This window comes from Mesorhizobium sangaii (genome assembly GCF_014207355.1).
GTDB classification, from domain to species: domain Bacteria; phylum Pseudomonadota; class Alphaproteobacteria; order Rhizobiales; family Rhizobiaceae; genus Mesorhizobium; species Mesorhizobium sangaii.
Window position 1 is genome coordinate 1 of sequence record NZ_JACHEF010000007.1, and the last position, 115,343, is coordinate 115,343.

The following is a 115,343-nucleotide window of genomic DNA, read 5'->3' on the forward strand; positions in this document are numbered from 1 at the left end:
GTCACCGACAACGCATAGGCCGTCGTTCCGGCGCCGTCGGCGCCAAAGCTCGACGTCACCGTCACGATCGCCGCAGCGCTCGTTGCCGTCATCAGAGCCGGGTTCAGCACACCGTCCGTCGTCGAGCCGTTGTTGGTCTCGTCAAGCGTCACCGAGCTGCCGACAACCGCGCTCGTGATCGACGGGCCATCATCCAGGAAGGTCAGGTTGTTGCCGATATTCAGTGTCGCCGACTGATGATCGCCATCCTTGTCGGTGATCGTTGCGGTCAGCGTCACCAGATTGTCGGCGTTCAGGCTGACCGGCTCGTTCGGGTCCGTCGTCGGATGGACGACCGCCCGCTGCTGGTCGAGCGTCACATTGCCCGACGCATCGGTGCTGACCGTGAACACGATCACACCGCCGGCGCCCGCACGGCCGACCACCTGGCCAGCCTCGAGGCTCAGCACCACCGCCTGGCCGCTCGCCGTGTCGACCAGCCCGGTCGCGCCGGCGTTGAAGGCAAGCGCATAGGTGATCGTGCCGGCGCCATCGGCGCCATAATTGGACGTAAAGGCGCTGGCGAAGCTCTGCGTGTCGTTGGTCGTCAGATCCGTCTCGTCGACGCTCAGCGACGGCAGCTTCACATCGGCCAGCGCGACCGTCGGAGCATCGTCGTTGAAGGTTATGGTCAGCGCTCCCGGTGCCGTCGAGCCATCAGCGTCGGTGATCACGTAGCCGAGGTTGACCGTCGCATTATTCTCGTCGTTCGGACCCTGTGCCTGAAGCACGTTGTCGAGCAGCGTCACCGTGTAGGAGCCGGTGGCCGGATCGGTCACATGCACCGTGAACAGATCACCACGTGGACCTGTCGCCGTCAGCGTGTCGCTGGCGGCGTTCCAGCTGTAGGTGACGTTCTCCTGGCCGACCGTCCCGCTGGTGCCGTCCAGCGTCGCAAACGAGAAGCCGTTGGAACCGGCGCCGTCGCCGCCAACGCTGCCGCCCAGCGTGCCGTTGTAGGTCGCTTCGCTGGCGCTGAGCGGAACCTCGCCGGCATTGGCGTCGATGTCGCCCGCCGTGCTTGCCGCATTGCCGCCGGCAACCCCGTCATCATCGACCGCGGCCGCTGCCGTGCCGGTCGTCGGATGGTTGGCGTCCGTCACCGCAAAGCTGATGCCGGCCGTCGCCTTGTCGCCATCGCCGTCCGTCACGGTATACGTCGCCGAGGCCGCACCGGCTCCAATGACCGGACTGTTGGCGGTGAATGAATAGCTACCGTCGGCCTTGACCTTGATAAAGCCGTCGCCGATGTCGATCGCCTGCGAGTAGCCGTCGCCGCCGAAGACCAGGGCGGTGGCGCCAATATGCGTCACCGTGGCGCCGTCGGCGCCGGCGACGAAGTCCAGCGTGCCGGTGATGGTCGCGCCTTCCAGAACATTCTGCGAAGCCTCGGTCGTGGCCGTCGGCACGTCGTCGACGATGTTGACCGACAGCGTGCCATTGACGCTTTGCGCGTCCTGGTCGGTGAGCGTGACGGTGAAGTTCTCGAACAGGCTGTTGGTGCCCTGGACGGCCGGATGCGCCTCATTGTCGAGGAGCGTGTAGGTGTAGCTCACCTGACCGGTCGCGGCATCGTAGGCCGTCACCGTCAGCGTGTTGCCCAGCGCCGTCGTGAACGAGCCCGCCGTGAACGCGCCATTGGTGATGAAGGTGTGGCCGTCGATCGCCAGCGAGGCGATGCCGTCGGGCGAGGAAATGGCGAAGGTGCCGCCTTGCGTGGTGCTTTCCTTGGCAGTGTCGGAGCCGTCCGACTCACCGGATCCACGGTTGGCCAGCAGGTCATTTTCGTTGACGACGACGTCGCCGCCACCGGCTGCCGGCGTCAGGTCACCGATCGTCGGTGTCGAATTGCCGATCGAGATCGTCAATGTCGTATGCGACAGATCTCCGTCGCCGTCCTTGATCGTGTAGGTGAAAACGTCGTGGACGCCGCCAGGCGTGCCGGCATCGCGCACATAGCTGTAGGAGCCGTCCGCCTGCAGCGTCAGCGTGCCATAGGCGCCGTGGATCGGCGTGCCCAGTGTGACGCCGCTGTCCAGATCGGCATTGGTCGTGCCGGCGGCAACGCCCGCGACCTTCGCGTCATCGGCGCCCTTGGTGTCGGCGCCCGCCGCATTGCCGTCGCTGCCAGCGCCGCTGATCACATTGCCGCCTATAGGCGCGTGCGAACCCGCCGCCACCGCGTCGGTGTCGGCAACTGCCGTCGGTGCATCATCGATGATGTTGATGACCAGATTGCCGCCCGGGGCCGGATTGCCATTTGCATCCGTCACCGCGACCGGGAAGCTCACATTGGTGGCGTTGCCAGAGGTGTTGTCGAGAAGCGTGTAGGTGTAGTGGATGGTGCCGATGCCGGTCGCCGCATCGAAGACATAGCTCGCCGTCAGCGAGCCGGTCCCATCGGTGAAGGTCTGAGCCACATCGCTTAGCACATGGCCGTCGAGCGAGACCACCGACACGCCGTCAGGCGAAGTGAAGCCGATGTTGCCCGAGGTCGTCTCCGACGACGCGGACGCGTCCGACCCGGCGGGCTCACCGCCACGCGCCGGCAAGCCGGCCTCGTTGACTGTTGCCGATCCGATGAGGTCGATCGAGGGGGTGGAGTCTTTTTCCGCGACGCCAATCGTCAGCTCGCGCCGGTCCAGCAACCCGAACTGCAAGTCTGTCGGGGGCAACAGGGCCGAAAGACCGAACCCGTCGCCGATGCCGCCGGCGGGGATTTCGAAATTCCCGCCTGCACTGGGTGGCGAACCGCCCGGGCCGGCCGACATGGAACCGTCGGCGCCGAAGGCAACGTCGACATGGCTCGCCTCGAGCGCGGCGAGCAATGCAACGCGCGGCACCTCGACGTCGCCGATGACGAAGGTCGGCACGTTCAAGGCGCCATCCTTGATGACGATCACCGAGCCGTCGGCCTGCTCGAGCACAAGGTTGTGGCCGTCGACCTTGATGTTGTCGATGGAAACGTTGGAAGGAAGTTTCACGATGTTGCTGGCGTCAGCCACATATTCTTGGGGTGCCGTCGCCGCGGGTGCGTTTGCTGTCGCCGGCGCTTCCGGCTTGGCGGGCGCTCCGCCAACATCAACCGGCACCGGTTCGGCCGCTGCCGGCGCGGGCTGCTGGGTCGAAGTTGCTTGTGCGACCAGGATCTCCCCCGGCGATGCCTGACCATTGTGTTCGCTGGACGCGGAATGCTCGTTCAAGGAACCCGAAGAACTGTCCAACTCATTATTGGTGGTCATTGCTGAAACCCCTCCGACATTTCCCGGCAAGAGACATTGGCCACTTCTGCTTTGCAACAACCCCGCAATCTATTTCATATACTCCGATATGCTTGCCCCAGCATTTTTTGCGCGTTGGTAAACCTCGAACATATAACCTGATATATGCCGGCTTCCACGTAGCTCGCTTGCCGGAGGCTGGACCCGGTCTCTTGGTAAATAGAAGTATAAAATCAAATAAAATTTTAGATAAAATAGACAAAGCCACTTTTCGTAAAGTTATCTACCTTCCTTTCCAATAATTTGAGACAAGATTGGTAGCGTCCACAGTCAAAGGTGGGCGCTATGAAAAAAGAAAAAACAGTCCTGGGGAAAACCGGGCTCAAGGTGCTCCTGCTGACAATCGGCCTTGTCGGCCTGGCAGGACCATCGTTCGCAAATGCCGTTTCCGGGGAGGCTGCCACTACCGGCACGCCTCTGGAAAGGGTCCTGACACCGCCCTGTCTCGGCGGTGTTTCGCTGGCGAGGCCGCAGCCTTGGCAGCCTGCAGCTCCTTACCGGATCAGCATGGTTTTCGGCAGCTACGGCCCGGCATTTGCTGATCGCGGGGATGGCTCGTCGACGGAGCGCAGAGGTGCCGGGATAGATCCGGTGCAGACGGCATCGATCATTCCCGGCGTATTCGGATCGGTTGCCTTGTCCATGCGCAATTTCCCCGTCTCGGCTCGTTGGGCGCCCGTCTACCGGGCAATCACCAGCTGCTCGGCAGGCAGCGCCTGCGAGCGCAAGAGTGCGGCTTTTGCCAGCATGGTCTCCGCTGCCCAGGGCAAGGGGTTCAGCGAGAAACTGTCCTTCGTCAACAGCAGCGTAAATCACCTGATTGCCTACAGGAAAGACAGCGTCGTCTACGGCAAACTCGACTATTGGGCAAAGCCATCGGAAATTCTCGAACGGCGAGCCGGCGACTGCGAGGATTTTGCCATCCTCAAGATGACGGCTCTGCTGAGAGCCGGCATCCCAACGCAAAGCATGGCGCTCGTCGTTCTGCAGGACCGCAAGCGAGGCTTCTTTCACGCGGTGCTGTCGGTGAGCACAGGCAGCGGCACGTTCATTCTCGACAGCCTCAGCAACACCGTCGTGCGCGATAGCGATCTTCCCGACTACGTTCCGCTCTATTCGTTCAGCACGGACCGGGCCTGGATCCACGGCTCGAAACCGGGCGCAGCCCAGATGGCTGAGATCAAGGGCGGCTTCGCGACCGTCGCGCCGGGCGAAGGCTTTCAGCCATAGATTTCCCGGCAAGATCGGATGTCGCCAAAAGTGGTTTTGCGACAATGGTTTACATGAAGCCAGAGCGTGAGCGCATCGGCTGAATCCAGTTCAACGTGACGCGTTCTAGCCGCCGAAGACGAACGCCATCAGCAACTCCGGCTCGACCACCGGGGCCCGCACGACATTCAGATGACCTCGGTATCGACGTTCACCGGCGCCGATGACAAAGCCGGTAGCCACCGGCGCTTGGCCATTGGCGTCGAGCCGGGCGAATATGTCGGCTACATTGAGGTCCAGCGCCAGCTTGAGGTCATGACGCGCCTCATCGTTTGGGGCTATCGGCAACTGACGCTTGACCAGTTGCTGGAACGGCGCGTTGAACGTCAGGATCTTCTTCGACGATGCCAAGGCAAAGGCTGGCGACGGGCAGGCGACCACTATGGCGTTGATGGTGTTGATCGACGCAAGCCTTCGCAAGGTCAGGTTTTCTTCCCCCAAACCACGCATACAGGCCACCCTGATTGCGGATGTCAGGTTGCCTGTCTGTGCCTGGCTTTCGGCAATCTCATCGATGAGCATGCCGATCGTGCACTTCCTGCTTTCGGCCATCTGCTTCAGCGAGACCCAGAAGGCCCGTTCCAAACGGATGCCGCGTCGTACGCCGCCGCGTGCGACAACCCGAAATTCCAGCCCAAAATCCTCAGCCGTGACAGGAGGCAGCAGCCGCTCGTGACTTGGAAGAGGAGAGCTGGCGCTACCGCTCACTCATCGCCTCCTGACGTGCCTTGTTGATCGGCTTCAACAGATAATTCAGGATCGTCTTGCGCCCGGTCTTGATGTCGACGGAACATATCATGCCCGGGATGATCGAATAGGCCTTGCCGTCTCTTTCGAGTGTCGATTTGTCCGTCGACACGCGCACTTGGTAATAGGGTTCGCCTGTCTTCTGGTCGACCAGGCTGTCGGCCGTGATATTGGAGACCTTACCCTCGATGCCGCCGAAGATCGAGAAATCGTAGGCGGTGACCTTGATAAGTGCGTCTTGGTCCGGCCGGATGAAGGCGACATCTCGCGGTGAAACCCGCGCCTCGACCAAAAGGGTCTCGGAGGTCGGGACGATGCCGGCCACGACCGCTCCAGGCTGGACGAAGGCGCCGACCGTGTTCAGCTCCAGCGTGTTGACAATCCCATCCACTGGAGACCGGATATCCGTGCGCGCGACCTTGTCGGTTGCGCCACGTATGGTCTCATCGACCACCGAGAGATCGGCCAGCGCCTCCGTCAGGTCGCTCAGAGCTTCCTGCTGCAACTGCAGGCCGAGCTCGTCGACCTGAAGCTGGGCTTCCGTGATAGCCCCCTTGGTTTTCTTGATGGTTTCACCGGCGAGGTTCAACTGCCCTTGCAGTTCGGTATGCTCACGCTCGACGCGGATCTGCTCAGTCCTCGCCATCAGCCCCTTCTTGACCATGGAATCGACCAGCTCCTTTTCCTGGTCGCTAACAGCCAGATTCTTGGTGAGACGATCTAGATTGGCAGAGGCTTCGTCCAATTCATTCTGGCGCTGATCGAGGCGCGACTTGAGAACCGACAGCTTGACTTCGAAGTTTTCGCGGCGCGCGACGAGCAGCTTCTGCTCGTTTTCGCAGATTTCGGGCGCTGCCTTCTGGATCTCGGGCGGACAGGGAAATGCGCCTTCGAGATTGCCACTCTGCTCGAACTGGAGCCGCGCAATGCGCGCCTGCAAGGCTCGCGCCTTGGCCTGCTGCTCGCCAAGGCTGGAGGTGTTGAGCGTGTTGTCGAGACGGATGATGAGATCATTCTTCTTCACGACCTGGCCAATCGTCACTGCGATTTCCTGGACGACACCGGCTTCGCTCGCCTGAATGATCTGGGTCTTGGAAGCGGGTATCACCTTGCCGTCGCCTCGCGCGATCTCATCGACTTCGGCAAAGGCTGCCCAGGCGACAAAAACAACGAAAAGCGCTCCTATGATGAATATGGACGCCGACGCAAAGAGCGGCGGCCTATCTTCCCTGGCAAGCATTTCCTACGCCCCAACGCATTGGATGCATTCAATTCGTTCTGTCAGGCGCTTGTTTTCTGCAACGCCTGTATAACTTGGTCCTTCGGTCCGTCAGCAACGATCTTGCCCTGCTCGATAACGATCAGGCGGTCGGCCAGTTCAAGCATGCTGAAGCGATGTGTGGACACGATCAACGTGGTGTCGCGGTCAAAGGCGACCTTGAGCTGCTTTATCAACTGGCGTTCCGATGCGAGATCCATCGAGCCCGATGGTTCATCCAGAAAGACGATTTTCGGCTTGGTCAGCAGCAGGCGTGCGATCGCCACCGTCTGCCTCTGGCCGCCTGAAAGATTGGTGCCACGCTCGCCGACATTCATGTCGTAACCACGCGGATGGCGTGACACGAAATCGTCGACGCCAGCCGCCTTTGCCGCTTCGATGATTTGCTCATCGGTAGCCTCCGGGCAAGCCATCAGGAGATTTTCCTTGATGGTGCCCGAGAACAGATCGCCAGCCTGCGCAACGATGCCGACAGCGGCGCGAACCTCTGACGGGTGATACTGGCGAATATCGATCCCATCCAGCAGCAGCTCACCGGAGGTCGGCAGGAACAGCCTGCCGACCAGCCGACCCATCGTCGTCTTCCCTGATCCTATGCGACCGATGATGCCGATGCGCTCTCCCGGCTTCACCGTGAAATTCAGACCGGTCAAAACCTCGTTTTCCGAACCGGGATAGACAAACCCGACATTCCTGAACGCCATCGCCCCGTTGCGAATGGGTCGGTTGACGAAACCCACCGTGTCCGGCCGGTCCTCCGGCTGATCCATGATCGAGTTCACCATCCTCAACGAAAGCATGGCCTGGCGAAACCGGGACAGCGTGATGGCGATCTGGCCGAGCGGCGCCACCGCCCTGCTCGCCAGCATGACCGTTCCTATGATTGCTCCTGTCGAGACATGTCCTTCCGAGAAGGCGTAGGCGCCGGCCACGACCAGGGCGACGGTCACCAGTTGTTGTATCGACTGGGTTATGTTGCCTGCGGCCGCCGAGAGCTGCTTGATCTTCTCGGACGTGTTGGCGGCGTTCTTGGAATGCTCTCCCCATTTTCGCAGCAGATACGCCTCGGCGCGCAGCGATTTGATCGTCTCCAGCGTGGAAATGGATTCGACCAGCAGGGCCTGGCGTTGCGAAGCTTCGTTCATCGAGGCGGCGACGCGCTTGCCGATGCGGCGCTGGGTAATCAAGCCGACGATGACGGACATCACAAAGGCCAGCGCCGGTATGATCACCAGCCAGCCGCCTATCGCATAGATGACGAGAAGAAAGACGAAGACGAATGCCGTGTCGATGAACACGCTGATCGTGTTCGAAGTGAAGAACTCTCTGACGAACTCATATTGCGTGACTCGGTTCGCGTATTCGCCGGTCGAGCCGGGACGCGCCGACAGTGACGAGTTCAGCACTTTTTCGAACAGAAGATACGATATCCGAACATCCGCCTTCCGCCCGGCATAGTCGATCAGGGAGGCCCTGGCCGTCTTCAGAAGCAGATCGAACAGGATGACGGCACCGATGCCGATGGCCAGAACCCACAGTGTGGATATTGCCTTGTTCGGCAGGATCCTGTCGTAGACGTTCATCGTGAAGATGGGTGAGGCGATGGCCAGAACATTGATGAATATCGCTGCAAGGACGACTTTCGAATAGGTGCGCCAGAAGGCGCCCATCGTCCCCGTCAGCCAATGGCGCCTTTCGATCTTCTGCGCCGAGCCGACCTTCATCGCTTCGGTGGCATTGGCGTAGGTGATCGAGAAGGACGCGCCGCCGCTGATATAGCTGGCAGCCAGCTCGGATCTGCTGATCGTGGTGCGGCCGTCCTCCTGGGGCGCGGTCAGGTATTCGCCCGGCTCGATCTCCGCGAGCAGGGCGACAGGCAACTGGCTGGCGCGAAACAGAATGGCGGGAAGATCGACGCGTCCGCGCAAGAAATCGCGATGACTGACGTCCTTGACCTCGAGGCCGATGCGCTCGGCAAGGTGCCGAATATCCTCTACCTCAATTCGCGTCTCTGAAATCGGCACCCCGGCAAACAGCACTGTCTCGGCGCTCGGCCTGCCAAGATAGCCGGCGACCGCTGAAAAGCAGGCTTTGAATGCCTCCTTGGGGGAGAGGATGTTGGGTTGCTGGTTCACGATATGCCCGTAAGGACCCTCGCTGGACCCTGCACCGTCCTACTTCTTCCTCACTGGCGCAAGGATATCGAAAGGCAGGTCGTTCTTCTGCTCCGATGGTGTCCGCGCATAGGTCTCAGTGTCCGCGGTTTCTGGTGCGTTAAACTCGGATCGTGCATAGGCCGTCGCTTGCTTTGCCGGCTGAAGACCCATCGTTTTCAGCAATTGACCTGTCGCAGCCAGAAGCCGGTATTGGGCGAACAGCGATGCATAGGATGCTGTGTCCGCCAGCGTTGCCGTGTTGAACCGCGTATTCTGCGCATCGAGCACGTCGAGCAGCGATCGTTGCCCTACCTTGAATTGCTCGCGGTAGGACGAAACCAGCTTTTCACTGGAAGCGGCTTGCAGCCTGAGCGTCTTTGCAAGGTCGGCTTGCCGGAAACGGCGATCCCATGACGTGCGGACAGCCTCCTCGATTTCACGCAAGACCTGGTGATAGGCAAGCCGCTGTTCGCTGGCACGGCGGATCTGTTCCTGTTCATTGGCCTTGTCTATGCCGCCTCGATAAAGGTTCCAACGCAGCACCAGACGCGCCTGCAGGTCACTGGCGTCGCCATTGTCGCCGTCAATGTCATACCCTCCCCTGGCACGGCCTTCGGCCAGGACTTCGGGGCCGTATTTCGCCCGGGCCGCATCCACCATGGAAGCAGCAGCGGCGATATCGCTGGTGGCCATGTGAACGCGTGGATTGTTCTGTCGTGCCAGGCCCAGCGCATCATCAAGTGACCTCGGCAGTGCGGCGGCGACATCACCAGGCCTCGATGCATCGACCAGCGGCTTCCCGACGGTCTTGAAGAACCGGATCCTGGAGGCTTCCAGTTCTTCGGTCGCCTCCTGCATGCGTGCCTTGGCTGCGAACAGACGCTCTTCGGCCTGCTGCCGGTCGGCCTCGTTCAGCGCCCCGCCCGAGATGCCTTGCCGGATGTCGCCGAGTATCGCCTGATGGAAACCCAGGTTCTTCTTGGCTTCGGCGACGATCGAAGCCTGCAGCATGTATTCAAGATAGTCCTGGACGACCGACAGACCGATGAATTCCGAGCGCTCCAGCACCCGGAAGGACGCTCCGTCGACCCGCGATGCCTGGCGGTTCAATTCCGCCCGCCGCGCTCCGCTGTCGAATAGCTTCTGTGTAACCACCAGATCCGCTTCTGCCGGATAGAGCGAATCGTCCTCTATCGACAGTGAGCGCCGGGACGAATTGTCGAGGCGACGAACTCCGGCCGATGCCTCGACATCGACACTTGGAAGATAAAGGCCCTTGGCCTGCCGCAATTCGAACTCGATTGCTTCGCGGTTTTCAATTGCCTGTCCAATCTCGGGATTGGATTCCACAGCAACAGCCATCGCCTCCTTGAGCGTGAGCGCATGAGCACTCGCGCAGGTCAGCATTGTAGCCGCCATCAAAAGACCAAGGCGCTTGCCGACGGCCGAGATGCTTGTTTTATTCATATAACCCACCCTAAAGTTTCCCCCAGCACCCTTATTCGCGAGCGCTACACCAAGCCAAGGCCTGCCTCCGAGAACTATCCACAGTTTCACGAAATGTGTGAGGAATTATTGAATTAGCTGCTGCTAAATCGATGATTCAGGCCACAAGATTGTTAAATGTAACAAAAATGGCACATAAGCATAGACCCCCTGCGATCGTATCCTGACGCTGCCAAGTGGGGAAAAGGACAAAAAACGGAAGGTGGTTAACCAAGGCGCGGAGAATCAAGCAGGGACAGCCGCTATTTGCGACCAAACCGAAGGCAGATCGCTGTTACAGCAGTTTTCGGGGGGTCAAGGATTGATTGAGTGAACGGACTGCGTTTCTCAACGTGCGTTTAGCGCAGCCATGCGGTCGAGCGCCGAGGTCAGGCCGCCAAGCGACACCGGAAATGTCAGCTGGGTCTCCGCATCCGTCGTGACATTGAGCTTCAGCACCGAGCCTCTTCTCATCTTTGCAAGCGTCGGCGGATCAATGGAAAACACCGCGATGCAACCCGTCGGCAGGCAGGTCCTGAACCGCTGCTGGGACAATGGCGGCTGATCGTCTATCTGGGGCGTTATGCCGGCATCGAGCAATATGCCGAAGGGCAGAAGCAGGGTGGCCGTTGCAGAACCATCCGCACGCCTCTGAAGCTCCACGGCAAGAAGCCTTTGGCCGTTCTGCTGAACCTGGTCCTGCGAAAGCGAACAGGTCTTTGCATTCTCCCGAACGGAGCAGGCAACGCTCCAGTCCTGGAAGACTTCGCGCAGGGACGACGGTCCATCTGGAAGAGCCCCCTTCTGCTGCGCCGACGCGGGCGATATCAAAGAGAATAGGACTGCCTCGCATGTGGAGACGGCCTTGAGGCCACGCTTCATGTACAGACCCACTCGCGGATCTTGCATTTGTCTCCTGCCGCCTGGCAGGCCTGCAAGGCGAGGTCTTCCGCTTCCCGGCGGGTCTGGGCAGACTTTGCGCCCCACGGCGTGAGCCGGTCGGCTGCCTTCTCGGCCACGGCCAGCGCACCGCAATGATTGTAAGGGAAGCCGGTCTGGTCGTCGTCATCCCAATGGCGGTGATTGCGGAACACGGCGACGACGGTGCAGTTCTGTCCGCCCGCGTTCTCGCAATGCTTGAGCGCGGTGTCCGACGCCTCTTGCCGCTTGTCGGCGCCCCAGAAGAAGCCGTATTTTACATCGGCACTGGAATAGGCGATCGCCGCCCAGATGCCTTTCTCCTGCTGAGGTGGCGGAGCAGGCAATGCCAAGAACAGTAGCCACAGATCCCGATCTCATCGTCAGCAATCCTCCGCAGGGTTAATGCATGTCGCCCAAAAGTGGCCCCGGTTTTGGGACAACGACATGCATAAAAACAAAGACCTAAAACGCGTCGCCCGAATCCCTTTCGACGCGACGTGCTTTAGTGCCATGGCTTCGCCTTCTTACTTCGCCGCCGAAGCAACGGAGATCACCACGCAGCTGTTGCCTGTCGGCAGGAGAAGGGCTTCCCCCGCGTTGCCGCCAAGCTCGTAGACCTCGACCCGGCCGAGGTGGTCGGTGATCTTGCTGCCTCTGGGAAGAATGGACGGGATGTCGGTGCAGGGGCTGGCGAACGGCGCCACCCGCACCATCGCCCCCTCGCAACCCGAAGCGGTGGGCGATGCGAAGACGACGCCGGCGGCCGGCCCGCTATATCGTTCAGTCGCATAGTCCATGCCGACAAAGGCCTGGACAGCGTGTTTGTCGGCGGCCTGGTCGTTCCACAATGATTTGACGCTGTATTTCGTGCCGGTCGTCAAAATCTGTCCGAGCACCGGAAAGATCGTCGAACAGGCCTGCACGCCGGCTTGCTTGACGTGCTGTAGGAAGGGCGTGTCCGGAAGCGCCAGGTTGGCTGTCTCGGGCTGCGCGGCCGTCGCGCTGCCGACCAGGTTGGTAATCGCGGCATAGTTCCCGGCGACGAAGCCAAGGCCCGCCACGACCAGCGCCAACAGTGAAAATCCGAGGAGGCGCGGCCACCGCCGCCGCGCGGGTTCGACGAGTCTGCGCCTATCCGCCTCGACGGCCGGGCTGCTTCGTTTTGCGGACGTCAACTGGTCCTGCTGGCTCATGATGCTGCCCCGGTTATTTGACTGGCGAAAGGGCGTCTGTCAGCCCCTTGAGTGTTGCGGTCACGGTGATCGTCTGGCCGTCGACGGTCGAGTAGGAGATCGCCGGCGTCGCATTCTGCGAGATCTGTTGGCGCATCACGGGCCCCACCGGCAACATCCCGACACAGACCATTTCGTTGCAGCCGTTCAGGTGAACGTCGATCGCCTCGCTCCGCCCCTCGAACTTCAGCGACACCAGGCCGTCGCTCTTGGCGTTCGGCGCGGTGCGCAGGATCATGTACGGCTTGCCGTCCTGCGTGGCGGCCAGCGACCAGCTGAAGGCCATCTTGCCGGACGTGTCCTCGATGACCTGCGAGACATTGCAGACCTTCTTGCGAGCTTTGAGGTTCTCGTCGCAGATCAGTGTCCAATTTCCGAAGGGACGGATGGTGCGCTGGTAGTCCCCAAGCTTCACTTCGGGAGGCACCGCCACGTCCGAGGGCTTGATCCTGTATTGCGAGGCAACCTGCCCGGCAGCCGGCGCGAGCCCGCCGCAAAGCGCCAGGCAAGTCAGCACGGCAAAGCGGGCAAGGCTGGTTTGCCTGTTCATTCCCGCCTCAGTTCAGTGTGAAGCTGAGGCCGGCGCCAACACCGACATGTCCCCCCGCGGCCGTGCCGGACAGGTTGCCACGGATGCGGCCATCCTCGCTGGTGTAGCCCGCACCGAAGGCAAAGGCGCCGGCGTCCCGCCAGAAGCCGCCACCCGCCGCGACGCTCAGCTTTCCGGGACGGTCATCGTAGCGCAGCGAGGCGGCGGCGAGCCCGATCGCTGCCGCCTGCCGTGCCTCGTCACGTATGCCGCTGATATCCTGATTGAGCTGGCTCAGCTTCTGGTCGGTGTAATCATTGGCCTGCTGCAAGGTCGTGACGGCCACTTTGTCGGTGTAGTCGTTGGATGCATCGATGGCGTAGGCCACACGGTTGTCGGTATAGCTCTTGGTCTCGGTTATGCCCTTGTTCAACTGGTTGACATTGACCGCATCGGTGCCGGCGACACCGGGACCGACATTCGAGATGACCACCGGCGCGTTCACGTCTCCGCCCTGCAGCGTGATGCTGTTCTTTTTGCTGCCGTCCGGATTGGTGTCATACACCACCGCATTCTGGGTGAGGTTTCCGACGCCGTCTTTCAGGTCCTCGATCGCCGTGTTCGTGGCGAAAAGCTGGGAGCCGTTTACCGCGTCGGTGCTGCCGGCCGAAACACGCCCGGCGGCGACATTGGTGATCGTCCTTTCGGCGCCGGCGGCGCCGACGCTGACGGTTCCGGCCGGAGCCGTCCCGGCATAGGCATAGGTCTTGCCGTTGATGGTGGTGCTGGAGGTGCCGACCGCGGTCTGCGTCACCGAGCCCGAGCCCAGCGCCACGTCATTGGCATTGTTGGCCTTGGCGCCCTGGCCGAGCGCCACGGCACCTTGGCCCGTGGCTGTCGAACCATTGCCGGCGGCAAGGCTATTGGTGCCACTGGCCACGCTGGCTGGTCCGATAGCCACGCTGTCGGTGCCGCTGGCGGTCGAATCGGCCAGCGTCGAATTGGCGTGGAAATATTTGATGCCGGCGCCATTGTTGATGTTGGTCAGCGCATTATTGACGGCCGTGAACCCGTCATAGACAGTGGAGTAGGTGTTGCCCTGGATCGTATAGGTCGGCCCGGTGATCGAACCGTCGGGATTGACCGTGGTGCTGCCGCCGAACAGGTTGCTGATGTTTTGCGACACACCGCGAAGCTGCGAGACGTTGACGGCATCGGTGTTGGCCGAGCCCGCCGCGACGTTGGTGAGCTTGCGTTCGGCTCCCGCGCCGCCGATCGACACCTCGCCGACCGAGGTCTGCGGGGCGGTGAGCGCAAAGGCCGTGTAGCCGGCCTGAGCGCCGACCGTGGTGACGGACTGAGCGCCCAGCGCGACGCTGTTGACGAAGGTGCTGTTGGCGCCGGCGCCGAGCGCCACCGACTGGATGCCGGACGCCAGTGAATTGGTGCCGAGCGCCAGTCCGTCGGCGAGCATGACATGGGCGTTCTGGCCGATGGCCGTTCCGCCGGGCGCCGTCTGGTCGACGATGGCGCCGTTGCCGATGCCGACACCATTGTCGCCGTTGACGACCGTCGTCGGGCCGACAGCAACCGACTCGGCGCCCACCGCGAGCGAGTCGCCGGCCGTCGAATTGGCATGGAAATACTTGGTCGACGTCGCCGAGACCGAGGCGATCACCCCCTGCAGCTGGCGCACGGTGACTGCATCCTGCGCTTGCGTGCCGTCGGCCACATTGGTGATCTGGCGGTAGGACGTGGCGGTGCCGACCGACACGGCGCCGAGCAGCGTCTTGTCGGTGGTGTTGTACTGGATGAAGTTGGATGAACCGGCCGCTATCTGGCCGGTGGCGGGCGCCACGGCCCGGTCGGACACGGAACCCGAACCAAGCGCCACGCTGCCGTCGATGCTGGCCAGTGTGCCGCGGCCGAGCGCCAGCCCGCTGGCGCCGGTCGCGGTCGCCTGGTAGCCGACAGCGGTGGAACCGACCCCTTGCGCGAAGGAATCGGTTGGCGCCAGTCCGGCCTCGTTGGTGCGGGCGTAGCGGATACCTATGCCGTTGGCGTCGGTATAGGCGGTCGAGGTGTCGCCGGCGATGTTGTTGATCGTGTTGCCAAGATTGGTGATGGAGCCGCCGATATTGGCAATGGCCGTGGTGTTGGCGGTCACCTGCTGGTTGGTGGCGAACAGTTGCGAGCCGTTGACCGCGTCGGTCGAGCCGCCATTCAACTGTCCGGCCGCGACGTTCTGGACCTGGCGCTCGGCCCCAGCCGACCCGACCGAGAAGGCGCCCGCCGGAGTGCCGCCGGCAAAGGTGTAGGCAGTGCCGCCGATCGTGGCTCCGCCGACATTGGTCGTTGCTCCTGACGTCGAATTCAGGCCGATCGCCGCATCGCCGGCATTGTTGGCCACGGCGTTGGGTCCGACCGCGACGGAATTCGTTCCAAGGGCCTGGGAATCCGGCAGGGCCGAATTGGCGTGGAAATACTTGATGCCGCCGCCGACATTGATGTTGTTGACGACGGCGCCGATGGCATCGACCGCCTGGTTGGTGGCGAAGAGCTGCGAGCCGTTGACCGCGTCGGTCGACGTCAAGCTGATCCGCCCCGCCGCCAGATTGGTGAGCGTGCGCTCCGCACCTGGCGCGCCGATGCTGACCGTCGAGGTCGGATTGGTGCCCTGGAAGGCATAGGTCGTGCCGTTGACCACGGCGCTTGCCGTGCCGACCGCCGCCGTGGTCACGGAACCGGAGCCCAGCGCCACGTCGCCGGAGCTTGCGGCCGCGGTAGCGCCGTTGCCCAGCGCGACATTGCCTGCGAGGCCGGCGGCACCAGCAGTCGAGCCATTGCCCAGGGCAACAGAGCCCTGCCCGATCGCCTTGTTGTTGTTGCCGATGGCGACAGCGCCCGCCGCCATATTGGCCGCGGTGGCGCTCGCCGTGCCATCGCTGTTGGCGATGTTGTTGGCGCCGCCAGTAAAGGCGCCGGTGCCGCTGGCATAACTGGGATCGCCGATGGCGACCGCGCCGTCACCAAAGGCTGTGTTGCCGGAGCCGATGGCGACGGCCGCGCCGCCATCGGCGTTCGCGCCGGTGCCGATGGCGACGGAGTCGGCGGTGATCGCGCCAGCGGCGGTGCCGATGGCGATGGCATTCACGTCGAGTGTCACCGCGCCCGCTCCGAGCGCTGTCGAGGCCGCTCCTGTCGCGGTGGCCGTTACACCAATGGCGATGGAACTATCGCCTGCGGCAGTGGCCACACGGCCACCGGCGAACGCACGGTTCCCGCTTGCCTTGGCGCTGTCACCAACCGCGGTGGAGTTCGCACCCGTCGCGCTGGACTGGAAGCCCACGGCGCTCGATTCGGTGCCGCTGGCTACGGTGCCGATGCCAAGCGCGCTGCTGCCAGGTCCGCCGGCGTTGGCGCTGACGCCGGCAGCGAGAGAATTGTTTCCTGCCGCAGTTGCTCCGGACCCGAACGAGGAGGCGTTTGCGCCGCTGGCGACGGCGACGTTACCAACCGCTGTGCTGGCGGTGCCACTCGCAATTGAGGTGGTGCCCATGGCGATGGCGTCTTGCGCGCTCGCATTGGCTTGCTTGCCGACCGCCGTGCCGTCTACACCGCTCGCAGTGGCGCCCAGGCCCAGCGCACTAGCGTTCGCGGCGGTCGCCGCGGCGTTGTTGCCGAGTGCGGTGGCGGACACGCCCGTGGCCTGGGATCCCGAGCCAGCCGCGACCGAGCCGATACCGCTCGACACAGCCTGGTTACCCAGCGCCAATGCGAAATCGGCCGAAGCATTGGTGCTGGAGCCGAGCGCTGTCGCGTTCAGCCCTGTCGCGCTGGCCGATTTGCCCAAGGCAACGGCACTATCCTTGTTGGCAACAGATGCCCAGCCTCCGGCGAACGAAAAGTTGCCGCTGGCCAAGGAGCTGGTGCCGACGGCAGTGGAATTGCCTCCCGAAGCGACGGAGAAAGTACCCAAGGCGTTGGCGCCAGCCGCTATGGCTTGGGCCTGAACACCGAGCGCTACGGAATTGACGCCGTTTGAGATCGTGCCTTGGCCCAGAGCCATAGCGCCGCCTGTGCCTGTGGCCTGTGCGTTCAGGCCGAGAGCCACCGCATATTGCGCCGACGAAACGGATGAACGTCCTACCGCGATAGCGTCGGCCTGGGATGCCGTGACATCCGTACCGATGCCGATTGCGCTCGTCGCAGTACTACCTGTTCCGGCCACGGTTCGTGAGCCAAGATAGATGGAGTTGATCTGGGAGGCGAGCGACTGGAAGCCGATCGCAACGGCATTCTGGGCGCCCGCGCTGGCATTGGTGCCCTCAGCTATCGAGTCGGCTCCGTTTTGCACGGCTCCGGATCCAAACGCGATACCGCGTATCCCGTTCGCCGTGCCACCGCCGCCGAAAACCTGTGCTGATGCCGGCGTGGCGATGCCGCCCAATACGATCGCACCCAGCGCCGCCGCCAGCGCCCTGCCGCTGCCGAGCATGCCGAGTCCGGATCCCTTGCGGCGCATGCCGAGCACGCGATAGGCCATTCGCAGCACCGCCATCAGGCGGCGGCGGATCGAGCGCGAGCCATGATCGGCGCCGGCGATCCAATGCCCGGCGAAATGCCCTGCCTGACGCTGAACAAACGCACCGTTCGAAATGAGATTGTCGGTCATGGTCCCTCTCCGCTGGCCGACATGGAAATGTCAGACAATTCCAGCTCAACGCAGGAAGACATGATTCCGGCCTGCCGTATTTCAGGAAATTGCTGTCTCGTGAGAAAAGAGGGGAGCAACTCGGCGGGAGTTAACAGTTAGTTACTTTAGTTCACGCTTGGATAAGCGACAATTGAACAACATTTCGGATGATGTTTTGCTTATTTTTTTGAACTAACCTTACTCTGGCGCGCCTGCAATGGCGTTGTTTTCCGATATTTCTTCATCATGGTGGTAAAGTGGCTCTGGCTCGAAAACCCGCTCAAATGTGCGACGTCCGCGATCGTCATGCGGTTGTCGGCAAGCAGCCTTTCGGCGAAGGCCAGCCGCAGATCGAGAACGTACTGATGCGGCGGGGCGCCGAACGTCCTGGAGAAAGCCCGCACGAAGTGATAGGGCGACAGCCCGCAAACCGCAGCCATCTCGGCAAGCGTCAGCTTGCGCGCAAAGTTCTCGTTCAAGAATTCCTGCACCTTGCGTGCACTGCGTACGGAAAGCCCGCCTTTGACGTTCAATGCCGGCTGTCGCGCCGCATCTGTCCCGGACGTCCATCCCGGGGGATCATCATCGCGCCGCATTTTTCGGCCTCCTGATACCTCCCCGATGCACATCAACCTGACGGCGAATTGTCCGTTCCCTCAAGCAAACAATTCGTGATCGATCGAACTGACTTATGACACAGAGCATGGGCACATTCGTGATGGACGTATCTTGGAAAATTCCGGAATCTTTGTAGGAAATTCCTGTCTTGGGTGACTGAGCAGCAGCTGTCGCCGCCTTGCCACACCAATGTATGTCGCTCGTTCTCAATGCGGCGTGCGGCTTTTCAGTTTCTGGCGGAAGCATATGCGGTCCTGGGTGTTCTTCCCCTGTACTTCTTCATGGGCGCCAAATGGCTTTGGTTCAAAAATCCCGCCAGATAAGCGACTTCGGCAATCGCGAGTTCACCATCGAGGAGCAGCTTTTCCGCGAAGTCCAGACGTAGGTTGATCATGTACCGATGTGGCGGCATCCCGAACGTCGTGGCGAACCTTGCTATGAAATGATTCGGTGAAACTCCTGCGACCGAGACGAGTTCGGCGACCAGTATTTTTCGCACGATGACGGCGTTCTCCCTGGTCGCCGACCAGGCCAGCCTGCTGTCCACACCCGCCGGGTTGATGACGGGGCAGCCGACAGGCGCATGATACTCCGTCAGCCTGTCGCTGCCGAGCGAAGCGCGCAACTTGGCTGCCGGTGCCAGACACAATCCCAACCGAATGTTCCCTGGCCTGGAACGTCTGCGATCCAGGACCGCGGCGGACGGAGTGTATCACGCTGCCCTGGGCCGTGGCCTTTCTGGGACCCGCACTTTCGGCGATGATGTCCAGAACGTGTCGTGTCGTTTGGTCTCGATCGACGCCGCGGGAATCGCCGCTCCCCCGAGCCTCGTCTGGGTATTTCATTCCGCCTCGCCTGCGTTGCCGCCGCCTGAAAGCCCCTCCGCGTCAACCCGCAATCAGCGTATCGCGGCGGCCGGGGATAAGGAAGAACATTGTATACAACCGGAAAATTATGTTCTGGATGAAAGGCAAAGCAGGGATTGCTAAAGGAAGAAGCGAGGATTTTTGTTTCAAATGGCAAGGCCTTTTCCAGCCGCGCATTGCATCTGATGGCATGAGCGAGGCATGCCTTTCCAGTGACTTGGGAGGAATTGAAAATATTCTCTTCAGCTACGCGTGAGCTCGGAGCCATGACGCGGCATGGGGTCAGCCTGTTCGTCGCGCTTGGCTAGGAATCACCGCGACGCTTTTCGTACAAATCCCACGCAAGTTCCACAAAACCCAGAAGGACATCCTCTTCGTCCCACCCGGCAGCCACCGCCGCCCGGACGATTTCGCGGATGTGAGGCAGCAATCGGCTCTGACATTCAGCCGCCAGGTCGACGGCGTCACCCACAGGAGGTCCATCGAAGTTGAATTCCATCATGCGGCGCTCCCCTCGCCATCGATCGATGTGTTACATCGTCAATTTCATTTCTGCTGATATACAACGACTCCGGAACCAAGCATAGGAAGCCTGGAGAACCGAAGCGGCGCGGGGACGACGCCAGGTCACGCGATCTCTTTGCTTCGCCAGGATTCTATCGGAGCTCGATCGGTTCGAACTCTTGGCTTCATTCGGATCGACCGTCTCATGCACGCCGACGCGACCGCGCCGTGAACTAGATGTTCTCGCGAGTGTAGACCTCGAAGGGCAGGATCGTCGTGAAGTTGCCGCCTTCGTTCGGGGCCGAGACGGCGCGGACCATGCCGGCCAGCGCTTCCTGTGCGATGCGCGCCAACGGGTGCGAAATGACGAAGGTCAGTGTGCCGTCGAGAAGTGCGGCGCGGGTCGTGTCCATCAGTTCATAGCCGACGACGACGACGCTGCCGGCCCGCCCGGTGGACCGCAGCGCCGCTATGGCGCCGGTGATGCCGCCGCCGGCGACATAGAGGCCAGACAGATCCGGATTTTCGTTCAGGAGCTTTTCGGTCATTTCCTGGGCGATGGCGCTGGATTCGAAGGTCAGCTGGGGCTCCAGCAGCGTGAAGCCAGGAGCATGTTCGCGGAAATAGGAACGGAAGCCGCTCTCGTTCATCTCCTGGCAGCGGTAGCGATGGTTGCCGACCAGGATGCCCAGTTTGCCGGGCGCCCGGCAGACATGCTCGAACACCCAGGCCGCCGTGCGCCCGACCTTCCAGCCATCCAGCCCGATGTAGGGAACCTGGCCTGTCGCCGATATCTGCGAGATCAGTGCGAACACCGGCACATTGCGATCATGCAGCGTGTCCACGGCCTGGGTGACGAGCGGATGGACCGCGGCGACCACGCCAACGGCGTTGCATTCCGCGCCCAAGGCCAGCATGCGCGAGGCGACGTTCTGCGGCGACAGATCGTCAAGAAACTCGGTGCGCAGCTCTATCTCGCAGTCAGGCATCGTCGGCGCCACCGCACGTATCGCCTCGGCAATGTTGCGGTAGAAGGCGCGGCCGGGCTGATGCAGCAGGAAGCCGAACCGGTAGCGCGGCCGGGCGGCCGCTATACGGCTGCGCAGCGCGCCCATGCCGTAGAAACCGATCTGCTCCGCCGCCAGCATGACGCGCTCGCGCGTGCCCTGGCGAACGGCGCCCGAGCCGCTCAGCACCCGATTGACGGTGGCCACCGAAACATTGGCCTCGGCGGCAACATCCTTGATCGTCGGCCGCTTGTTCTGATCCATTTCGTCTCATCAGCCCGTAGCATTTGATACGAAGATATCATTCGCCAGGCAGTCCTGAGACGAATGATACAATTCATTTGGAATAAACATTCTATTCTTGATTCATTTTGGATCAAGATGTTTATCTCGGGCAGAAGCAAAGAAGGCGCAAGCACCGCCAGCCCAGGGATAGAAGCAGCACAGCGCAGACAAGGTTCTGACCCTCCGCCCAACGGCGGTGCGAGGCAGCGTGCGCGTGCGAGCCATCCCAGGCACCGCGGGTGGAGGATCCGGGATGGACGATCTCAAATACGGCGTGCGCGACAAGCGCGGCGACTGGAAGCCGAACGGGCGCATCGAGGCCGTGCCGTTGTGGAATTGGCCACCGAGGCTGCCGAAGATCCTGGCGTGGCTGCCCGGTTATATCTGGCCGTGGAATGCCTTCCACATGGCAACCGCCCTCCTCTACTGGTTCTATGTCGTCCCCGGCGTCGAGACGATGAAGACGCTGAGCTGGGGTTGGGCGCTCTGGCTCTACGCCGTCAACGCCGGGGCGATCCTCGTCTTCTACGGCATTTTCGAGCTGCGCTATTACGTAAGGCGCTCGCAAGCGACACGCTTCAAATACAACCACAAATTCCCCGCCGATGCGCCTTCCGACGTGTTCTGGTTCCAGAGCCAGAACCTCGACAACTTCCTGCGCTCGTTCTTCATCACCATCCCACTATGGACGGTGGTCGAAGTCATCTTCCTGTGGTGCTTTGCCAATGGCTACGTGCCGTGGGTCGGCTGGCAGGACCACCCCGTCTACCTCGTCGCGCTGGTGCTGGTCGCACCGGCCATCCATGAGGTGCATTTCTTCTTCATCCACCGTCTGATCCACTGGGGTCCGCTCTATCGCTGGATCCACTCAGTCCACCACAATTCGATCAATCCGTCGCCCTGGTCGTCGCTGTCGATGCACCCAGTGGAAGGGTTCCTCTATCACGCGGTCGCCTTCTGGCACCTGGTCATCCCATCAAATCCGATCGTCGCACTGTTCCAGCTGCACGTCGCCAGCTTCGGTGCCGTCAACGGCCATCTCGGCTTCGAAAAGCTGGAACTCACGCAGGACACAGCCGTATCGAGCCACGCCTACGCGCATTACCTGCACCATAAATATTTCGAGGTGAACTACGGCGGCGACGGGCTGATCCCGCTCGATCGATGGTTCGGCACCTTGCATGACGGCACCAGAGAGGGCGACGCCATGATGGACGCCCGGTTCCAGAAAAAGAAGGAGCGCATGAACGCCAGGGCGTGACCGACGCCGGGCGAAGCATTGATCACGCGACGCACCGGGAGGGGAGCGTTGAGACGAAGTTTTCCAATCCGTCTGATGACGGCAACCGGGAGGAAATGAAATGAACCATATCACGAAGCTTTTGACCGCGATGATGACGGCGGCCGTGGTGGCCACAGGTGCCACGGCCGCAATGGCCGATGGAGCGAAAATCTTCGTCATCGGCGGCAAGGCGGACGACCCGTTTTGGTCGAAGGTCAAGAAGGGTGCGGACGACGCCGGCAAGGTCACCGAACTGACCGGCGGCTCGGTGACCTGGCTCGGCCCGCAGAACTACGACAATCTCGGCCCGGATGCGGCCAAGCTGATCCGCACCGCGCTCAGCCAGAAGCCGAGCGCCATCGTCGGCCCGGACTGGGTACCCGAGGCCATGGATGACGCCTTCAAGGAAGTCGTTGCCGCCGGTGTGCCGCTCATCATCTACAATTCCGGCGGCATGGACGCAGCCAAGCGGCTCGGCGCCATGAACTATGTCGGCAACGAAGAATACGCGGCCGGTCTCGGCGGCGGCGCCTATTTCGGCAGCCATGGCGCCAAGAATGTGCTGTGCGTCAACACCTTGCCGGGCTCCACCAACACGGAAGACCGCTGCAAGGGCATCGCTGACGCCATCGCCAAGAGCGGCGGCAAATCCACCCAGCTGCCGCTGCCCTCATCGAGCTTCGGTAACCCGACCGCGGTCGCCGAGGCAATCAAGGCCGCCGTGCTGAAAGACAACACACTCGACGGCCTTATCACCATCAGCGCCGGCGACGCCAACAGTGCGGCCAACGCCATCACCCAGGCCAATCTTGGCGACAAGGTCAAGCTCGCTTCCTTCGACATGGACGAAACCGGCCTGCAGCGCATCAAGGACGGCACGCAGATGTTCTCGATCGACCAGCAGCCTTACCTGCAGGGCTATCTCGCGGTGTCGCTGCTCAACGGCTTCGTCAACTATGGGCTCGACCTGCCGACGAAGCCGGTGCTGACCGGACCGGGGATCGTCGACGCCGCCAATGTCGACGCGACAATGGGTGGCGCGGCGGCCGGCGCCCGCTAACGCACCGCCGCACCTTCTCCCCTTGTGGGAGAAGGTGGATCGGCGCGCAGCGCCGAGACGGATGAGGGGTGTTCGACGGATCACCGTCCTCGCCAAGCTGGAACACCCCTCATCCGTCGCCTGCGGCGACACCTTCTCCCACAAGGGGAGAAGGGGGAGCCACGTTTCAAGCCATAACGCCAGGGACCACTTCGATGACATCCCAAGCCCATGACCAACCCGCCGTGGTAGCGACTGCGCTACCCGCCCCGCATTCCTCGATGCCCTCGATCGGCAGCCTCGTGCGGCGCCCAGAGGTCGGCTCGCTGATCGGCATGATCGCCGTGCTGGTCTTCTTCTCGATCTTCGGCGGCGCCAACTTCATGTCGGCCGGCGGCGCCGCCAGCTGGCTCAACGTCGCCTCGGAACTCGGCATCATCGCTCTCCCGGTGGGGCTATTGATGATCGCCGGACATCTCGATCTCTCTGTCGGCTCGATGATCCCCGCCAGCTCGATGACCATTGCCATCATCTCGGGCCACTATGACCAGCCGATCATCGTCGGCATCCTCGCCGCGCTCGGCCTCGGGCTGGCCGTCGGCTTCATCAACGGGGTCCTGGTGATCCGCACCAAAGTGCCGTCCTTCGTCGTCACCCTGGCGACGCTGTTCGCGTTGGCTGGATTGACGCTTGGGCTTTCGATCATCCTGTCCGGCAGCACCAGTGTCGCGCTGAAGAGCGGACCGATCGCCAAGCTTGTGCTTGGCGACTATCTCGGTGGCAAATTCCAGGTGACCCTGTTCTGGTGGATCGCCATCGTCCTGATCGTCGGTTTCATCCTGAACTTCTCGCGCTTCGGCAACTGGATCCTGGCCATGGGCGGTGACGCGGTCAGCGCCCGCAATGCCGGAATCCCGACGGATCGGGTCACCATCGCGCTGTTCATGAGCAGCGGCCTGTGCGCGGCCTTCGTCGGCATGTCGCAGGCTATCCTCTACAACAGCGCCCAGGTGGCCGCAGGGCAGTCCTTCATCTTCAACTCGATCATCGCGGTGGTCATCGGCGGCGTGCTGCTCACCGGCGGCTACGGTTCGGTGGTCGGCATCGTGCTTGGCACGCTGACCTTCTCCATCGTCAACCAGGGCATTTTCTACACCGGCTTCGATGCCAACTGGGCGAGCCTGATCATCGGCGTCCTGTTGCTGGCGGCCGTGCTGATGAACAACACCTTCCGCACAATGGCGCTGACCTACGCGCCGCGCACCAAGTCGAGGGTCCGCTGATGACCACGCCCTTGCTCAGGCTGACCGGGATCAACAAGTCGTTCGGACCGATCGACGTGCTTCACGACATTTCGCTGGAGGTCAACAGAGGCGAGGTGCTGTGCCTGCTCGGCGACAATGGTGCCGGCAAGTCGACGCTGATCAAGATCCTCTCCGGCGTCCATAGACCGACATCGGGCACGATGGAAATGGACGGCAAGGCAGTCGCCTTCGACAGCCCGCGCGACGCCAGCGACCACGGCATCGCGACGGTGCACCAATTCGGCGGGACGTTCCCGCTGATGAGCATCGGCCGTTCCTTCTTCGTCGGCGCCGAGCCGACACGGCGCTGGGGACCACTCACTATCTACGACCGCAAGCGGGCTAATGAGATCGCCGTCACCGAGATGCGCCAGCTCGGCATCACCCGCATCGACGACGGCGATCGCCTGGTCGGTGGACTGTCCGGTGGTGAGCGTCAGGCGCTGGCGATCGCGCGCGCCGTGCATTTCGGCGCCAGCGTGCTGATCCTCGACGAGCCGACCGCGGCTCTTGGCGTCAAGGAGGCGGCGCATGTCCTGCGCATTGTCCTGCAAGCACGTCGCAAGGGCATCGCGGTCATCTTCATCACCCACAATGTCGTCCATGCCCTGACCGTCGGCGACCACTTCGCCGTCCTCATCAGGGGCGCCAAGGCCGCCGACTTCCGCAAGGGCGAGAAAAGCCGTGAAGCGATCACCGACCTGATGGCAGGCGGCGAGCAGATGGCTGAACTCGAAGCCGAGATCGAGAGCTTCTCGGCGGCTGACGACAGGCAAGCGCCGCGCGACGCGAGCCATGCGTGAACCCAGTGAAGACGCCCATCTCCTCCTCCCGGGCATCTTCCTGTGCGGCCGGCGGAACGCGTGGTTCCGCCGGCTGTCTTTTCGACCAACCCAAGAACAGACTGCAGGGCGACAATGGCAAAGTGGATTGATGCGTGTGCGGCCGACAATATCGAGGAAGAGGACGTTATCCGCTTCGATCACGAGGGCCGGACATTCGCCATCTACCGTAGCCCCGACGATGCGTTCTTCTGCACCGACGGGCTGTGCACGCATGAGAAGGTGCATCTGAGCGACGGGCTGGTTATGGAATACAGGATCGAATGCCCCAAGCATAACGGCGTGTTCGATTACCGGACCGGCGAAGCGCTGCGCGCACCGGTCTGCGTGAACCTTAAAACCTACAACACCAAGGTCGAGGACGGCCGCGTGTACATCGAGGTCTGACATGTCCGATACCTTCACCCTCGCGGCTTGCGCCGAAATGCTCTGGCGCGACCGGCCGATGGAATGGCGCGTGCGGCGCCTCACCGAAATGGGCTTCCAGGTCGGCCTCTGGAACTGGCCCGATCACGACCTCGCAATGCTCGAGAAATCCGGCGCGACCTTCTCGATCATGAACGGCTATCTGCGCGGCCGTCTCTCCGATGACGAGGGCGCCGCGGAACTGCTGAAGACAGCGAAGGAGACCGCGGTGGTCGGCAAGCGCCTCGGCGTCGCGCGACTCAACCTGCACGGCACCGGGTTGGGTGACGGCGGCCCGCCGGTCGCGCCCTGTGAGACCGTCACCGGCGCGATGTGGCTCAAGGCACGCGACACGCTGAACCGTATTGCCGACCTTGCCGAGGCCGAAGGCGTGACATTCACGCTGGAGAATTTGAACCTTCCGGTCGACCATCCCGGCGTGCCTTTCGCACGCGCCGAAGACACGCTTGCGCTGGTGTCTGATGTCAACCGGCCGGGCTTGCGCCTCAACCTCGACCTCTACCATGCGCAGATCGGCGAAGGGAATTTGATCGAGCTGTGCCGCGCCTGCCTGCCCTGGATCGGCGAGGTCCAGGTGGCCGATGTGCCGGGCCGAATGGAGCCCGGTACCGGCGAGATCAACTATCGCGGCATCGCCCGCGCGTTGAAGGATATGGGCTACCGCGGGCCGGTGGGCATGGAGGCGTTTGCCTCCGGTGACCCCGAGGCAGCACTGCAGGCCTTCCGTGAAGCTTTCACTGTCTGAGGAACGAAATGGTCACCAAGAGCAACCGTCCCACCGTCGCCGACATCCGCGCCATGAAGGGCCGCGGACAAAAGATTTCCATGCTCTACGTCACCTCTATCGAAGAGGCGGCGGCAGCGTATGCGGCCGGCGTCGACATGCTTTCGATCGAGGGCCGCTTCTTCTCGCCCGAGATGCGCGAGGCGGCCGGCCGCTGCTTCGTGCAGGTCGGGCTGCCCTACGGTCCTGCCGGCGATCTGGTCACCTCGCAGGATTATCTCAAAACTGCGTATCACTTCATGCGCATCGGCGGCGACTGTTTCTACTGCGCCGCCTCGCTCGATATCCAGAAGGCGCTCTGCGACAACGCCGTGCCGGTCGTCGCCCATGTCGGCCTGATCCCCTCCCAATGCACCTGGACCGGCGGCTTCAAGGCCGTCGGCAGGACCGCCGAGAGTGCGCGTGCGGTGTGGGATCACGTCAAGCGCCTGGAGGCCATCGGCTGCTTCGGCGCCGAGCTGGAGGTGGTGCCCGACCGGGTCGCCGAACTGATCACGAGGAATACGCCCCTGATCATGCTTGGCATGGGCGCCGGGCCGCATGCCGACGCGCAGTATCTTTTCAGCGAGGACGTGCTCGGCCATACCGTCGGCCACAGGCCGCGCCACGCCAAGACCTACCGCAACTTCGCCGCCGAGTATGAACGGCTGCAGCGCGAGCGCATCGCCGCCTATCGCGAGTTCATATCCGACGTGCAGACGGGCACCTATCCCGAGCCGCAGCACGTCGTCCCCGTCACCGACGAGGAGCTTTCTGCTTTCAAGGCGTCGCTGGGTCTCTAATGTTTTGCCTGGAAGCATTCAGCCTGTTCGACGCCGGGGCATGATCGGCCGCATTGCCTTCTGCAACCGCTCGCTGGATAGTCCCGGCAATGTTCGAGACTCTGGCGACTCACTGGCCCCAAATCCTTGCGATCATCTCGGTGGTGATGGCGACCGCCGGCATCATCCACGTCGTCATGACCAAGGAGGATGTCCGCGCCGCCACCGGCTGGGTCGGCGTCATGGTGCTGTCGCCCATCATCGGCGTGCTGATCTACGCCGTCGCCGGTATCAACCGCATCCGTCGCGCCTCGATCAGTGCCCAGCGCCCGCTTACCGGCGGCGCGGTGTCCGCCAAGCATGAGCGCGACGTTGCCGCCGAAGAGGCCCTGATCGTCGAGCGATACGGGCAGCGGTTCACCGGTCTGCGGACTCTGGGCGACAGGGTCGCGCGGCGCGCGCTCCTCCCTGGAAATGCAATCGATGTACTGGAGACAGGCGACGAGGCCTATGCCGCCATGTGCGCGGCGATCGACGGCGCCGCGCGCAGCGTCCTGCTCGAGACCTATATTTTCGACAATGATGCCGTCGGCCAGGTCTTCGTCGAGGCCCTCGCCGGCGCCGTCCGGCGCGGCGTCACGGTCCGCGTGCTGATCGATGCCGTCGGCGCCCGCTACTCCGTTCCCAGCATCCTGGGTCATCTGCGCAGCGCCGACATCCCCGCCGATGTCTTCAACGGCAACATCGTCATGGGCCTGCGCCTGCCCTACGCCAATCTCAGGACCCACAGGAAGATCCTGATCGTCGACGGTAAGGTCGCCTTCACCGGTGGCATGAACATCCGCAAGGGCTTCTCGGCCGAGTTCGCCGGTTCCAACAGCGCCAGGGACACGCATTTTCGGGTCACCGGTCCGGTCGTCGCCGATCTCTTCTCGGTCGCTGCCGAGGATTGGCGCTTCGCCACCGACGAGGCGCTGAAGGGCGATGCCTGGCGAATTGGGCCGCTGTCGCCGGCGCCCGGCCTGCCGATGCTGGTGCGAACGGTCGCGTCCGGCCCCGACGCCAGCATCGAGACCAACCACAAGCTGCTGATCGGCGCATTCTCCGTCGCCCGCAAATCGATCCGCCTGATGTCGCCCTATTTCCTGCCGGACCGTGAACTGATCAGCGCCTTGACCACCGCTGCAAGGCGCGGCGTCGAAATCGACATCGTGGTGCCGGCGGTGAACAATCTTTTCCTTGTCGACCGCGCTATGACGGCGCAGTTCGATCAGCTGCTGAAGAACTATTGCCGTGTCTGGCGCACGGAGGGACCGTTCGATCATTCGAAGCTGCTTTCGATCGACGGCGTGTGGGCCTATGTCGGCTCTTCCAACCTTGACGCCCGGTCGCTGCGGCTGAATTTCGAGATCGACCTCGAGGTCCTCGACGCCGGCTTTGCCAGCGAGATCCAGGCGCGGATCGGATCGGCGCTCGCCACCGCAGTGCCGGTGACGCTCGACGCCTTGCGGGCCCGACCCTTCCTTATCAGGCTGTTCGACCGGGTATTGTGGCTCGGTTCGCCCTATCTCTAGCCCAGGTTGGCGCGTGTGAAGCCTGCCTGTCATGGAATATATGCCGACGGCGCCTATTTTGACTGTAGCCCGGTTCCGAATTGAAGCCAGCGAGGACGAGCAGCACAGATATGCACAGAACTGGACGCAGCCTTCCGGCAAGCATGCTTCTATCCATTCGCGACCGCAGGATGCAGAAGGCAAACGCCGGTGCGCCCAAGCGAACAGGCACAACTGGAACGCTGGTTGCCTCCTACAACGTCCACAAATGCATCGGCCTCGACAGGAAGTTCGATCCCGAGCGGACCAGCCGCGTCATCCGCGAAATCGATCCTGACGTGATTGCGCTGCAGGAAGCCGACAACCGCTTCGGCGACCGTGACGGGCTTCTCGACCTGTCTCGCCTGGAGCATGAAACCGGCCTCGTGCCGGTGCCCATTGCAGCCAATGGCAAGGGACATGGCTGGCACGGCAATGTCCTGCTGTTCAAGAAGGGCGTCGTCCGCGACGTGCATCAGATCAGGCTGCCGGGGCTGGAGCCGCGCGGCGCCGTGGTGGCGGAAATCGATCTTGACGGAAACCGGACCCTGCGCGTCATCGCCGCCCATCTCGGTTTGCTGCGCCGCTCCCGCTCGCAGCAGGCCCGCGTCGTGCTGGATATCATGAACAGCCCCGATGCCACGCCGACGCTCCTGCTCGGTGATCTCAACGAATGGCGGCTCGGCAACCGCTCCGCGCTGAACACGCTGCATGTCACCTTTGGCCCGCTGCCGCCGGCAGTGCCGACCTTCCCGTCAAACCTGCCGCTGCTGGCGCTAGACCGCATCATGGCCAACCGGCACGGCATGATCTCGGCCGTGGAGGCGCATGACACGCCGCTTTCGCGGGTGGCGTCCGACCACCTGCCGTTGACGGCATTTGTGCGCCTGTAAGGCAAATTGTCCGCCGATGACGGCCAACCTGGCGTCCGCGGCTATGAAAAGCGATATTGGAACGCTAAGCCTTCCCGCGAGTTCATATGATTGAACCCTAGGAGGACGAGACATGAAAAACCTATTCCTGGCTTCGGTGATGGCATTGGCCGCAACGGTCGCCGTCATTGCGCCAACGCAAGCAGCAAGCTTGATTATCCAGTCCGACGACAATCAGTATTCGCCGGACGAGTCCGATAACGGTGGCCAGATCATCATCCGCCGCCATCATGACCGGAATTACAATGACAACCAATATGGCGACGATCAGAACGACGGCGTGCAGTTTGGCGAGTATCGCCGTCACCACCGGCCCTATTACGACAACCAGTATGGTGACGACAGCGTACAGTTCGGTGATTACCAAGGTGGCGAATATCGCCGCCACCACCGGCATCACCGCTGCCATATCGAACTGGTCAAGACCTGGCGCCACCACCACAGGGTGATCGAGGAAGTCCGCGTCTGCGGCTGATCTCGCCCGGAACAACCGGTCGGCGCAAGCCGGCCGGTTTCGTTTTTGCCTCATCAATTGATGAGTAGCTTGCGAACTAACGCCATTCGAAGTCGGTGATCTGCGACGCCGGAGGCAAGCCGGCGCCCGCTCGGCCTCCAAATCACTGGCTAGGCAGCTCGCCGACGAGCGGCATCCACTCCAACGCCATCTGCCCCGTGCCTGCCGGCACGACGCGACAGCAGAAACCGAGGCGAATGACCGCCGGCAAGGCCGGTCAAACCTGTCCAACTGTTAATTCGACTTGGGTCGGTTTCGGCCATATTGGTTGATGGGGGTGAAAGAGCCGCCATGGACCAGCAGTTGGAAATACCCCTGCAGACGCCCCTGCAAACGAATGTCGCGCAACGCCGTTCGCGCGGCTGGATTCCCTGGCTGATCTTCCTCGCCGTCGTTGCCGGCACCGGCGCGTACCTCTACCAGCGCCCGCAGGTCACCGCCAGGCAGCCGGGCAACAGGAGGGGGGCACAGCCGATGTCGATCGGCGCCGCCACCATCGAGAAGGGCACGATAGACGTCACCCTCAACGCGCTTGGCACGGTGACCTCGCTCTCCACCGTCACGGTCAAGCCGCAGGTCACCGGCCCGCTTGTCCAAGTGAACTTCAAGGAGGGTCAGGACGTCGCAAAGGGCGACCTGTTGGCTGAGGTCGATCCCCGTCCCTACCAGGCAGCACTCGCCCAGGCCCAGGGCCAGCTGGCGCGCGACCAGGCGATGCTGAAGGACGCCCAGCTCGACCTTGCGCGCGACAAGACACTGGTGACCCAGGGCGCGGCGACGCATCAAACGCTCGACGCGCAGGTCGCCCTGGTCGCGCAGGACGCGGGCTCCATCCAGGTCGACCAGGCTTTGGTTCAGACCGCCACCCTCAATCTCGACAATTGCCGCATCCTGGCGCCGGTCGACGGCCGCGCCGGCTTGCGCCAGGTGGATGAGGGCAACTACGTGACGCCGGGCGATGCCAACGGCATTGTCGTCATCACAAGGCTGCAGCCGATCAGCGTCCTTTTCACCGTGCCCGAGGACGACTTGCCGGAGATCGCGCAGCGCATGCAGCAGGGCGCCACGCTGCCCACCACCGCCTTCGACCGCGCCGGCAACAAGAAGCTCGCCAACGGCCAGCTTGAAACCTTCGACAGCCAGATCGACCCGAGCACCGGCACCATCAAGCTGAGGGCGGGCTTCGCCAACGAAACGCGCATTCTCTATCCGAACCAGTTCGTCAACATCGAGCTGCTGGTGGACGAGCACAAGGACGTGGCGATCGCCCCGATCGCCTCGATACAGCGCGGCCAGCCTGGCACCTTCGTCTATCTGGTCAATCCCGACAGCACCGTCTCCGTGCGCAAGGTCACGCTTGGCGTCACCAATGGCGAGCACGTCGAGATCCTGTCGGGGCTGAACCCCGGCGACCGCATCGTCGTCGACGGCGCCGACAAGCTTCGCGACGGAGCCCATGTCAACCTGCAACAGGACGGCCAGACACAGGCTCCGGCACAGGCACCCGCGCAGGCCTCAACGCCTGCACCGGCAGGGACAGCGCCTCAACCACAGGCGCAGCCACCCGATCAGCCGGCATCCGAGACGCCGAAGCCGGACGACACCGGCAGGCACAAGGGCCAGGGCCGCAAGCATCGTCACGCGGAGTCCGGGCAGCAGCAATGAGCCCATCGCGAGCCTTCATTCTGCGGCCGGTGGCGACATCGCTGTTCATGGTCGCCATCATGCTGTCCGGCCTGCTGGCTTACCGCTATCTGCCGGTCTCGGCGCTGCCCGAGGTCGACTATCCGACCATCCAGGTGCAGACCTTCTATCCGGGAGCAAGCCCGGACGTCATGACGTCCTCGGTCACCGCGCCGCTGGAAGTCCAGCTCGGGCAGATCGCCAACCTGAACCAGATGAATTCGGTCAGTTCGGCCGGCTCCTCGGTCATCACGCTGCAGTTCAGCCTGGCGATCTCGCTCGATGTCGCCGAGCAGGAGGTGCAGGCGGCCATCAACGCCGCCGGCAATCTGCTGCCGGCCGATCTGCCGGCGCCGCCGATCTACGCCAAGGTCAATCCGGCCGATGCACCGGTGCTGACGCTCGGCCTGACATCGGACACGATGCCGCTGCGCGATGTGCAGCAGCTTGCCGACACAAGGCTGGCGCAGAAGATCTCGCAACTGTCGGGCGTCGGCCTGGTCAGCCTCAGCGGCGGCCAGCGCCCGGCCGTGCGCGTCCAGGCCGATCCGCGCAAGCTCGCCGCCTATGGCCTCAATCTCGACGATCTGCGCACCACACTGGGCAGCGCCAACGTCAACACGCCGAAAGGCAATTTCGACGGGCCGTCGCGGGCCTACACAATCAACGCCAACGACCAGCTGAAAAGCGCCGAGGAATACCGCTCGCTGATCGTCGCCTACAAGGACGGCGCCCCGGTGCGGCTGAGCGATGTGGCAACGGTGGTCGACGCCACCGAGAACAACAGGCTGGCGGCCTGGATGAACAGCACGCCAGCGATCATCGTCAACATCCAGCGCCAGCCCGGCGCCAACGTCATCGAGGTGGTCGACCGCATCAAGGCGCTGTTGCCGCAATTGCAGGCGTCGCTGCCAAGCACCGTCGACGTCAAGGTGCTGACCGACCGCACCACCACCATCCGCGCGTCCGTGCGCGACGTCGAATACGAGCTGACGCTCGCCGTCATCCTCGTCGTGCTGGTCATTTTCGTCTTCCTGCGCAGCGCCCGTGCGACGCTCATTCCGAGCCTCTCGGTGCCCTTGTCGCTGGTTGGCACGCTGGGGTTCATGTACCTGTTCGGCTTCAGCCTCGACAATCTTTCGCTGATGGCGCTCACCATCGCCACCGGCTTCGTCGTCGACGACGCCATCGTCGTCATCGAGAACATCGCGCGCTATGTCGAGGAGGGTGCGACGCCGCTGCAGGCGGCGCTGAAGGGATCGCGGCAGATCGGCTTCACCATCATATCTCTGACCGTCTCGCTGATCGCCGTGCTGATCCCGCTGCTGTTCATGGGCGATGTCGTCGGCAGGCTGTTCCGCGAATTTTCCATCACGCTCGCCACCACCATCCTGATTTCCGCCGTGGTGTCGCTGACGCTGGTGCCGATGGCCTGCGCCAAGCTGCTCAAGCCATTGTCGGCGGTGCGCGAGAACGCCCTGCAGCGCGCCAGCCGCGACTTCTTCGACTGGGTGATCAAGGGCTACGGCCGCGCGCTGACCTGGGTGCTCGACCGGCAGACGCTGATGCTTTTGGTCGCGGCGGCCACCCTGGTGCTGACGGCAGCACTCTACGTGGTCATCCCCAAGGGTTTCTTCCCGGTGCAGGATACCGGCGTCATCCAGGCCATCACCGAGGCACCGCAATCGGTGTCCTACGCCTCGATGGCCGAGCGGCAGCAAGAGCTGGCGGCCATCATCCTGAAAGACCCCGATGTCGACAGCCTGTCGTCCTTCATCGGCGTCGACGGCACCAACACCACCCTCAATGTCGGCCGCATCCTGATCAACCTCAAGCCGCATGAAAAGCGCACCGCCGATATCACGCAAGTCATAGCAAGGCTGAAGCAGGCGACCGCCGCCACGGCCGGCGTCACCCTCTACATGCAGCCGGTGCAGGACCTGACCATCGACGGCACGGTCAGCCGTACGCAGTATCAATTCGTGCTGCAGGACGCCAATCCCGACGAGCTGACGCTATGGACGCCGAAGCTGCTGGCCAGGTTGAACACGCTGCCTGAGATCGCAGACGTCGCCAGCGACCTGTCGGATGCCGGGCTCGCCGTCTTCGTGGACATCGACCGCGACCAAGCGGCGCGCTTCGGCATCACGCCGGCGACGATCGACAACGCGCTCTACGACGCCTTCGGCCAGCGCATCGTCTCGACCATCTTCACCACATCCAGCCAGTACCGGGTCATTCTCGAAGCAGATCCCTCCTTGCAGGATTCGCTCAACGCGCTGTCGTCGGTCTACCTGCCGTCGTCGAGCGGCGGCAGTCCGGTGCCGCTGGCCGTGGTCGCCAGCACTCACGTCGCCACCGCACCGCTGCAGATCACCCATATGGGGCAATTCCCCGCCACCACAGTCTCGTTCAACCTGGCGCCCGGCGTGTCGCTTGGCGAAGCGGTCACCGCGATCCAGCAGGCACAAAGCGAGATCGGCATGCCGCTCAGCGTCATTACCAATTTCCAGGGAGCGGCGCGCGCGTTCCAGGCTTCGCTCGACAACACGCTGTTCCTGATCCTGGCGGCGGTGATCACCGTCTACATCGTGCTCGGCGTGCTCTATGAGAGCTTCATCCATCCGATCACCATCTTGTCGACACTGCCTTCGGCCGGCATCGGCGCGCTGCTGGCGTTGATGATCGCCGGCGAGGACCTGACCATCATCTCGATCATCGGCATCATCCTCTTGATCGGCGTCGTCAAGAAGAATGCCATCATGATGATCGACTTCGCGCTCGACGCGCAGCGCAACGAAGGCAAGGCGCCGCGCGAAGCCATCTACCAGGCCTGCCTGCTGCGTTTCCGCCCGATCCTGATGACGACGCTGGCGGCGATGCTTGGGGCGCTGCCGCTGATGCTCGGTACCGGCGTCGGCTCGGAACTGCGTCATCCGCTGGGCGTCACCATCGTCGGCGGCCTGCTCGTCAGCCAGTTGCTGACGCTGTTCACGACGCCGGTTATCTATCTCTGGTTCGATCGCCTTTCCGCCCGGCTGCAAGGCGTCCAGCCCGACCTTCCGCCTGCGTATGGTGCGGACGCCGCGCCATGAACCTGTCGGTTCCCTTCATCCGGCGTCCGGTCGCAACGACCTTGCTGACCTTCGGCCTGCTGGCGGCCGGACTCGTGGCTTTTCCGCAATTGCCGGTGGCGCCGCTGCCCGAGGTCGACTACCCCGTGATCTCGGTGCGGGCATCGCTGCCGGGCGCCAGTCCGCAGGTCGTGGCAAACACGGTCGCCAGCCCGCTCGAACGGCATCTCGGCGAGATCGCCGATGTCAACGAAATGACGTCGTCGAGCAGCGTCGGCAGCGCGAGCGTCACGTTGCAGTTCGGCCTCGATCGCGACATCGACGGCGCCGCGCGCGATGTCCAAGCTGCCATAAATGCGGCGCGCGCCGACCTACCGTCCAGCCTGCATTCCAACCCCACCTATCGCAAGGTCAATCCGGCCGACGCGCCGATCCTCATTCTCACCCTCACCTCCGACACTCTGTCCAAGGGGCAGCTCTACGATGCCGCCAGCACCGTGCTGGTGCAGAAACTCTCGCAGGTCGATGGTGTTGGCGAGGTGTCGGTAGGCGGCAGTTCGCTGCCGGCGGTGCGCGTCGAGCTCAATCCGCAGGCGCTCTACAATTACGGCATCGGGCTGGAGGATGTGCGCGCGGCCCTCGCCTCGGCCAACGCCCACAGCCCCAAGGGCGCCATCGACGTCGGCCCGCAGCGCTATCAGATCTACGCCAACGACCAGGCCAACCATGCGGACGCTTATCGCTCGCTGGTGGTGGCCTATCGCAACGGCGCCCCGGTGCGGCTTTCAGACGTCGGCCAGGTCAACGACTCCGTCGAGAACATCCGCAATGCCGGTCTTGCCAACGGCAAGCCGGGGGTGTTGATCATCCTCAACCGCTCGCCCAACGCCAACATCATCGCAACGGTCGACCGCGTGAAGGCACTTATGCCGTCGCTGCGCGCCTCGATCTCGCCGGCCATCGATCTGTCGCTGGCGGTCGACCGCTCGACCACCATCCGGGCTTCGCTGAGGGAGGTCGCGCAGACGCTGATGATCGCCATCGGCCTGGTGATCCTGGTCGTCTTCGCCTTCCTGCGCGATCTGCGTTCGGCACTGGTGCCGATCGTAGCGGTGCCGGTGTCGCTGGTCGGCACGCTGGGCGCCATGTACCTGCTCGGCTTCAGCATCGACAATCTGTCGCTGATGGCGCTGACGGTGGCCACCGGCTTCGTCGTCGATGACGCCATTGTCGTGCTCGAGAACATCTCCCGCCACGCCGCTTCCGGCATGGGCCGCATAGAGGCGGCGATCAAGGGGGCGCAGGAAGTCGGCTTCACCGTTCTGTCGATGAGCCTTTCGCTGATTGCCGTCTTCATTCCCATCCTGCTGATGGGCGGCATCATCGGCCGGCTGTTTCGCGAGTTCGCAATCACGCTGTCGGCCGCGATCCTGGTCTCGCTCGCGATTTCGCTGACCACCACCCCGATGATGTGCTCGATCCTGCTGCGCGGCGAAAGGGATCGCACCCATGGCCGTGTCTACCGCTTCAGCGAGCGCGTCTTCGACGCCATGCTGAGCGGCTACCGCCGGTCGCTCTCCTGGGCGCTGGACCATCCGCTGCTGATCATGGCGGTACTTGCGGCAACGCTCTGCCTTAATGGCTATCTCTACATCACCATCCCCAAAGGGTTCTTTCCGCAGCAGGATACCGGCCGGCTTGTCGGCTCGATCCAGGCTGACCAGGCGACCTCCTTCCAGCTGATGTCGCAAAAACTCAGCCAGTTCGCCGGCATCGTCAGCAAGGACCCTGCCGTCGATGCCGCTGTCGGCTTCACCGGCGGCGGCCAGACCAATTCCGGCTCGATGTTCGTGTCGCTGAAGCCGCTGGCCGAACGCAAGGTTTCCGCCGACCAGGTGATCGCCCGGTTGCGGCGCGAACTTGCGGTGGTGCCGGGCGCCACCCTCTTCCTGCAGGCGGTGCAGGATATCCGCGTCGGCGGGCGTCAGTCGAACGCGCAGTACCAGTACACGCTGCAAGGCGACAGTTTCGACGAGCTCGCGCAATGGGCGCCAAAACTCGCGACGGCACTGCAGACCGAGCCGAAGCTGACCGACGTCAACAGCGACCAGCAGAACAAGGGCCTGGAGGCGGATATCGTCATCGATCGCGACACCGCGACGCGCCTCGGCATCACCGTCGGCCAGATCGACAACACGCTCTACGATGCCTTCGGACAGCGCCAGGTTTCCACCATCTATGTGGCGCGCAACCAGTACCACGTCATCATGGAGGTGGCGCCGCAATACTGGCAGAACCCCGAAGCGCTGAAACAGGTCTATGTCAGCACGTCGGGCGGATCGGTGCACGGTTCGCAGGCGAGCAATGCCGTTGCCGGCACATTCGCCGCGCCGGGGCAGTCCGGCAGCGCCGCGGCCGCAGCGACGGATGCCGCGCGCAACCAGGCGACCAATTCCATCACCAGCACCGGCAAGACTGCGGCATCGACCGGATCGGCCGTCAGCACCGGTGCCGAGACGATGGTGCCGTTGTCGTCGGTCGCGAGCTATGGCCCCGGCAGCACGCCGCTTTCGGTCAACCACCAGGGCCTGTTCGTCGCTACCACGCTGTCGTTCAATCTCGCGCCGGGCGTCGCGCTCAGCGACGGGGTCGCGGCCATCAACGCGGCGGCGGACCGCATCGGCATGCCGGCCACCATCCATGGCAGTTTCCAGGGCACGGCCCGGGTGTTCCAGGATTCGCTCTCAGACCAGCCGTTGCTCATCCTTGCCGCGCTCATCGCCGTCTATGTCGTGCTCGGCATCCTCTACGAGAGCTACGTCCATCCGCTGACCATTCTCTCCACGCTGCCCTCGGCCGGCGTCGGCGCGCTGCTGGCCCTGTCGGCCTTCGACATCGAATTCAGCATCATGGCGCTGATCGGCATCATCCTGTTGATCGGCATCGTCAAGAAGAATGCGATCATGATGATCGACTTCGCGCTGGCCGCCGAGCGCAACGAGAACAAGTCGGCGCATGATGCCATCTACGAGGCGTGCCTGCTGCGCTTTCGCCCGATCATGATGACGACCACGGCGGCACTGTTCGGCGCCGTGCCGCTGGCCATCGGCCTTGGCGAAGGCAGCGAACTACGCCAGTCGCTCGGCATCGCCATCGTCGGCGGCCTGGTGCTGAGCCAGATGCTGACCCTCTACACGACGCCGGTCATCTACATCTATGTCGACCGCTTCGGCCGCTGGTGCCAGAGGCTGCGGTCGCCGGCGTGGCGCCCTTGGCAGCCCGGTGCACAGCCGGGAGAATGAGAACCGGCCGACGCAGAGAGTCCCAAACTCCTCTCTGCGATCAACGGCCTGTAACTTGGCCCGCCTCGGCCCTGCTCACCATGCCTGTGGACCGGGGTGGAACGTCTGGACACAAGCGGCGAAGGCTGAAAAAGTGGTTACGTCGTCTGGGTTGCAGCGGCTCGCTCGGAACACAAGGAGGATTTCGCTGAATCTGGAAGACATTGCCGGCCATCCAGCCCTGCATCGCTATGTTCAGGCACAGTCGCTGGCGCTGATCCGCATCTATGAAGAGAGCCCGCGGCTGGCTTCCATTTTCGCCACGCAGCAGCGTTGGCTGATGGGCCATGTCGGGCTTGCCATGCATTTCAGGCGTGACCCGCACGACCGCAGCAAGGAGCTGACGGTGTCGCGTTTCATCGAGGTCGTGCACCAGCACGCGGTGGCCAGCCGCAACACCGCGGACGCTTTCATCAAGGAGATGCTGCACTACCACATCGCCGAATATGTGTCGGGCGGCGACGGGCGCACCCACCCCCTGCAGCCGACAGCGGCCACCGTGCAAACGTTTACCGGCTGGGTCCTTGCCCATCTGCAGACGCTGGATCAGCTCGACGGCGGGGATCGCCTGACGAGGTTCCTGGAGCGGCCCGAGATGGTTGCCAGGCTGCAACCTCTTGTGGCGGACGGCCTGCTTTCCTCCAAGCCGGTGCGCGAACCCAACCAAACCTTTTCCCTGTTCATCTGGCTCAACAATGGCGGCATCGTCATGGACTGGCTGATGTCCGGCATCGATCCCGATCATGCCGGCCTGGACCGGATTCCAACCAGCGTGGTTTCGATCGGCGAGTTCGCCAGATGGCTCAAGCTCTCGAGGACCCATCTTGCGCGCAAGCTGCGCGCGGCCGAGAGTCTCGGCAGCATCGGCTGGCTCGGCCCACGCGGCCATTCGGTGATGTGGGTGTCGAAGACGTTCTTCCAGGAGTACATGACCGTCCAGGCCGCCAAGCTGGCCATAGTCGATGCCGCTTTCAACACCTGTTTTCCGCCCTCCGAGGCCTGCCGACCCTTGCCGTGACCCAATGCATGTTGCCCAAAAGTGGCCCCGATTTTGGGACAACGACATGCATAAAATCAAAGACCTAAAGCGCGTCGCTTGAATCCGTTCAAACGCGGCGCGCTTTAGGCCTGGCTTGGGAAATCGTCGAGGACGCGGGTCATGCAGCAAACCCACGATGCTGTGAACCGGCATCGGCGGACTGCTTCTGGACACCGAAGCGGAAGGCTGAAAATGTGGTTTGGTCTTCGCAGCCGTCAGGCCGAATCGGAGCAGGGGGAGAATGGCACTGACCTCGGAGCTTATTGCCGGCCACCCGGCATTGTATCGCTGTGTCCGTGCCCAGGCGCAGGCGCTGATCCAGGCCTACGGAATGAGCCCTCGGCTCGCGTCGGTGTTCGCCACCCAGCAGCGTTGGCTGATGGCGCATATCGGCCTCGCCCTGCATTTCAGGCGGAAGCCCGATGACTACCGCAAGCAACTGACGGCGGCACGTTTCATCGACGTGATCCGCCAGAACGCCGTCGCCAGCCGCAACACTGCTGACGCCTTCATCAAAGAGATGCTGCATTACAATTTTGTCGAGCTTCTGCCGACGACGCAGGACGGCCGCATCCGCCCGATACAACCCACAGTAAACACGCTGGAGACGGTTGCCGGCTGGATGATGGCGCATCTGCACACGCTGGACAGCCTCGACGGCGCGAACCGTCTGGCGACGTTCCTCGAACGGCCCGACGCGCTCGCCAGGGTGCAGCCGCTGGTGGCCGACGGCCTGGTCTCCTCCAGCCCCGTCCGCGAGCCCAGGCAGACGTTTTCCCTGTTCACCTGGCTCAACAATGGCGGCGTCGTCATGGACTGGCTGATAGCGAGCGTCGATCCCGATCATGCCGGCCTTGATCAAATCCCGACCGGCATCGTCTCGATCGGCGATTTCGCCAAATGGCTCAAACTGTCGCGAACCCATTTGGGGCGTAAGCTCCGTGATGCCGAGGACCTCGGCAGCGTCGGCTGGCTCGGCCAACGCGGCAATTCGGTGATGTGGGTGTCGGCCAATTTCTACCGCGAATACATGACCGCCCAGGCCGTGAAGCTGGCCATCATCGATGCCGCCTTCGTCGAAGCCTTTGGCTCGCCAGCAAGCAGATGATCGGTGCGGCATCCCCCCTGCGGGGGATGCCATGTAGCCCGGCGGCCTTAGTCGATGTCGAACGAAACGCCTTGCGCAAGCGGCAACGCCTTGGAATAGTTCACCGTGTTGGTGGCACGCCGCATATAGGCCTTCCACGCATCGGAGCCGCTCTCGCGACCACCGCCGGTTTCCTTTTCGCCGCCGAAGGCACCGCCGATCTCGGCGCCCGAAGTGCCGATGTTGACATTGGCTATGCCGCAGTCCGAACCGTCGACACCGAGGAAGCGCTCGGATTCCTGCAGGTCGCGGGTGAAGATCGACGACGACAGGCCGGCGCCGACCGCGTTGTGCTCATCGAGCACGGCGTCGAAATCCGAATATTTCATCACATAGAGGATCGGCGCGAAGGTCTCTTCCGTCACCGGCGAAACCTGCTTCGGCATTTCGACCAGCGCCGGATGCACATAATAGGCATCCGGATGGCCGTTCTCGACCCGCGTGCCGCCGGTCACCTTGCCGCCATGCGAACCCGCCTCCTTCAGCGCCTTCTGCATGGCGTCGAACGCAGCCTTGTCGATCAGCGGTCCAACCAGTGAAGAGGTCTCCAGCGGATTGCCGACCGTCACGCTTTCGTAAGCCTTCTTGAGACGTGGAACCAGGGCGTCATAGACGCTGTCATGCACGAACAGGCGCCGCAGCGTCGTGCAGCGCTGTCCCGCCGTGCCCATCGCTCCAAAGGCAATCGCGCGCAGCGCCATGTCGAGATCGGCGGTCGGGCAAACGATGCCGGCATTGTTGCCGCCGAGTTCGAGCACCGCGCGGGCAAAGCGCTTGGCCAGGCGCGGGCCAACGTCGCGGCCCATGCGCGTCGAGCCGGTAGCCGATACCAGCGGCACCTTGGGATGATCGACCAGAATCTCGCCGACGGCGCGGTCACCGATCAGCACCGGCGCAAGACCCTGTGGCGCGTCGGTGCCGAAACGCTTTACCGCGCGGGCAAAGATCGCTTCGCAGGCGAGTGCCGTCAGCGGTGTCTTTTCCGACGGCTTCCACACCACCGCGTCGCCGCAGACCAGCGCCAGGGCTGCGTTCCAAGACCACACCGCGACCGGGAAGTTGAAGGCGGAAATGACGCCGACGACGCCGAGCGGATGCCAGGTTTCCATCATGCGATGGCCCGGGCGCTCGGTTGCGATGGTCAGGCCGTACAATTGCCGGGACAGACCGACGGCGAAATCGCAGATGTCGATCATCTCCTGCACTTCGCCAAGCCCCTCGGACGGGATCTTGCCGACCTCGATCGAGACCAGCCGGCCAAGCTCGGCCTTGTGCGTGCGCAACTCCTCGCCGAGCAGCCGCACCAGTTCGCCGCGCCGCGGGCCCGGCACCATGCGCCACGCCTGGAACGCCTTGTGCGCGGCATCGATGGTCTTGGCCGCGTCGGCCGGCGAGATCGTCTTCAGCGCCGCGATCTGCTCACCCGTCACCGGGCTGCGCACAATCAGGTCGCCGCCGGCAAGCGCGTCCTTGGCCACACCCAGTTGCGCCAGAAGCTCGGCCGTTTCCTTCGCTATGGTCATTTTTGTCCCTTTCAGATCCCGTCGCCATCATATGGCGCCGGGTCAAGCCTTGCGCCATGTCGCCCGCGTGCCGAAAGGCACCCCAGGCACTGTCATGGCGTGGCATTACTCGTTTCAGGGGAAAATCACCACCCCGGCATGGTCCAAGCCGAGCGCAGACCCGTTGAACCAGACCGCGAGTCAATCATTTCGCCGTGCGCGCAGGTCCTCGTGCGGCACCGTCTTTCATCAGGCGGTCGATATGCATGCGGATATGGGCCGCTTCCGCGGCCGTGTTGGCAAGCGCGATGGCGCGGTCGAAGGCGACACGCGCCTCTTCGCCCCGGTCAAGCTGCATCAAAAGGCCACCCTTGAGGCCGAAGAAGTGGAAATAGCCGGAAAGCCTCTGTTCGAGCGGCTCGATCATGGCAAGCGCCTCTGCCGGTCCACGCACCTTTGAGACCGCGACCGCGCGGTTGAGCGTGATTACCGGAGACGGCTGCATCTGTTCGAGCAGGCTGTAGAGCAGGTCGATCTCCACCCAGTCGGTATCCTCCGCCTTCTCGGCCCGCGCATGCAGCGCGGCAATCGCCGCTTGCACCTGGTAGGGGCCGGGTTGGCGATGGCGCAGCGCCTTGTCGACCAGCGCCAGGCCTTCGTCGATCATCTTGCGGCTCCACAGGCTGCGATCCTGGTCCTCGAGCAGCACGATCTCGCCGTCTTCATCGAAACGGGCCGGCGCGCGTGCATGCTGCAGCAGCAACAGCGCCGTCAGCCCCATGATCTCCGGCTCGGTCCGGAACAACCTGAGCAAAAGCCGCGCCAGCCGGATCGCCTCCTCGCACAGCGGTGCGCGGGCCGGCGCCTCGCCGCTGTTGGTCGAGTAGCCCTCGTTGAAGATCAGGTAGACCATGGCGGCGACAGCGGCGAGCCGTTCCGAGCGCTCGACCGCGCCCGGCGTTTCGAACGGCACGCCGGCGTCCGCAATGCGCGCCTTGGCGCGGGTGATGCGCTGTTCCATGGCGCTTTCGCCGACCAGGAAGGCGCGCGCGATCTGCTTGACGGTGATGCCCGAGACGATGCGCAGCGCCACCGCGATCTGCTGCGTCGGCGACAGATCGGGATGACAACAGATGAACAGCAGCCGCAAGATGTCGTCGCGATAATGCGCGCCGTCCAGCCGCTCGGCCATATCGCTCTCGGCATCTTCCAGGTCGGAGATCTGGTCTTCCTCCGGCATCGGCGCCTGCTTGGCACGCTTGCGCACCGCATCGATGCCGCTGTTGCGGCCGACAAAGATCAGCCAGGCCGCCGGGTCACGCGGCGGCCCGTTCTGCGGCCAGTTCTTCAAGGCTCTGAGGCACGCATCCTGGAAAGCTTCCTCCGCCGTATCGAGATCGCGGAAATAACGCAGCAGCGCGCCCATCGCCTGCGGACGGGCGGTGTTGATTGTCGAGCTTATCCAGGCGAGCTCGGTCATGCGGGAATCTTGTTGGCTTGAAACATCTGAACCGGCCGGATCTCGTAGGAGCCGCCGCTCGGGTTGACGTCGGACAGTTCGCGGGCGAACTCGACAGCCTCGTCGAGATCCGCGCATTCCAGCGTGTAGAAGCCGAGGAACTGCTCCTTGGTCTCGGCGAAAGGTCCGTCGATGACGACGGCTTCGCCCTTGACCTTTCTCAGCGTCGTTGCCGCCGTGGTTGGCAACAGCCGCGCCACCGGGCCAAGTCGTCCGGCCTGGACGTACTTTTCCTGGACGTTGAGAAGCTTGCCTATGACTTCATCGTCCTGCGCCTTGCTCCACGAGCTGACGACGTCTTCGGAAGCATAGCAGAGGATTGCGTAGAGCATGGTTGGTCCTTTTCTCTGTCAAAGGACGAAACACTAGGACCGATCCCGACACGACGTCGATAAAAAAATCTGGGCGCTGCGCGTTTGGCAACCGCCCTTGCCGCCAGTCAGCTTTCGCGCACCTTCAGCCATCTCAGCACGAGAGCTTCCTCACCATCGAGGCCCTCTATCGAGCGCTTGCGCTTGTTGGCTTGCGCCATTTCGTCGAGCAATCGCCCCTTCGACCAGGCCTCGAACACCTGCGGGTGGATATAGCATTTGCGGCAGACGGCACGTGTGTTGCCCAGCCGCTCGGCGACCTTGTCGATGACGCTGTTCATCACCCGCTTTTGCAGCGCCTGGCTTTCCGGCAATTCCACCTGCGCAAACAGTGACGCGGCGTGGATGGTGCCGCCCCAGGTGCGGAAGTGCTTGGAGCTGAACGCATCGCCAGCGGCCTCCCTGATATAGCAGTTGACGTCCTCGGAACGGACCGGCCGCCTGTTGCCGTCTTCATCGAGATACTGGAACAGTTTCTGGCCCGGCAGGTCCTGTGCGCCGCGCACGATCCCGGCGATGCGGCGATCGACCAGCTTGAGTTTCCATTCCTTGCCGGACTTTCCCTTGAAGGCGAAGCGCAGGCTTGAACCGACGATGTCGACGTGGCGGTCGCGCAATGTGGTCAGCCCGAAACTCTTGTTGTCGCGCGCGTAGGCGGCGTTGCCGACGCGGATCATCGTGTTGTCGAGCAGCCAGACGACGGCGGCGACGACACGCTCGAGCGGCAGGCCGCGACGGCGCAGATCGCTGTCGATCCGGCGCCGCAAGGCCGGCAGGCTTTCGGCAAAGGCGACAAGGCTCGAATATTTTGCGCCGTCGCGTTCTTCGGCCCATTGCGGATGGTAGCGGTACTGCTTGCGTCCGCGCTGGTCCCTGCCGGTCGCCTGGATATGGCCGTCGGCGTCTGGCGAAATCCACACATCCGCCCAGGCCGGCGGAATGACGATCGCCTCGATGCGTGCCCGCGTGGCATCGGAAACAGGCCGCCCGTTCGGTTCCTTGTAGGAAAACCCCTTGGCTGACTTCAGCCGCCTTATGCCGGGCTCGGCATCGCTGACATAGGTAAGCGATGCATGATCGGCCGAAGTTTGCGCCTCGTTCTTCGGCGCCGCGTTCTTCGGCACAACATCCTCGTCAGCCGGCCGGCTGTGCGACAATCCGGATTTTTGCAGCATGTCTGCTCCACGCAAATATCCGTAGATAAGCTGCGGGCCGATTGCTGGTTCCACGCATCATCTGAAAAGCCGGCGACAGCACTGGCGCCGAGCCTGCTTTCAGGCTTTTTCGAGCACGACCGGAATGACGTCGACGGCCTGTTCGCCGACCTGTCCGCCGGTGGTCTTGAGCACACCGACGATCGGCGCCACGTCCGAATAGTCGCGGCCATGGCCGACGGTGATGTGGTCGTTGCTGGCGCGCATGCCGTTGGTCGGATCGAATTCCTGCCAGCCGGCGTCGCGCCCGCACCAGGCCTTGACCCAGGCATGCATGGCATCGGCGCCTTCCAGCCGAGGCTTGCCCTTCGGCGGGATGGTGCGCAGGAAGCCGCTGACATAGCCGGCCGGAATGCCGAGCCCGCGCAGGCCGGCGATCATGATGTGCGAAAAGTCCTGGCAGACGCCGCGCTTCAGCCTGAAGGCATCGCTGGCCCGGGTCCGCACCGTGGTCGCTTCGCCGTCATAGGTGAAATCGCGATGGATGCGATTGCACAGGTCCATCGCCGTGCCGGCGGCCGAGCTGCCGACGCTGCCTTGCGCATAGAGGGTGATCGCAGCATCGATGCCGGCATGGGTGCTGCCCGTCAGAAAATGATGCGGTGCATCAGGCGCCAGCGACCGCACCGCTGCGAGTTCCTGCCTGAGCCGGCCGATATCCGGTGACACGTCGAGCCCGGGCTCGGGCCGCGACACCGATACGCGTGCGCTCATCCTTATGTCGAGCGCGTCATGTGCGTCGCGAAAGGCGATCGAGGTGACGTTGTTGCCGAAGAAGTCGGAGAAATCCGAACGTTCGTTGGGCGCCGGCGCGAAGGACAATGACGCGGCGATGACACGCTGCACGCCGGGAATCGTCGATGGCAGCACGCGGATCTGGTGGCGGCCGCCGCCCGCCGCCGCGGCATAGTCGTAATGGAGATGGAGCCGGATATCGTAAAGCATGCGCTACTTTTCTTGTCTTGGCGCAGGGTCTTGTCGCAAAACCATCTGACCCTTTGCGGAACCTGCCTAGCCGAAATAGGCTTTGGCGAGGCTGTTGTAGAGGCCGCCGATTTCATAGGCGAGATCGTCCAGCGCCTTGGCCGTCATGTCCGAAGGCTCCTTGATGGCAATCTGGGTGTTGAGCTGCAGGATCTCCTTGGCCGCCGGCGACATGTGCCCCTCGCCGCCGAGCGACGGCAACAGGCCGATCTCTGCCTTCAGCCTTTCGAGCTGGAACAGGATGGAGCGCGGATTGAGGGGGTCGAGCGCCAGGAGATCGACCACCGTGCGCCGGCCGGCCTGCACCGGATATTGCCGGCGGTGGGTCATCACGCTGTCGCCGATCTCCAGCATCATGTCGAGCGCGCCGTCCGGCGCCTTGGCGCCGGTCAGCCGGGACAGCGTGCGGGCGATCTGGATGCCGCGCTCCAGCCGCCGGCCGATCTCGAGGAAACGCCAGCCCGCAAAGCGGTACATGTTCTCATGCAGCAGGCCCGAGAAACCAGCGAGCTTGCGCAGGATGACCGTCATGGCCCGTGTCGCGTCGTCGCCGGGCGCCACCGTCGTGGCGAACTGATGGATGGTCTTCGACAGATCCTTGAGCGCCAGCCAGCCATCGGGGGAGAACCGGTCGCGTATCTGCCCGGCGCTGTAGACGGCGCTATCCAGCGTGCCGATCAGCCCCGACGGGATCGCCGTCTCGACATCGATGCCGAAAGGCTCGAGATAATCCCTGATGTCGGCAAGCAGCGGTATGTCGGGGTCGGAGGTCTCGGCGAGCCGCACATGATAGGCGCGCAGGATGCGCACCGTGTCTTCCGAGCGTTCGATGTAGCGGCCGAGCCAGGTCAGGTTTTCCGCCGCTCGGCTGGGCAGGCTGCCAGGCCTGGTGCGGATGAAGCTGTCGCCCTCTTGCGGCAGCAGCGTCTCGCGATCCACCGGTCTGTCGCTAACCACCCAAACGTCAGCCGCCTGGCCGCCACGCTGCATGGCAATCGCCGTCGGATCGAGCGACAGGCCGACGCGGGCAAAACCGCCCGGCATCACCGTCCAGCCCTCGGGCGTGCGCGCCAGATAGACGCGCAGGCTCGCCGGCCGGGGCTCCAGCCAGCCGCCGACAAAAACGGGTGTCGTCGAAAGCGTCACCGCTTCCTGGCCGACGAAGGCGCCGCCTTCGCCTTCGATGCGCGCCACCAGTTCCGCCCGCTCCCCGGCGGACAGCGCCGAGCCGAGCTTCGTCTGGTTGTCATCCTCGAAGGCAAGCCGTGTCGACAGCGCCGGACCGATCACCATGCGGTCGATATTCGCCAGCACATGCGCGCGTTCCGTCGCCTGCCCGCACCACCACGTCGCGACGCTCGGCAGCAGCAATTCCTCGCCCCGCAAGGCGCGCGAAATCTTGGGCAGGAAGGCGAGCAGCGCGCGTGTTTCCATCAGGCCGGAGCCAAGCGCGTTGACGGTCGCAACCGCACCCTGGCGGATCGCCTCGACCAGGCCCGGCGTGCCGATCTGCGAATCCGAGCGCAGTTCGAGCGGGTCGGCGAAGGCAGCGTCGAGCCGCCGCCACAGCACGCTGATCGGCATCAGGCCGGAGACCGTGCGCACCATCAGCCTGCCGCCGGAGACGGTCAGGTCCTCGCCTTCGAGCAGCATGATGCCGAGGTAGCGGGCGATATAGGCGTGTTCGTAGTAGGTTTCGTTGAGCGGCCCCGGCGTCAGGATGGCGACACGGCCGTCGGTTTCCTTGGCCATGCCGATCAGCGCATCGCGAAAACGGCGGAAGAATCCGGCAAGGCGATGCACATGCATCTCGCCGTAGATATCGGACAGCGCGCGTGTGGTGGCGACGCGGTTCTCCAGCGCAAAGCCGGCGCCGGATGGCGCCTGGGTGCGGTCGCCCAGCACCCACCATTGGCCGTCGGGCCCGCGGCCGAGTTCGAACGCGCAGAAATGCAGGAAATGCCCGCCAGCCGGCCTGGTGCCGACCACTGGCCGCAAATATTCCGGGCTGGCGGCGATCAGGCCCGCCGGCAGGATGCCTTTTTCGACCAGCCGGTTCGGCCCGTAGATATCGGCAATCGTCTCTTCGAACAGTTCGGCGCGCTGCACGAGGCCGGCGCTGATCGCGGCCCACTCGCTGTCTTCGATGAGCAGGGGAATATGCGCCAGCGGCCATTCGCGCTCATTGGCGCCGGCCTTGTCATAGACGCGGTAGTAGACGCCGGCGTCGCGCAGATACTGGTCGGCGCGGGCGAAGCGCTGGCCAAGCTTCTCAGCCCCCAGTTCGTCGAGTGCCTCGATGAAGTGCTTCCAGACTGGACGGGGAGTGCCTGACGCATCGACCATCTCGTCGACGACGCCGTCGATCGGTTGGTAGTGCTCCAGCAGGCTGTGGATCTGCGGCTTGCCGCGTACCCTTTTGTGATTCCCCTTTGCCATCGTTGATCAGAGTCTTGCCGGCCGCCGAAGGTCAAGGGTCATCGGGAAATCTTCCGCCGGTTGTTCCTCACGCAACACATAGCCGGACGGCGTATGGCCGCGCGGTTCGAAGCGGGCGAGCCGCCGTGCCTCCGCCTCGTTGCCGTTGACCGGGAAGGTGTCGTAGTTGCGCCCGCCCGGATGCGCGACGTGGTAGACGCAGCCGCCGACCGCGCGGCCCGACCAGCGGTCATAGATATCGAACACCAGCGGCGTGTTGACCGGCAGCGCCGGATGCAGGCCCGAAGCCGGCTGCCACGCCTTGAAGCGGACGCCCGCCACCGCCACTTCGCGGTTGTCGGTGACCTTCATCGGCACGATGCGGCCGTTGCAGACCACCGCATGACGCTCCGGATTGAGACCTTCGGTCTTGACCTGCAGCCGTTCGACCGAGGAATCGACGAAGCGCACGGTGCCGCCGATCGCCCCTTGCTCGCCCATCACGTGCCAAGGCTCAAGCGCCTGCCGCAGCTCCAGCTTGATGCCGGCGTGCTGGACCTCGCCGCAGAATGGGAAGCGGAATTCGAGCTGGGCATCGAACCATTCCGGACGGAACGCGAAGCCGCTGAGCTTGAGATCGTCGAGCACGTCGAGAAAATCCGCCCAGACATGGTGCGGCAGCATGAAACGATCATGCAGCGAGGTGCCCCAGCGCACGAAGCGGCCGTCGACCGGGTTCTTCCACGCGCGGGCAATGATCGCCCTGACAAGCAACTGCTGCGCTAGGCTCATGCGCGCATTGGGCGGCATCTCGAAGCCGCGGAACTCGACCAGACCGAGCCGGCCGGTCGGTCCGTCCGGCGAGAACAGCTTGTCGATGCAGATTTCCGAGCGGTGCGTATTGCCCGTGACATCGGTCAACAGGTTGCGGAACAGTCGGTCGACCAGCCACGGCAAGGGTGCCCCGCCCTGGTCGGGATGCGGCACCTGCGCCATCGCGATCTCGAGCTCGTAGAGCGAGTCGTGACGCGCCTCGTCGAAGCGCGGCGCCTGGCTGGTCGGGCCGATGAACAGGCCGGAAAACAGGTAGGACAGCGACGGATGCCGCTGCCACTGCAGCACCAGGCTCTTCAACAAATCGGGCCGGCGCAGGAACGGGCTGTCATTGGGTGTCGCGCCACCGACCACGACATGATTGCCGCCGCCGGTGCCGGTGTGGCGTCCGTCGATCATGAACTTGTCGGCGCCAAGCCGGGTCTGCCGCGCCTCCTCATAGATCGCCGTCGTCGTCGCCACGCAATCCTGCCAGTTGGCGGCGGGATGGATGTTGACCTCGATGACACCGGGATCGGGCGCGACGCGGATGACATTGAGGCGCGGATCGTGCGGCGGGCCATAGCCTTCGATATGCACCGGCAGGCCGATCGCCCGCGCTGCATTCTCGGCGGCAGCGACGAGTTCGAGATAGTCTTCCAGCGCCTCGACCGGCGGCATGAACACGCAGAGCCGCCCGTCGCGCGGCTCGACCGAGAGTGCGGTGCGCACCGCGCCACCGATCTCGGTGATTTCCTGCTCGACCCGGTCCTGTTGGCCGCTTGCCGCCGTGAACGACACCGCCTGCTGGCGGCGCGCCATTTCATCGGCGCCTTCGAGTTCGGCCGGAGCCGCTACGGGCAGGATCGCCTCGCGCGCCGGCAGCGGGCCGCGTGGCAGCGAGGGATCGACCGGCACGATATAGGGGAACTGCGCCGGCGGCACATAGGGAAGCGTGCCGAGCGGCAAGCGATAGCCCACCGGGGAATCGCCTGGCACCAGGAACAGCCGACCGCGCCGCGTCTTCCACTTCTCCGAACGCCAGCGTGGTCCCGATGCCTGGCTGTTCCAGCGCTGTACCGGCAGCACGTAACCGGACGGCTTGGTCAGCCCGCGTTCGAAGACTTTCGCCATGCGGCTACGCTCTTCCGGATCCTCCAGCTTGGAGTTGGACGGGTCGACATTGTCCGGCAGCTTGCCTTCCTTGAGCAGCCACTCGGCCGGATCCTCATAGGCTTCGCTGACCATGGATTTTTCGATGCCGAGCTCACCGGCAATCGCCGTCAGCAGGTCTTCGGCCTGTTTGGGCCCGACATCGGCCGCGCTCTTTTCGCGCGCGATCAGCGACGGGTCGCTCCACACCGGCTCGCCGTCGGCGCGCCAGTAGAGCGAGAAGGTCCAGCGCGGCAGGCTCTCGCCCGGATACCATTTGCCCTGGCCGTAGTGGAGAAAGCCGCCCGGCGCGAAGCGCTCGCGCAACCGTCGGATCAGCGCATCGGCCTTCTCACGCTTGGTCGGCCCGACCGCAGCGGTGTTCCACTCCGCGGATTCGAAATCGTCGATCGAGACGAAGGTCGGCTCGCCGCCCATGGTCAGCCGCACGTCCCCTTCGGCAAGTGCTGCATCGACCTTGTTGCCGAGTGCATCGAGCGCCTGCCAGCTTTCATCCGAGAACGGCTTGGTGATACGCGGATGTTCGGCTATTCGATCGACCCGCATCTCGAAGCCGAAATCGACATTGGCAAAGCTCGCCATGCCGGAAATCGGAGCGGCATTGCGGAAATGCGGCGTGGCGGCGAGCGGCACATGGCTCTCGCCGGTGAGCAGGCCGGAGGTCGGATCGAAGCCGATCCAGCCGGCGCCGGGAAGATAGACCTCGCACCAGGCATGCAGATCGGTGAAGTCTATCGCCGTTCCCGGCGGTCCGTCCAATGCGACGAGATCCGGCTTGAGCTGGATCAGATAGCCGGACACGAAGCGCGCGGCGATGCCGAGGTTGCGCAGGATCTGCACCAGCAGCCAGCTTGAATCGCGGCAAGAGCCTTTTTTCGCCGCCAACGTCTCTTCCGGCGAGAACACACCGGTCTCCATACGCACGATATAGGCGATTTCGCGCTGCAGCCGGGCATTGAGGTCGACGAGGAAATTGACGGTGTTCTTTGCGCTGCGGTCGATGGTCCCAAGCAACGCCGACAGCAGCGGACCGGCCGGTTCCGGCGTGCGGTAGATGGCGAGATCGTCGCGGATCTCTTCCGGATACTCGAACGGAAACGCCTCGGCCGACGGCTCGACGAAGAAATCGAACGGATTGTAGACCGTCATGTCGGCGACGAGATCGACCTCGATCTTCAGTTCCGACACCGGCTCCGGAAAGACGAAACGGGCGAGGAAGTTGCCGTAGGGGTCCTGCTGCAGATTGACGAAGTGGTTTGCCGGCTCGACCTTCAGCGAATGGCTCAAGACCTTGGTGCGGGAATGCGGCGCCGGCTGCAGCCTGATGATCTGCGGCCCGAGAACAACCGGCCGGTCATATTTGTAATGGGTCAGATGGTAGACAGCTGCCAGAATTGCCATGGGGCCCCGGAGTTCAGCGTTTCAAACGAATTCGCTGAACCCTGACACAAATGGCGGCCATTCTCCAAGCAGAGATGTTGCGGTGCACCTAATTTAAGCAGGTGTGCTGGCTTAGAAAAACGCCTGCAGGCCCGTCTGCGCCCGTCCAAGGATCAGCGCATGCACATCATGCGTGCCTTCATAGGTGTTGACGGTCTCCAGATTCTGCGCGTGGCGCATGACGTGGTAGCCGATCTGGATGCCGTTGCCGCCATGCATGTCGCGGGCCTGGCGGGCGATGTCGAGCGCCTTGCCGCAATTGTTGCGCTTGACGATCGAGATCATTTCCGGCGCCATCTTGCCTTCATCCAGCAACCGCCCGACGCGCAGGCTGGCCTGCAATCCAAGCGCGATCTCGGTTTGCATGTCGGCGAGCTTCTTCTGGTAAAGCTGCGTGCCGGCCAGCGGCTTGCCGAACTGCTTGCGGTCGAGGCCGTACTGGCGGGCACGGTGCCAGCAATCTTCCGCGGCACCCATCGAGCCCCAGGAAATGCCGAAGCGGGCCCGGTTGAGGCAGCCGAACGGACCGCCAAGGCCCTTGGCGTTCGGCAACAGCGCGTCCTCGCCGACCTCGACACCTTCCATCACCACCTCGCCGGTGATCGAAGCGCGCAGCGACAACTTGCCGCCGATCTTTGGCGCCGACAGCCCCTTCATGCCCTTTTCCAGCACGAACCCGCGGATCTGGTTGTCATGCGCCGATGATTTCGCCCAGACGACGAACACATCGGCGACCGGTGAGTTGGAAATCCACATCTTCGAGCCGGAGAGCTTGTAGCCGTTGGCCGTCTTCTCGGCGCGCGTCTTCATGCCGCCTGGATCGGAGCCGGCATCCGGCTCGGTCAGGCCGAAACAGCCGATCCATTCGCCGCTGGCGAGCTTGGGCAGGTACTTCTTGCGCTGCTCCTCCGAGCCATAGGCGTAGATCGGATACATCACCAGCGACGACTGCACGCTCATCATCGAGCGATAGCCCGAGTCGACACGTTCGACTTCCCGCGCCACCAGCCCGTAGGTCACGTAGTTGGCGCCAAGCCCGCCGAACTCCTCGGGAATGGTGATGCCGAGCAAGCCGGCCTCGCCCATTTCGCGAAAGATCGCCGTGTCGAAGGTCTCGTTGAGATACGCTTCCTCGATCCGCGGCGCGAGCTTGTCGGCGGCGAAGGCCGCGGCACCATCGCGCACCATGCGTTCGTCTTCCGAAAGCTGGTCCTCGATCAGGAACGGGTCTTCCCAGACGAATGCATTCTTGTCGGCGGCCATGGCTCTCTCCCAACTGATGCAGGTCGCCCAAAAGTGTCAGCGGTTTGGCATGACGACATGCATGAAGCAAAATCTTGGCCCGGCTTATCGACCCGCGGCCTGAAAAAATCAAACGAAATTGCTTCGCCGATCAATGAGCGTTAGTAATGGATCATGAGTGTCCAGCGCCGCCTTCTGCCCAACATCAGCGCCCTTGCCGCCTTCGAGGCGGTGGCCCGCCTCGGCAGTTTCACCGCCGCCGCCCAGGAACTTGATCTGACCCAGGGCGCGGTCAGTCGCCAGATCAGGCTGCTGGAAGACCAGTTCAGCCGCCGGCTGTTCGAACGCGACAGCCGCAATGTCAGGCTGTCGACGGCGGGCGAAATATACGCCGATGCGGTACGGTCGGCGCTTGGCCAATTGCGTGACGCCGCCCTTGGATTGATGAGCAATCGGCATAGTGGCATGCTGAACCTTGCCATCTTGCCAACCTTCGGCACGCGCTGGCTGATGCCGATGATCCCCGATTTCGTCGAAAGCAATCCCGATATCACCATCAACTTCGTCACCCGCGTCGGCCGCTTCGACTTTGCCCGCGAGCGGCTGGATGCCGCCATCCACTACGGCCTGCCGGACTGGCCGGAGGCGGACTCGACGCTCTTGGTGCGCGAAACGGTGGCGCCGGTCGTATCGCCCGAGTTCCTCGCCGGCCGCGCCATCGCCGCACCGGCCGATATCGGTCGCTTGCCGCTGCTGCACATGGCGACGCGCCCCGGCGCATGGACCGAATGGTTCGAGCATCAGGGCCTGAGCGCGCCGACAGGACCCGGCATGCAGTTCGAACAGTTCGGCACCGCCGCCCAGGCCTGCATGGCAGGGCTCGGCGTGGCGCTTTTGCCGCTGATCCTCATCGCCGGCGAATTGCAACGTGGCCAGTTGGTGCCGGCACCCGGCCAGCCGATGCAAAGCCGCAGCGCCTACTATCTCGTCGTCCCGCACGACAAGCGCGGCCACCCGCCGGTCGCCAGCTTTCGCGACTGGCTGCTCAATCACCTGGCCAGGTAACTACTTCCGCTTCAGCGCATCGGCCAGTGCCGCGCCGAATGCGCCTTGCTGCGCCGGCCGTTCCGGCTGGCGCTGCGGCGCCGGCGAACGCGGCGCTGGCTTGCCACCCGTGGTATCACGTGGCCCGCCCCTCGATGCACTTCCATCTCCGCCATCCCTGCGCATCGAGAGGGCGATGCGCTTGCGCTTGATGTCGACATCGACGACCCGCACCTTGACCACATCACCGGCCTTGACCACCTCATGCGCGTCCTTGATGAAACGGTCGGCCAGTTGCGAGACATGCACCAGCCCGTCCTGATGCACGCCGATATCGACGAAGGCGCCGAAGGCGGCGACATTGGTGACGGTGCCTTCCAGCAGCATGCCGGGCTTCAAATCCTTGATGTCGTCGATGCCGTCGGCGAAGGTCGCGGTCTTGAAACCGGGGCGCGGGTCGCGGCCGGGCTTTTCCAGCTCCGCCAGGATGTCGCGCACCGTCGGCAAGCCGAAACGCTCATCGACGAAGACACGCGGATCGAGTGCCTTGAGCACGGCACTGTCGCCCATCAGCGCGCGCACGTCGCGGCCGCAGGCGGCGACGATCTTCTTGGCCACGCCATAGGCTTCCGGATGCACCGACGAGGCATCGAGCGGCTCGCTGCCGTTGGCAATGCGCAGGAAGCCGGCGGATTGTTCGAAGGCGCGAGGTCCAAGGCGGGGCACCTTGAGCAGATCCTTGCGGCTGGCGAAAGGTCCAGTCGCGTCGCGATGCGCGACGATAGCGTCGGCCAGCGATGCGCCAAGCCCCGAAACGCGGGCCAGCAGCGGCGCCGAGGCGGTGTTGAGATCGACGCCAACGGCGTTGACCGCATCCTCGACCACCGCCTCCAGCGAACGGCCAAGCCGGTACTGGTCGACATCGTGCTGGTACTGGCCGACGCCGATCGACTTGGGCTCGATCTTGACCAGTTCGGCCAGCGGATCCTGCAGCCGCCGGGCGATCGACACCGCACCGCGCAGCGACACGTCGAGGCCGGGGAATTCCGCCGCCGCCGTCGCCGATGCCGAATAGACCGAGGCGCCGGCCTCGCTGACGATCACCTTGAGCGGCTTCGGCCCGCCATCCGCCGGCATGTCGGACAGCATGTCCGCCACCAGCTTTTCCGTCTCGCGGCTGCCGGTGCCGTTTCCGATCGAAATCAGCTCGACCTTGTGCAGGCGAATGAGTTTGGCCAGCTCCGCCTGCGTGCCCCGCACATCGTTCCGGGGCTGAAACGGATAGACCGTCGTCGTCGTTAGCACCTTGCCGGTGCCGTCGACCACCGCCACCTTGACGCCGGTGCGGATGCCGGGGTCGAGCCCAATGGTGGCGCGCGAGCCGGCGGGTGCGGCAAGCAGCAAATCCTTCAGGTTGCGGGCAAAGACGTGGATCGCTTCCTCTTCCGCCCGCTCGCGCAGGTCGCGCATCAGGTCGAGCGTCAGGTGCAGCGACAGTTTTATCCGCCAGGTCCAGCCCGCCACCTCCATCAGCCAGCGGTTGCCGGGCAGGCTGCTGCCGATGGCATAGGCGTTGGCGATCATCCGTTCGACCGGCTTCATCGGCGACGTGTCATCGGCATCGACCTCGATGTCGAGCGACAGAACCTCTTCATTGCGGCCGCGCAGCATCGCCAGCGCGCGATGGCTCGGCACGGTCGCCCAGCGCTCGACATGGTCGAAATAATCGGAGAATTTCGCGCCGGCCTCCTGCTTGCCGTCGACCACCCGGGCGCGCATGAACGCGCGTTCCTTCATGTAGGTGCGCAATTTGCCGACAAGATCGGCATTCTCGGCGAATTGCTCCGACAGGATGTCGCGCGCCCCCTCGAGCGCTGCCTTGGCGTCGGCCACCTCATCGGTGACATAGGCCAGCGCCAGCTCGGTCGGCACCAGCGACCGGTTGGCCAGAATGGCCTCCGCCAGCGGCCCTAGACCACGTTCCCTAGCGATCTCGGCCTTGGTCCGCCGCTTGGGCTTGTAGGGCAGGTAGATGTCTTCCAGCTCCGCCTTGGTGGTGGCGGCGACGATCTTGCCTTCAAGCTCGTCGGTCAGCTTGCCCTGCTCGCGGATGGAACCGAGGATGGTGTCGCGGCGCGCATCGAGCTCGCGCAGATAGGCCAGACGCTCTGAAAGCAGGCGCAACTGCGTGTCGTCTAGCCCGCCCGTCACCTCCTTGCGGTAGCGTGCCACGAACGGCACCGTCGCGCCCTCGTCGAGCAGTTCGATCGCCGCCGCCGCCTGTTCAGGCCGCGCCGTGATCTCGGTCGCGATGATGGCTGCGATGCGCTTGATGTCGGATGCCATGTCGTTCCTGCTCTCGTCGAAAAGAGCGGCGACCATAGGCGCAGACGTGCCGTCCGCCAACCGCCGCGTTTTCATGAGCCCGGCGGGTCCACAGGAAAGCGCGCGGCAATTTGGCTCGTCAGGGAGCTTAGATCATCCGGTTCAGCGCCTCGAAAAAGGCGACGATCTCGATATCCAGCGGATCGTCCACCGGCACCGGCTGCGACGACATCTTGGCGATCACAACCTCGCTCCTGGGATCGACATAGAGCCATTGGCCGTGGATGCCGATGCCGCAATAGGCGCCGCCCGGCAGACCTGTCTGGTACCATTTGTTGCGGTAGCGGCCCTTGGGGAACAGCGGCAGCATCGCGCCGCGCTGCCAGGCTTCCGAATTGCCGCCGGTGACGGTCGTGTGGCGCACCCATGCCTCCGGCACGATGCGCCGGCCATTGGCCGTGCCGCCTTGCCGCATCATCTCGCCGACGCGCGCCAGGTCGCGCGGCGTCACCGAAATGCCGCCGGCGGTGCGCGCCGTGCCTTCCATGTCGACGCCGATCGAGGCTTCGCTGACGGCGCCGAGCGGCAGCCACAGCTTGTCGCGCATCAGGTCGGTGAAGCGCTGGCCCGAGGCGCGCTCGAGCAGGATGCCGAGCAGGTCGGAATTGGGCGAGCGGTAGCGGAAGGTCTGGCCATGCGGCTCGGCAAGGCGCTGCAAGGTCAGGATGAACTCGCGCAGGCTCTCCGTGCCGCCGCCCGGATTCCACAGCGTTGCCCGGCGGTAGCGGGCAAAGGCACTTTCCGGATCGAGATAGGCCTCCTCGAAATCGAGGCTGACGCTCATGTCGAGCACGTGCCGCACGCTCGCGTCGGCATAGGCTGACCCGGCGGCTTCCGGAATGTAATGCGTCACCGGCGCTTCCGGATCGAACACCCCCTCGCCTTCCAATATGCCGGCGACAATGGCGGTCAGCGACTTGCTGATCGAAAAGATGATGTGGCGGGCGCCGAAATCCATATGCGGCGCGAACCAGTCGCCGATGACCTTGCCACCCTTCATCACCGTCAGCGCGTCGGTGTTCGAGCGTGCGAGAAAATCAGCCACCGTCTCCGGCGCGCCGGCGATCGCAACCTTATCGCCGAGCAAGCCGCTGATATCCTGTACTGGTGTCTCGACACCACCCGGCGCGGCCGCCACGGGTGCCGTCGGCACCAACTCGCCTAGATTCTGGAACGACCATCGGTTGAACGGGTTTTCGCGCCAGTTCGCGAGCAGCACCTCATTGCGGCGGAAGCCGTATCGGGTCTCGAACGCGGTCTTGCCGGTCATGGCGTTTCCTTCCGGATCTTTTTTCTTTTTTGAGGTTCAGTTCAGTGCCGCGGCGATGGCATGCACGGCCTTCACCGTCGCCACCGAATAGGCGACATTGCTGAAATCCGGATAGGTCGAAAGCTTCACCACGACCATACTTGTGTTCCAGTCGATGTGGATCATCTGTCCGAACACGCCCCGGCACATCAGCGCGCGCGAGCGCGGGTCCTCGATCCAGAACTGGTTGCGGTAACTGCCTTCGGGCAGGCTGGGATTGAAGTCCGGCCCGTGTCTACCGTTCCGCGTTGCCTCGATCCAGTCGGCTGGCACCACGCCGCGGCCATTGTCGAGGATCAACTGGCCGAAGCGGCCATAGTCGCGAAGCGTCGCATTGAAGCCGCCATCGGCGACCGCATAGCCGGCATTGTCGACCGTGAAACAGGCGCTTTCATCAGCGCCGAGCTTTTGCCAGAGTTCTTCCGAAACCAGCTGCGGCAGTCGCTTGCCTGTCACCCGTTCCATGATGAAGGCGAGCACATCGGTCTCGATCGAGCGATATTCGAAGGCCGCACCATGCGGGCGGATCGTTTCCGTGAGGCCGAGGATCAGTTCGAACATGTGCGAGGGCCAGCGAAAGGCCGGATCGCTGCCCGGCGGCACCGGTTTCCAGCCGGTCGCGACATCGACCTGACCGATGTCGGAATAGCGGTCGGTGTATTCCTCGGAAAAACGCACCCCGCTCGTCATGTCGAGCACGTGCTGGACGCTGGCTCCCGCCCAGCCGGTGACGCTCAGTTCCGGCAGGTAGTCCGTCACCGGCCTCGCCGGATCGATCAGGCCACGCCCGACCAGTATTCCGAACACCGAGCCGGTGACCGACTTCGCCATCGATTGCGACAGATGCAGCGACCGCTCGCCCATGCCGTTGAAATAGCGCTCACAGGCTATCCTGCCGTCCTTGAGCACCAGAAAGCCGTCCGTATAGGTCTCGTCGAGCAATCCGGCGAGCGTCGTTGGCTGGCCCGTGCTGTCCTCGACCGCCAGTCCGTCGAGATCGACTTCGGCGCGTTCGAAGCGATGGCGATGGCCATTGCCGCGCCAGACTTCGGCGGTCGGCAGGAATTCGCGGACATGCTGGAACGCCCAGCGATTCCACGGCGGCCGGTCCCAGTCGAGCTTGGGCAGCACCATGGCGGGCGGCGAGCCCTGCATGATCGGCGGCCGCGGATCAGAATTGCGATAGGAGTCCATGAAAGCCCCGGTGAACGTGAAAGAAAGCCCCGGTGAACATCAAAACGGACCCGGCGGCGTGTGCCGCCGGGTCCATCGAAACGCAGTTACTTCTGCAGTTCGGTCCAGATCTTGGTGTAGATGTCCTGGATTTCCGGAGCACACATCTGCTGCAACTCGGCATGCGGCTTGTCGGCCGCCGGAATGACAACTTCCGGTGCGTCCTTCATGTCGGCAGGCATGTACTTGTCCGAGCCGACGATGGCGTTGGCGTAGCGGTGGAAAGCCGAGAGACCTGCCGCGTTTTCCGGATCCATGATGAAGTTCTGGAACAGCTTGGCGTTCTCGACATTCTTGGCCTCCTTCAGAACGACCACATTGTCGCTCCACAGGCCAAAGCCTTCTTTCGGATAGTTGTAGTGGATGGCTGGATTGGCCAGCCGCTGGCGCAGCGCCGACCCGTTCCAGTCGCTGGTCGCCTTGAAATCGCCGGCACCCATCTTTTCGATGGTGTTGTATTCCATCGCGATCCAGTTCGGCTTGGCGGCGACAAGCGTGTCGCGCACCTTCTTCAGCACTTCCTTGTCGGTGGTGCACTGCTGGCCGCCGACGTATTTGATCGCGGCGAAGATGACGTCGTTCATTTCAGGAACGACATTGACCTTGCCCTTCAGCTCGTCGGGCGTGTTGAAGATGATGCCCCAGCTGTCGGCCGGCCCCTTGTAGGCGTCGGTGTTGACGACCACGCCGACAGTGCCCAGAGCCCACGGCACCGAATATTTGCGGCCCGGGTCGAAATCGGGATTGGCCCATTCCGGCGCGACATTCTTGAAGTTCTCCATCTTGCCCGGATCGGTCTCCAAAACGAGGCCTTCCTTGATCCAGATCGGCACGTAGGTCTGCGACGGAACCGCGATGTCGAAACCGGTGCCGCCCTGGCGAACCTTGGCAAGCGCGGTGTCGTTGGAATCGTAGTCGGTGATAGTTACCTTGATGTTGTATTTCGCTTCGAACTTCTTGATCACGTCGGGGCTGGTGTAGTTGCCCCAATTGTAGATGTTCAGTTCGCCGTCGGCGCGAGCCAGGCTCGTCGATGCGAGCAGCGCCAACCCCATGGCGGTCGCTGTTGTCTTCCAGTTCATGGTGTTAACTCCCATTTTTTCAGATTTAGGCGTGTTTCCTGCTGATGAAGAAGAACAACGTCACGATAGCGACCGACAAGAGCAGGAACACGGTCGATATCGCGTTTATCTCAGGTGTTATGCCGCGGCGTATCTGGCCGAGCATGTAGGTGGGCAGCGTGTCCTGGCCGCCCGATTTGACGAATTCCGTGATGACAACATCGTCGAGCGAGATGACGAAGGCCAGCATCAGTCCGGCCAGAATGCCGGGCCACAGCAGCGGCAGAGTGATGCGCCTGAAGGTTCGCCACGGCGTCGCATAGAGATCAGCGGCGGCACGCTCCAGCGTCAGGTCCATGTTCTCAAGCCGCGCCCGGATCGGCAGGTAGGCGAACGGAATGCAGAACGCCGTGTGCGCGGCAATCAGGTAACCAAGGCCGGAATAGCCGGTGAAGATCTTGATGCGCGAGAAGAAGATCAGCAGCGCCACGCCGGTGACGATCTCGGGAACCATCAGCGGCTGGTTGATCGCCGCGTATTTGAACGTCAGACCCGGATAGGGCGCCGTCCGCGTCGTGGCGAGCGCGGCCATGGTGGCGAAGATGGTCGAGAACACCGCGGCGGTGGCGCCGATCTGGAACGAGCGCAGGGTCGCATCGATGACCTGCGTGTTCTGCCACGCGGACTGGAACCATTTGAGCGAGAAACCACCCCATTCGGAGGTCGATGTCGCGGCGTTGAAGGCGTAGATGACCAGCACGACGATCGGCAGATAGAGCACGATGAAGCAGGTCGCGGCGATCGCCGTGAATCCCGGCTGATGCTTGATGGAAAAGCGATTAGCCATGACGCACCCCCGACTTGCCGGCATTGCGCACATAGGCAAGCAGCGCCACCATGACGATGATCATGACCGCGATCGACAGCGCCGAGCCAAGTGGCCAGTTGCGGCCTTGACCGAACTGCAATTCGATCAGGTTGGACAGCATCATGTTCTTGCCGCCGCCAAGCACGCTTGGCGTCACATAGGCGCCGAGTGCTGGAATGAAGACCAGGATGGAGCCGGCGATGACGCCGGGTTTGACCAGCGGGAAAATGATCTTCCGCAGCACCTTGAAGCGTGTCGCGTAGAGATCATAGCCCGCCTCGACCAGGCGAAAATCGAGCTTTTCCATGCTGGCGTAGATCGGCAGCACCATCAGCGGCAGATAGACATAGGCCATGCCGATCAGGATCGCCGTATCGGTGTAGAGGATCTGGATCGGCGACGAGATGATGCCGAGCTTCAGCAGGATCGTGTTGACGATGCCTTCGTTGCGGATGATCTGCAGCACTGCGAAGGTGCGGATCAGAAGGTTGGTCCAGAACGGAATGGTGATCAGGAACAGCCAGAGGTCGCGGGTCTTTTCGCTGCGCGTCGCCATGAAATAGGCGGTCGGGAAGCCAAGCACCAAAGTGGCGATGGTCGTCACCACCGAAAGCTTGATCGAGCGCAGGAAGATGGTGACGTGGGCCGCGGCGACGGAAAGCGTATCGTCGAAGATATCGCGCTCCAGAAACACCGCTATCCAGGCTTCCGGCGAGAATTGCCACTTCACGTCGCCATAGGAACCTGGCGTCAGGAACGAATAGACGAGCACGATCAGCAACGGGCCGGTCGCGGCAAGAAAAATGACCAGCAGTGCTGGCGCTGACAAAAGCCAGCGATCGCGGATATCGCGCCGCTCCGCTGCCTTGGCGACTTCCTCTGCGGTCGCCATCGTCAGTCCTTCAAGACCTGAGCGGCGTCGCCGCCAATCAGGATGCCGACCTTGCCGCCCTGGACGATACCGTCGCCGGTGCCGCGGCTGTTCTGGCGCCGCACGATGAAGGGCTCGCCATCGGCGAGGCGCAGATGGAAATGCGTGTCGGTACCGAGATAGACGATGTTTTCGACCGTGCCCGACAGCGAAGCGCTGGGGCTTGCGGCGCTCAACTGCGCATGTTCGGGGCGCACGACGATGGTAACCTTGCCCTTGGGGACCAGGCCCTCCGGCAGCGAGGCCGGTATTTCCGTGCCCGACGACAGTTTTACCGTCGCCCGGCCTGCCGAGACACCAACCACCTCGGCCTTGAGGAAGTTCGACTCGCCGATGAAATCGGCGACGAAGCGTTCCGACGGCCGGTCGTAGATGTCGCGCGGCGAGCCGACCTGCAGGATCTTGCCCGACGACATCACCGCGATGCGGTCCGACATCGTCAGCGCTTCCTCCTGGTCGTGGGTGACGAAGATGAAGGTGATGCCGGTCTCGTGCTGCAGCCGCTTCAGTTCGATCTGCATTTCCTTGCGCAGCTTGTAGTCGAGCGCCGACAAGGGCTCGTCGAGCAGCAGCACCTTCGGCTGTGGTGCGAGCGCCCTGGCCAGCGCCACACGCTGCTGCTGGCCGCCGGAGATCTGGCTGGTGCGGCGCGCGCTGAGCGCTTCCATCTTGACCAGCTTCAACATCGCGTCGACGCGCGCCTTGATCTCGGCCTTCGGCTTGCCCAGCATCTCCAGGCCAAAGCCGATATTCTCGGCCACCGTCATGTGCGGAAACAGCGCATAGGACTGGAAGACGGTGTTGACCGGCCGCTTGAAGGGCGGCAGCGGCGCGATATCCTGACCGTAGAGCAGGATTTCGCCGGCGGTTGGAAAGTCGAAGCCGGCAATCAGCCGCAGCAACGTCGTCTTTCCGCAGCCCGACGGGCCGAGCAGCGTAAAGAACTCATTCTCACGGATGGATACTGAGACCGTGTCGAGGGCAGCGACTTGGCCCTCTCCTGATCCGAAAATTTTGCTTACTTTGACAACTTCAATTGCATTCCGATCCGGTTTGTCCGGCACGATTACGCCTCACTGTTGACCCCGCTCTTGCTGGCGGAATTTTCCCCTGTTCGATGTGAACACAAGGCCGGTATGTTGGCAAGCCCGGCACTGAATCACAGTTCAATTCGTAATTTGGCTAGCAAGCCTCATGCCACTGTCAGGTCTGATAGGTGATCTTGCCGCCACAGATCGTCGTTACCGGATGCACCTTGTGCAAAGCCTCAGGCGCGGTCGCCTCGATATCGGCCGAGAGCACCACCAGATCCGCCATATAGCCGGGTTTTATCGCGCCCTTGCGATGCTCGGCGAATTCGGCATAGGCCCCTTCGACGGTGTAGCCGGCTAGGGATTCATGCAGCGACAAACTCTGGTCCGGGTCGCCGTCCGCCCACGGTTTGCGCAACACTGCCGCCTGGATGCCCAGGAGCGGATCGATCGGCGACACCGGCCAGTCCGACGCGAAGACGACGCGCGCGCCGGCATCCTTCAAGGTCCGCCAGGCATAGCTCAACGGCCAGCGGGCCGGCCCGATGCGCGATACGGTCGGCTCCAGCGGAAAATCCATGGCGCCAGGGGGGTGCGGCGGCTGCATGGAGGCAATGACGCCGAGTTCGGCGAAACGCGGAACGTCGGTCGTGGTGGTGACCTCGATGTGCTCGATCCGGTGGCGGCTGTCGCGCTTGCCATTGGCCTTCTGCGCCGCTTCGTAGCCGTCGAGCACCGCGCGCACGGCGCCGTCGCCGATCGAATGCACGGCGATCTGCAGCCCGCGTTTGTCGACGGCGACAGCCAGGTCGATGAATTGTTGCGGCGTGAACAGCGGCTCGCCCACCCAGTCCGGACGGTCGGCGTAGGGCTCGACCATGACCGCTGTCCAGGAATCCAGCACCCCGTCGTAGAACACCTTGACCATGCCCGATGACAGCCACTCGCTGTTGTAGCGCTCGGCCATGTCGGACGCCTTGTCGAGCATGTCGAGCGTCATGAAATTCTTGTAGTGGAACGGTATCTGCACACGGCAGGGCAGCCCTTCCTCGGCTTCGATCTCGGCCAGCAGCTCAAGCTGATAGAGATTGCCGTCCATGTTCTGGATCGAGGTGATGCCATGGCGCGCACACCAGGCAAGCCCGCGCCGCATGATATCGCGGTCGGCGGCCCGCTCGGTCGCGGTCGGCATCGGGTCCGGCTCGCCGCCGGTGGCCAGGCCCAGCCGCACCCGGCTTTCGCCGGCAAGGTCAAGCACCGGACCGAAGGCTTCGCCCTCGCGCAATTCGCCGCCAGCCAGGCCATCGTCGCCCATAACGATCTCGTTGCCCGGACCGAGCGTGCGCCCATGCAGGATCCCGGCCATTTCCAGCGCCTTGGTGTTGGCCCACATGGTGTGGTGATCGGGCGCGGCCATGCAGAAGGGGCGATCGGGCAAAATGGCGTCGAGATGGTGGCGTGTCACCCGCTCACTGCCGAGCACCGTGTAGTCGACGCCCTGCCCGACCAGCATTTTCGCATCCGGCTGGGTAGGCGCATAGGAGCGGATCGCCTTCTGCAGCGCCTCGAACCCATGAATACCGGTGAGCTGGAGGTGGGCAAGCTCAGCCCCGCCTGAAAACAGATGCATATGGGCTTCGATGAAGCCCGGGATCACTGAACCGCCCTTGGCGTCGATGATCTTGGTGGCCGGTCCCTTGAGCTCTTCGATGGAGACGCGGCTGCCCATTGCGATGATGGCGCCGTCCTTGACGGCAACAGCTTCGGTGGCGGGATTGTCATCGTCCATGGTCAGCACACGACCATTGATGACGATCAGATCAGCACTATGACCCGCACCCGTGACAGACATCGCGACTCCGCGCTTTTGACGACTGACTGAGGCCGACAACCCTGTGCCCACGACCGCCAGCCCACCGGAGCGGCGCTACGGGACAAAAAATGATGCCAGCATGCTGTCTTCGAAATTCCCCTTGTTATCCCTGAAGACAGCGTGGATAAAGAATGCGACTAATTATTCGCGTTTGTCAACATGCGGAATTTGGCATGTATTGTGGACAACACCCTGCGCATGTGTTGGGACCGGGCGGGGAACGGGGACATCAGGCAGTGAAGCGCAGTCTCGACCGCAAAACCAGGATAGCGCTCGAACCGCGCAAGCAGCCGCGCCAACAACGGTCGAGCAAGGTGGTCGACCGGATTCTCGACGCGGCGCTGATCCTGACGCGGGAGCAAGGAACCAAGACGCCGACGACGCTCGCCATTGCGCAGCGCGCAGGCCTGTCGGTCGGTTCGGTCTACCAATACTTCCCCAACAAGGAAGCCATTCTTCTGGACCTCGCCCGGCGCTGGCTGTCCTCCTTTCCCGAAGTGATCGAGAAGCGCATCAAGGTCCCCCGGCCCACCAACCGCGAAGAATTCCGGCGCGAAGTGCGCAAGCTCTTTATCGACACGTCCAGTATCTATCTCGAGAACGCGACCCTGATGCCGGTGATCGAGGCCATTTCAGGCAATGCCGATCTCAGGCCTATCCAGGACGAATATGACGAGCAGATCATCGCGCTTTACGCCGCCTGGCTGCGGCATGTGAATCCTGCTCTCGAAGACAAGATCGCCAAACGACTCGGCCTTGTGATGATGGAGGTCGGGCACGCCTGCCGGCTGGTCGGACTGAAGAGGGATCGCAGGACATACAACCTCATCGAGGACGATGTGGAAACCATGTGGCTCGCTCTGGTGAGCCCCTATCTCAACCTTGACTGATTTCGCATTTCGAGAGGAATTTCATGAAGACTGTCTATTCGCCGCTTCATGCTGGCCATGCCGGCCAGATGGAACTGGTCACCGCCGCCATCGTGCCGGGTTTCGAAATGCCCTCGCGGGCCGAATTCATCAAAGCGCGGGTCGAAAGCGAGAAGCTGGGTCCGATCGTCCTGCCGCTCGAGCACGATCTTGCCGCCGCCAAGCGGATCCACAAGGCCGACTACATCGACTTCCTGCCGACGGTCTGGCCGCAATGGGTAGACGCCGGTTTCAAGGGCTCGGCGATGCCCTTCACATGGCCGACGCGCGGCCTGCGCGGCGACGTGCCGCCAAAGCGCATCGACGCACTGCTCGGTTACTATTCCTTCGATGCCGGCGCTACCTTCGTCGAAGGCACATGGGCCGCGATCAAGTCGTCTTATGACGTGGCGCTGACCGCCGCCGGCCTGGTCAAGGGCGGCGAGGCATCCGCCTTCGCGCTCTGCCGCCCGCCCGGCCATCATGCGGGAGCCGGATTCATGGGCGGCTATTGCTTCATCAACAACGCCGCCGTCGCCACGCAATGGTTCCTCGACCAGGGCGCCAGCCGTGTGTCCATCCTCGATGTCGACTACCACCATGGCAACGGCACGCAGGAGATCTTCTATGACCGCGCCGACGTGCAGGTCCTCAATCTGCATGGCGATCCGATGGACGAATATCCCTTTTTCCTCGGCCATGCCGACGAACGTGGTTCAGGCGCAGGCGAAGGCTTCAACATCAACTATCCGATGCCCTTCGGCACCGGCTGGGACGCCTGGAATGCCTCGCTTGAGGATGCCTGCGCCAGGCTTGCCGCCTACGCGCCGGACGTCGTCGTCGTCTCGCTCGGCGTCGACACTTTCGAGAAGGACCCGATCAGCCAGTTCAAGCTGAAGACATCCGATTATCCCAAGATCGGCCGCCGCATCGCAAGGCTCGGCCTGCCGACGCTGTTCGTCATGGAAGGCGGCTATGCCGTCGAGGAGATCGGCGTCAACGCCGTCGGCGTGCTGACCGGTTTTGAAGGCAGGTAAATGCCTGTCGCCCAAAGCGTCAGCGATTTTGGGGCAACGACAGGCAGAAGCAAAACGAGCGACAGGGCGGCGTTGCTGCCCGGTTCTTGCGATCAGGTCGCGGTGCCGGTGCTCGGCACGACCGCCGGTGCGGCCGCCTTGCGTGAGCGGCCTAAATAGTAGACCGCCGCCGCCGCGATGACACCGGCGGCCAGGATGCCCGCCGCCAGAACCGGCCGATACCAGAACCAGGCGATCGCGATCGTCGTCGTGCCGACCAGGATCGCCAGGAAGAAGGCGATGATGCCGGTTCCCATCCGCGCCATGCTGCCAAGGAACGGAATGACGTCGAGGATCACCCCGATCGGGCTGAGGAACAGGGCAAAGCCGATCGTCAGCAACAGCAGGCCGGCAGCGCGCAGCAGCCAGGTGATCAGCGTGTTTGCGCTGACCGCTTCGGCAAACATCTTGTCGGCCGGGACAGTGCCGGTGTCGACCATCAGCAATTCGTCGCCTGCCACCGTCTGGTAGGGTTCGAACCGGCTGCCGGCCTGGCGCGCCACGATGCTGACCACGCCGAGCGGCGCCAGTTCGTAGCCGATGCGGTAGTCGCCCAGCGCCGGTGTCGTCGTGTCGGCACCGAGATAGATCTTGCCGTCGACGATGTTGAATGGCCTGGTGCCGGTATAGGCGGCCTTGATCGCGGCTGACTGATTGGCCGACAGCGAATAGTCCTTGTCACCCTCGATACGATCGAGCACCGGCTGATCGAGCGTGAAAGCACTGAGCTTGCCTTCCGGGATCTGGAAGGTCCGGCTGTGGATCGCCATCGGCGGATTCTGGTGGCCGTCCGGCTTCTTGAAATCCGACGAGTCGATCTGGCTGTCGTCCCACACCTTCGAATAGCTGTAGGTGGTGACCGTCTCCTCGCCGCCACCAAGCTTCTTGGTGGTCTCGGATTTGGACTCTTCCTTCCACTGGTACATCTCGACGTCGCGCGACAGACGCAACCCTTGCGCTGCGATACCGAAGTCCGGATCGGACAAACCGCTGTCCGCCGTCACCGGCCCGCTGACATGCACCAGCTTGCCGTCATTGGCGTTGTCGACGCTGTCGGCGCTGACAGAGACCACGGTGCCAGCCCCTTCAGCGAGCGAGCGTGCCGTCTGCACAGCGCGGCCCTCGTTCCAGAACAGGCCGATCACCATCAGCACGATCAAAAGCAGGCCGAAGATGACACCACCGACCGCGCGCTTGATCCGCCCGAACCACGAGACGGATGTAACTTCCCGAAATGAATCGCTCATTGTTTCCCCCGAAACCAACAGTGCCAAGATTTGCGCGCGGCCGGCGGCCGCGCATTGAACCGATCAATCGGCGTGGATTTGCGCGGGGGCTGCCGCCCACGCACCGTTCAAGACCGCAAGCACCACCGTGAACGCCAGGAAAACCCGCTTCATGATCGACCCCCATGCCGATGGCCGCGAACAGAGCGCTGCCCATCTTGCCCAGTCCGACCGAAGGGATGCCCATCCCTGCCGGTCGTCGAAAACCTATCGGAATCGATTCGCCCTCGATACGGGAACTTAGCAACAACGTCCGGCTTTTTCGTGTCGGCGTTTCCGTGACCCAAGGGCGATAAAAGGGCTTGGGAGCCCGCCTCTGAGTCGCATGCGAGCCCATCGGATTCGATTTTGTCAAATCGCGTTTGATGTCAGATTCAACTGCGGATAGATTAGACCCGAATCAGCCGGTCCTTGGGGGGCGCGGCAACCACCCAAAGTCTCTTGTTCCGGAGTTTTCCGGCACCAGACGCGGACGGCTTCGCGTTCCCTGAATGGATTCGGATCTGGTTGGCGCAGCCCTGCGCCAAGCGTGTGTCTTCGTCAAAGTAATGCGTATTCGGGTTCGGCGGCTGGCATCCAGCATCCGGACAGCAGAAACGATTCCGGCCAAAAGCAACAAGAATGAGCAGTCCCGCCGCGCTTCTTCAATCCGATACATTGGGCTCGCGCCTGACGTCGCGCGGTGATCTCACAAGCTTTTTCATGCAGCTGACCGCCGAGATCGGCGCCGACAGCTACATGCTGGTTGCCATCGTCCACGACCAGGACCGCAACGATGCGCGCATCGTTTCGTCCAACTGGATTTTCGACGCCATCGAGTTGATCGGCAAGCGGCTGATCGCCGGGCTTGCACAAGGCGCGCTCACCGTCGCCCCCGGCATCCGACCGAGACCGCTGGTGGCATCGCAGGCGCCCGATACAGACGGGTTGATCACCGGCGAGGAGGCCCGCCTTCTCGATGTGCTCGGTCATGCCGAGGTCTATTCACTCAAGCTGAATGTCGGCCGTCAGCGCCTGTTCGCTCTGTTCTCGGCAGCGACCGCCGGCAGCATCGACCAGCCGGCGCTGATGAGGGCGCAGCTGAAATGCTGCTACGCGCTTTCGCACATCCCGCAGCTCATTGCCGCCGCCGCCATGCAGGATCCGCTGTCGGACCGCGAACGCGAATGCCTGTTCTGGGTCTCCGAAGGCAAGACCACCGACGAGGTCGCCGTCATCCTTGGCGTCTCCTCCAACACCGTCAACAGCTACATCACCCACGCCATCCAGAAATTCGCGGCCAGCAACCGCGCGATGGCCATCGCCACGGCGATCAGGAGCGGCATCATTTGAAACAGGCCGATATCAAGGAGGCTGCCGAAGCCCTTTTCAACGAGCAGCGCAACCCGTTCGGCGCCTTCTCGCTCGGCTCCGAGACCCATCACGCCGTCACCATTCCAGATGCCGTGCGCCGCTGCCGCTGGATCGCTGTCGACATCAACGCCTCGGCCTTCGGCCTGTTCTTCGTCAGCCCGTCGGCCGAACGGGCGCGGCTCGTACCTTGCCTCGATTCCGACTATCCCGGTGTTGCGGTGGCGACCAAGTTCATTTCGGGCGCGAATGGCGAGGAGATCGTGCGCCACACCCGCACCTCGACGGAACCGCGCTGGTGGACCGACGACGGCGTCGCCGCCATGGCGGAGACGTTCGGCAACCTCGCCTGGACCGAGCAGATGGCGCCGCTGGCGCCTGGCACGAGCGGCATCGCCTTCCCCGTCCATGCCGATCGTGGGCAATGCGGCCTTGTCGTCTTCCTGGGGTCCGAGATCGTCCTGCCCCAGGACGCGCTCTACGAGATCCACGCCCGCTGCTTTTCACTGTTCGCCTCTGTCGCCCTCATGCGCCCAAGTGAAACCGGCCGCATGCGCGCGATCTCCAAGCGCGAGCTCGAATGCCTGAAGCTGACCGCCAATGGCAACACCAGCGAGGAGATCGCACGGCTGCTGAAGCTTTCGGTGCACACCGCCAACCAGTACCTGACCCAATCCACCCAGAAGCTCAACGCGGTCAACCGCAACCAGGCGGTGGCCAAGGCATTGCGGTTGGGGCTTATCGAATAGGGCAATTCGAGGATCTTGCGGCTAGTGAATGTCGCTCAAAAGTGGCCACGGTTTTGAGAAAACGCCATGCATAGAAACAAAGGCTTGAAGCGCGTCGCCTGAGTCCGTTTCGGCGAGACGCGCTTTAAGGCTTGGAAGCGGCCGATGTTCAGCGAAAGGCCAGCGGCTCGACCTTGCGGATGCGCGCCTGTTCGATCACCGCCTCCAGCAGGGCCGTGTTGTGCTCAGGGTCTTCGCCCGGCTTCTCGAACGAGACATAGTTGACCACCACCGAAGCACCGAGCTCGCTCAGGGTCAGCTGGAAATAGACGGTGACACCCGGCGGCCTCAGCTCCAGATCGAGCACGATGCGCGGGCTGCCGCTCCAGTCGATATGCGCCTCGCCGCCATGGCCGAGCCGCAGCGTGCCCGGCATGAAGAACAGCTCCACCGCCGAATCGACCAGATCCGACAGGCAGGCGAAATGCTCCAGCCGGATGAAGGCGATATAGTCGGCGACATCGATCAGTCGGAGTTCCCCCACCACTTGCTCAATGGCGCTGGCGACGATGATCTCGCGGGAGTTTGCGTGCGGTTGCCGGTTCATGAAATCTGTCTGCGCTCAGCCTTTTTCGAGTAGACGACCCGCACCAGTTCGGCGACGGCCTGATAGAATTGCGACGGGATCACATTATCGACCGAAACTTGCTTGTACATGGAGCGGGCGAGCGCCACGTCCTCGAAGATCGGAATGTTGTGTTCCCGCGCGATCTCGCGAATTTTCAGCGCCACAAGGTCCTGCCCCTTGGCCAGCACGATCGGCGCGGAATCCTCGTCGCGCACATATTTCAGCGCAATCGAGAAGTGCGTCGGGTTGGCGATGATCAGTGTCGCGCGCGGCACCGCCGTCATCATCCGTTTGCGCGCCCGGTCGCGCGCCAGCGAGCGCAGCCGCGACTTGACGATCGGGTCACCTTCGGACTGCTTGAACTCGTCCTTGACCTCCTGCTTGCTCATGCGCAGGTCCTGCTTCCAGTGGAAGCGCGACCAGACGATGTCGACCGCCGCGATCAGCCCCATGACGAAGACGATCGCCACCAGGATGTCGACGGCGATGCCACGGATGACGAGGCCGAAGGCAACCGGATTGGTGATCATGCCGGCGAGCAACTTGCGGTGGTCTTCCGACAGCGTGAAGCTCAGCACGACGATGGCAAAACCGACCTTGCCAAGCGCCTTCAAGAACTCCACCCAACCCTGAATGCCGAACAGCCTGCTCCAGCCCTTGGCAATCGAGATGCGCGAGAGTTGCGGCCGGATCCGCTCGCCGACGAATTGCGGCATGTTCTGGAACACCGAGGCGCCGACACCGGCAACGCTCAACAGCACCAGCAGGCTGACGATGGCGCGGCCCACCTCCAGCAGGACGATCTTGTAGAGCGCGATGACGTCGGTCTCGGTGTCCATCGGCCAGGCTTCCGGCTTCTCCAGGAACATCGACAGAAACATGCCGAGATCGATGATGGCGTCCTTGGCGTAGAAGACGGTGAACACCAGTATGGCGACGAAGGATGCCAGCAGCGCCGTTTCCCGCGAATGGGGCAGCTTGCCCTGTTCGATGGTGTCGCGGATCTTCTTTTCCGTCGCCTCTTCGGTTTTCGAATCCTTGTCTACCGCGTCAGCCATATCGCGGTCTTAGGCGGCGTTCTGGGTCGAGGGGAGTTCGAAAGCGCCTTCGCGCGACAGCCGGATCGTCGTCGTCACGATCGACTTGCGCGCTGCCATGATGTCGGCAAGGGCAACGCCCTCCGACCCTTGTCCGAGTTCGGCTTCGATCATGCGCCGCGACCGCGCGCCGATCGCCGACAGCGCCGCCTCGGCAAGCGCGGCCGAAGTGCCGCGCAAGGCCAGCGTGACCAGTTCGGTCGACAGCCCGTCGAACAGCAAAACCCGCGCCTTCTGGGTCAGCAGCGGCAAATCGTCGAAGGCGAACAGGCGAGCGCGGACGCCATCGAGATCGGGCGTGCCGGCGGCCTCCAGATCCTGCATGACCTCCTCGAGCAGCGGCTTGTCCAGTTCGTTGAGAACGCTGGCGACGCGTGCCTGCCCGGCCGAAGTGTCCTTGGTCGAGGTTTCCGTCAGCACGCTGCTGCGCAGCCGGTTTTCGACGATCCTGGTGGCGGCGTCCGGAACATTGGCCATCGTCACCATGCGCTTGATGATTTCGCCGCGGGCCGGCTTGGTCAACGTCAGAAGCACGCTCGCCGCCGTTTGCGGCGCCAGCTTCGACAGCACCATGGCCGCGGTCTGCGGATGTTCGCCGGCCAGGAAGGCTCCAAGCCGTGCCGGTTCGAGCTTTTCGAGCTCGGGCCAGATCGGTGGCGGGCCCTCCGGCGCGACCTCGAATCTCTTGTCGCCCATGATCGCGCTCATCTCTTCGGGCGAGAGCGATTCATTGAGGATGGTGTCCATCCTGTCGGCCGAATCGAGCAACCCCGCCCCTTCGGTGAACTCGGCCTCGAACTCGGCGACGATGCGCTCAAGATCGCTTTGCGGGATGGTCCGCAGCAGTCTGGCGCCCTCGATCAGCGCCTTCAATTCTTCCTGCTTGAAGAATTTCAAGAGACGGCTGGCCGACGGCTTGCCCATCGCCACCAAAATGGCGGCCGCCTTTTGCGCGCGGGTCAAGGTCACCGGCGTCGTCATGCCTCTCGCCTCCGCTGCCACCGGCAAGCCCCGCAATCCATGTCTAGGCGCCCTTCGTGCCGGCGATGATTTCGGTCAGCCTGATGCCGAAGCGCGACGGATCGCTTTCCAGCACGGTGATCTCGCCACGCGCGATCTTGCGGCCGTTGACCACGACGTCGACAGGTTCGCCGATGCGCCGGTTGAGCGCCACCGTCGACCCCTTCTGCAGCGCCATCAGGTCGGAGACCGGCATCTCGGTGCTGCCGAGGATGATCTGGACATCGACGGGGATGTTCATGATGACGCTCGAATTGGCACCGGAAGCGGCTCTGAAGGCCGCATCCGGGCGCTGCTCCTCTTCATGCAGGACCCCGCGCAATTCTTCGATGGCACGGTCGAGCTGCTCGTCGGGCTGGTCGAGGTCGGCTTCCGCCTTGGTCTGGGCCATGAATCGTCTCCAAATGCTCAGGCGCGTCCGGCGGCAGCCGGCATCAGCCCGTCGATAAAGTCCTGTCCGGCATCGTAGGGATGTCTGATTCGGACGGTGTAATTCTGACCCAGTTTGCCGAACTCGCATACGAACAGCGTCTTGCCGCGCGCGCTGAGACGCGCCTGCGACTGCGCCGTTTCCTCGAATTCGATGACCTGGCCGATTTCGAAATCGGCAAGGTCGCCGAGCGTCAGTCGTGCAAGCGGCATGGTGGCCTCGAGCGCCACCGTGGATCGCATCACCTCTTCCGAAAAGCGCGCGCGCCAGCTGGCGCTGTGATCGTCCTGGCTGACACTGGCGGCGCTGTCGCGGCTGGCCAGCACGATACGCTGCGGCATCGTCACCGTGACGGTGCCGCTATCGGCCGGCGTCGAGATGCCAAAGACGATGCGGACTGCAGCGCCGTCGCGCAGCACGTGCCGTTTGGCTTCGGTGCCCGACATCGCCCTTGGCACGGGCAAGCGCAGATCAAGCGAGCGTCGTCCGGATCCGTTCAATGCCTGTGCGACCTGCTGGATCACCATGGTCGAGACATCGACCTCGATCTGCGACAGATCGCGCTCGATCGGCGATGCCGGCATCTCAGGGTCGCCGCCGAACAGCGTACAGACCGTGATCGCGATCGCCGGCGCATCGATCACCACGGTCATGGCATCGGAGGACGTGGCTGATGCGATGATGGTCATGGCAAACGTATCGCCGGCATGCGAGCGCGCCTCCGCGACGCGGCTGATCTCGACGGCCCTGAGATCGACGGTGACCGGAACGCCAAGCTCACTGGTCAGGCTCTTCTGCAGCAGCGGCGCGGCACGCTCGGCCATGCCCCGGCCGGTGCCGATGACCTGGGCGGCCTCGCCGCTGTCACCGACCAGGCGCTCGATGATCAGCGAGCGGGCTTCCGAGGGGCTTCCCGGGCTCGTCATGACAATGCTGGGACCGATCTCTGGCGCATCGTTCAGGCAGCCTTCTTCTCGGCGGTGCCGGTGTTCATCGTGCTCTGCTCGACGGCGTCGATCGTCGGCCGCTCATAGGACGAGATGGTCTTGCGGCCGAACTCGATAGCCACCTGCGGCAGTGCGCCGTTCATGTAGGCCAGCAGCGTCTGCTTGACGATGATGTAGAGGCGGTTGTTCTTCTCGCGCACGGTCTTGATCTTGGTGGCGACCGGCCCGACCACTGCATAGGACAGGAAGATGCCGAGGAAGGTGCCGACCAGGGCCGCGCCAATCAGGCCGCCGAGGATTTCCGGCGACTGGTCGAGCGCGCCCATAGCCTTGACCACGCCTAGCACGGCGGCGACGATGCCGAGCGCAGGCAGGCCGTCGCCGACCGCCACCATTGCGTGATAGGCCTTCATCTTGTCGGACTTGATGGTCTGGATTTCCTCGTCCATCAGTGCCTCGATCTCGTGCGAGCGGGCATTGCCGATGATGATGATGCGGCAGTAATCGCAGATGAAATTCATCAAATCGTGGTTCTTGAGCACGGTCGGAAAGGCCTGGAAGATCGCCGATTCCTCCGGATTGTCGATATGCGCCTCGACCTCGCTGCGCGATTTCGAGCGCAGTTCGCGCATCAGGCTGTGCAGCACGCCGAGCGTTTCGAGGTAGTTCTGTTCCTTCGGCACCGCCTGCTTGAACGCCTCGAGGATGGCCTTGCCGGTATCCTTGACCGTCTTCATCGGATTGGCGACCAGAAACGTGCCGAACGCGGCGCCGCAGATGACCACGGCTTCCCACGGCTGGACCAGTACATGAAGATGGCCGCCCATGGCCATGAAGCCGCCAAGCACGCAGCCGAGCGTTACCACCAGTCCAATCAGAATGCCCACAACAGGTCCTTCCGCATTTCACATCGGAAGCAAGGGATAGCCCCCGTGCCTTGTGTGAGGCTTGAATCGAAGCCGCTGGATTGGATTCAGTTTCGCGCAAGGAAGTGGGGGTATTGTGCCGGCATAGCTTCGGCCGGAGGCACGTCTTTGCTTAATACCTTTACCAGCTACCAGCTCATTACCAAGGACATCTCGAAATCGCTCGACAGGATCGAGCAGCAGCCCGTGGTCGACCGCGATACCAAATATTATCTCGCCAACATCACCAAGGTGAAATCGATCGACGATTTCGTCAACAATGACCGGTTGTTCAAATATGCCATGAAGGCCTACGGGCTCGAGGACATGGACTACGCCAAGGCCTTCATGGTCAAGGCGTTGAAGGAAGGCGTCTCCGATCCCAACAGCTTCGCCAACAAGTTGACCGACAAACGCTACGCCGAGTTTGTCGCCGCCTTCAACTTCGCCGCCAACGGCGCCGACGCGACCATCTACAACAAGACGCAGCAGATGGTGACCAAGAATTACGCCACGCAGGCGGCAATCGCCGGCCTCGATCCGAACTCCGCCTATGTGAAGGGCGAGACGACATATTATCTCGCCAACATCACCAAGGTGAAGTCGATCGACGACCTGATGTCGAACAACCGGCTCTACACCTACGCGCTCGCGTCATTCGGCCTCGATGCGGCGACGCAGGACAAGGATCTCATCAAGCGGGTTCTGCAGGGCGGCGTCCGCGACCCCGACAGCGTCGCCAACAAGATGACGGACAAGACCTACGCCGCGCTGGCCTCGGCCTTCAATTTCGAAGCCAATGGCGAGAATGCCACCACGATCGTTTCGGCGCAGCAGCCGACCGTCGACAAGTATATGCGCCAGACGCTCGAAGAGGATGCCGGCAACACCAACCAGGGCGTGCGGCTGGCGCTCTATTTCGACCGCAAGGCGCCGACCATCACCAGTTGGTACGACGTGCTGGCCGACACTGCCCTTGCCAGCGTCGTGCGCACCGCGCTCGGGCTGCCCGATTCCTTCGCCACCGCCAACATCGACAAGCAGGCGCAGCTGTTCGAGCAGAAACTCGACATCTCGGATTTCTCCGACCCCGAGAAGCTCGGCAAGTTCCTGACCCGCTTCACCAGCATGTACGAGATAAACAACCCGACCTCATCGGCGGTCAGCTCGGTCAGCGTGCTGTTTTCCCAGCCGATCACGGTCGGCATCTCCACCGACCTGATGATGGCCATGCAGAAATTGAGGTTCTGAGACCATCATGCGGGACAGCCTGTACGTCGCCCTTTCCTCACAGATCGCGCTCGAGCGCCGCCTCGACACGATTGCCGACAACGTCGCCAACGCCTCGACGATCGGCTTTCGCGCCACCGGCGTGAAATTCGAGGATGTCGTCTCCGGCACCGGGCCGAAGTCGGTATCCTTCGCGTCTTCGGGCAAGACCTATCTTTCCGGCGCCCACGGCGCCTTGACCGAGACCGGCAATCCGTTCGATTTCGCCGTCCAGGGCGATGCCTGGTTCGCCATCGATACGCCGGTCGGCACCGTCATGACCCGCGACGGGCGCTTTTCGATGAACGAGAATGGCGAGCTGATGTCGATCGAGGGCCACCCGGTGCTCGACGCCGGCGGTGCGCCGATCCAACTCGACCCCCGCAACGGTCCGCCCAAGGCCGGGGCCGACGGTTCGCTGCGCCAGAACGATCAGCTTGTCGGCTCCATCGGCCTCTACGATTTCGATCCCGGCGAGAATTTCGTCCGCTACGGCAATTCAGGCATCATTCCGGCGCGCACGCCGGAGCCGGTCACCGATCGCTCCGATACCGGCATCGCCCAGGGCTTCCTCGAAGAATCCAACGTCAATCCGGTGCTGGAGATCACCCGGCTGATCCAGGTGCAGCGCGCGTTCGAGAACACCGCGGCCCTGATGCGGCAGACCGACTCCTCCACCGACGAGGCGATCAAGACGCTCGGCTCGAAATAGTCCATGTCGCTCGACCAGCCATCGCTCCGCGCACCCGAAAAACAGCTCCAGCCGGCTCCGGAAGACCGGCTTGCCGCGCTGGAACGGGTATGGCGGCGTTTCGCCGGCACGGAGACGCTGCTCAAGCGCGGCGGCCGCGTCGTCGAAGTCACGTCCACGCACTACAAGGTACGCGGCCTTTCCGACTTCGCCAGGCTGGGCGACATCGTCGAACAACGCGGCCATGCCGGCGCGCGCCGTGGCGAGATCGTCAAGATCAGTCGTGACGAGGTCGTCGTCGCACCCTTCGAACGCAGCGCCGATGCCGGCATCGGTGATGCCGTGTTCCGTCGCGGTCCGCTCGCGGTGGCGCCGCATGCCTCCTGGCGCGGCCGCACCATCGACGCGCTCACCAGGGCGATCGATGCCGGCCCGTCCCTCGTCAGGGGTGACGACACGCTGAGCGGTGCCCAGACGACGCCCGGCGCCATGGCGCGGCAGCGCGTCGGCACCGCCTTCATGACCGGCGTCAAGGTCATCGACATCTTCACGCCGCTCTGCTTCGGCCAGCGCCTCGGCATCTTCGCCGGCTCCGGCGTCGGCAAGTCGACGCTGCTCGCCATGCTTGCCGGCGCCGACGCCTTCGACACCGTCGTCGTGGCGCTGATCGGCGAACGCGGCCGCGAAGTGCGTGAATTCCTCGAGGATACGATCGGCGACAGCATGGCCAAGACCGTCGCCGTCGTCGCCACCAGCGACGAGAGCGCCATGATGCGTCGGCGTGCGCCGGACACCGCCATGCGCGTCGCCGAGCATTTTCGCGACCAGGGCCACCGCGTGCTTCTGGTGCTGGATTCGATCACCCGCTTCGCCCATGCCTTGCGCGAGGTGGCGACGGGAACCGGCGAGCCGCCGGTCGCCCGCGGCTATCCGGCCTCGGTGTTCACCGAACTGCCCAAGCTGCTCGAGCGCGCCGGGCCGGGCGCAGAAGGCCCCGGTGTCGAAGGCAGGGGATCGATCACCGCCATCATTTCCGTTCTGGTCGACGGCGACGACCACAACGACCCGGTCGCCGACTCCGTGCGTGGCATCCTTGACGGCCATGTCGTGCTCGACCGTGCGATCGCCGAACAGGGCCGCTATCCGCCGGTCAATCCGCTGTCGTCCATATCGCGTCTTGCCGGCAAGGCCTGGAGCGCCGAACAGCGCGCGCTGGTGACGAGGCTGAAGTCGATGATCGCCCGCTTCGAGGACACGCGCGACATCCGTCTGCTGGGCGCCTATCAGGGCGGCGTCGACGCCGAGCTCGATATTGCCGTGCGCCAGGTGCCGCTGATCTACGAGGCGCTGACGCAATCGCCCAAGGACCGTCCGTCCGCCGAACCGTTCTCCGATCTCGCCCGTCACCTCAAGGGTAAGCTGAATGCCGATGCAGGAGACTGAACGCCAGTACACCGAGCGTATCCTGCGCGAGATGATCGCGGAGGCCAACGCCAAGGAGCAAGCCAGGGCTGACGAAGCCAGACTTGCCAAGGCAAAGGCTGCCCGCGCCATAGCTGCGAAAGCCGAGGCTGTTTTAGCCCGGGCTGCCAGGCCAATCCTGCCCAGGGTTGCCAAGCCAATCCTGCCGAGGGCTGCCACAGCCGAGCCTGTTTGGCCCAAGGCTGCTGAGGTCGCTCTGCCCAAGGATCCCCAGGCAGAGGCTGGCGAGATGACGCAAGCCAGCCGCGACTCGCTGATCGAGGGCCTGTTCCCACGCACCGAATGGCCGCAGCCGCCAAAGGCACAGTTTCCCAGGCTGAAAAAACAGTCCGACCGCCGCAGCGATTTCGTCGTTGCCGCGCTCGGCTTGACGCTGGGGCTGATCTGCGCCCTGTTTCCCTGGTACATCTTCTTCAACCAGGAACAGTTTGGCGTCCAGGCGATCAAGTTCGGCGGCACCGGGACCAATTCGGGACGGGCGGGCGGCGGCGTGGTCGCTGAACGCAGCGCGCCACTGACGGTAAAGGACGTACCGGCAGCCAATCTCGATCTGTTTGCCACTGGAACCGTGCAGGATGACGCCAATCCCGCGCCGGCGCCCGATGAACAACCCTTCCCGGCCGACGCCGCGAAATTCCGCATGGTTCATGTCGCCAACGGCCGGGCCATGATCGAGGACGATGCCGGACTGTGGATCGTCCAGCGCGGCTCGACACTGCCCGACTCCAGCCAAGTGTCTTCCATCGAGCAGCGCAACGGCAAATGGGTCATGGTCACCAGCACCGACCAGGTGATCGAACTCTCCAGGTGACGCCCCGTCTCGGGCGTCCGGCCATCCGCAAGGTCCGCGCAAGACTGGCGGCCTAGTCTTCGGGAACCCGCCCGGAGATTCCCATGGAGCCCGTTTCCCTTTTCGACCTCGCCGCCAAGCAAGCGCAATGGCTTGCCGTGCGCCAGTCCGCCATTGCCGGCAACATCGCCAACGCCAACACGCCGGGCTACACGGCAAACGATGTCGAGCCGTTCGAAAAGGTGCTTGACTGCACCGCGGTGTCGCTGCAGGCCACGCAGGCCGGCCATCTCGGCAACGCGGCGACCAATGCCGGCTTCACCATCAAGCCGCAGGAAGATGATGGCGTTGTCATGCCGTCCAAGAACTCGGTGGTGCTGGAAGACCAGTTGATGAAGGCCGGCGAAGTGCGCCGCTCCTTCGAGCTCAACACGGCGATCGTCAAGGCGTTCCATTCGATGATGATGATGGCGGTGAAGAGCTGACCATGGACGCGCTGACCGCAGCCCTCAAAGTCGCAGCATCCGGCCTCGGCGCCCAATCGGAGCGCTTGCGCGTTGTTTCGGAAAACCTGGCCAACGCCCAGTCGACCGGCACAACGCCAGGGTCCGATCCCTATCGCCGCAAGACCATCAGCTTCGTCTCCGAGCTCGACCGGACCTCCGGCAGCTCGACGGTCCAAGTCAACTCGATCGATCGCGATCCCAGTGACTTTCCCGTCGAATTCCAACCCGGCAACGAGGCCGCCGACGACAAGGGCTATGTCAAGATGCCCAACGTCAACGTGCTGATCGAAATGGCCGACATGACCGAGGCCAACCGTTCCTACGAAGCCAATCTCCAGGTCGTCAAGCAGGCGCGCGACCTGATTTCCATGACCATCGACCTGATGAGGAACCAGTAATGATCAGCGGCATCGGAGCCCTTCAGTTCAAGTCCTCGGTCGGTGGCGACGACGCGGTGACAAGCCTGCTCCAGGGCGGCGCGACACCCTCGGCTGGCGGCAATGTCGGCACCTCGTTTGCCGAGGCGCTGAGCCAGGCGGCCTCCAAGACGGTCAACACGATGGAGAATGCCGAGCAGGTATCGGTGCAGGCGCTCAAGGGCGACGCCGACACCCGTCAGGTGGTCGACGCCGTGATGAGCGCGCAGCAGGCGCTTCAGACCGCCGTCGCCATCCGCGACAAGGTGGTTTCCGCCTATCTCGAAGTCAGCCGAATGGGCATCTGAGGAATTCCGCCATGAAAGCACTCGCCATCGCCGCCACCGGCATGAATGCCCAGCAGACAAATCTGGAAGTCATCGCCAACAACATCGCCAACATCAACACCACCGGCTACAAGCGCGCCCGCGCCGAATTCTCCGACCTGCTCTACCAGGTCGACCGCACGCAGGGCGTGCCCAACCGCTCCAACGCCTCTCTGGTGCCGGAGGGCGTCTCGATCGGCCTCGGCGTCAAGACGACGGCCGTGCGCAACGTGCACACCCAGGGCGAACTGACCAGCACCGGCAACAGTTTCGACCTGGCGCTGACCGGCAGGGGCTGGTTCCAGATCGAAGGCGCCGACGGCGGCACGCTCTACAGCCGCGCCGGCGCCCTCAACACCAATGCCACCGGACAGCTGGTGACGGTGGACGGTGCCAGTGTCATTCCGGCAATCACCGTTCCCACCGACGCCGTCGAGGTCATCGTCAACAAGACCGGCCAGGTCTTCGCCCGCATCGACGGCCAGACCGACCTGCAGAACCTCGGCCAGATTCAGATCGCCAATTTCGCCAACGAGGCGGGGCTCGCCCCGCTCGGCGACAACCTGTTCCAGGAAACAACGGCTTCCGGCCCGGCGAATGTCGGCGTGCCGGGCGATCCCGGCTTTGCCACCATCCAGCAGGGCTATCTCGAGGCCTCGAACGTCGACCCGGTCAAGGAAATCACCGAGCTGATCTCGGCGCAGCGCGCCTATGAGATGAATTCCAAGGTCATCCAGGCCGCCGACGACATGGCTTCGGTCGTTTCCAAGAACATCAGGTAGGGATGATGGCCATGCCGATCTCCTGCTCCGCATTCCGCCGCACCGCGCTTGTCCTTGCGCTGGTGGCCGGCTGCATGCCGGCTTTCGCCCAGGAATCGGCAGATCAATCGACAGGCCAATCGGCCAATCAGATCGCCAGCAACCAACCTGCCGGCGAGGTTGTGTTGATCCCCAACCGGGTCATCTATCCCGGCGAGACCATCGAGCTCGCTGCCTTGAAAAAGGTGACCCTGATCGCCGGCAAGCACAAGCCGGACGCGGTCGCCACGCGGGCCGAGGAACTCGACGGCAAGGTCGCCAAGCGCACGCTGCTGCCCGGCCGCTACATTCCCTCCGCCGCCGTCCGCGAGGCCTGGCTGGTCGAACAGGGCGCGTCCGTGCAGGTCTTCTTCATCGCCGGCGGACTGACGATCTCGGCCACCGCGGTGACGTTGCAGCCGGGTTCCGCCGGCGACCTCGTCAAGGTCCGCAACGTCGACAGCGGCAAGATCCTGTCCGGCACGGTGATGGCGGATGGGACTATCCAGGTCAGCGCTTCATGATGCGCGGACTTGCCCTGATCCTGGCGGCCGTGCTCGGCCTGCAGCCGGCGCTGGCCGACGGCCTGACGCCCAAGGCCAAGCGCGATCTCGCCGCCAAGAATGGCGGCGTCTACGACGATCCGGAATACAATCCGGCCACCACCAGCCGCATGTTCAGGGTTTCGTCGGGGCCGAGTTCTCTGCCGCCGGGTCAGGTCGCCTCGCGCATCAAGGACATCGCCCAGCTGCAGAGTTCGCGCGACAACCAGCTGGTCGGATACGGCCTGGTCATCGGGCTCGCCGGATCGGGCGACAGCCTGCGCAACTCGCCGTTCACCGAACAATCGATCCGCGCCATGCTCGAAAATCTCGGCATCGCCACCGAAGGCGGCAGCGCACGCGCCAAGAATGTCGCCGCCGTCATCGTCACCGCCAACATGCCGCCCTACGTGCAGTCCGGCGCCCGCATCGACATCGACGTCTCCTCGATGGGTGACGCCACCTCGCTCGCCGGCGGCACGCTGATCATGACGCCTTTGAAGGCCGCGGACGGCGAGATCTATGCCGTCGGCCAGGGCTCGGTCATCGTTTCCGGCTTTGTCGCCAAGGGACAAGCCGAGAAGCTGACGCAAGGCGTGCCGACGTCCGGCCGTGTGCCGAACGGCGCCATCGTCGAGCGCGCGGTCCAGGCCGAATTCGACGATCAGGCGACGTTGACCCTACAATTGCGCAATCCCGATTTTTCGACCGCCATTCGCATCGCCGACGCCATCAACGACTATACCAGCCAGCGCTTCGGCGCGCGAGTTGCGGCCGAGCGCGATGCCCGCACCGTGCAGATCAGAAGGCCGAAGGGCGTTTCGGCGGCGCGCTTCTATGCCGAGATCGAAAACCTGGTGGTCGAATCCGACACCCCGGCCCGCGTCGTCATCGACGAGCGCACCGGTACCATCGTCATCGGCAACGACGTCAAGATCTCGCGGGTCGCCATAAGCCACGGCACGCTCACCGTGCGCATCACCGAAGCGCCGCGCATCGTCCAACCCGAGCCTTTCTCCAAGGGCGAGACGGCCGTCGAGCCTTTCACCGCCATCGAAGCCAGCCGCCCCGATGGCCGCGTCGCCGTGCTTGACGGACCCGATCTCGAAACGCTCGTTTCCGGCCTCAACCGTCTCGGCGTCCAGCCGGACGGCATCATTGCCATTCTGCAGGGCATCAAGTCGGCCGGCGCCCTGCAGGCCGATCTGGTTCTGCAATAGGCGATGCCGATGAAGCGCTCCCTCTCACGCCACGAAAGACGCCCCGCCGCCGCAATCCTGTTCGCGGCCGCTGTTGTCGCCATGTCCTTTGCCGGCAGCACGGCGCGCGGCGAGGAAACGGTTCGCCAGGTCCTGCCGGGCGCGCCGGCCGCCGAGCCACCGCAGCAATTGACGCGGGAAAAGGCGCCGGATCAAAGCGAGATCGAACGCTTCTGCTCCAACATCGCCGACGCCGCCCGCGACCGCCGCTATGCCTTGCAGGCGGAAGAGATGAAGCAGCTGCAGGCCGGCATCGACCAGCGCATGAAGGCGCTGGAGGAGAAGCGGGCCGAATACGAGACCTGGCTGAAGCGGCGCGAGGTTTTCCTGGCCCGCGCCGAGGACGGCGTCGTCCAGATCTATGCCGGCATGAAGCCCGACGCCGCCGCCGAGCGGCTGGCCATCGTCAACGCCGACCTGGCGGCGGCGATATTGATGAAGCTCGATTCACGCAAGGCGAGCGTCATCCTCAACGAAATGGACCAGACGGCGGCGGCGACGCTCACCGGCATCATGGCCAGCGCAGCCCGAAGGGTAGATCCGTCATGATCCGCAAGATGCTCGTCCTGTGCGCGGTCGCCGGGCTGTCCGGTTGCGGAACCAATCTGAAGGAGGTCGGCAAGGAGCCGGCTTTGTCCCCGGTCGGCTCCGGCATCGACGGCGGCAACACCTCGTCCCTCTATCGCTATCCGCAAACGCCGCCCACACCGGTCAAGAAATTCTCCTTGTGGGATGACCGCCAGAGCCGGCTGTTCACCGACCCGCGGGCGCTGTCGCAGGGCGACATCCTGACCGTCAAGATCAAGATCAACGACAGGGCCAACTTCAAGAACCAGAACGACAGGAGCCGCACCGCCAACCGCAAGCTCGGTTACGACCTCAGCGCGCAGTGGGACAAGTGGAGCACCGCCGGCAAGGGTTCCGGCGCTCTCAGCTCCACCACCGACACCACGGCCGACGGCGAGATCAAGCGCTCGGAAACGCTTGAGCTCAATGTCGCGGCCATCGTCACCGATGTCCTGCCGAACGGCAATTTGATGATCACGGGATCGCAGGAAGTGCGCGTCAACGCCGAGCTCAGGGTGTTGACCCTCGCCGGTATCGTGCGGCCGGCCGATATCGGCGCCGAGAACACCATCCCCTACGAACGCATCGCCGAAGCCCGCATCTCCTACGGCGGGCGCGGCCGCATCACCGAGGTCCAGCAACCTGCCTACGGCCAGCAGATTCTCGACCAGGTCCTTCCGTTCTAAGATTGGAGAACACGGCACCGTGGCAAACGTTGAACAGATTCTGCCGCGCAAGGGTCCCTCCCTTGCCATCCAGGCCGTCATGCTGCTGGTTGTGACGGCAGCTGCGATCGGCATGGGCTGGATGTCCGGCGGCTATCTCAAGGGCGTCGGCGCACCGGCCTCGGTGCCGGTCGCGCCGGAGAACGAAGGCAAGACCGCACAGCCCGCCGCTGCCGGTGAGGCAGGCGTGGGGCCGACGCTCGTCGTGCTGGCGCCGATCACCACCAACATCGCCTCGCCTGCCGATACCTGGATCAGAATGGAAGCGTCCGTCGTCTATGACGGGCCGCAGCCCCAGTCCATGTCGGACGACATCCACCAGGACCTTCTGGCCCTGGTGCGCACCTTGAAGATGCATCAGATCGAGGGCGCCAGCGGCTACCAGCACCTGAAGGCAGATCTCGAGGAACGAGCCTCGATCCGCAGCCAGGGTCACGCCAAGCAGATTCTTATCAGGACATTGCTGCTCGAATGAGAAAGTTCCTTCTCGCCACGGCGATGATCGCCGCCGCCACCTCCGTCGCGGCGGCGCAGCAACTCGATCTCGGCGGCATCGGCAAGGCCGATGGCACGACCGTCGGCTACATCATCCAGATGTTCGGCCTGCTGACTGTGCTGTCGGTGGCGCCTGGCTTGCTGATCATGGTGACGAGCTTCACCCGTTTCGTCATCGCCTTCTCGATCCTGCGTGCCGGCATCGGCCTGCAGTCGACGCCCGCCAACCTCATCCTCATTTCACTGTCGCTGTTCATGACCTTCTATGTCATGGCGCCGACCTTCGATCAGGCCTGGAACACCGGTGTCAAGCCGCTGATGGACAACCAGATCACCCAGACCGTAGCCTTCGACAAGATTTCGGATCCATTCCGCACCTTCATGCTGCGCAATGTGCGCGACAAGGATTTCGACCTCTTCGCCGATCTCGCCCGCGAGCGCGGCCAGACCGTTTCGCGCGACACCGTCGACCTGCGCATCCTGGTGCCTGCCTTCATGATCTCGGAAATCCGGCGCGGCTTCGAGATCGGCTTCCTGATCGTGCTGCCATTCCTGGTCATCGACCTGATCGTCGCCACCATCACCATGGCGATGGGCATGATGATGCTGCCGCCGACGGTGGTGTCGCTGCCGTTCAAGATCCTGTTCTTCGTCCTGATCGACGGCTGGAATCTGCTTGTCGGCAGCCTGGTGCGCTCCTTCAACTGAGCGCTTGCAGCTGATCCCTGGCGGCTGGTCGCCATCGCGTCTCCAGCGCAGAATTCAAGCAATATATTTTCGATTAACCGTCCGGTTTAGTCCTTTGGTAGGGACTAGCCCGCATATTCGCTCGCAGATGGCGGGTGATCGATTCTAGAGATCATTGGCATGATGCCGCACCGTCATACCGGGAGACCCGGTATGTCAAAAAAACACCTGTAAAATCAAGGTACGAGTACCATGTCCAGCATCATGACGAACTCCGCCGCGTTGACGGCTCTGCAGAGCCTTAACGCCACCAGCAAATCCCTCCAGGACACCCAGGCCCGCATCTCGACCGGCTATCGCGTCTCGCAGGCCTCGGACAACGCCGCCTACTGGTCGATCGCCACCACGATGCGCTCGGACAACTCGGCAATGTCCACCGTTTCGGACGCGCTTGGCCTCGGCGCATCGAAGGTCGACACCGCCTACACCGGCATGAACAGCGCGATCTCCACCATCAACCAGATCAAGGCCAAGCTGCTGGCATCCTACGGCCAGACCGATGCTTCGAAGGAAAAGACCCAGACCGAAATCACCGCCCTCCAGGCGCAGATGAAGTCCTACGCCGACGGCGCCACCTTCTCCGGCACCAACATGCTGTCCGTAAACAGCGGCACGACGGCCACGACGGCTGCCGATGTGAAGATCCTGTCGGCGTTCAACCGTGACGCGGCCGGCGCGGCTTCGATCTCGACCATCGACGTCAAGGTGGAAAGCATCAAGCTGTATGAAGCTGGCACCACCGTGGGCCTGGCGAAGGGCATCCTCGACACGCAGCGCCTCGGCACCACCGGTGTGGCCACCGCCACGGCCTCGGCTCCGACCCTGGGCGCTGCTGCGGCGGCCACCGACACCTATTCGGCCGCCAGCCTGAAGATCTTCGACACCGCAACGGGCAAAGCTGCCAGCGATACGCAGATCCAGCAGATGTTGACCGTCATCGACTCCGCGCTCGCCGACATGACCAATTCGGCCACCACGCTCGGCGCCGCCAAGAGCAGTATCGACCTGCAGAAGACCTTCACCTCCGACCTGATGGACTCCATCGATCGCGGTGTCGGCCAGCTCGTCGATGCCGACATGAACAAGGAATCGACCCGTCTGCAGGCCCTGCAGGTCCAGCAGCAGCTCGGCGTCCAGGCGCTGTCGATCGCCAACGGTTCGTCGCAGTCGATCCTGTCGCTCTTCCGCGGCTAATCGCCTACGCCTGATCACAGTTCGCACTAAACATCGGGCCGCGCCAAAAGCGCGGCCCGATTTGCGTTTGCTCGACTTGCTTTTGCAAGCCTCGCACAATGCTCGTTCCTTAACTCTCAAAGGCCAGCTTTTAACAGGCTGTTAACCATGCCGCGCTAGTTATGGTTAACCAATAGCTTACGACCGTTGGCGAATCGGTCCGACCGGCACGATGCCACCCGTTGAACAGGCCTGTCCGGCATGTCTGAGCATGTCGGTTTTTGAGAAGGAGCGACTTTCTTGGCGAGCATCATGACAAACGCTGCGGCGTTAACCGCACTTCAAAGCCTCAGCGCCACCAACAAGTCACTCGAACAGACGCAGGCTCGCATCTCGACGGGCTACCGGGTCTCGCAGGCCTCTGACAACGCCGCCTACTGGTCGATCGCCACCACGATGCGCTCGGACAACGCGGCCCTGTCGACGGTGCAGGATGCACTCGGCCTCGGCGCCTCGAAAGTCGACACCGCCTACACCGGCATGAATAATGTTCTGACCACGATCGGCCAGATCAAGACCAAGCTGCTTTCGACCGTTGGCCAGACGGCTGCCGCCAAGGCAAAAACCCAGACCGAGATCAACGCGCTTCAGGCGCAGATGAAATCCTTTGCCGATGCCGCGACCTTCTCAGGCTCGAATTTCCTTGCGGTAACCTCCAAGCAGACTGCCGTCCCCAATGATGGCGTCCAGGCCGACTCCCAGATCGTGTCCTCGTTCAATCGCTCCTCGTCGGGCGCCGTCTCGATCGGAACGATCGACATCGATGTCGAGGGCACCAAGCTTTTCGACTACGGCCTTGCCACCGAGGTCAAGAATCGCGGCACCCTCGATCGCCAGACTTCGATTTATTCCACGGGAGCCGCCCAGACCCTGTATGACAACGCCTATGCGACCGCGCTCGCTGGCGGAGCAACGGACATCGCGGCAAACACCGCTGGTCAGGCGGCGGCGGGAGCGGTCGTCCCCAGGGTCGACAATATCTCCGCCTACAACCTCGACATCACTGCGGCCGGCGTAACCGACGACATCATCACCCAGATGGTCACCAGGATCGACAAGGTCATGGCGCAGTTGACCGATTCCGCCACCATCCTCGGTTCGGCCAAGAGCAGCATCGACCTGCAGAAGACCTTCACCCAGAGCCTGATGGACTCCATCGACCGTGGTGTCGGCCAGCTCGTCGATGCCGACATGAACAAGGAATCGACCCGGCTCCAGGCGCTGCAGGTTCAGCAGCAGCTCGGCATCCAGTCGCTGTCGATCGCCAACAGCGCTTCGCAGAGCATCCTGTCGCTGTTCAAGAACTAGTCGCGGGCGCCACCGGCGCCCTCCTTTTCGCACGCCGATTGACGGGCCGCGCCGCAAGCGCGGCCCGATTTCATTTTCGCACAAGCTTCGAAGACTACTGTTCCTGCGGACAGTCATGCTGGGAGTCGTCGAACCGTGCCGGAACAGATCCAGAGCATCATCTCGAATCTTCGCGGCTTTGGCGTGAAGCGCCTTGCCATGCTGGCTGGCATCGCCGTCCTGGTGATGGGCGTCATCGGCATCGCCTCGGTCTATCTCAACCGTCCGGCCTACGACACGCTCTATGTCGGGCTCGACCGCGCCGACGTGAACCAGATCGGCCTGGTGCTGGGCGAAGCCGGCATCGGCTTCGATGTCGGCGCCGACGGAACCTCGGTGCTGGTGCCGGCCGGCACCACCGCGCAGGCGCGCATGCTTCTTGCCGAAAAGGGCCTGCCGACCAGCGCCAACGCCGGCTACGAACTGTTCGACAATGTCGGCTCGCTCGGCCTCACCTCCTTCATGCAGCAGATCACCCGCGTGCGCGCGCTGGAGGGCGAGATCGCCCGCACCATCCAGTCGATTTCAGGCATCAAGGCGGCGCGCGTCCACATCGTCATGTCCGAACGCGCCAATTTCCGCCGCGACGAACAGCAGCCTTCGGCATCGGTGGTCATCCGCTACGCCGGCATCGACGCCGAGAAGAGCGCCATGTCGATCCGCCACCTCGTCGCCGCCGCCGTGCCCGGCCTGTCGGCCGACAAGGTGACGGTGCTCGATTCCAGCGGCAACCTGCTGGCCGCGGGCGATGATCCTTCCAACACCAGCGCCGCCCGCACGCTCGGCGTCGAGCAGACCGTCGAGGCGCAGATCGGCGACAACATCCGCCGTGCGCTGACGGCCTATCTCGGCCCCGACAATTTCCGCGCCAGCGTCAAGGCCGAAGTCAACACCGACACCCGCCAGACGGAAGAAACCATTTTCGATCCGAATTCACGCGTCGAGCGCTCGGTGCAGTCGGTGCGCGCCAACGAAAACAACAACCAGAAACAGGCCTCGACCCCGGCCAGCGTCGAGCAGAACCTGCCCGAGACCCAGTCAACCGCCACCGACGGTCCGCAATCCTCCTCGCAGAACGACCGCAAGGAAGAAATCACCAACTACGAGATCAATTCGAAGAAGATCGCCACCGTCTCCAACGGCTACACCGTCACCAAAATGTCGATTGCCGTCGTCGTCAACCAGCAGCGGCTGATGACCATCCTCGGCAAGGACGCCACACCGGAGCAGATTGCCAAGCGCGTCGCCGAAATCCAGAAGATGGTGACCTCGGCCACCGGCTTCGACGACAAGCGCGGCGACGTCATCGACGTCTCGGCGGTCGAGTTCATCGACGGGCTGGACGGCGAGGCGATCCCGCAGGCTGGAATGCTCGATTCCATCGGCCAACATGCGGGCACGCTGATCAACGCCGGCGCCTTCATCGTCGTGGTGTTCCTGGTCGCCTTCTTCGGCCTGAGGCCGATGGCGGCGGCGCTGACGGCAAAGGCGACGCCGGCCCTGGCAGGCCCCAGCTACGAAGACGTCCAGCGCTCGCTGCCGACACCGGAAGCAACCGCGAACGCCGAAAGCGTCGCTGTCGGCGCATTGCCCGGCGCGCGGCCCGGTCCGACACCGCTCGACGATCTTCGCCAGAAGATCAGGCCGGCGCCGCAGGAGCGGCTTGCCCGAATGGTCGACCTCAACGAGGAGCGCACCGCGCAGATCCTGCGCAAATGGGCCGCTCAGGAAGTCGCGGCCTAAACCATGCCCTCCGCAGCCCTTTTCGACCTTCTGCCTGATTTCGGTACCCGCACGCAACGTGCCGGCCAGCCCCGGACCGCGGCCGACCCCGAACACAAGCCCGAGACGCCGGCGCCGCAAGCCGATATCGGCACTCTGATCGCGGAAGCGGTCGCCCAGGCCGAGGCGGCGCTCGAGGCACGCCTGTCGATTGCCCATGAAGCCGCGCTCGAAGCGGAGCGCCAGGCCAACGCCGAGGAAGCAAGGCTATTTCTCGAAAGCCTCGGCGACGATGTCGGCAAGGCGGTCTCGGTGCGCATCGATGCCATGGAGACGCGCGTGACCGGGCTGGTCGCGGCCACCGTCGCCCGCATGATCGGCGGCATTGTCAGCGACGATCTGCAGAAGCGCTCGATCGAGGCCCTTGCCGGGGCCATACGCGAGGCGGTCGGCGATGCTGAAGCGGTGCGCATCGCGGTGCGCGGGCCGCTCTCGCTGTTCGAAACGCTGAAGGCATCGCTCGGGCTCCGCGCCGCCAATCTCGACTTCACCGAGGCACCGGGCTTCGATCTCACCGTCGCCATCGACGAGGCGGTGTTCGAGACGCGCATGGCCGAATGGGCGACCACCCTTTCAGAGGTCCTGGCATGAGCGTCGCCGATGCCGGACAGGTTCACCAGGAGATCATCATCGTTCGTCGTGGTCACGACGACCATGACGATGCCCATCATGGCGGCGTCTGGAAGATCGCCTTCGCCGACTTCATGACGGCCATGATGTGCTTCTTCCTCGTCATGTGGCTGATCAATGCCGCCAACGAGCAGACCAAGGCGGCCGTCGCCAGCTATTTCAACCCGGTCAAGCTGGTCGACCGCAATTCGAGCCGCAAGGGTCTGGAGGATCTCGGCGACGGTCCGCGCGCGATGGGGACGACGGCCGACAACCCGCAGAAGGCGACCAACAAGGCCGACCAGGACGGCGATGGCTCCGCGGACCGCAAACAGGAGAAGCAGGAACTGCCGCAGGCGGAACACTCCGACGAGCATCTGTTCGCCGACCCCTACGCGGTGCTTTCGGAAATCGCCACCGATACCGGCGTCATGCAGAATGTCAGCCAGAAGGGCGACGGCGGCGCGCAGGCTGCCGGCCCGGCGACCGGCGCTTCCGGCGGCGCCTCCTATCGCGATCCCTTCGAGCCGGATTTCTGGTCGCAGCAGGTGGCGGCGCCCGGTGCCGAAGCCAGTGCCCAGCGTGCCAAAATCGAGGGCGATGCGGTCAAGCCCGGTGACAAGGTTGCCGAGACGCAAGTGCCCAAGGTCAAGGCCGTGCCACCCGTCGCGGCCGCACCTGTCGAACCGCCGGCAAAGGACGCGACCGGCAAGCAAGCCGCGAGCCCCGCCACGGCAATGGCCAAGGCCGGCGACACCAAGCCAACAGACACGAAGCCAAGCGACGCGAAACCGGGCGAGACCAAACCAGGCGACACCAAGGCTGCGGACGCAGCCAAGGCCGAGGCCAAGGTGCAAGAGGCCGCCAAGCCCGACACTGGGGAGAAGGCGCCGACCGCCGCCGCCGTCAAGGCCGCGGCCGACGTCAAGCGGCAGTTGGCCGATGCCTTCAAGCCCGGCGACAAGCTGCATGACGGCGTCTCGGTGGAAGCCACCGACAAGGGCGTCGTCATCTCGATCACCGACCAGCTCGACTTCGGCATGTTCGAGGTCGGCTCGGCGCTGCCGCGCCGCGAACTGGTGCTGGCGATGGAAAAGATCGGCCGCATCGTCAACAGCCAGAAGGGCACCATCAGCATCAACGGCCACACCGACGCGCGGCCATTCCGCAGCGACAGCTACGACAATTGGCGGCTCTCGACGGCGCGCGCGCATTCGGCCTACTACATGCTCGTGCGCGGTGGCGTCGACGAACGCCGCATCACGGAGGTCGCCGGCTTCGCCGACCGCCAGCCGAAGGACCCCGCGGATCCATTGGCGGCCGTGAACCGCCGCATCGAAATCCTGATGGCGACCGGCGGATGAGGCGGGCGGCCGTCACCAGCCGGTTGATTGGCCTGTTGCTGCTGGCCGGCGGATATCCGTCAGCCGGCTTCGCCCAGGACGCGCTGCAGCCATATCAGCTGGTGCGCTCGCTGCAGCTCATCCAGGACCGCATCGCCGCCGGCGATCATGCCGCCCTGCCGATGCAGGCCAAGTTGCTCGAGATGGCGGATGCGCGCCTGCGTACGGCGGACGCCGAGGATTTCAAGGATCCCAAGAACTTTCGCGCCCTGCTCGTCTACGGCATGAGCGGCGGCAACCCGGTGACTGTCGAGGCGGCCACGTCGCGCGCCACGACGGACCCGCAAAGCCTTGCCGTGGCCAAAGGGATCATCGACTATCTCAATGGCCGGCCCGGCGAAGCGATCGAAGCGTTGAAGCCGATCGATCCGATGACGCTGCCTCCCGATCTCGGGGCTTTCCTTGCCCTGGTCAAAGGCTCGCTGCTTGCCGGCGACCAGCCGGCGGCGGCGCTCGGTTTGCTCGACGAGGCAAGATTGCTCAGCCCCGGCACGCTGGTCGAGGAAGCAGCACTGCGCCGTTCGGTCGGCATTGCGGGTGCGCAGGGTGACGCGGCACGCTTCGCACGCGCGTCGACCCAGTATGTCGAGCGCTACCTTTATTCGCCCTATGCCAGCCAATTCGCGGACTCCTTCGTCTCCGGCGTCATCGCGCTGCACATGTCGATCAGCCAGGATAAGCTGGCCGATATCACCTCTATGATGGATCCCGAGCGCGAGAAGGTGATTTACCTGCGCATCGCCCGCCGCGCCGCGATCGACGGCCTGAACGACCTGTCGGCCTTCGCTTCGGCGCGCGCCGAGCAAGGTCGCGACGGCAACACCAACCAGGACGATCCGCGCGCCCTGCTTTACGCCAGTCTTTCCACCGTCACCTCGGGCACCATCGAAGACGTGCGCGCCAAGCTCGGCAAGATCGACCGCAGCAAGCTGTCTGAAGGCGACCGCGCCCTGCTCGACGCCGCTCAAGCCATTGCCGGCGAAGTCGTCGCACCGCCCGCCCCCCTCCCCGAGGAAAAGCCAGTTCCTGTCGCGGCCGAGCAGCCGCCAGCACCTGAAACCGTCGCGGCGCAAGGCACCGACGCCAGCGGGCTGCCACCCGTCGAAGGCGCAATCGCCGAGCAACCCGCCGTCGCTGCCGCCTCCGGCGGACCAGCAGCCAGGGCTCCGCAAACGCCGCCGGTTGCGGCGGCACCAGCCGATGCGGCGACGGTCGTGCAGGCGTCGGCGCCATCGCCTGCGGCCAGTCCTGAGCCCACCGACCCGACCGATGCCGCCATGACCAGAACACGTCGACAGCTCGACCTGATCGACCAGATGCTTGGAGCCGCCCCCAAATGACCACCAGCCTCGGCTCGGCCTTGCCGGGATTTGCCGCCTCGCGCGCGACGCCGGAGCAACCGGCCGCGAACGGCAAGAAGGACGACGCAGGCTTTGGCAAGATCCTGCACGGCGAGGCCAGTGCTGCCCGTCCGGGACGGCAGCCGACGACCGAGGCGGGATCGCGCGAGCAGCGCTGGAGCAAGCTCGCCGCCGGTCTTGCCGGACATGGCGGCAAGGCCGAACCGACATCGGCCGATCCCGGAAGGATCGCCTCGGCCAAGGTGCCGACCGCGAAAATCGGCAAGGACGATTTGGAAGCCAAGGACGATTTGGAAGCGAAGTCGCACAAGGACGATGCCGATACCGAAGAGACGGCGCCGGACGCGGATGCCGCGCCGCCGCTTCAGGACCATCTGCCGCTGCTGATCGCCTTCCATGACTTGCGCCATTTCTCGACGTCGACCAAGGCAAGCGGGCGCGACACGGCCACGGGCGAGAGCCAGCCGGACCCGGCGCTCGACACGCAGGCTCCGCTGTCAAAGACCTACCGGTCGAAGTCCACGGCCGGAAACGAAGTCCTAGAAACCAAGTCGAAGCCGGAGCAGGTATCGATCGTCGACGGGCCCTTGACGGAGCTTGACGGCCAGCCACCGAGCGCTGCCGGCATTGCCTCCAGCGCGCCGAAACGCGACACTATCGTGGCGGCGCAGAAGCTGCCGGACGCCACAACCGCCGATGTGCCCGGCGTGCAATCGAAACACACCGCGCCGGCGATGAAAAGCATCGAGGATGTCCAGTCCTCGTTACGGCCCGAAGCCGGAAAACAATCCCTGTCCGCCGCACGCATCGACGTCGTGTCGCAACAGAGCTTCCCGGCGCCACCGCAAAGTCCCATCAGCCAGGCAGCCCTCAATGTGGTCAACGCCATAGCCGCCGATGGCGGCCCGCAAAAGGCCCTTCCAGCCTCATCCGCGGCCACCCAGCTGGGCAGCCCTGTTGCCGTTCCGACACACGTCTTGAAGATCGAACTTCACCCCGCCGAACTCGGCATGGTGACGGCCAACCTTCGCCTCTCCGGGGAACAACTTTCGATTGAACTGAAACCCGCAACACATGACGCTTATCGTCGTTTGTCCGCCGACAGCGAGGCCATCGTCAAATCGCTGCGCGGGCTCGGTTTCGAGGTTGACAAGGTGACGGTCCTGCAACCTTCGGTAGCGGTTCCTGCTGCAACCCGCACCGATGCGACCGCCCCCTTGCCGGCGGCGTCGGGCCGCGATCCGTCATCCTTCCAACCTGGAAACCCGAACGGCGGCAATGGTGGTGCGGGTGGTCAGCAACCGGGTCAGCAATCCGCAGGAAACCGCAATGATGACGCGCAGGACTACGGCCGCGGCACTTCACCTTCTCGCGAGCGCGCTGGCGACGATATGTTTATCTAGCGCAGCAGGCGCTGCCGCTGCCGCCACCAACCCCTGCGAGCCCGAGATCCTGCGTGCCGCCGACCGCTATGGCGTGCCCGCCGGCATCCTCTATGCCGTGGGCCTGACGGAAACCGGAAACAAGGGCAGCCTTCAGCCCAACGCCTTGAATATAGAGGGAAAAGCGGTCTTTCCGAGAAGCCGGACAGAGGCCCTTGCCGCCTTCGCCAATGCCCGGCGCGAAGGCAAGACGCTCATCGATCTGGGCTGCATGCAGATCAACCATCACTACCACGCGTCGCATTTCCGCAGCGTCGAGGACATGCTCGATCCGCGTCAGAACGTTGACTATGCGGCGCGCTTCCTGGCCAGTCTCCATGCCCGCCACGAGACCTGGTCGATGGCCGTCGCCCGCTATCATGCCGGTCCCGACAACGATCCGGCGCAGAAGATCTATGTCTGCCGCGTCATTGCCAACATGGTCGCCACCGGCTTTGGAAAATGGACCGCGAACGCCCGCGGCTTCTGCAACCCGTAGGCGTACCTTTGGCTTCCAGTACGCCGTTCGCGCAGTCCTTGGTTGTCGTTTTGACTTGGCCGGAACTTGCCGCCGAAAGCATATCTGGTTGCAGGCTAATGCAACCGGCGCGATTCCAGACTCCCAAGAAACTAGCTACAAGAAATGACGGTTGTTCAGGATTCTCGCCAGCGGATACCCCTTTTCTCACGGGGCAAATGATTTGATTCGGAGGCGGGCCGATGATTGTAATCGTTGACGAGCGCGAGCTCGTAACAGAGGGATACAATTCACTTTTCGACCGTGAGGGTGTGGCCTGCGCAGGCTTCGCGCCGGGCGAGTTCGGCGAGTGGGTAAGCTCGGCGGCCGACACCGACCTGAGGTCGGTCCGAGCCTTCCTCATCGGCGACTGCCGCGACGGCTCGATCTCTCCCCGTCAGATCCGCGACCGCACCGGCGCACCGGTCATCGCCTTGAGCGAACAGCACTCGCTGGAAAACACGCTGCGGTTGTTCGAGAGCGGCGTCGACGACGTCATTCGCAAGCCCGTCCACATCCGCGAGATCCTCGCCCGCATCACCGCCATCCGCCGCCGCGCCCAGGAAGACGTCGCCTACACCGAGATCGGCGCCATGCGCATCTTCATGGATGGCCGCGACCCCGAGATCGATGGCCAGCCTTTGCCCTTGCCGCGCCGCGAGCGCCGCATCCTCGAATATCTGGCCAGCAATCGCGGCCGCCGCGTCACAAAGACCCAGGTTTTCAACGCCATCTACGGCATTTTCGACGAAGAGGTCGAGGAGAACGTGGTCGAAAGCCACATCAGCAAATTGCGCAAGAAGCTGCGCGAGAAGCTGGGCACCGACCCGATCGATTCCAAGCGCTTCCTTGGCTACCGGCTCGTCTTCTGATGCAGCCCCGCGCCAGCCTCGCGCAAGACAGGATGCGTAGCCTCGTAGCCAGTGGCATCCGCATTGGAGCCAGCGGCATCCACATTGGGGAGACGTTTCGATGAGCCTCTACGGAATGATGCGGACCGGCGTTTCCGGCATGAATGCACAGGCAAACCGGCTGTCCACCACGGCCGACAACATCGCCAATTCCGACACCACCGGCTACAAGCGGTCCTCCGCCGAATTTTCGTCGCTGGTCATGCCGAGCACGGGCGGTGCCTACAATTCCGGCGGCGTCACCACGACGATCCGGCAGGCGGTCAGCGATCCGGGCGTGCTTCAATACACGACCTCGGTCTCCGACCTTGCCGTCAACGGCGATGGTTTCTTCGTCGTTCAGGATCCGAGCGGAACACCCTTCCTGACCCGGGCCGGCGCCTTCGTTCCCGATGCTGAGGGCAGGCTTGTCAACGCGGCCGGCTTCCAACTTATGGCCTACAGCTACGCCAACGGCGTGCCGGCGGCGACAGTGAACGGCTTCGAGGGCCTGACCCCGGTGCTCATCTCCGACCAGGGGATGACGGCAACGCCGAGCACCCAGGGTACTTACAGCGGCAACCTGCCGGCAGGCGCGACGCCGGTCGCCGCCGGCAATCTGCCCACAACCAACGCCGCGGGCGCGCAGTACACCTCGAAATCCTCGATGGTCGCCTACGACAATCTCGGCAACAAGAAGCTGCTTGACGTCTATTTCACCAACACCGGCGCCGGCACCTGGCAGGTGTCGGTCTTCGATCAGTCGAAGGCCACCGCCGGAACGTCGTTCCCCTACACCGGCGGCGCATTGGGCTCGGCCAACCTGACTTTCGACACGACCACCGGCAAGCTCACAGGCGCCGTCAACAGCGTCAGCCTGACGGTGCCCAATGGCGCCGCCTTTTCGCTGGACCTGTCGGCATTGACCCAGCTCGGCGCCGGCTTCACCGTTTCCGACGCCCAGGTCAACGGCAACGCACCGAGCACCATCGACAAGATCCAGATCAGCAAGGACGGCACCATCTCGGCGCAGTACAAGGACGGTTCCACTAAGGCGCTCTACAAGATTCCGCTGGCCGACGTGCAGAGCCCGGACCAGCTCAACGCGCTGCCCGGCAACGTCTACGCACAGGGCACCGAATCCGGCGCGGTCCGTATCGGCTTTGCCAATGAGGGCAAGGCCGGCTCCATCATCTCCGGCGCACTCGAGAATTCCAACGTCGATATCGCCGAAGAACTGACCAACATGATCGCGGCACAGCGCAGCTACACAGCCAATTCGAAAGTCTTCCAGACCGGTTCCGATCTGATGGACGTCCTTGTCAACCTGAAGAGATAAAACGGGCCGCGCCCGTGAAAGACCCGCATGTCGTTGTCCACTGCACTGAGCATCGCCCAATCGGCGCTTATGAACACCGCGCGGCAGACCAGCGTCGTCTCGCGCAATGTCGCCGACGCCGACAATCCGGACTATTCGCGCCGCCAGGCCGTCGTCACAAGCACGGCGCCGGGCGCGCGTTCGGTTGATATCCGGCGCGCCGCCAACGACCTGCTGTTCCGCCAGAACCTCAGCGCGCTGTCGGCCTGGAGCGGCCAGAGCGCGCTCTACAGCGGCATGGATCAGCTGGGGGTATCGGTCAATGGCGTCGACAATGCGTCCTCGCCCTCGACAGCGATCGGCAATTTGCAGCAGGCGCTGCAGCTCTATGCCACCTCACCGTCCAACCAGAACCTCGGCGCCAGCGTCGTCGACGCCGCCAGGCAAGTCGTGCGATCCCTGAACGAGGGCTCCACGGCGATCCAGGATTTCCGCACCCAGACCGACGGCCAGATCGCCACGGCGGTCCACGACCTCAACTCGCTGCTCAGCCAGTTCCAGGATGCCAACACCGCGGTCATTTCCGGAACCCGCTCCGGCACCGATGTCTCCGACGCGCTCGACCAGCGCGACGCGCTTTTGAAGAAGATCTCGGACTATATCCCGGTCTCGACCTTCACGCGCGGTGACAATGACATGGTCGTCACCACTGGCGACGGCACGACGTTGTTCGAAACCATTCCGCGCACGGTCAGCTTCGCGCCGTCGTCGGGCTACACCGCCGGTGGAGCCGGCAACGCCGTCTATATCGACAATGTGCCGATCTCGGCGGGAGCCGGCGGCAACACCAGCGCCAGCGGCAAGCTCGCCGGCCTGCTGCAGTTGCGCGACAGTGTCGCCTCGACCATGCAGAGCCAGCTCGACGAAACCGCGCGCGGCCTGATCACGGCTTTTGCCGAAACCGCGCCTCCGCTGCCCAATGCAGCCGGTCTGTTCACCTGGTCCGGTGCGCCGGCCGTACCGGCAGCGGGCACGCTGGTCAATGGCCTTGCCGGTTCGATTAGCGTCAATGCGGCGATGGACCCAAGCGCCGGCGGCAATCCGACGCTGTTGCGCGATGGCGGTGCCAATGGTGCCGCTTATGTCGCCAACACCGGCGGCGGCGCCTCCTATTCCGACCTTCTGGTCGCCTATGGCGACCGGCTCGACAAGCCGATGGCCTTCGACCCTGCCGCCGGGGTTTCGGCAACGTCCAGCGTTTCGGACTACGCGGCCAACTCGATCGGCTGGTTCGAGGGCGTGCGCCAGCAGGCATCGACCGCCTCCGACGCCAAGGAAGCGCTGGCATCGCGCAGCGCCGAGGCGCTGTCCAATGCGACCGGCGTCAATGTCGACCAGGAAATGTCCCTGCTGCTCGACCTCGAACACACCTATCAGGCATCAGCCCGGATGATGAAAACCGTCGACGACATGATGACGGCCTTGCTCAACGCGGTGGGATAATCCATGACTTCAGTCTCGTCAGCCGCCATATCGAACGCCATGCGCTCCCAGCAGATGCGCATGCAGGCCGAGCTTGTCAAAGCCACGAAAGAGTCCTCGACCGGCAGGGTCGCCGATGTCGGCCTGGCTCTCGGAGCGCGCACCGCGCAGTCCGTCACCTTCTCGCGCGATCTCGACCGCCTCAACGTCATCATCGACTCCAACGGCCTGGTCGGCTCCCGCTTGTCTTCGACGCAGACCTCGCTTAGCCAGCTCTCGACCGCAGCGCAGTCCTTTCTGTCCGCCCTGACCACCGCGTCATCGAGCGATTCTTCCAACAGTCTCACCCAAGCCTCGGGCAAGGCGACCATCCAGCAGCTGACCTCGATCCTCAACACCAGCGTCAACGGCGAGTACCTGTTTGCCGGCACCAACACCGACGTCAAGCCGATCAACGACTTCACCGCCGCAGGCTCGCCAGCCAAGGCGGCCTTCGATGCCGCCTTCGTCGCCAATTTCGGCTTCACCCAGGATGACCCGGCGGCGGCCAACATCACCGCCGCCCAGATGGACGACTTCATCACCAACGACGTCGTGCCGCAGTTCATGGGCCCGGGGTGGCAAGGCAACTGGTCGAACGCCACCGACCAGCAGATCGTCAGCCGCATCGCCCTGAACGAAACCACGCCAACCTCGACCAGCGCCAACAGCGCTGGCATCCAGAAGCTCGCCATGGCGGCGGCCATGGTCTCCAGCCTGATGTCCAGTAACATCAGCCAGGCCGCGAAGAACAAGATCGTCAGCCGCTCCACCGCACTGGTCGGCGAAGCGCTGAGCGGCATTGGCCAGATTCAGTCCGAGACCGGCATCGTCCAGAAGCGGGTTTCCGATGCGAACGACCGCATGAAAACGCAGGTCGACCTTTTCGAACGGCACATTCTCGATCTGGAAGGCGTCGATCCGGCCGAGGCCGCGACCCGGGTTGCCGATCTGACTCAGCACATCGAAACGTCCTTTGCATTGACCGCGCGCCTGCAGCAGCTCAGCCTGTTGAATTACCTGACCTGACAACGCTTAACGGAACGGTAGAGCCCCACCGATGTACCAATTCTCCTACGCCGACATCCAGAGCACCTCCGTCGCCGACGCCAAGGACCGTGAGCGGGAGCTCCTGACCCGCTCGATCGACATGCTGTCGGCGGCGGCCGCCGCCGGCCACGGGTCGATGGCAGCGGTCGAGGCGCTGCATTTCACCAACCGCGTCTGGACCGCCTTCGTCGAGGATCTCGGCTCCAGCGACAACGCGCTGCCAAAGGAATTGCGCGCCAACCTCATTTCCATCGGCCTGTGGCTGCTGCGCGAGGCAGAGGACATTCGCCAGGGCCGCACCAACAATTTCGAAGGGCTGATCGAGGTGTCCCAGATCATCAGGGACGGCATTCAATGACCAACACGCTGAAGATATCGCTGAAGCCGAACGAGAAGATCTACATCAACGGCGCCGTCATCCGCGTCGACCGCAAGGTCACCGTCGAATTGATGAACGATGTGCAGTTCCTGCTCGAAAACCATGTCATCCAGGCCGAAGACGCCTCGACGCCGCTCAAGCAGCTGTATTTCATCCTGCAGGTCATGCTGATGAACCCGGCCGGCGCGGCCGAGGCGCGCGATATGTTCCGGCGTTCGCTGCCGCTGCTGCTGGCTAGCTTCGAGGACGCCCAGATCTGCGCTGGACTGAAACAGATCGACCGCATGGTCGGCGAGGATCATATCTATGAGGCGCTGAAGGCAATCCGCGCGCTCTACCCGCTCGAACGCCGCGCGCTTGGCGACAATGACTATGTTCCGGGTGCCGCGCGCCCGCAGGCTGTGGGAGCACGATACTGATGAACGTGGACATGACGACGACGATACCGACTGGCGCCAACCAGACCAGCCAGCAGACCTCGAAGACAGCTGTCGACTACCAGTCGTTCCTGAAGCTGCTGATCGCCGAGATGAAGAACCAGGATCCTACCAAGCCGATGGATTCGACGCAGTATGTTGCACAGCTCGCCACCTTCTCGCAGGTCGAACAATCGGTGCAGACCAACACCAAGCTCGACCAGATCATGTCGTCCTCGGCGCTGTCGCAGGCCGATGCGCTGATCGGGCGCTCGATAACCTCCGCCGACGGCAAGACAACGGGCACGGTGGCGTCGGTGCGCCTCGCCAGCAGCGGCCTGATCGCCGTGCTGCAGAACGGCACCGAGGTCGCGGTCGGCCCAGGCGTCTCGATCAAGGCCGCGAGCTGACGCTTCCGGCAGGGTTAGTCCTATGAATGAGGCCGACGCTCTCGACATCGTCCAGTACGCGGTGTGGACGGTGCTCACCGCGTCCGCCCCGGTGGTGCTGGTCGCCATGGCGGTCGGCATCGGCATCGCCCTCATCCAGGCGCTGACGCAGGTCCAGGAGATCACCTTGACCTTCGTGCCGAAGATCGTCGCCATCATGCTGGTGGTGGCGCTGACCGGCCCCTTCATCGGCAGCCAGATATCGGCCTTCACCAACGTCATCTTCGAGCGCATCCAGAATGGATTCTGAGCAAGTCGACGGAAGCCGTGCCGCGGCTTGTCGGCCGCCAGACCACCATCCCTCACCCAAGCACTGCATGCGCAGGTCCGTGCCGAACCATCGGGATCCTCGACCACTGCGGAATGGCGACGTGGACCGCCTCTATCCCATTGTTGGACCATGACCTTTTTCGAAAGGTGTTCGCCCTTTCAACCGCCATGCCCTACTTTCGGCAAATGATCTGAGCAAACGGATCGTCTGACGAATCGGCACGACATGGCAGGGACCCACCGATGATTGACGAAAAGCCGGAAAGCGAAAGCGTTTCGGCGCTGGCGCCCTTCCGGCACGGCATTTTCCGCGCCGTATGGGCCGCAAGTCTCGTCTCGAATTTCGGTGGCCTGATCCAGGGCGTCGGCGCCGCCTGGATGATGACCACGATCGCCACCTCGTCCTATCAGGTGGCCCTGGTCCAGGCTTCGACCACCTTGCCGATCATGCTGTTTGCGCTCGTCGCGGGCGCCATCGCCGACAGTTTCGACCGGCGCAAGGTGATGCTGGTCGCCCAGACCTTCATGCTGGTCGTCTCCGTGCTTTTGACCCTGTTCACCTATGCCGGCCTGATGACGCCGTGGACGCTGCTGGCCTTCACCTTCCTGATCGACAGCGGCACCGCGCTCAACAGCCCGTCCTGGCAGGCCTCCGTCGGCGACATCGTGCCCCGCAACAAGGTGCCGGCCGCCGTCGCGCTCAACTCGATGGGCTTCAACCTGACCCGCAGCGTCGGCCCGGCGATCGGCGGCATCATCGTCGCCGCTGCCGGGGCGGCGGCGGCCTTCGCGGCAAACGCGGTGAGCTATATCGGCCTGATCGTCGTGCTGGCGCGCTGGAAACCGGACCTGCCGGTCTCGACCTTGCCGCGCGAGTCGCTGGGTGCGGCCATGGGCGCCGGCCTCCGCTACGTCGCCATGTCGCCCAACATCGGCAAGGTTCTGGTCCGGGGTGCCGCTTTCGGCTTCAGCGCCGGCGCGGTGCTTGCGCTCTTGCCGCTCGTCGCTCGCGATGTCGTCAAGGGCGATGCCCTGACCTACGGCATCATGCTCGGCGCCTTCGGTATCGGCGCGGTCGGCGGCGCGTTGATCAGCGTCAGGCTGCGGCAGCTGCTATCCAGCGAGACGATGGTGCGCTGTGCCTTCGCCGGCTTTGCCGCCTGCGCCTTCAATGCCGCCGTAAGCCATCATGCCTGGCAGACGTCGCTCGGCCTGTTTGTCGGCGGTGCCTGCTGGGTGATCGCGCTTTCGCATTTCAACGTCACCGTGCAGATGGCGACACCGCGCTGGGTGGTCGGCCGGGTGCTGTCGGTCTATCAGACCGCGACTTTCGGCGGCATCGCGCTCGGCAGCTGGATCTGGGGCGTCGTCGCCGATGCGCATGGCGCCGAGACCGCGCTGATCGCCGCCAGTATCGCCATGCTGGCGGGCGGCGCCATCGGCCTGCTGCTGCCGCTGCCGCAGCAGCAGGTGCTCAACCTCGATCCGCTCAACCGCTTCAAGGAGCCGCACCTTGCGCTCGACCTCAAGCCGCGCAGCGGCCCCATCGCCGTCATGATCGAATACATCATCCGCGACGATGACGTGCCGGAGTTCCTCGCCACCATGGCCGAACGCGGCCGCATCCGCCGCCGCGACGGCGCCCGCAATTGGACGCTGGCCCGCGACGTTGAAAATCCGGCGATCTGGATCGAGCACTATCACACGCCGACCTGGATCGAATATGTGCGCCACAATGGACGCATCACCCATGCCGACGCCGTCATCGGCGAGCGCCTGCGGGCGCTGCACAGCGGCGGCGAGCCGCCGCGCGTGCGCCGGATGATCGAGCGCCCGACGACCGCGGGCACCGCGCTCGTGATGGCCAAGGGACCGATCGAGCACTAACCGGGGCCACCTTTGGGCGACGTGCACTAACCCTCGCCCGACAGGTCCCTGCGCGCCTTGTCGAGTTCCTCGGCATAGCGCCGCATCAGATGGCCTTCGGTCAACAGCCCCAGCACGATGCGGTCGGCGAAATCCTCGACCACGGCGAGCTCTTCAGCGCCGGCGCGCTGGAAGGTCTCGGCGGCGGACTGCACGTTCATGCTCGGCACCAGCACCGCGTCCTTGTACTTGGCAAGGTCGCGCACAGCCACCTCGCCATCGGAAGGATCGCTGTGCAGTTCGGCCACGATCAGCACGCCGACATAGTGATCGCCCGCGTCGACGGCAATGATGCGCTGGGCCGAACCGAGCGGCACTTGACTGCGGAAGGCCGCCAGCGTCGTCGAGGCATGGATGGTCTTGATGTCCTTGCGCATCATCGAGCCGACTGTGAGGCTGCGCATCCAGCCGACGTCGTGAGCGCTGCGGATGGTCTCGCCGCGCAGATGGAAGCGCCATGTCGAGAAGGAGTAGCCGAAGGTCTCGCGCACAAGGATGGCCGACATGATCGAAGCCGCCAGCACGACACCGGTCAGCGTCAGGTCGCGGGTCGATTCCAGCGCCAGGAAGGTCATCGTCAGCGGGCCGCCGACGACGCCGACGGCGAGCGACGTCATGCCGACGACGGCGGCAACCGCGGGATCGATGCCGGTGGCCGGCGAGACCAGCGCCATGACACCGGCAAACGCCTTGCCGAGCAACGCGCCGAGGAATAGCGAGGCGAAGAACAGCCCGCCGCGAAAGCCCGAGCCCAAGGAGATGGCGGACGCCGCCAGTTTCAACAAGAAGACGCTGGCCACCACGGCCAGACCGTAGTTCATCGCGAATTCGCGATGCAGCGCGCCGTGGCCGCTGGACAGGACTTGCGGCGTGACCAGCCCCAGCAGGCCGACGATGACGCCGCCGATGACGGGGCGTAGCGACGCATCGATCGACAACCTGGCAAAACCCCGTTCGATCAACGTCACCAGATGCATGATGGCGATCGAGGCCGCACCGCCGAGCAGGCCGAGCAGCAGGAATGGCACGTACTGGCTGGCGGTCAGCGCCGGCAGGCCCGAAAGCTCGAGCGGAAACGGCACGCCGCCAAACACTTCCGCCGTCAGCGAGGCTGAGACCGCGGCGGTCATGACAGGCGCGACATTGGCGACCGAGTAGATGCCGATGACCAGTTCGAAACCATAGAAGGCGCCCGTCAATGGCGCATCGAAGGCGGCGGCTATGGCGCCGGCGGCACCACAGCCGACCAGGATGCGGACATCGTTGCGGCGCAGCCGCAAGATGCCCGCCAGCCGCGACGCGAGGCCGGACCCAACCTGCGTGTAGCCGGCTTCCAGCCCGACCGAGGCGCCGAACCCGCTGGAGATCATCGTCTGGCCGGCGATGATGAAGGTGTCGGTGAGCGACATGCGCCCGCCATAGAGCGCGTTGGCTTCGATCGGGTCGATCGGCGTGCGGAATTTGCGCAGTCTGAGCCAGATCACCGTCAGCCCGAGCAGGATGCCGCCGATCGCCGGTATCAGCGCCTGCATCGGGTTGGCGAGCGAGAACATGCCGGAAAGCCGGCCGCCGGGCTGGACGCCGAACAACAGCCCGTGCAGGTCCTGAACGATCTGGCTCATCGCCGTGACAAGGATGCCTGCCATTACCCCGACGACACCGGCCAGGATGACCACCACGATGCCGCGCGCCTCGAGCAGCGGCATCGACCTGATCAGCACCGCACGCAGCCGGCGGGCGTAGACTTCGCTGTGGTTTCTGGAAAGCACCGGTGCGGCTCGCCGATATCGGAAAAGGCAGTGGAAAGCCCGCCTGATACGCCCGGCGACACGGCATGGCAACCACATTGGCGACAGACAAGGCGCCATTGTGGCATGGGGCGACCGGCTGCGACCAAAGCTGCCTCTGTTGGAACGCGAACGGTTGCCGTCGGTCGACAGATCGATCAGGTCGGCTTGGGATCGCCGGCCTCATAGAGCACGAGATTGCGCTCGCCGATGCCAAGTGCCGGCCAGCTCGCGCGCCAGTCCGCAAGGTGCGGCGAGCGGAAATGCACGTCGAGTGCAGCCCTGTCGCTCCAGACCTCCGTGACCCGGATGAGCCCGGCATCGAACACGTCCTGCGCATAGGAATATTCGAGGCAACCGGGCTCGGCGCGGCTGGCCGAGACCATGCGCTCCATCGCTGGCTTTGCCTCCCCTAGCTTTCCCGGCGGCAAGCGGATGGTGCCGATGATCAGAAGCATGGGATTTCCTTTTGGAGGCGACGGTCGAGAGCCCAGTAGCCAGTCTCCCACCCTCGCGCAAGCTTGGCCGGTTAGGCTCACAAGGCTGCCGCGCGGGCAGGCTTGGCATTTTGGGGACGACATGGCGATCAGCGAAAGCATCCAGCCGGGCGCAGTGGCCAAGAACGGCCGCGACGTCTTCTTCGCCATCGGCATCGTCATCATCCTGGCCGTGCTGTTCCTGCCGATCCCGGCCTTTCTCATCGACATCGGCCTCGCCTTCTCGATCGCGCTTTCGGTGCTGATCCTGATGGTGGCGCTGTGGATCCAGCGACCGCTCGATTTCTCGTCGTTCCCGACGGTGCTGCTCATCGCCACCATGCTGCGGCTGTCGCTCAACATCGCCACTACGCGCATGATCCTGTCGCATGGCAATGAAGGCACGCACGCGGCCGGCTATGTCATCGCCGGCTTCTCCAAGCTGGTAATGGCCAGCGACTTCGTCATCGGCCTCATCGTCTTCATGATCCTGATCGTGGTGAACTTCATCGTCATCACCAAGGGCGCCACGCGTATCGCCGAAGTCGGCGCCCGCTTCACGCTCGATGCCATTCCCGGCAAGCAGATGTCGATCGACGCCGACCTCTCCGCCGGCATGATCGACGACAAGACGGCGCAGCTGCGCCGCCGCGAGCTGGAAGAGGAATCCTCCTTCTTCGGTTCGATGGACGGCGCCTCGAAATTCGTCCGCGGCGACGCCATCGCCGGCCTCATCATCACCGCCATCAACATCGTCGGCGGCATCGCCATTGGCTATATCAGGCACGGCATGGGCATGGGCGAAGCCGCCGACGTGTTCATCAAGCTCTCGGTCGGCGACGGCCTCGTCACCCAGATCCCTGCGCTGATCGTTTCGTTGGCCGCTGGCCTGCTGGTCTCCAAGGGCGGCACGCGCGGTTCGACCAACCAGGCGGTGTTCGGCCAGCTCGGCGCCCATCCGCGCGCGCTGTACGTGGCGGCATCGCTGCTGGTGCTGCTCGGCCTGATGCCCGGCCTGCCGCTGTTTCCGTTCTTTGCGCTGGCCGCCGGCATGGCCGGCCTCGGCTACATCATCCCGATGCGCCACAACCGCGCCGTCGCCGCCGCCGAAGCGATCAAGGACCAGGAGAAGGCGACCAAGGTCGAAGAGGAAAAGAACTCGGTCAAGGCGTCGCTTGCCACCGCCGAGATCGAGCTGCTGATCGGCAAGCAGCTGTCGACGCGGCTGCTGGTATCGCATCAGGAACTGGTTTTCCGCATGTCCAAGATGCGCAAGAAATTCGCCACACAATACGGCTTCGTGGTGCCGGAAGTGCGGGTTGCCGATGATTTCGCCATCCCGCCGAAGAGCTATCAGATCAAGGTGCATGGCACCGTGGTGGCCGAATACCAGATGCGCGTCGGCGAGATCATGGTGCTGCTTGGGAACCGCGACATACCCGAAATACCGGGCGAGGAAATTCGCGAGCCGGCCTTCGGCATGCGCGCCTACTCCGTGGTCGAAACCTTCGCCGAAGACCTAAAACGCGAGAACTACACCTTCGCCGACAACATGTCGGTTCTGCTCACCCATCTCTCCGAGGTCATCCGCAACAACCTGCCGCAGCTTCTCTCCTACAAGGACATGAAGGCGCTGCTCGAACGGCAGGATCAGGAATACCGCAAGCTCGCCGACGAGATCTGCACCACGCACATCTCCTATCCCGGCCTGCAGGCGGTGCTGAAGCTGCTGCTCGCCGAACGGGTCTCGATCCGCAATCTGCATCTGATCATCGAGGCGATCGCCGAGATCGCGCCGCATGTGCGCCGCACCGAGCAGATCGTCGAGCATGTCCGCATCCGGATGGCCCAGCAGATCTGCGGCGACCTTTCCGAGGGCGGCGTGCTCAAGGTGCTGCGTCTCGGCAACCGCTGGGACCTCGCCTTTCACCAGAGCCTCAAGCGCGACGCCAAGGGCGAGGTGCGCGAGTTCGACATCGATCCGCGCCAGCTGGAAGAGTTCGGCCAGGACGCGACCAAGGCGATCAAGAAACATCTCGAGGCCGGCGAGCGTTTCGTGCTGGTCACCGCGCCCGACGCCCGCCCCTATGTGCGCATGATCATCGAGCGGCTGTTCACCACGCTGCCGGTGCTCAGCCACGTCGAAATCGCCAAGGGCGTCGAAATCAGGGTGCTCGGGACCATATCGTGAGCGTTCTCTCGCAAGGCGTCGTCATCGCGGCGTTCCTCGCCCTCTGCCGCATCGGCGCCTGCTTCATGTTGATGCCCGGCCTGTCCAGCGCCCGCGTCCCGGTCCAGGTCAGGCTGTTCGTGGCGGTCGCCGCCACTGGCGGCCTGCTCGCCTTCCTGTGGGACCGCATCTTTCCCTTCGTCGATTCACGCCCGCAAATCCTGGTGCCGATGATCATCTCGGAACTTCTGGTCGGCGGGCTGATCGGCGCCATGACCAGGCTTTACATGGAAGCCTTGCGCTTCATGGGCTCGGCCATCGCCATGCTGATCGGCTATGGCGGCACCGGGGGACCGGCGATCGAAGAGCCGGAACCGCAGGCAGCCCTTGCCGCCATCATCTCGTTCTCGGCCCTGTTGATGCTGTTCGTCTTCGACTTCGACCATGAGATCATACGCGCGCTGGTGAGTTCCTACACGGTCGCGCCGGTCAACATCTTCTTCAACCCGCAGGCCGCGCTCGTCGATGTCACCGACACGGTATCGGACACATTCTTCCTGGTCATCCGCCTCGGCAGCCCGTTTGTCGCCTACGCCATTCTGGTCAATCTGACGATCGGCTTCGTCAACAAGCTGACCCCGCAGATCCCGATCTATTTCATCTCGCAGCCCTTCATCATCGCCGGCGGCATGATCATCTTCTATTTCGCGGTCGGCACCATGCTGTCGCTGTTCGTCGCCGGTTTTGTCGACCTGACATTGGCAAGATAGCCATGAGCACGCGCAGAGACCGCCTCAGGAAACTGGTCAAGGTGCAGGAACAGCTGAAGGCGCTGCACGAAACCCGTCACGCCACCTTCCTTGCCGCGGCCAGCGCCGCCGAGGCTGAAGCCCGGGAGCTGGTCGGGCATTTCGACCGGGCCGATTCCCTCTCCGGCCTGTTTCCCGATCTCTACCATCGCCGCATCGCCAGCGCGGTCGGGCGCCAGGAGGCGAGCCTCGCAAGCGCCAGGCAGGAGGCCAGCCTCATCGCAGCGGCGACCGCGCGCACCAACATGGTCGAGCGCGCCTACAAGGACGTGCGCAACCGCGACGAACGCGAACGCTCCGACCGCGAACGCCTCGACCTGATTGCGCAAAAGCGGAACAACGAATAGCGCCGGCGGGCGGTTCCTGAGTCAGCCAGCGTTGGCTGCACTAGCCCCGTCACCGAGTATTATTTTCGCCACCCGCTTCGTTTCCTGGCGGCCATCTCGCACCCGGATTCAGTCCGCGTGCTTGGAACAAATGACGCGCCAGACTGTTCACCTCTGATACGACGCTGACGTGCCCGGCAGGCTGGGTAAGCGGCGATCCTAAGGAGTTCTCATCATGAAGATTTCGTCCCCATTTCGTTCTGCCGCATTTGCCGTCATCGCCGCTGCGGGTGTAGGCCTCGCCAGCGCCGCGCATGCCGACAGCGGTACGATCCGCTTCGCCGTCTACAAGGCTGCCTTCTTTGTGGGTGGCTCTGGAGGCGAGGGCACGCTGACCTTCCATGGTCGCCGCTATCCCGTCTCTATCGGCGGCATCTCGGGCGGTCTCGCCTTCGGGGCTTCCAAGACCTATTTCCAAGGGACCGTGCGCCACATTCGCCGCGCCCGAGACGTGACGGGCGTCTACGGTGGAGCGGGCGGTGGCGGCACGCTCGGCAAAGGGGCCCAGGTGATCGTAATGTCGAATGACAAGGGGGCCCAACTCGAACTCTCTGGCAAGCAGGTAGGCCTGCAAGTCAACGCCGATCTCAGCGGTATGGCCATCACGGTGAAATGAGGCTCGCTCCGTCCGTCGCCCCCGCGGTCGGTTTCTAGCGCTACCATCTCGGAAGCGGCCGTTCCGCTTACAGCCAAAACGCGACATCCGAAAGCGGCTTGGCGATGTCCGCAGTTGGCGGCGGACAGGATACGCGCCTGCGTTCCACCTCTCCACGCCCGCGCAAGCCTGCCACAAGCTTGTTGAGGCATGGTCTGGCTAAGGAAAACCGATAAAGGGCGGACTTTCTTGGCGATTTCTCCACCCAGCGACATCGTTATGGATGTGGCCCGTGCCGTCGATCCGACGGATATCGAGGCCGCCCGCGCCGCGCTGAGCAAGCGGGCGAGCGGTGTTGCCGGGACGTTTTCGGTCGACACCGCCGCTTCGGTCGATGCCGGCTCGATCCTGTCGCGCGCCACCGCCGACAAGGCCGCGACAACCGATCCGGCCAAGAAGTTCAAGAAGTTCGAGGCCATGGTGCTGCAGACCTTCATCCAGAACATGCTGCCCAAGGACACCGAGGGCGTTTACGGCAAGGGCCTGGCCGGCGACATGTGGAAATCGCAGCTTGCCGAGCGGGTGGCCGACGTGATGGCCGAGCGCGGCGGCATCGGCATCGCCAAGTCGATGCTTGCCGACCACTATCTCGAAGGCAAGCGCGTCGTGCCGGTCGGTCCGGTTTCGGGCGGGCCGGAAAAGACCGAGATCGATCAACAAAACAGCCTGTCGACCTCGCTGGTCCACGAATTGCAACGCAAGGCGGCCCGGTCGATCACCGGTGACGACACCGCCATCAAGACAGACATCAAGATCTAGGGCATGCCCCGAAACCGGAACCGGTTTTGGGAAGGATCATGCCAAGACACTGAGATAGTGCGTATCCGAGTTCAATCTAACCAGACCGGGATTCTCATGGCCGACTTTTCGGAATTCACCGCCAACCTGCCAGCACGCACGACAGCATCGGAAGCGCCGATCCCGTTCGCGCGCCCTGGCAACCTCGCCGCCATCATCGGCCGCATCGAGGAAGTGGTCGAGGAAGAGACGGCCGGCATCCGCAACGCCACCAACTATGATCTCAAGGCGTCGAACGCTCGCAAGAGCCGCTATCTCTACGAACTGACGCGCGCCATGCGGGGCGGCAGCGAAGCCGAATTCCTCGAACAACACCGGGAGGGCCTGACCCGGCTGCGCCAGAAGCTGGCCAAGAACGAGGCGGCCATCCTGGCTCACCTCAGCGCGGTCAACGAGGTCGCCAGCCTGCTGCGGCACGCCATCCAGCGCGCGGAAACCGACGGCACCTATTCCGCCGGCGAGTTCGGCTGGATGAAGGCATGACGACGAACACAATGCCCAGGCAAGAAGCTAATGCCGCGTTCCCATCGCAAGGGAGCGACAAGGCCTGATGATCAAGGTCATCGCCATCGCCGTCTGGATCTGCGCCGCCACGCTGGGCGCCGTGTTCTATTCGTTCCAGGCAGCCGGCGAGCGTGGTGTCGGCGAGACACCGAAGCCGATGCTGGGTGGCTTGGACTACGTCAAGACCGACATCATTTCGGTACCGCTGATCCGCGATTCCCAGATCGGCGGCTATTTCCTGACCAAGCTTGTCTACACGGTCGAGCCCGAGCAGATAAAGAAGCTGTCCATTCCGGCGGAAGCGCTCATCACCGACCAGGTCTATACCTACCTCTATTCCAATCCGCAGATCGACTTCACCAACAAGGCGACGATCGACCTCGATGCCTTCCGCGCCGCGATCCGGGATACCGTCAACGCCCGTGTCGGCGCCACTTTGGTGCATGAGGTTCTGATCGATCAGGTCAATTTCCTGAGCAAGGACGAAATCCGCGACAACTGGCTGCGCCGCAAGAAAAGCGAGACAGCGGCGGAAATGACCAAGGCATTCAAGGAACATTGAGGTGCCCGGCTCGCCGCTGCGCCTGAGCCACGGTCACGCCGGGACCTCATCCGCTGCGGCGATAGGAACCAGCCACCTGAATCCGCGTTGACGTAAACGTCAACCCAAAGCTATATGCGACCGTGATCGCGACAGCGCGGCATGGAGCTTCGAGCGCCGCTGCGCGACAGATGCAACCAGACAAGGAGAACAGCGTGAGCGTTCAGGAGATTGCAGAGAAGATCAAGTCGCGCGTGGCGAGCAGCGGATTCGATCGTTCGGTGAAATTCGACACCGGGGCCGACGGCGTCATCGTCATCGACGGCACAACCATCTCGACATCGGACGGCCCTGCCGATTGCACCATCAAGCTCTCGCTCGACGATCTGGATTCGCTGATTGCTGGCGACCTGAACCCGACCATGGCGTTCATGACCGGCAAGATAAAGGTCGAAGGCGACATGACCGTCGCCATGGCGCTCAGCCAGTTGATCGGCTGACAACTCGTGAGACGCACGAAAACGCCGCCCGTTGGGCGGCGTTTTTGTTTTGGGCCGGACCCGGGTGGCCGCATCGGGCAGCCCTTGCAGCTCAGGCCGCCGACGTCAGTTCCTGCGCCTTCAGCTTGCGCCCCGCCGCCTTCAGCGTGCCGTGTACGCCGTCAAGCGCGCCGTCGACCAGTTCCAGCGCCAGAAGGCGGTGCCGCTCATAAGGGCCGGGCATGGCGAGCGAACCGGTCCTGGCGGCCGAAAATCCGAAGCGTCCGTAATAGGGCGCGTCGCCGACCAGCAGGATCGCCGCATGGCCAAGCCGCGCCGCCTCGGCGATGGCATGACGCATCAGCGCCGAGCCGATGCCGGCACTCTTGAGCGATGGGTCGACGGCGAGCGGACCAAGCAACAGCGCTGCCGGACCGCCCTCGCCCAGCCTGACATCCCACAGCCGCACGGTGCCGGCGACGGCGCCCGACGCATCGCGGGCGACGAAGGCCAGGCCTTCCGAGGGCCGGCGGCCGCGCCGCAGCTTCTCCGAAGACTTCTTCCTGCGCATCGGCCCCATGGCGTCGTCGAGCAGCGCTTCGCGCGCCGCAACGTCGGCTGAGGTTTCGGCGACGATGGCAATGGCGCGGGCACTCTCCCCCACACGGGGGGAGATCGGCCAGACGCCCTCATCGATGAAATTTGCAATGTCCATTTCCGCAATCCCTAGCGAGCGGAGATCTGTTCCACAGGCGAGCCCGGGTGGGCGCCAGACGCCCACCTGGGATGATCTGAGCGGCTCTTGCGAGCCGATCAGATCACGTAGGATCGGAGAGGCTCGAAGCCGTTGAAGGCGACCGCCGAGTAGGTGGTCGTGTAGGCGCCGGTGCCTTCGATCAGCACCTCGTCGCCGATGGTCAGCGACAGGGGCAGCGGATAAGGCGTCTTCTCGTACATCACGTCGGCCGAATCGCAGGTCGGGCCGGCGAGCACGCAAGGCGCGGTCTCCGTGCCGTCATGCGCGGTGACGATCGGGTAGCGGATCGCCTCGTCCATCGTCTCTGCCAGACCCCCAAACTTGCCGATATCGAGGAACACCCAGCGCACATTGTCGTTGGCGGCCTTCTTCGAGATCAGCACGACTTCCGACTTGATGACGCCGGCATTGCCGACCATGCCGCGGCCCGGCTCGATGATGGTTTCCGGAATGGCATTGCCGAAATGCTTGCGCAGCGCCGAGAAGATCGCCTGGCCATAGGCCTTGGCCGCCGGCACGTCACGCAGGTAGCGTGTCGGGAAGCCGCCGCCCATATTGACCATCTTGAGCACGATGCCTTCGTCGGTGAGCGTCGCGAACACAGTCTTGGCGTCGGCCAGCGCACGATCCCAGGCCGTCAGGTCGGTCTGCTGCGATCCGACATGGAACGACACGCCATAGGCGTCGAGGCCGAGCCCCTTGGCATGGCGCAGCACGTCGACGGCCATCGCCGGCACGCAGCCGAACTTGCGCGACAGCGGCCACTCGGCGCCCTCGCCATCGGTCAGCACGCGGCAGAACACGCGCGCGCCGGGAGCGACGCGGGCGATCTTTTCGACCTCTTCGACGCAGTCGACCGCGAACAGGCGGATGCCGAGCTGGTAGGCGCGTGCGATGTCACGCTCCTTCTTGATGGTGTTGCCGAAGGAGATGCGGTCCGCCGGCGCACCAGCGTCCATCGCCATCTCGACTTCGGCAACGGAAGCGGTGTCGAAGGACGAGCCCATCGCAGCAAGGAGGCGCAGGATTTCCGGCGCCGGGTTTGCTTTCACCGCATAGTAGATCTTGGAATCGGGCAGCGCCTTCTCGAAGGCGCGGAAATTGTCGCGCACGACATCGAGGTCGACGACGAGGCAGGGGCCGGTCGGACGTCGGGTGGCGAGGAAGTCAAGGATACGCTGGGTAGCCATCGGGGTCTCTCCATCAGCGCCTTTCGGCGCGCAATAAGGCTGCGGAACGCGGGCTGTCGGCCTCGCGAACACGCGGTGGACAAAGGCGGGACGGAAATCCATGGAACCAGCCGGTGGAGACCCCGGAACCATGAAGCGCCGTCTCGCGGCGGTGAACCTTGGCCTTGCCCGGCCTCGGTTCGCTTTGTCTGCCTTGGCTTGGATGGGAGACCCGTCCGCACTGCCGGCAATGAAGGTGTGCCTCTTCAGTAACCCCGGTCTTTGGACAACCGGCAGAACACCAGAAAGGCCCGCACCGTCGTTGCTTCAAGGTGTCCTCGGTCTGGCGGTTGGCCGCTAAACCGACTGGAGGGGTTGGCTCCAGTTACCTTACCGATTTCCCTCACCATTCGAGGATCGGCGGACACCCACAGGCACGTGCGACTTTGGGCAAGCGCGATATAAGAGCGTACGCTTTCACAATCAATAAAAATCGCATCCAAGGTTGTAAAATTTCTGGCATCGAACAATGCTGGTGCAATCGTATCCGGATATCGAACGATGCCAGGCACCCACGGCCCCCTCAACGCCTTTCTCGACGTTCGCCAGATGCCGGTGGCACATGCCGAGCTCGGACCGCTGGCCGGCTTGCGGCTGGCCGTCAAGGACATCTACGACGTCGCCGGCTACCGCACCGGTTGCGGCAATTTGCAGAAATTCGCCGAAAGCCACCCTGCCGCGCGCACCGCGCCGGCCGTGCAGATGCTTCTCGATGCCGGCGCGCGCTTCGTCGGCAAGACCCAGACCGACGAGCTTGCCTTCGCGCTGTTCGGCCAGAATGCGCA

General features: G+C 63.6%; 103 protein-coding genes (1 of these 103 running past the window's edge). 62 read left to right on the forward strand and 41 right to left on the reverse strand.

The genetic code is table 11. The features are described 5' to 3' along the window. Positions 1 to 3,281 (reverse strand): DUF5801 repeats-in-toxin domain-containing protein (locus HNQ71_RS27675; RefSeq protein WP_246462179.1); only part of this gene is annotated, 3,281 nt, incomplete at its 3' end. A 324-nt stretch (positions 3,282 to 3,605) separates the two neighbouring features. Between HNQ71_RS27675 and HNQ71_RS27680 the strand changes: the two genes are divergently transcribed. Beyond that, positions 3,606 to 4,550 (forward strand): transglutaminase-like cysteine peptidase, encoded by a 945-nt coding sequence (locus tag HNQ71_RS27680; RefSeq protein WP_184876399.1) that lies wholly within the window; start codon positions 3,606 to 3,608, stop codon positions 4,548 to 4,550. Between the two features lie 105 nt (positions 4,551 to 4,655). Here the strand turns inward: HNQ71_RS27680 and HNQ71_RS27685 are convergent, their stop codons facing one another. From HNQ71_RS27685 to HNQ71_RS35065, 11 genes are all read right to left on the reverse strand, one after another. Continuing rightward, positions 4,656 to 5,297, reverse strand: coding sequence for a ribbon-helix-helix domain-containing protein (locus HNQ71_RS27685; protein WP_184876401.1), 642 nt, complete (start codon positions 5,295 to 5,297; stop codon positions 4,656 to 4,658). Further along, complete coding sequence (locus tag HNQ71_RS27690; RefSeq protein ID WP_095084456.1) at positions 5,287 to 6,576, reverse strand: HlyD family type I secretion periplasmic adaptor subunit; 1,290 nt, start codon at positions 6,574 to 6,576, stop codon at positions 5,287 to 5,289. Before HNQ71_RS27690 ends, HNQ71_RS27685 begins: the two co-directional genes overlap by 11 nt. Positions 6,577 to 6,617: 41 nt before the next feature. After that, positions 6,618 to 8,750, reverse strand: coding sequence for a type I secretion system permease/ATPase (locus HNQ71_RS27695; protein ID WP_184876403.1), 2,133 nt, complete (start codon positions 8,748 to 8,750; stop codon positions 6,618 to 6,620). Positions 8,751 to 8,789: 39 nt separating this feature from the next. Beyond that, positions 8,790 to 10,238, reverse strand: a complete 1,449-nt coding sequence (locus tag HNQ71_RS27700; RefSeq protein ID WP_184876405.1) for a TolC family protein — start codon at positions 10,236 to 10,238, stop codon at positions 8,790 to 8,792. 366 nt (positions 10,239 to 10,604) lie between these two features. Further along, positions 10,605 to 11,138, reverse strand: a complete 534-nt coding sequence (locus HNQ71_RS27705) for an invasion associated locus B family protein (protein ID WP_184876407.1) — start codon at positions 11,136 to 11,138, stop codon at positions 10,605 to 10,607. Further along, positions 11,135 to 11,527, reverse strand: a complete 393-nt coding sequence (locus tag HNQ71_RS27710) for a DUF4189 domain-containing protein (RefSeq protein ID WP_246462180.1) — start codon at positions 11,525 to 11,527, stop codon at positions 11,135 to 11,137. The genes HNQ71_RS27705 and HNQ71_RS27710 overlap by 4 nt, the downstream gene beginning before the upstream one ends. 174 nt (positions 11,528 to 11,701) lie before the next feature. Then, complete coding sequence (locus HNQ71_RS27715; RefSeq protein ID WP_184876409.1) at positions 11,702 to 12,370, reverse strand: hypothetical protein; 669 nt, start codon at positions 12,368 to 12,370, stop codon at positions 11,702 to 11,704. 13 nt (positions 12,371 to 12,383) lie between these two features. Further along, positions 12,384 to 12,959, reverse strand: coding sequence for an invasion associated locus B family protein (locus HNQ71_RS27720; RefSeq protein ID WP_184876411.1), 576 nt, complete (start codon positions 12,957 to 12,959; stop codon positions 12,384 to 12,386). 7 nt (positions 12,960 to 12,966) lie between these two features. After that, positions 12,967 to 17,613, reverse strand: a complete 4,647-nt coding sequence (locus HNQ71_RS27725; protein ID WP_184876413.1) for a YadA-like family protein — start codon at positions 17,611 to 17,613, stop codon at positions 12,967 to 12,969. A 200-nt stretch (positions 17,614 to 17,813) separates the two neighbouring features. Then, positions 17,814 to 18,230: a helix-turn-helix domain-containing protein gene (locus tag HNQ71_RS27730; protein ID WP_246462181.1), complete on the reverse strand. Its 417-nt coding sequence runs from the start codon at positions 18,228 to 18,230 to the stop codon at positions 17,814 to 17,816. A 248-nt stretch (positions 18,231 to 18,478) separates the two neighbouring features. Continuing rightward, on the reverse strand, positions 18,479 to 18,877 hold the full coding sequence (locus HNQ71_RS35065) for a helix-turn-helix transcriptional regulator (RefSeq protein WP_246462182.1): 399 nt from the start codon (positions 18,875 to 18,877) through the stop codon (positions 18,479 to 18,481). A gap of 338 nt (positions 18,878 to 19,215) precedes the next feature. Here HNQ71_RS35065 and HNQ71_RS27740 point away from each other — a divergent pair, with 338 nt between their 5' ends. Next, on the forward strand, positions 19,216 to 19,374 hold the full coding sequence (locus HNQ71_RS27740) for a hypothetical protein (RefSeq protein ID WP_184876417.1): 159 nt from the start codon (positions 19,216 to 19,218) through the stop codon (positions 19,372 to 19,374). Positions 19,375 to 19,422: 48 nt separating this feature from the next. Here HNQ71_RS27740 and HNQ71_RS27745 read toward each other — a convergent pair whose 3' ends face one another. Continuing rightward, positions 19,423 to 19,620, reverse strand: a complete 198-nt coding sequence (locus tag HNQ71_RS27745; protein WP_184876419.1) for a hypothetical protein — start codon at positions 19,618 to 19,620, stop codon at positions 19,423 to 19,425. A 235-nt stretch (positions 19,621 to 19,855) separates the two neighbouring features. Then, on the reverse strand, positions 19,856 to 20,893 hold the full coding sequence (locus HNQ71_RS27750; protein WP_184876421.1) for a LacI family DNA-binding transcriptional regulator: 1,038 nt from the start codon (positions 20,891 to 20,893) through the stop codon (positions 19,856 to 19,858). Positions 20,894 to 21,167: 274 nt separating this feature from the next. On the opposite strand from HNQ71_RS27750, the gene HNQ71_RS27755 reads away from it, so the two are divergent. The 15 genes from HNQ71_RS27755 to HNQ71_RS27825 all read left to right on the forward strand — a co-directional run bounded on the left by HNQ71_RS27755 (position 21,168) and on the right by HNQ71_RS27825 (position 40,635). Then, entirely contained in the window at positions 21,168 to 22,175 is a 1,008-nt protein-coding gene (locus HNQ71_RS27755) for a sterol desaturase family protein (protein ID WP_184876423.1), read from the forward strand. 100 nt (positions 22,176 to 22,275) lie between these two features. Further along, a complete protein-coding gene (locus tag HNQ71_RS27760; RefSeq protein WP_184876425.1) occupies positions 22,276 to 23,256 on the forward strand; it encodes a sugar ABC transporter substrate-binding protein in 981 nt (326 codons plus the stop codon). A 260-nt stretch (positions 23,257 to 23,516) separates the two neighbouring features. Further along, the gene (locus tag HNQ71_RS27765) at positions 23,517 to 24,518 is read left to right on the forward strand and encodes an ABC transporter permease (RefSeq protein ID WP_184877119.1); all 1,002 of its coding nucleotides are present in this window, start codon (positions 23,517 to 23,519) and stop codon (positions 24,516 to 24,518) included. Continuing rightward, entirely contained in the window at positions 24,518 to 25,342 is an 825-nt protein-coding gene (locus tag HNQ71_RS27770) for an ATP-binding cassette domain-containing protein (protein WP_184876427.1), read from the forward strand. The genes HNQ71_RS27765 and HNQ71_RS27770 overlap by 1 nt, the downstream gene beginning before the upstream one ends. Positions 25,343 to 25,456: 114 nt before the next feature. Continuing rightward, on the forward strand, positions 25,457 to 25,768 hold the full coding sequence (locus tag HNQ71_RS27775) for a MocE family 2Fe-2S type ferredoxin (RefSeq protein ID WP_184876429.1): 312 nt from the start codon (positions 25,457 to 25,459) through the stop codon (positions 25,766 to 25,768). A 1-nt stretch (position 25,769) separates the two neighbouring features. After that, complete coding sequence (locus HNQ71_RS27780; protein WP_184876431.1) at positions 25,770 to 26,552, forward strand: hydroxypyruvate isomerase family protein; 783 nt, start codon at positions 25,770 to 25,772, stop codon at positions 26,550 to 26,552. A gap of 8 nt (positions 26,553 to 26,560) precedes the next feature. Beyond that, positions 26,561 to 27,373 (forward strand): 3-methyl-2-oxobutanoate hydroxymethyltransferase, encoded by an 813-nt coding sequence (locus tag HNQ71_RS27785; protein ID WP_184876433.1) that lies wholly within the window; start codon positions 26,561 to 26,563, stop codon positions 27,371 to 27,373. An 89-nt stretch (positions 27,374 to 27,462) separates the two neighbouring features. After that, positions 27,463 to 28,926, forward strand: a complete 1,464-nt coding sequence (locus tag HNQ71_RS27790) for a phospholipase D-like domain-containing protein (RefSeq protein ID WP_184876435.1) — start codon at positions 27,463 to 27,465, stop codon at positions 28,924 to 28,926. 110 nt (positions 28,927 to 29,036) lie between these two features. Beyond that, positions 29,037 to 29,837: an endonuclease/exonuclease/phosphatase family protein gene (locus HNQ71_RS27795; protein ID WP_184876437.1), complete on the forward strand. Its 801-nt coding sequence runs from the start codon at positions 29,037 to 29,039 to the stop codon at positions 29,835 to 29,837. A 112-nt stretch (positions 29,838 to 29,949) separates the two neighbouring features. Next, the gene (locus HNQ71_RS27800; protein WP_184876439.1) at positions 29,950 to 30,351 is read left to right on the forward strand and encodes a hypothetical protein; all 402 of its coding nucleotides are present in this window, start codon (positions 29,950 to 29,952) and stop codon (positions 30,349 to 30,351) included. A gap of 330 nt (positions 30,352 to 30,681) precedes the next feature. Beyond that, positions 30,682 to 32,055: an efflux RND transporter periplasmic adaptor subunit gene (locus tag HNQ71_RS27805; protein WP_184876441.1), complete on the forward strand. Its 1,374-nt coding sequence runs from the start codon at positions 30,682 to 30,684 to the stop codon at positions 32,053 to 32,055. Continuing rightward, positions 32,052 to 35,168 carry an MdtB/MuxB family multidrug efflux RND transporter permease subunit gene (locus tag HNQ71_RS27810; protein WP_184876442.1) on the forward strand — a complete coding sequence of 1,039 codons (3,117 nt, stop codon included), beginning with the start codon at positions 32,052 to 32,054 and terminating at the stop codon, positions 35,166 to 35,168. Before HNQ71_RS27805 ends, HNQ71_RS27810 begins: the two co-directional genes overlap by 4 nt. Next, positions 35,165 to 38,449, forward strand: a complete 3,285-nt coding sequence (locus HNQ71_RS27815; RefSeq protein ID WP_184876444.1) for an efflux RND transporter permease subunit — start codon at positions 35,165 to 35,167, stop codon at positions 38,447 to 38,449. Before HNQ71_RS27810 ends, HNQ71_RS27815 begins: the two co-directional genes overlap by 4 nt. Positions 38,450 to 38,630: 181 nt before the next feature. Next, positions 38,631 to 39,506, forward strand: a complete 876-nt coding sequence (locus HNQ71_RS27820) for a hypothetical protein (RefSeq protein WP_184877121.1) — start codon at positions 38,631 to 38,633, stop codon at positions 39,504 to 39,506. A 262-nt stretch (positions 39,507 to 39,768) separates the two neighbouring features. Next, positions 39,769 to 40,635, forward strand: coding sequence for a hypothetical protein (locus HNQ71_RS27825; RefSeq protein ID WP_184876446.1), 867 nt, complete (start codon positions 39,769 to 39,771; stop codon positions 40,633 to 40,635). A gap of 47 nt (positions 40,636 to 40,682) precedes the next feature. Here HNQ71_RS27825 and amaB read toward each other — a convergent pair whose 3' ends face one another. The 8 genes from amaB to HNQ71_RS27865 all read right to left on the reverse strand — a co-directional run bounded on the left by amaB (position 40,683) and on the right by HNQ71_RS27865 (position 53,371). Then, positions 40,683 to 42,197, reverse strand: coding sequence for an L-piperidine-6-carboxylate dehydrogenase (gene amaB, locus HNQ71_RS27830; protein WP_184876448.1), 1,515 nt, complete (start codon positions 42,195 to 42,197; stop codon positions 40,683 to 40,685). Between the two features lie 184 nt (positions 42,198 to 42,381). Continuing rightward, a complete protein-coding gene (locus HNQ71_RS27835) occupies positions 42,382 to 43,656 on the reverse strand; it encodes an RNA polymerase sigma factor (protein ID WP_184876450.1) in 1,275 nt (424 codons plus the stop codon). Continuing rightward, a complete protein-coding gene (locus HNQ71_RS27840; protein WP_184876452.1) occupies positions 43,653 to 44,027 on the reverse strand; it encodes a YciI family protein in 375 nt (124 codons plus the stop codon). Before HNQ71_RS27840 ends, HNQ71_RS27835 begins: the two co-directional genes overlap by 4 nt. 107 nt (positions 44,028 to 44,134) lie before the next feature. Next, positions 44,135 to 45,241 carry a DNA topoisomerase IB gene (locus HNQ71_RS27845; RefSeq protein ID WP_184876454.1) on the reverse strand — a complete coding sequence of 369 codons (1,107 nt, stop codon included), beginning with the start codon at positions 45,239 to 45,241 and terminating at the stop codon, positions 44,135 to 44,137. A 99-nt stretch (positions 45,242 to 45,340) separates the two neighbouring features. After that, a complete protein-coding gene (locus tag HNQ71_RS27850) occupies positions 45,341 to 46,225 on the reverse strand; it encodes a transglutaminase family protein (RefSeq protein ID WP_184876456.1) in 885 nt (294 codons plus the stop codon). Between the two features lie 66 nt (positions 46,226 to 46,291). Beyond that, the gene (locus HNQ71_RS27855) at positions 46,292 to 48,703 is read right to left on the reverse strand and encodes a circularly permuted type 2 ATP-grasp protein (protein WP_184876458.1); all 2,412 of its coding nucleotides are present in this window, start codon (positions 48,701 to 48,703) and stop codon (positions 46,292 to 46,294) included. A gap of 6 nt (positions 48,704 to 48,709) precedes the next feature. Continuing rightward, entirely contained in the window at positions 48,710 to 52,069 is a 3,360-nt protein-coding gene (locus HNQ71_RS27860; protein ID WP_184876460.1) for a transglutaminase family protein, read from the reverse strand. Between the two features lie 111 nt (positions 52,070 to 52,180). After that, positions 52,181 to 53,371: an acyl-CoA dehydrogenase gene (locus HNQ71_RS27865; RefSeq protein WP_184876462.1), complete on the reverse strand. Its 1,191-nt coding sequence runs from the start codon at positions 53,369 to 53,371 to the stop codon at positions 52,181 to 52,183. Positions 53,372 to 53,524: 153 nt separating this feature from the next. Between HNQ71_RS27865 and HNQ71_RS27870 the strand changes: the two genes are divergently transcribed. Next, positions 53,525 to 54,415: a LysR family transcriptional regulator gene (locus HNQ71_RS27870; protein ID WP_184876464.1), complete on the forward strand. Its 891-nt coding sequence runs from the start codon at positions 53,525 to 53,527 to the stop codon at positions 54,413 to 54,415. Here the strand turns inward: HNQ71_RS27870 and HNQ71_RS27875 are convergent, their stop codons facing one another. The 8 genes from HNQ71_RS27875 to HNQ71_RS27910 form a co-directional block, all read right to left on the reverse strand. After that, positions 54,416 to 56,740 carry a Tex family protein gene (locus HNQ71_RS27875; RefSeq protein WP_184876466.1) on the reverse strand — a complete coding sequence of 775 codons (2,325 nt, stop codon included), beginning with the start codon at positions 56,738 to 56,740 and terminating at the stop codon, positions 54,416 to 54,418. A gap of 127 nt (positions 56,741 to 56,867) precedes the next feature. Next, positions 56,868 to 58,049, reverse strand: coding sequence for a serine hydrolase domain-containing protein (locus HNQ71_RS27880; protein WP_184876468.1), 1,182 nt, complete (start codon positions 58,047 to 58,049; stop codon positions 56,868 to 56,870). 36 nt (positions 58,050 to 58,085) lie between these two features. Continuing rightward, on the reverse strand, positions 58,086 to 59,282 hold the full coding sequence (locus HNQ71_RS27885) for a serine hydrolase domain-containing protein (RefSeq protein WP_184876470.1): 1,197 nt from the start codon (positions 59,280 to 59,282) through the stop codon (positions 58,086 to 58,088). Positions 59,283 to 59,368: 86 nt separating this feature from the next. Then, positions 59,369 to 60,403, reverse strand: a complete 1,035-nt coding sequence (locus tag HNQ71_RS27890; RefSeq protein ID WP_184876472.1) for an extracellular solute-binding protein — start codon at positions 60,401 to 60,403, stop codon at positions 59,369 to 59,371. 25 nt (positions 60,404 to 60,428) lie between these two features. Further along, the gene (locus tag HNQ71_RS27895; protein ID WP_184876474.1) at positions 60,429 to 61,229 is read right to left on the reverse strand and encodes an ABC transporter permease; all 801 of its coding nucleotides are present in this window, start codon (positions 61,227 to 61,229) and stop codon (positions 60,429 to 60,431) included. Then, a complete protein-coding gene (locus HNQ71_RS27900) occupies positions 61,222 to 62,142 on the reverse strand; it encodes an ABC transporter permease (protein WP_095084488.1) in 921 nt (306 codons plus the stop codon). The genes HNQ71_RS27895 and HNQ71_RS27900 overlap by 8 nt, the downstream gene beginning before the upstream one ends. Before the next feature lie 2 nt (positions 62,143 to 62,144). Further along, positions 62,145 to 63,245 carry a polyamine ABC transporter ATP-binding protein gene (locus HNQ71_RS27905; protein WP_184876476.1) on the reverse strand — a complete coding sequence of 367 codons (1,101 nt, stop codon included), beginning with the start codon at positions 63,243 to 63,245 and terminating at the stop codon, positions 62,145 to 62,147. Between the two features lie 139 nt (positions 63,246 to 63,384). Continuing rightward, on the reverse strand, positions 63,385 to 65,064 hold the full coding sequence (locus HNQ71_RS27910; RefSeq protein ID WP_184876478.1) for an amidohydrolase: 1,680 nt from the start codon (positions 65,062 to 65,064) through the stop codon (positions 63,385 to 63,387). Between the two features lie 152 nt (positions 65,065 to 65,216). On the opposite strand from HNQ71_RS27910, the gene HNQ71_RS27915 reads away from it, so the two are divergent. Both HNQ71_RS27915 and HNQ71_RS27920 read left to right on the forward strand, forming a co-directional pair. Then, positions 65,217 to 65,975 carry a TetR/AcrR family transcriptional regulator gene (locus tag HNQ71_RS27915; protein ID WP_246462183.1) on the forward strand — a complete coding sequence of 253 codons (759 nt, stop codon included), beginning with the start codon at positions 65,217 to 65,219 and terminating at the stop codon, positions 65,973 to 65,975. 23 nt (positions 65,976 to 65,998) lie between these two features. Further along, entirely contained in the window at positions 65,999 to 67,030 is a 1,032-nt protein-coding gene (locus HNQ71_RS27920; RefSeq protein WP_184876480.1) for a histone deacetylase family protein, read from the forward strand. A 92-nt stretch (positions 67,031 to 67,122) separates the two neighbouring features. Here HNQ71_RS27920 and HNQ71_RS27925 read toward each other — a convergent pair whose 3' ends face one another. Then, positions 67,123 to 68,316 (reverse strand): TMEM43 family protein, encoded by a 1,194-nt coding sequence (locus tag HNQ71_RS27925; RefSeq protein WP_184876482.1) that lies wholly within the window; start codon positions 68,314 to 68,316, stop codon positions 67,123 to 67,125. A gap of 660 nt (positions 68,317 to 68,976) precedes the next feature. Between HNQ71_RS27925 and HNQ71_RS27930 the strand changes: the two genes are divergently transcribed. Further along, positions 68,977 to 69,687: a helix-turn-helix transcriptional regulator gene (locus HNQ71_RS27930; RefSeq protein ID WP_184876484.1), complete on the forward strand. Its 711-nt coding sequence runs from the start codon at positions 68,977 to 68,979 to the stop codon at positions 69,685 to 69,687. After that, positions 69,684 to 70,454, forward strand: a complete 771-nt coding sequence (locus HNQ71_RS27935; protein ID WP_184876486.1) for a helix-turn-helix transcriptional regulator — start codon at positions 69,684 to 69,686, stop codon at positions 70,452 to 70,454. The genes HNQ71_RS27930 and HNQ71_RS27935 overlap by 4 nt, the downstream gene beginning before the upstream one ends. Positions 70,455 to 70,602: 148 nt before the next feature. Here HNQ71_RS27935 and HNQ71_RS27940 read toward each other — a convergent pair whose 3' ends face one another. From HNQ71_RS27940 to motA, 6 genes are read right to left on the reverse strand one after another with little or no spacing between them, the layout of a single operon-like run. Next, positions 70,603 to 71,040 (reverse strand): hypothetical protein, encoded by a 438-nt coding sequence (locus HNQ71_RS27940; protein WP_184876488.1) that lies wholly within the window; start codon positions 71,038 to 71,040, stop codon positions 70,603 to 70,605. Beyond that, complete coding sequence (gene flhB / locus HNQ71_RS27945) at positions 71,037 to 72,119, reverse strand: flagellar biosynthesis protein FlhB (protein ID WP_184876489.1); 1,083 nt, start codon at positions 72,117 to 72,119, stop codon at positions 71,037 to 71,039. Before flhB ends, HNQ71_RS27940 begins: the two co-directional genes overlap by 4 nt. Before the next feature lie 9 nt (positions 72,120 to 72,128). After that, positions 72,129 to 73,139, reverse strand: a complete 1,011-nt coding sequence (locus tag HNQ71_RS27950) for a flagellar motor switch protein FliG (protein WP_184876491.1) — start codon at positions 73,137 to 73,139, stop codon at positions 72,129 to 72,131. A 43-nt stretch (positions 73,140 to 73,182) separates the two neighbouring features. Then, a complete protein-coding gene (gene fliN, locus HNQ71_RS27955) occupies positions 73,183 to 73,569 on the reverse strand; it encodes a flagellar motor switch protein FliN (protein WP_184876493.1) in 387 nt (128 codons plus the stop codon). Between the two features lie 17 nt (positions 73,570 to 73,586). After that, a complete protein-coding gene (locus HNQ71_RS27960) occupies positions 73,587 to 74,534 on the reverse strand; it encodes a FliM/FliN family flagellar motor switch protein (protein WP_184876495.1) in 948 nt (315 codons plus the stop codon). 32 nt (positions 74,535 to 74,566) lie between these two features. Further along, positions 74,567 to 75,442, reverse strand: a complete 876-nt coding sequence (motA, locus tag HNQ71_RS27965) for a flagellar motor stator protein MotA (protein ID WP_095084502.1) — start codon at positions 75,440 to 75,442, stop codon at positions 74,567 to 74,569. 147 nt (positions 75,443 to 75,589) lie between these two features. Here motA and HNQ71_RS27970 point away from each other — a divergent pair, with 147 nt between their 5' ends. The 31 genes from HNQ71_RS27970 (at position 75,590) to HNQ71_RS28120 (ending at position 103,928) form a co-directional block, all read left to right on the forward strand. Next, positions 75,590 to 76,711, forward strand: coding sequence for a DUF1217 domain-containing protein (locus HNQ71_RS27970; protein WP_184876497.1), 1,122 nt, complete (start codon positions 75,590 to 75,592; stop codon positions 76,709 to 76,711). Positions 76,712 to 76,718: 7 nt separating this feature from the next. Then, positions 76,719 to 77,441: a flagellar basal-body rod protein FlgF gene (gene flgF, locus HNQ71_RS27975; RefSeq protein ID WP_184876499.1), complete on the forward strand. Its 723-nt coding sequence runs from the start codon at positions 76,719 to 76,721 to the stop codon at positions 77,439 to 77,441. A gap of 3 nt (positions 77,442 to 77,444) precedes the next feature. Beyond that, positions 77,445 to 78,863: a flagellar protein export ATPase FliI gene (gene fliI, locus HNQ71_RS27980; RefSeq protein WP_184876501.1), complete on the forward strand. Its 1,419-nt coding sequence runs from the start codon at positions 77,445 to 77,447 to the stop codon at positions 78,861 to 78,863. Further along, complete coding sequence (locus HNQ71_RS27985) at positions 78,844 to 79,713, forward strand: hypothetical protein (RefSeq protein ID WP_184876503.1); 870 nt, start codon at positions 78,844 to 78,846, stop codon at positions 79,711 to 79,713. Before fliI ends, HNQ71_RS27985 begins: the two co-directional genes overlap by 20 nt. An 83-nt stretch (positions 79,714 to 79,796) precedes the next feature. Then, complete coding sequence (gene flgB / locus HNQ71_RS27990; protein WP_184876505.1) at positions 79,797 to 80,177, forward strand: flagellar basal body rod protein FlgB; 381 nt, start codon at positions 79,797 to 79,799, stop codon at positions 80,175 to 80,177. Positions 80,178 to 80,179: 2 nt separating this feature from the next. Beyond that, the gene (gene flgC, locus HNQ71_RS27995; protein WP_184876507.1) at positions 80,180 to 80,596 is read left to right on the forward strand and encodes a flagellar basal body rod protein FlgC; all 417 of its coding nucleotides are present in this window, start codon (positions 80,180 to 80,182) and stop codon (positions 80,594 to 80,596) included. Further along, positions 80,596 to 80,922, forward strand: a complete 327-nt coding sequence (gene fliE, locus HNQ71_RS28000) for a flagellar hook-basal body complex protein FliE (RefSeq protein ID WP_184876509.1) — start codon at positions 80,596 to 80,598, stop codon at positions 80,920 to 80,922. Before flgC ends, fliE begins: the two co-directional genes overlap by 1 nt. Before the next feature lie 11 nt (positions 80,923 to 80,933). Continuing rightward, a complete protein-coding gene (gene flgG / locus HNQ71_RS28005; RefSeq protein WP_184876511.1) occupies positions 80,934 to 81,722 on the forward strand; it encodes a flagellar basal-body rod protein FlgG in 789 nt (262 codons plus the stop codon). A gap of 5 nt (positions 81,723 to 81,727) precedes the next feature. Then, on the forward strand, positions 81,728 to 82,264 hold the full coding sequence (gene flgA / locus HNQ71_RS28010) for a flagellar basal body P-ring formation chaperone FlgA (RefSeq protein WP_246462184.1): 537 nt from the start codon (positions 81,728 to 81,730) through the stop codon (positions 82,262 to 82,264). Continuing rightward, positions 82,261 to 83,502: a flagellar basal body P-ring protein FlgI gene (locus HNQ71_RS28015; RefSeq protein WP_184876515.1), complete on the forward strand. Its 1,242-nt coding sequence runs from the start codon at positions 82,261 to 82,263 to the stop codon at positions 83,500 to 83,502. The genes flgA and HNQ71_RS28015 overlap by 4 nt, the downstream gene beginning before the upstream one ends. A 3-nt stretch (positions 83,503 to 83,505) precedes the next feature. After that, positions 83,506 to 84,090, forward strand: coding sequence for a MotE family protein (locus tag HNQ71_RS28020; RefSeq protein WP_184876517.1), 585 nt, complete (start codon positions 83,506 to 83,508; stop codon positions 84,088 to 84,090). Then, positions 84,087 to 84,794, forward strand: coding sequence for a flagellar basal body L-ring protein FlgH (gene flgH, locus HNQ71_RS28025; RefSeq protein WP_184876519.1), 708 nt, complete (start codon positions 84,087 to 84,089; stop codon positions 84,792 to 84,794). Before HNQ71_RS28020 ends, flgH begins: the two co-directional genes overlap by 4 nt. A gap of 19 nt (positions 84,795 to 84,813) precedes the next feature. Continuing rightward, entirely contained in the window at positions 84,814 to 85,308 is a 495-nt protein-coding gene (locus HNQ71_RS28030) for a flagellar basal body-associated FliL family protein (RefSeq protein WP_184876521.1), read from the forward strand. After that, entirely contained in the window at positions 85,305 to 86,036 is a 732-nt protein-coding gene (gene fliP, locus HNQ71_RS28035) for a flagellar type III secretion system pore protein FliP (protein WP_095084514.1), read from the forward strand. The genes HNQ71_RS28030 and fliP overlap by 4 nt, the downstream gene beginning before the upstream one ends. A 231-nt stretch (positions 86,037 to 86,267) precedes the next feature. Further along, complete coding sequence (locus tag HNQ71_RS28040; protein WP_184876523.1) at positions 86,268 to 87,269, forward strand: flagellin N-terminal helical domain-containing protein; 1,002 nt, start codon at positions 86,268 to 86,270, stop codon at positions 87,267 to 87,269. A gap of 279 nt (positions 87,270 to 87,548) precedes the next feature. Next, positions 87,549 to 88,616, forward strand: a complete 1,068-nt coding sequence (locus HNQ71_RS28045) for a flagellin N-terminal helical domain-containing protein (protein WP_184876525.1) — start codon at positions 87,549 to 87,551, stop codon at positions 88,614 to 88,616. A gap of 135 nt (positions 88,617 to 88,751) precedes the next feature. Further along, positions 88,752 to 90,398: a flagellar basal-body MS-ring/collar protein FliF gene (gene fliF / locus HNQ71_RS28050; protein ID WP_184876527.1), complete on the forward strand. Its 1,647-nt coding sequence runs from the start codon at positions 88,752 to 88,754 to the stop codon at positions 90,396 to 90,398. 3 nt (positions 90,399 to 90,401) lie between these two features. Further along, the gene (locus HNQ71_RS28055; protein ID WP_184876529.1) at positions 90,402 to 91,028 is read left to right on the forward strand and encodes a hypothetical protein; all 627 of its coding nucleotides are present in this window, start codon (positions 90,402 to 90,404) and stop codon (positions 91,026 to 91,028) included. Continuing rightward, the gene (locus HNQ71_RS28060) at positions 91,025 to 92,410 is read left to right on the forward strand and encodes a MotB family protein (RefSeq protein WP_184876531.1); all 1,386 of its coding nucleotides are present in this window, start codon (positions 91,025 to 91,027) and stop codon (positions 92,408 to 92,410) included. Before HNQ71_RS28055 ends, HNQ71_RS28060 begins: the two co-directional genes overlap by 4 nt. Next, a complete protein-coding gene (locus tag HNQ71_RS28065) occupies positions 92,407 to 93,789 on the forward strand; it encodes a chemotaxis protein MotC (protein WP_184876533.1) in 1,383 nt (460 codons plus the stop codon). The genes HNQ71_RS28060 and HNQ71_RS28065 overlap by 4 nt, the downstream gene beginning before the upstream one ends. Positions 93,790 to 94,052: 263 nt before the next feature. Then, positions 94,053 to 95,213, forward strand: coding sequence for a flagellar hook-length control protein FliK (gene fliK, locus HNQ71_RS28070; protein ID WP_343068264.1), 1,161 nt, complete (start codon positions 94,053 to 94,055; stop codon positions 95,211 to 95,213). After that, positions 95,143 to 95,730: a transglycosylase SLT domain-containing protein gene (locus tag HNQ71_RS28075; RefSeq protein WP_210334088.1), complete on the forward strand. Its 588-nt coding sequence runs from the start codon at positions 95,143 to 95,145 to the stop codon at positions 95,728 to 95,730. The genes fliK and HNQ71_RS28075 overlap by 71 nt, the downstream gene beginning before the upstream one ends. A gap of 221 nt (positions 95,731 to 95,951) precedes the next feature. Next, positions 95,952 to 96,620 carry a response regulator transcription factor gene (locus HNQ71_RS28080; RefSeq protein WP_184876537.1) on the forward strand — a complete coding sequence of 223 codons (669 nt, stop codon included), beginning with the start codon at positions 95,952 to 95,954 and terminating at the stop codon, positions 96,618 to 96,620. Between the two features lie 100 nt (positions 96,621 to 96,720). After that, a complete protein-coding gene (locus tag HNQ71_RS28085) occupies positions 96,721 to 97,977 on the forward strand; it encodes a flagellar hook protein FlgE (RefSeq protein ID WP_184876538.1) in 1,257 nt (418 codons plus the stop codon). Positions 97,978 to 98,004: 27 nt separating this feature from the next. Beyond that, positions 98,005 to 99,459: a flagellar hook-associated protein FlgK gene (gene flgK, locus HNQ71_RS28090; RefSeq protein ID WP_184876540.1), complete on the forward strand. Its 1,455-nt coding sequence runs from the start codon at positions 98,005 to 98,007 to the stop codon at positions 99,457 to 99,459. Between the two features lie 3 nt (positions 99,460 to 99,462). Then, positions 99,463 to 100,506: a flagellar hook-associated family protein gene (locus tag HNQ71_RS28095; RefSeq protein WP_184876542.1), complete on the forward strand. Its 1,044-nt coding sequence runs from the start codon at positions 99,463 to 99,465 to the stop codon at positions 100,504 to 100,506. Positions 100,507 to 100,537: 31 nt separating this feature from the next. Further along, entirely contained in the window at positions 100,538 to 100,885 is a 348-nt protein-coding gene (flaF, locus tag HNQ71_RS28100; RefSeq protein ID WP_184876544.1) for a flagellar biosynthesis regulator FlaF, read from the forward strand. After that, on the forward strand, positions 100,882 to 101,325 hold the full coding sequence (flbT, locus tag HNQ71_RS28105; protein ID WP_184876546.1) for a flagellar biosynthesis repressor FlbT: 444 nt from the start codon (positions 100,882 to 100,884) through the stop codon (positions 101,323 to 101,325). The genes flaF and flbT overlap by 4 nt, the downstream gene beginning before the upstream one ends. Next, the gene (gene flgD / locus HNQ71_RS28110; RefSeq protein ID WP_184876548.1) at positions 101,325 to 101,732 is read left to right on the forward strand and encodes a flagellar hook assembly protein FlgD; all 408 of its coding nucleotides are present in this window, start codon (positions 101,325 to 101,327) and stop codon (positions 101,730 to 101,732) included. Before flbT ends, flgD begins: the two co-directional genes overlap by 1 nt. Before the next feature lie 22 nt (positions 101,733 to 101,754). Further along, positions 101,755 to 102,021, forward strand: coding sequence for a flagellar biosynthesis protein FliQ (fliQ, locus tag HNQ71_RS28115; protein ID WP_095084529.1), 267 nt, complete (start codon positions 101,755 to 101,757; stop codon positions 102,019 to 102,021). 263 nt (positions 102,022 to 102,284) lie between these two features. Continuing rightward, positions 102,285 to 103,928, forward strand: coding sequence for an MFS transporter (locus tag HNQ71_RS28120; RefSeq protein ID WP_184876550.1), 1,644 nt, complete (start codon positions 102,285 to 102,287; stop codon positions 103,926 to 103,928). Between the two features lie 26 nt (positions 103,929 to 103,954). Here HNQ71_RS28120 and HNQ71_RS28125 read toward each other — a convergent pair whose 3' ends face one another. Both HNQ71_RS28125 and HNQ71_RS28130 read right to left on the reverse strand, forming a co-directional pair. Beyond that, positions 103,955 to 105,736, reverse strand: coding sequence for a chloride channel protein (locus HNQ71_RS28125; RefSeq protein ID WP_184876552.1), 1,782 nt, complete (start codon positions 105,734 to 105,736; stop codon positions 103,955 to 103,957). Positions 105,737 to 105,912: 176 nt separating this feature from the next. After that, entirely contained in the window at positions 105,913 to 106,212 is a 300-nt protein-coding gene (locus HNQ71_RS28130; protein WP_184876554.1) for a putative quinol monooxygenase, read from the reverse strand. Positions 106,213 to 106,333: 121 nt separating this feature from the next. Between HNQ71_RS28130 and flhA the strand changes: the two genes are divergently transcribed. From flhA to HNQ71_RS28170, 8 genes are all read left to right on the forward strand, one after another. Further along, positions 106,334 to 108,421 carry a flagellar biosynthesis protein FlhA gene (gene flhA, locus HNQ71_RS28135; protein ID WP_184876557.1) on the forward strand — a complete coding sequence of 696 codons (2,088 nt, stop codon included), beginning with the start codon at positions 106,334 to 106,336 and terminating at the stop codon, positions 108,419 to 108,421. Continuing rightward, positions 108,418 to 109,170, forward strand: a complete 753-nt coding sequence (fliR, locus tag HNQ71_RS28140; RefSeq protein WP_184876559.1) for a flagellar biosynthetic protein FliR — start codon at positions 108,418 to 108,420, stop codon at positions 109,168 to 109,170. The genes flhA and fliR overlap by 4 nt, the downstream gene beginning before the upstream one ends. Positions 109,171 to 109,172: 2 nt before the next feature. Then, positions 109,173 to 109,556, forward strand: coding sequence for a hypothetical protein (locus tag HNQ71_RS28145; protein WP_184876561.1), 384 nt, complete (start codon positions 109,173 to 109,175; stop codon positions 109,554 to 109,556). Between the two features lie 214 nt (positions 109,557 to 109,770). After that, positions 109,771 to 110,211 carry a lipid-binding SYLF domain-containing protein gene (locus tag HNQ71_RS28150; RefSeq protein WP_184876563.1) on the forward strand — a complete coding sequence of 147 codons (441 nt, stop codon included), beginning with the start codon at positions 109,771 to 109,773 and terminating at the stop codon, positions 110,209 to 110,211. A gap of 189 nt (positions 110,212 to 110,400) precedes the next feature. Beyond that, positions 110,401 to 111,009, forward strand: coding sequence for a rod-binding protein (locus HNQ71_RS28155; protein WP_184876565.1), 609 nt, complete (start codon positions 110,401 to 110,403; stop codon positions 111,007 to 111,009). A 96-nt stretch (positions 111,010 to 111,105) separates the two neighbouring features. Continuing rightward, positions 111,106 to 111,531: a hypothetical protein gene (locus HNQ71_RS28160; protein WP_095084539.1), complete on the forward strand. Its 426-nt coding sequence runs from the start codon at positions 111,106 to 111,108 to the stop codon at positions 111,529 to 111,531. A 67-nt stretch (positions 111,532 to 111,598) separates the two neighbouring features. After that, the gene (locus HNQ71_RS28165; protein WP_184876567.1) at positions 111,599 to 112,114 is read left to right on the forward strand and encodes a hypothetical protein; all 516 of its coding nucleotides are present in this window, start codon (positions 111,599 to 111,601) and stop codon (positions 112,112 to 112,114) included. A gap of 194 nt (positions 112,115 to 112,308) precedes the next feature. Further along, positions 112,309 to 112,593, forward strand: a complete 285-nt coding sequence (locus tag HNQ71_RS28170) for an SCP2 sterol-binding domain-containing protein (protein WP_184876569.1) — start codon at positions 112,309 to 112,311, stop codon at positions 112,591 to 112,593. A gap of 91 nt (positions 112,594 to 112,684) precedes the next feature. Here the strand turns inward: HNQ71_RS28170 and HNQ71_RS28175 are convergent, their stop codons facing one another. Together HNQ71_RS28175 and odc2 are read right to left on the reverse strand one after the other, a co-directional pair. Further along, positions 112,685 to 113,287: a GNAT family N-acetyltransferase gene (locus HNQ71_RS28175; protein WP_210334070.1), complete on the reverse strand. Its 603-nt coding sequence runs from the start codon at positions 113,285 to 113,287 to the stop codon at positions 112,685 to 112,687. Positions 113,288 to 113,385: 98 nt separating this feature from the next. Beyond that, entirely contained in the window at positions 113,386 to 114,519 is a 1,134-nt protein-coding gene (gene odc2, locus HNQ71_RS28180; RefSeq protein ID WP_184876571.1) for an ornithine/lysine decarboxylase, read from the reverse strand. Between the two features lie 540 nt (positions 114,520 to 115,059). Here odc2 and HNQ71_RS28185 point away from each other — a divergent pair. Further along, on the forward strand, positions 115,060 to 115,343 hold the 5' end (the start) of the coding sequence (locus HNQ71_RS28185) for an amidase (protein ID WP_184876572.1). It continues 913 nt past the right edge of the window; only the first 284 of its 1,197 coding nucleotides appear in the window; its start codon is at positions 115,060 to 115,062; its stop codon lies off the right edge, out of view.

Coding starts and splice junctions, on each gene's coding strand:
- HNQ71_RS28085 (WP_184876538.1), top strand. CDS start 96,721: ATGAGCCTCTACGGAATGATGCGGACCGGCGTTTCCGGCATGAATGCA.
- HNQ71_RS27875 (WP_184876466.1), bottom strand. CDS start 56,740: ATGGCATCCGACATCAAGCGCATCGCAGCCATCATCGCGACCGAGATC.
- fliN (WP_184876493.1), bottom strand. CDS start 73,569: ATGGCCCAGACCAAGGCGGAAGCCGACCTCGACCAGCCCGACGAGCAG.
- HNQ71_RS27715 (WP_184876409.1), bottom strand. CDS start 12,370: ATGAGCCAGCAGGACCAGTTGACGTCCGCAAAACGAAGCAGCCCGGCC.
- HNQ71_RS28080 (WP_184876537.1), top strand. CDS start 95,952: ATGATTGTAATCGTTGACGAGCGCGAGCTCGTAACAGAGGGATACAAT.
- HNQ71_RS27940 (WP_184876488.1), bottom strand. CDS start 71,040: ATGAACCGGCAACCGCACGCAAACTCCCGCGAGATCATCGTCGCCAGC.
- HNQ71_RS27750 (WP_184876421.1), bottom strand. CDS start 20,893: ATGGATCAGAACAAGCGGCCGACGATCAAGGATGTTGCCGCCGAGGCC.
- flgA (WP_246462184.1), top strand. CDS start 81,728: ATGGCCATGCCGATCTCCTGCTCCGCATTCCGCCGCACCGCGCTTGTC.
- HNQ71_RS27720 (WP_184876411.1), bottom strand. CDS start 12,959: ATGAACAGGCAAACCAGCCTTGCCCGCTTTGCCGTGCTGACTTGCCTG.
- HNQ71_RS27880 (WP_184876468.1), bottom strand. CDS start 58,049: ATGACCGGCAAGACCGCGTTCGAGACCCGATACGGCTTCCGCCGCAAT.
- HNQ71_RS27700 (WP_184876405.1), bottom strand. CDS start 10,238: ATGAATAAAACAAGCATCTCGGCCGTCGGCAAGCGCCTTGGTCTTTTG.
- flgK (WP_184876540.1), top strand. CDS start 98,005: ATGTCGTTGTCCACTGCACTGAGCATCGCCCAATCGGCGCTTATGAAC.
- HNQ71_RS28150 (WP_184876563.1), top strand. CDS start 109,771: ATGAAGATTTCGTCCCCATTTCGTTCTGCCGCATTTGCCGTCATCGCC.
- HNQ71_RS27960 (WP_184876495.1), bottom strand. CDS start 74,534: ATGACGAGCCCGGGAAGCCCCTCGGAAGCCCGCTCGCTGATCATCGAG.
- HNQ71_RS27805 (WP_184876441.1), top strand. CDS start 30,682: ATGGACCAGCAGTTGGAAATACCCCTGCAGACGCCCCTGCAAACGAAT.
- HNQ71_RS27680 (WP_184876399.1), top strand. CDS start 3,606: ATGAAAAAAGAAAAAACAGTCCTGGGGAAAACCGGGCTCAAGGTGCTC.
- HNQ71_RS28055 (WP_184876529.1), top strand. CDS start 90,402: ATGCCCTCCGCAGCCCTTTTCGACCTTCTGCCTGATTTCGGTACCCGC.
- HNQ71_RS27950 (WP_184876491.1), bottom strand. CDS start 73,139: ATGACGACGCCGGTGACCTTGACCCGCGCGCAAAAGGCGGCCGCCATT.
- fliE (WP_184876509.1), top strand. CDS start 80,596: ATGATCAGCGGCATCGGAGCCCTTCAGTTCAAGTCCTCGGTCGGTGGC.
- flgC (WP_184876507.1), top strand. CDS start 80,180: ATGGACGCGCTGACCGCAGCCCTCAAAGTCGCAGCATCCGGCCTCGGC.
- HNQ71_RS27815 (WP_184876444.1), top strand. CDS start 35,165: ATGAACCTGTCGGTTCCCTTCATCCGGCGTCCGGTCGCAACGACCTTG.
- flgF (WP_184876499.1), top strand. CDS start 76,719: ATGCGGGACAGCCTGTACGTCGCCCTTTCCTCACAGATCGCGCTCGAG.
- HNQ71_RS27790 (WP_184876435.1), top strand. CDS start 27,463: ATGTTCGAGACTCTGGCGACTCACTGGCCCCAAATCCTTGCGATCATC.
- HNQ71_RS27860 (WP_184876460.1), bottom strand. CDS start 52,069: ATGGCAATTCTGGCAGCTGTCTACCATCTGACCCATTACAAATATGAC.
- HNQ71_RS27840 (WP_184876452.1), bottom strand. CDS start 44,027: ATGCTCTACGCAATCCTCTGCTATGCTTCCGAAGACGTCGTCAGCTCG.
- HNQ71_RS28120 (WP_184876550.1), top strand. CDS start 102,285: ATGATTGACGAAAAGCCGGAAAGCGAAAGCGTTTCGGCGCTGGCGCCC.
- HNQ71_RS27705 (WP_184876407.1), bottom strand. CDS start 11,138: ATGAAGCGTGGCCTCAAGGCCGTCTCCACATGCGAGGCAGTCCTATTC.
- HNQ71_RS27725 (WP_184876413.1), bottom strand. CDS start 17,613: ATGACCGACAATCTCATTTCGAACGGTGCGTTTGTTCAGCGTCAGGCA.
- HNQ71_RS28075 (WP_210334088.1), top strand. CDS start 95,143: ATGACGCGCAGGACTACGGCCGCGGCACTTCACCTTCTCGCGAGCGCG.
- flgG (WP_184876511.1), top strand. CDS start 80,934: ATGAAAGCACTCGCCATCGCCGCCACCGGCATGAATGCCCAGCAGACA.
- flgH (WP_184876519.1), top strand. CDS start 84,087: ATGATCCGCAAGATGCTCGTCCTGTGCGCGGTCGCCGGGCTGTCCGGT.
- HNQ71_RS27885 (WP_184876470.1), bottom strand. CDS start 59,282: ATGGACTCCTATCGCAATTCTGATCCGCGGCCGCCGATCATGCAGGGC.
- HNQ71_RS27895 (WP_184876474.1), bottom strand. CDS start 61,229: ATGGCTAATCGCTTTTCCATCAAGCATCAGCCGGGATTCACGGCGATC.
- HNQ71_RS27870 (WP_184876464.1), top strand. CDS start 53,525: ATGAGTGTCCAGCGCCGCCTTCTGCCCAACATCAGCGCCCTTGCCGCC.
- HNQ71_RS28160 (WP_095084539.1), top strand. CDS start 111,106: ATGGCCGACTTTTCGGAATTCACCGCCAACCTGCCAGCACGCACGACA.
- HNQ71_RS27825 (WP_184876446.1), top strand. CDS start 39,769: ATGGCACTGACCTCGGAGCTTATTGCCGGCCACCCGGCATTGTATCGC.
- HNQ71_RS28060 (WP_184876531.1), top strand. CDS start 91,025: ATGAGCGTCGCCGATGCCGGACAGGTTCACCAGGAGATCATCATCGTT.
- HNQ71_RS27835 (WP_184876450.1), bottom strand. CDS start 43,656: ATGACCGAGCTCGCCTGGATAAGCTCGACAATCAACACCGCCCGTCCG.
- HNQ71_RS27915 (WP_246462183.1), top strand. CDS start 65,217: ATGCGACTAATTATTCGCGTTTGTCAACATGCGGAATTTGGCATGTAT.
- HNQ71_RS27855 (WP_184876458.1), bottom strand. CDS start 48,703: ATGGCAAAGGGGAATCACAAAAGGGTACGCGGCAAGCCGCAGATCCAC.
- HNQ71_RS27910 (WP_184876478.1), bottom strand. CDS start 65,064: ATGTCTGTCACGGGTGCGGGTCATAGTGCTGATCTGATCGTCATCAAT.
- HNQ71_RS27865 (WP_184876462.1), bottom strand. CDS start 53,371: ATGGCCGCCGACAAGAATGCATTCGTCTGGGAAGACCCGTTCCTGATC.
- HNQ71_RS28040 (WP_184876523.1), top strand. CDS start 86,268: ATGTCCAGCATCATGACGAACTCCGCCGCGTTGACGGCTCTGCAGAGC.
- HNQ71_RS27925 (WP_184876482.1), bottom strand. CDS start 68,316: ATGAGCGATTCATTTCGGGAAGTTACATCCGTCTCGTGGTTCGGGCGG.
- HNQ71_RS27920 (WP_184876480.1), top strand. CDS start 65,999: ATGAAGACTGTCTATTCGCCGCTTCATGCTGGCCATGCCGGCCAGATG.
- HNQ71_RS27785 (WP_184876433.1), top strand. CDS start 26,561: ATGGTCACCAAGAGCAACCGTCCCACCGTCGCCGACATCCGCGCCATG.
- HNQ71_RS27775 (WP_184876429.1), top strand. CDS start 25,457: ATGGCAAAGTGGATTGATGCGTGTGCGGCCGACAATATCGAGGAAGAG.
- HNQ71_RS27800 (WP_184876439.1), top strand. CDS start 29,950: ATGAAAAACCTATTCCTGGCTTCGGTGATGGCATTGGCCGCAACGGTC.
- HNQ71_RS28155 (WP_184876565.1), top strand. CDS start 110,401: ATGGTCTGGCTAAGGAAAACCGATAAAGGGCGGACTTTCTTGGCGATT.
- HNQ71_RS28020 (WP_184876517.1), top strand. CDS start 83,506: ATGCCGATGAAGCGCTCCCTCTCACGCCACGAAAGACGCCCCGCCGCC.
- HNQ71_RS27795 (WP_184876437.1), top strand. CDS start 29,037: ATGCACAGAACTGGACGCAGCCTTCCGGCAAGCATGCTTCTATCCATT.
- HNQ71_RS27930 (WP_184876484.1), top strand. CDS start 68,977: ATGAGCAGTCCCGCCGCGCTTCTTCAATCCGATACATTGGGCTCGCGC.
- amaB (WP_184876448.1), bottom strand. CDS start 42,197: ATGACCATAGCGAAGGAAACGGCCGAGCTTCTGGCGCAACTGGGTGTG.
- flbT (WP_184876546.1), top strand. CDS start 100,882: ATGACCAACACGCTGAAGATATCGCTGAAGCCGAACGAGAAGATCTAC.
- HNQ71_RS27745 (WP_184876419.1), bottom strand. CDS start 19,620: ATGATGGAATTCAACTTCGATGGACCTCCTGTGGGTGACGCCGTCGAC.
- fliQ (WP_095084529.1), top strand. CDS start 101,755: ATGAATGAGGCCGACGCTCTCGACATCGTCCAGTACGCGGTGTGGACG.
- HNQ71_RS27760 (WP_184876425.1), top strand. CDS start 22,276: ATGAACCATATCACGAAGCTTTTGACCGCGATGATGACGGCGGCCGTG.
- flgD (WP_184876548.1), top strand. CDS start 101,325: ATGAACGTGGACATGACGACGACGATACCGACTGGCGCCAACCAGACC.
- HNQ71_RS27765 (WP_184877119.1), top strand. CDS start 23,517: ATGCCCTCGATCGGCAGCCTCGTGCGGCGCCCAGAGGTCGGCTCGCTG.
- HNQ71_RS27690 (WP_095084456.1), bottom strand. CDS start 6,576: ATGCTTGCCAGGGAAGATAGGCCGCCGCTCTTTGCGTCGGCGTCCATA.
- HNQ71_RS28175 (WP_210334070.1), bottom strand. CDS start 113,287: ATGGACATTGCAAATTTCATCGATGAGGGCGTCTGGCCGATCTCCCCC.
- HNQ71_RS28065 (WP_184876533.1), top strand. CDS start 92,407: ATGAGGCGGGCGGCCGTCACCAGCCGGTTGATTGGCCTGTTGCTGCTG.
- HNQ71_RS27780 (WP_184876431.1), top strand. CDS start 25,770: ATGTCCGATACCTTCACCCTCGCGGCTTGCGCCGAAATGCTCTGGCGC.
- HNQ71_RS27850 (WP_184876456.1), bottom strand. CDS start 46,225: ATGCTTTACGATATCCGGCTCCATCTCCATTACGACTATGCCGCGGCG.
- flaF (WP_184876544.1), top strand. CDS start 100,538: ATGTACCAATTCTCCTACGCCGACATCCAGAGCACCTCCGTCGCCGAC.
- flhB (WP_184876489.1), bottom strand. CDS start 72,119: ATGGCTGACGCGGTAGACAAGGATTCGAAAACCGAAGAGGCGACGGAA.
- HNQ71_RS27900 (WP_095084488.1), bottom strand. CDS start 62,142: ATGGCGACCGCAGAGGAAGTCGCCAAGGCAGCGGAGCGGCGCGATATC.
- HNQ71_RS27810 (WP_184876442.1), top strand. CDS start 32,052: ATGAGCCCATCGCGAGCCTTCATTCTGCGGCCGGTGGCGACATCGCTG.
- HNQ71_RS27845 (WP_184876454.1), bottom strand. CDS start 45,241: ATGCTGCAAAAATCCGGATTGTCGCACAGCCGGCCGGCTGACGAGGAT.
- fliP (WP_095084514.1), top strand. CDS start 85,305: ATGAGAAAGTTCCTTCTCGCCACGGCGATGATCGCCGCCGCCACCTCC.
- HNQ71_RS27730 (WP_246462181.1), bottom strand. CDS start 18,230: ATGCGGCGCGATGATGATCCCCCGGGATGGACGTCCGGGACAGATGCG.
- HNQ71_RS28145 (WP_184876561.1), top strand. CDS start 109,173: ATGAGCACGCGCAGAGACCGCCTCAGGAAACTGGTCAAGGTGCAGGAA.
- flgB (WP_184876505.1), top strand. CDS start 79,797: ATGGAGCCCGTTTCCCTTTTCGACCTCGCCGCCAAGCAAGCGCAATGG.
- HNQ71_RS28015 (WP_184876515.1), top strand. CDS start 82,261: ATGATGCGCGGACTTGCCCTGATCCTGGCGGCCGTGCTCGGCCTGCAG.
- HNQ71_RS27755 (WP_184876423.1), top strand. CDS start 21,168: ATGGACGATCTCAAATACGGCGTGCGCGACAAGCGCGGCGACTGGAAG.
- HNQ71_RS27985 (WP_184876503.1), top strand. CDS start 78,844: ATGCCGATGCAGGAGACTGAACGCCAGTACACCGAGCGTATCCTGCGC.
- flhA (WP_184876557.1), top strand. CDS start 106,334: ATGGCGATCAGCGAAAGCATCCAGCCGGGCGCAGTGGCCAAGAACGGC.
- HNQ71_RS28165 (WP_184876567.1), top strand. CDS start 111,599: ATGATCAAGGTCATCGCCATCGCCGTCTGGATCTGCGCCGCCACGCTG.
- odc2 (WP_184876571.1), bottom strand. CDS start 114,519: ATGGCTACCCAGCGTATCCTTGACTTCCTCGCCACCCGACGTCCGACC.
- HNQ71_RS27890 (WP_184876472.1), bottom strand. CDS start 60,403: ATGAACTGGAAGACAACAGCGACCGCCATGGGGTTGGCGCTGCTCGCA.
- HNQ71_RS28130 (WP_184876554.1), bottom strand. CDS start 106,212: ATGCTTCTGATCATCGGCACCATCCGCTTGCCGCCGGGAAAGCTAGGG.
- HNQ71_RS28095 (WP_184876542.1), top strand. CDS start 99,463: ATGACTTCAGTCTCGTCAGCCGCCATATCGAACGCCATGCGCTCCCAG.
- HNQ71_RS27740 (WP_184876417.1), top strand. CDS start 19,216: ATGAAAGGCAAAGCAGGGATTGCTAAAGGAAGAAGCGAGGATTTTTGT.
- fliI (WP_184876501.1), top strand. CDS start 77,445: ATGTCGCTCGACCAGCCATCGCTCCGCGCACCCGAAAAACAGCTCCAG.
- HNQ71_RS27770 (WP_184876427.1), top strand. CDS start 24,518: ATGACCACGCCCTTGCTCAGGCTGACCGGGATCAACAAGTCGTTCGGA.